At 43.5% G+C, this 115,343-nt stretch carries 93 protein-coding genes, 1 tRNA gene and 1 pseudogene (1 of these 95 running past the window's edge); 60 read left to right on the top strand and 35 right to left on the bottom strand.

Going from position 1 to position 115,343, the window contains the following annotated elements; genetic code table 11:
- The first annotated feature begins 720 nt into the window (after positions 1-720).
- The 16 genes and pseudogenes from ACQEXU_RS04125 (at position 721) to ypfJ (ending at position 10,482) form a co-directional block, all read left to right on the top strand.
- Positions 721-978, top strand: coding sequence for a type II toxin-antitoxin system Phd/YefM family antitoxin (locus tag ACQEXU_RS04125; protein ID WP_005448240.1), 258 nt, complete (start codon positions 721-723; stop codon positions 976-978).
- Entirely contained in the window at positions 966-1,268 is a 303-nt protein-coding gene (locus ACQEXU_RS04120) for a type II toxin-antitoxin system RelE/ParE family toxin (RefSeq protein ID WP_023585859.1), read from the top strand. Before ACQEXU_RS04125 ends, ACQEXU_RS04120 begins: the two co-directional genes overlap by 13 nt.
- Positions 1,269-1,436: 168 nt before the next feature.
- The gene (locus ACQEXU_RS04115) at positions 1,437-2,024 is read left to right on the top strand and encodes a hypothetical protein (protein WP_427009795.1); all 588 of its coding nucleotides are present in this window, start codon (positions 1,437-1,439) and stop codon (positions 2,022-2,024) included.
- 182 nt (positions 2,025-2,206) lie between these two features.
- Positions 2,207-2,533 (top strand): annotated as a pseudogene (locus ACQEXU_RS04110) (glutathione binding-like protein); the annotation flags it as partial.
- Positions 2,534-2,674: 141 nt separating this feature from the next.
- The gene (locus tag ACQEXU_RS04105; RefSeq protein WP_427009794.1) at positions 2,675-3,307 is read left to right on the top strand and encodes an FMN-binding negative transcriptional regulator; all 633 of its coding nucleotides are present in this window, start codon (positions 2,675-2,677) and stop codon (positions 3,305-3,307) included.
- A 139-nt stretch (positions 3,308-3,446) separates the two neighbouring features.
- Positions 3,447-4,115 (top strand): hypothetical protein, encoded by a 669-nt coding sequence (locus tag ACQEXU_RS04100; protein ID WP_427009793.1) that lies wholly within the window; start codon positions 3,447-3,449, stop codon positions 4,113-4,115.
- Positions 4,116-4,260: 145 nt separating this feature from the next.
- Complete coding sequence (locus tag ACQEXU_RS04095; RefSeq protein WP_427009792.1) at positions 4,261-5,049, top strand: phosphotransferase; 789 nt, start codon at positions 4,261-4,263, stop codon at positions 5,047-5,049.
- Between the two features lie 90 nt (positions 5,050-5,139).
- Positions 5,140-5,550 (top strand): hypothetical protein, encoded by a 411-nt coding sequence (locus ACQEXU_RS04090; protein ID WP_427009791.1) that lies wholly within the window; start codon positions 5,140-5,142, stop codon positions 5,548-5,550.
- A gap of 111 nt (positions 5,551-5,661) precedes the next feature.
- The gene (locus ACQEXU_RS04085; RefSeq protein WP_367989553.1) at positions 5,662-5,913 is read left to right on the top strand and encodes a DUF3297 family protein; all 252 of its coding nucleotides are present in this window, start codon (positions 5,662-5,664) and stop codon (positions 5,911-5,913) included.
- A gap of 205 nt (positions 5,914-6,118) precedes the next feature.
- Entirely contained in the window at positions 6,119-6,709 is a 591-nt protein-coding gene (locus ACQEXU_RS04080; RefSeq protein ID WP_427009790.1) for a GNAT family N-acetyltransferase, read from the top strand.
- A 263-nt stretch (positions 6,710-6,972) separates the two neighbouring features.
- On the top strand, positions 6,973-7,302 hold the full coding sequence (locus ACQEXU_RS04075; RefSeq protein WP_427009789.1) for a zinc ribbon domain-containing protein YjdM: 330 nt from the start codon (positions 6,973-6,975) through the stop codon (positions 7,300-7,302).
- 62 nt (positions 7,303-7,364) lie between these two features.
- Positions 7,365-7,808, top strand: a complete 444-nt coding sequence (locus ACQEXU_RS04070) for an N-acetyltransferase family protein (protein ID WP_427009788.1) — start codon at positions 7,365-7,367, stop codon at positions 7,806-7,808.
- Positions 7,809-7,925: 117 nt separating this feature from the next.
- Positions 7,926-8,564, top strand: a complete 639-nt coding sequence (locus ACQEXU_RS04065) for a hypothetical protein (RefSeq protein ID WP_427009787.1) — start codon at positions 7,926-7,928, stop codon at positions 8,562-8,564.
- Positions 8,565-8,586: 22 nt separating this feature from the next.
- Positions 8,587-9,015 (top strand): hypothetical protein, encoded by a 429-nt coding sequence (locus ACQEXU_RS04060; RefSeq protein WP_367989558.1) that lies wholly within the window; start codon positions 8,587-8,589, stop codon positions 9,013-9,015.
- 151 nt (positions 9,016-9,166) lie between these two features.
- Positions 9,167-9,361: a DUF6500 family protein gene (locus tag ACQEXU_RS04055; protein WP_427009813.1), complete on the top strand. Its 195-nt coding sequence runs from the start codon at positions 9,167-9,169 to the stop codon at positions 9,359-9,361.
- A 257-nt stretch (positions 9,362-9,618) separates the two neighbouring features.
- Positions 9,619-10,482, top strand: a complete 864-nt coding sequence (gene ypfJ, locus ACQEXU_RS04050) for a KPN_02809 family neutral zinc metallopeptidase (RefSeq protein ID WP_367989560.1) — start codon at positions 9,619-9,621, stop codon at positions 10,480-10,482.
- Positions 10,483-10,586: 104 nt separating this feature from the next.
- On the opposite strand, the gene ACQEXU_RS04045 is transcribed toward ypfJ, so the two are convergent.
- Positions 10,587-12,497 carry a DEAD/DEAH box helicase gene (locus ACQEXU_RS04045; protein ID WP_427009786.1) on the bottom strand — a complete coding sequence of 637 codons (1,911 nt, stop codon included), beginning with the start codon at positions 12,495-12,497 and terminating at the stop codon, positions 10,587-10,589.
- 365 nt (positions 12,498-12,862) lie between these two features.
- On the opposite strand from ACQEXU_RS04045, the gene rnb reads away from it, so the two are divergent.
- The 6 genes from rnb to ACQEXU_RS04015 all read left to right on the top strand — a co-directional run bounded on the left by rnb (position 12,863) and on the right by ACQEXU_RS04015 (position 27,209).
- The gene (gene rnb / locus ACQEXU_RS04040; RefSeq protein WP_427009785.1) at positions 12,863-14,866 is read left to right on the top strand and encodes an exoribonuclease II; all 2,004 of its coding nucleotides are present in this window, start codon (positions 12,863-12,865) and stop codon (positions 14,864-14,866) included.
- Between the two features lie 134 nt (positions 14,867-15,000).
- Positions 15,001-16,140 (top strand): sugar diacid recognition domain-containing protein, encoded by a 1,140-nt coding sequence (locus ACQEXU_RS04035; protein WP_427009784.1) that lies wholly within the window; start codon positions 15,001-15,003, stop codon positions 16,138-16,140.
- Positions 16,141-16,325: 185 nt separating this feature from the next.
- Complete coding sequence (locus ACQEXU_RS04030) at positions 16,326-17,678, top strand: GntP family permease (protein ID WP_427009783.1); 1,353 nt, start codon at positions 16,326-16,328, stop codon at positions 17,676-17,678.
- Positions 17,679-17,702: 24 nt separating this feature from the next.
- Positions 17,703-18,836, top strand: a complete 1,134-nt coding sequence (locus ACQEXU_RS04025) for a glycerate kinase (RefSeq protein ID WP_427009782.1) — start codon at positions 17,703-17,705, stop codon at positions 18,834-18,836.
- Positions 18,837-19,094: 258 nt separating this feature from the next.
- Positions 19,095-26,267, top strand: coding sequence for a polysaccharide lyase family 8 super-sandwich domain-containing protein (locus ACQEXU_RS04020; RefSeq protein ID WP_427009781.1), 7,173 nt, complete (start codon positions 19,095-19,097; stop codon positions 26,265-26,267).
- 111 nt (positions 26,268-26,378) lie between these two features.
- Positions 26,379-27,209 carry a DUF6279 family lipoprotein gene (locus tag ACQEXU_RS04015; protein WP_427009780.1) on the top strand — a complete coding sequence of 277 codons (831 nt, stop codon included), beginning with the start codon at positions 26,379-26,381 and terminating at the stop codon, positions 27,207-27,209.
- 231 nt (positions 27,210-27,440) lie between these two features.
- On the opposite strand, the gene ACQEXU_RS04010 is transcribed toward ACQEXU_RS04015, so the two are convergent.
- Positions 27,441-27,782, bottom strand: a complete 342-nt coding sequence (locus ACQEXU_RS04010) for a DUF3024 domain-containing protein (protein WP_367989569.1) — start codon at positions 27,780-27,782, stop codon at positions 27,441-27,443.
- Between the two features lie 134 nt (positions 27,783-27,916).
- Between ACQEXU_RS04010 and ACQEXU_RS04005 the strand changes: the two genes are divergently transcribed.
- Positions 27,917-28,732, top strand: coding sequence for a phosphate ABC transporter substrate-binding protein (locus tag ACQEXU_RS04005; RefSeq protein ID WP_427009779.1), 816 nt, complete (start codon positions 27,917-27,919; stop codon positions 28,730-28,732).
- A gap of 43 nt (positions 28,733-28,775) precedes the next feature.
- Here the strand turns inward: ACQEXU_RS04005 and ACQEXU_RS04000 are convergent, their stop codons facing one another.
- Positions 28,776-29,453: a MaoC family dehydratase gene (locus ACQEXU_RS04000; protein WP_427009778.1), complete on the bottom strand. Its 678-nt coding sequence runs from the start codon at positions 29,451-29,453 to the stop codon at positions 28,776-28,778.
- Positions 29,454-29,756: 303 nt separating this feature from the next.
- On the opposite strand from ACQEXU_RS04000, the gene ACQEXU_RS03995 reads away from it, so the two are divergent.
- The 4 genes from ACQEXU_RS03995 (at position 29,757) to ACQEXU_RS03980 (ending at position 31,934) form a co-directional block, all read left to right on the top strand.
- A tRNA-Ser gene (locus ACQEXU_RS03995) sits at positions 29,757-29,847 on the top strand.
- Between the two features lie 365 nt (positions 29,848-30,212).
- Entirely contained in the window at positions 30,213-31,040 is an 828-nt protein-coding gene (locus ACQEXU_RS03990; RefSeq protein ID WP_427009777.1) for an AraC family transcriptional regulator, read from the top strand.
- Between the two features lie 61 nt (positions 31,041-31,101).
- Positions 31,102-31,344 (top strand): hypothetical protein, encoded by a 243-nt coding sequence (locus ACQEXU_RS03985; RefSeq protein ID WP_427009776.1) that lies wholly within the window; start codon positions 31,102-31,104, stop codon positions 31,342-31,344.
- A 2-nt stretch (positions 31,345-31,346) separates the two neighbouring features.
- Positions 31,347-31,934: a LysE family translocator gene (locus ACQEXU_RS03980; protein ID WP_427009775.1), complete on the top strand. Its 588-nt coding sequence runs from the start codon at positions 31,347-31,349 to the stop codon at positions 31,932-31,934.
- A 133-nt stretch (positions 31,935-32,067) separates the two neighbouring features.
- Here ACQEXU_RS03980 and ACQEXU_RS03975 read toward each other — a convergent pair whose 3' ends face one another.
- From ACQEXU_RS03975 to ACQEXU_RS03955, 5 genes are all read right to left on the bottom strand, one after another.
- The gene (locus ACQEXU_RS03975; protein ID WP_427009774.1) at positions 32,068-32,871 is read right to left on the bottom strand and encodes a substrate-binding periplasmic protein; all 804 of its coding nucleotides are present in this window, start codon (positions 32,869-32,871) and stop codon (positions 32,068-32,070) included.
- A gap of 131 nt (positions 32,872-33,002) precedes the next feature.
- Positions 33,003-33,875, bottom strand: coding sequence for a cation diffusion facilitator family transporter (locus tag ACQEXU_RS03970; protein ID WP_427009773.1), 873 nt, complete (start codon positions 33,873-33,875; stop codon positions 33,003-33,005).
- Positions 33,876-34,154: 279 nt separating this feature from the next.
- Positions 34,155-35,480 (bottom strand): sigma-54-dependent transcriptional regulator, encoded by a 1,326-nt coding sequence (locus ACQEXU_RS03965; RefSeq protein WP_427009772.1) that lies wholly within the window; start codon positions 35,478-35,480, stop codon positions 34,155-34,157.
- Positions 35,481-35,498: 18 nt separating this feature from the next.
- A complete protein-coding gene (locus ACQEXU_RS03960; RefSeq protein ID WP_427009771.1) occupies positions 35,499-37,997 on the bottom strand; it encodes a PAS domain S-box protein in 2,499 nt (832 codons plus the stop codon).
- 141 nt (positions 37,998-38,138) lie between these two features.
- The gene (locus tag ACQEXU_RS03955) at positions 38,139-40,424 is read right to left on the bottom strand and encodes a HEAT repeat domain-containing protein (RefSeq protein ID WP_427009770.1); all 2,286 of its coding nucleotides are present in this window, start codon (positions 40,422-40,424) and stop codon (positions 38,139-38,141) included.
- A 362-nt stretch (positions 40,425-40,786) separates the two neighbouring features.
- On the opposite strand from ACQEXU_RS03955, the gene ACQEXU_RS03950 reads away from it, so the two are divergent.
- The 5 genes from ACQEXU_RS03950 to ACQEXU_RS03930 all read left to right on the top strand — a co-directional run bounded on the left by ACQEXU_RS03950 (position 40,787) and on the right by ACQEXU_RS03930 (position 46,794).
- Positions 40,787-41,875 carry a cytochrome-c peroxidase gene (locus ACQEXU_RS03950; protein ID WP_427009769.1) on the top strand — a complete coding sequence of 363 codons (1,089 nt, stop codon included), beginning with the start codon at positions 40,787-40,789 and terminating at the stop codon, positions 41,873-41,875.
- 10 nt (positions 41,876-41,885) lie between these two features.
- On the top strand, positions 41,886-43,118 hold the full coding sequence (locus tag ACQEXU_RS03945) for a cytochrome-c peroxidase (protein WP_427009768.1): 1,233 nt from the start codon (positions 41,886-41,888) through the stop codon (positions 43,116-43,118).
- On the top strand, positions 43,115-43,714 hold the full coding sequence (locus ACQEXU_RS03940) for an arsenate reductase (azurin) small subunit (RefSeq protein WP_427009767.1): 600 nt from the start codon (positions 43,115-43,117) through the stop codon (positions 43,712-43,714). The genes ACQEXU_RS03945 and ACQEXU_RS03940 overlap by 4 nt, the downstream gene beginning before the upstream one ends.
- A 2-nt stretch (positions 43,715-43,716) precedes the next feature.
- A complete protein-coding gene (locus ACQEXU_RS03935) occupies positions 43,717-46,413 on the top strand; it encodes a molybdopterin-dependent oxidoreductase (RefSeq protein ID WP_427009766.1) in 2,697 nt (898 codons plus the stop codon).
- A 66-nt stretch (positions 46,414-46,479) separates the two neighbouring features.
- Positions 46,480-46,794 carry a c-type cytochrome gene (locus tag ACQEXU_RS03930; RefSeq protein WP_374144841.1) on the top strand — a complete coding sequence of 105 codons (315 nt, stop codon included), beginning with the start codon at positions 46,480-46,482 and terminating at the stop codon, positions 46,792-46,794.
- Positions 46,795-46,881: 87 nt separating this feature from the next.
- Here ACQEXU_RS03930 and ACQEXU_RS03925 read toward each other — a convergent pair whose 3' ends face one another.
- Entirely contained in the window at positions 46,882-48,924 is a 2,043-nt protein-coding gene (locus tag ACQEXU_RS03925; protein ID WP_427009765.1) for a sensor histidine kinase, read from the bottom strand.
- Between the two features lie 145 nt (positions 48,925-49,069).
- On the opposite strand from ACQEXU_RS03925, the gene ACQEXU_RS03920 reads away from it, so the two are divergent.
- From ACQEXU_RS03920 to lhgO, 4 genes are all read left to right on the top strand, one after another.
- Positions 49,070-50,425 (top strand): sigma-54-dependent transcriptional regulator, encoded by a 1,356-nt coding sequence (locus ACQEXU_RS03920; protein ID WP_427009764.1) that lies wholly within the window; start codon positions 49,070-49,072, stop codon positions 50,423-50,425.
- Between the two features lie 291 nt (positions 50,426-50,716).
- A complete protein-coding gene (locus ACQEXU_RS03915) occupies positions 50,717-51,721 on the top strand; it encodes a TAXI family TRAP transporter solute-binding subunit (RefSeq protein WP_427009763.1) in 1,005 nt (334 codons plus the stop codon).
- Positions 51,722-51,791: 70 nt separating this feature from the next.
- Positions 51,792-53,933, top strand: a complete 2,142-nt coding sequence (locus ACQEXU_RS03910; protein ID WP_427009762.1) for a TRAP transporter permease — start codon at positions 51,792-51,794, stop codon at positions 53,931-53,933.
- A gap of 3 nt (positions 53,934-53,936) precedes the next feature.
- Positions 53,937-55,160 (top strand): L-2-hydroxyglutarate oxidase, encoded by a 1,224-nt coding sequence (gene lhgO / locus ACQEXU_RS03905; protein ID WP_427009761.1) that lies wholly within the window; start codon positions 53,937-53,939, stop codon positions 55,158-55,160.
- Between the two features lie 49 nt (positions 55,161-55,209).
- Here lhgO and ACQEXU_RS03900 read toward each other — a convergent pair whose 3' ends face one another.
- The gene (locus ACQEXU_RS03900) at positions 55,210-56,766 is read right to left on the bottom strand and encodes a methyl-accepting chemotaxis protein (RefSeq protein ID WP_427009760.1); all 1,557 of its coding nucleotides are present in this window, start codon (positions 56,764-56,766) and stop codon (positions 55,210-55,212) included.
- 238 nt (positions 56,767-57,004) lie between these two features.
- Here ACQEXU_RS03900 and ACQEXU_RS03895 point away from each other — a divergent pair, with 238 nt between their 5' ends.
- From ACQEXU_RS03895 to ACQEXU_RS03870, 6 genes are read left to right on the top strand one after another with little or no spacing between them, the layout of a single operon-like run.
- Complete coding sequence (locus ACQEXU_RS03895; protein ID WP_427009759.1) at positions 57,005-57,919, top strand: protoglobin domain-containing protein; 915 nt, start codon at positions 57,005-57,007, stop codon at positions 57,917-57,919.
- Positions 57,920-57,928: 9 nt separating this feature from the next.
- Entirely contained in the window at positions 57,929-58,291 is a 363-nt protein-coding gene (locus ACQEXU_RS03890) for an STAS domain-containing protein (protein WP_367989590.1), read from the top strand.
- The gene (locus ACQEXU_RS03885; RefSeq protein WP_427009758.1) at positions 58,285-58,710 is read left to right on the top strand and encodes an anti-sigma regulatory factor; all 426 of its coding nucleotides are present in this window, start codon (positions 58,285-58,287) and stop codon (positions 58,708-58,710) included. Before ACQEXU_RS03890 ends, ACQEXU_RS03885 begins: the two co-directional genes overlap by 7 nt.
- Entirely contained in the window at positions 58,710-59,294 is a 585-nt protein-coding gene (locus tag ACQEXU_RS03880) for a SpoIIE family protein phosphatase (protein ID WP_427009757.1), read from the top strand. The genes ACQEXU_RS03885 and ACQEXU_RS03880 overlap by 1 nt, the downstream gene beginning before the upstream one ends.
- The gene (locus ACQEXU_RS03875; protein WP_427009756.1) at positions 59,287-62,460 is read left to right on the top strand and encodes a response regulator; all 3,174 of its coding nucleotides are present in this window, start codon (positions 59,287-59,289) and stop codon (positions 62,458-62,460) included. The genes ACQEXU_RS03880 and ACQEXU_RS03875 overlap by 8 nt, the downstream gene beginning before the upstream one ends.
- Positions 62,453-63,580 carry a response regulator gene (locus tag ACQEXU_RS03870; protein ID WP_427009755.1) on the top strand — a complete coding sequence of 376 codons (1,128 nt, stop codon included), beginning with the start codon at positions 62,453-62,455 and terminating at the stop codon, positions 63,578-63,580. The genes ACQEXU_RS03875 and ACQEXU_RS03870 overlap by 8 nt, the downstream gene beginning before the upstream one ends.
- Positions 63,581-63,647: 67 nt before the next feature.
- Here ACQEXU_RS03870 and ACQEXU_RS03865 read toward each other — a convergent pair whose 3' ends face one another.
- The 4 genes from ACQEXU_RS03865 to ACQEXU_RS03850 all read right to left on the bottom strand — a co-directional run bounded on the left by ACQEXU_RS03865 (position 63,648) and on the right by ACQEXU_RS03850 (position 66,461).
- On the bottom strand, positions 63,648-64,028 hold the full coding sequence (locus ACQEXU_RS03865; protein ID WP_427009754.1) for a cystatin domain-containing protein: 381 nt from the start codon (positions 64,026-64,028) through the stop codon (positions 63,648-63,650).
- Between the two features lie 192 nt (positions 64,029-64,220).
- Positions 64,221-64,562, bottom strand: coding sequence for a DUF3316 domain-containing protein (locus tag ACQEXU_RS03860; RefSeq protein ID WP_367989595.1), 342 nt, complete (start codon positions 64,560-64,562; stop codon positions 64,221-64,223).
- A gap of 267 nt (positions 64,563-64,829) precedes the next feature.
- The gene (locus ACQEXU_RS03855; RefSeq protein ID WP_427009753.1) at positions 64,830-65,252 is read right to left on the bottom strand and encodes an Hsp20 family protein; all 423 of its coding nucleotides are present in this window, start codon (positions 65,250-65,252) and stop codon (positions 64,830-64,832) included.
- A gap of 114 nt (positions 65,253-65,366) precedes the next feature.
- The gene (locus ACQEXU_RS03850) at positions 65,367-66,461 is read right to left on the bottom strand and encodes an HD-GYP domain-containing protein (RefSeq protein ID WP_427009752.1); all 1,095 of its coding nucleotides are present in this window, start codon (positions 66,459-66,461) and stop codon (positions 65,367-65,369) included.
- A gap of 124 nt (positions 66,462-66,585) precedes the next feature.
- Here ACQEXU_RS03850 and ACQEXU_RS03845 point away from each other — a divergent pair, with 124 nt between their 5' ends.
- From ACQEXU_RS03845 to ygjK, 4 genes are all read left to right on the top strand, one after another.
- On the top strand, positions 66,586-70,557 hold the full coding sequence (locus tag ACQEXU_RS03845; RefSeq protein ID WP_427009751.1) for a response regulator: 3,972 nt from the start codon (positions 66,586-66,588) through the stop codon (positions 70,555-70,557).
- A gap of 56 nt (positions 70,558-70,613) precedes the next feature.
- Positions 70,614-72,350 (top strand): methyl-accepting chemotaxis protein, encoded by a 1,737-nt coding sequence (locus tag ACQEXU_RS03840; protein ID WP_427009750.1) that lies wholly within the window; start codon positions 70,614-70,616, stop codon positions 72,348-72,350.
- 405 nt (positions 72,351-72,755) lie between these two features.
- Complete coding sequence (locus tag ACQEXU_RS03835) at positions 72,756-73,742, top strand: cytochrome-c peroxidase (protein ID WP_367989600.1); 987 nt, start codon at positions 72,756-72,758, stop codon at positions 73,740-73,742.
- A gap of 676 nt (positions 73,743-74,418) precedes the next feature.
- A complete protein-coding gene (gene ygjK / locus ACQEXU_RS03830; RefSeq protein WP_427009749.1) occupies positions 74,419-77,106 on the top strand; it encodes an alpha-glucosidase in 2,688 nt (895 codons plus the stop codon).
- A 62-nt stretch (positions 77,107-77,168) separates the two neighbouring features.
- On the opposite strand, the gene ACQEXU_RS03825 is transcribed toward ygjK, so the two are convergent.
- From ACQEXU_RS03825 to ACQEXU_RS03805, 5 genes are all read right to left on the bottom strand, one after another.
- Entirely contained in the window at positions 77,169-78,059 is an 891-nt protein-coding gene (locus ACQEXU_RS03825) for a hypothetical protein (RefSeq protein ID WP_427009748.1), read from the bottom strand.
- A gap of 459 nt (positions 78,060-78,518) precedes the next feature.
- A complete protein-coding gene (locus ACQEXU_RS03820) occupies positions 78,519-78,713 on the bottom strand; it encodes a DUF2986 domain-containing protein (RefSeq protein WP_427009747.1) in 195 nt (64 codons plus the stop codon).
- A gap of 112 nt (positions 78,714-78,825) precedes the next feature.
- Positions 78,826-80,046 (bottom strand): quaternary amine ABC transporter ATP-binding protein, encoded by a 1,221-nt coding sequence (locus ACQEXU_RS03815; RefSeq protein ID WP_427009746.1) that lies wholly within the window; start codon positions 80,044-80,046, stop codon positions 78,826-78,828.
- Entirely contained in the window at positions 80,039-80,938 is a 900-nt protein-coding gene (locus tag ACQEXU_RS03810) for an ABC transporter permease (protein WP_367989607.1), read from the bottom strand. The genes ACQEXU_RS03815 and ACQEXU_RS03810 overlap by 8 nt, the downstream gene beginning before the upstream one ends.
- A 94-nt stretch (positions 80,939-81,032) precedes the next feature.
- Positions 81,033-82,022, bottom strand: a complete 990-nt coding sequence (locus ACQEXU_RS03805; RefSeq protein WP_427009745.1) for an ABC transporter substrate-binding protein — start codon at positions 82,020-82,022, stop codon at positions 81,033-81,035.
- A gap of 315 nt (positions 82,023-82,337) precedes the next feature.
- Here ACQEXU_RS03805 and ACQEXU_RS03800 point away from each other — a divergent pair, with 315 nt between their 5' ends.
- Positions 82,338-82,580, top strand: a complete 243-nt coding sequence (locus ACQEXU_RS03800) for a DUF1289 domain-containing protein (RefSeq protein ID WP_367989609.1) — start codon at positions 82,338-82,340, stop codon at positions 82,578-82,580.
- On the opposite strand, the gene ACQEXU_RS03795 is transcribed toward ACQEXU_RS03800, so the two are convergent.
- On the bottom strand, positions 82,581-82,943 hold the full coding sequence (locus ACQEXU_RS03795) for a rhodanese-like domain-containing protein (protein WP_427009744.1): 363 nt from the start codon (positions 82,941-82,943) through the stop codon (positions 82,581-82,583). It abuts the gene before it with no gap.
- Between the two features lie 141 nt (positions 82,944-83,084).
- Here ACQEXU_RS03795 and ACQEXU_RS03790 point away from each other — a divergent pair, with 141 nt between their 5' ends.
- The 3 genes from ACQEXU_RS03790 to ACQEXU_RS03780 all read left to right on the top strand — a co-directional run bounded on the left by ACQEXU_RS03790 (position 83,085) and on the right by ACQEXU_RS03780 (position 84,799).
- The gene (locus ACQEXU_RS03790; RefSeq protein WP_367989611.1) at positions 83,085-83,291 is read left to right on the top strand and encodes a hypothetical protein; all 207 of its coding nucleotides are present in this window, start codon (positions 83,085-83,087) and stop codon (positions 83,289-83,291) included.
- Between the two features lie 115 nt (positions 83,292-83,406).
- Positions 83,407-83,868, top strand: coding sequence for a YaiI/YqxD family protein (locus ACQEXU_RS03785; RefSeq protein ID WP_367990707.1), 462 nt, complete (start codon positions 83,407-83,409; stop codon positions 83,866-83,868).
- 172 nt (positions 83,869-84,040) lie between these two features.
- On the top strand, positions 84,041-84,799 hold the full coding sequence (locus ACQEXU_RS03780; protein ID WP_427009743.1) for a sulfite exporter TauE/SafE family protein: 759 nt from the start codon (positions 84,041-84,043) through the stop codon (positions 84,797-84,799).
- Between the two features lie 99 nt (positions 84,800-84,898).
- Here ACQEXU_RS03780 and ACQEXU_RS03775 read toward each other — a convergent pair whose 3' ends face one another.
- The 4 genes from ACQEXU_RS03775 to ACQEXU_RS03760 are packed head-to-tail and all read right to left on the bottom strand — an operon-like array spanning position 84,899 to position 89,529.
- Positions 84,899-86,278, bottom strand: coding sequence for an ABC transporter ATP-binding protein (locus tag ACQEXU_RS03775; RefSeq protein ID WP_427009742.1), 1,380 nt, complete (start codon positions 86,276-86,278; stop codon positions 84,899-84,901).
- On the bottom strand, positions 86,275-87,042 hold the full coding sequence (locus ACQEXU_RS03770; RefSeq protein ID WP_427009812.1) for an ABC transporter permease: 768 nt from the start codon (positions 87,040-87,042) through the stop codon (positions 86,275-86,277). The genes ACQEXU_RS03775 and ACQEXU_RS03770 overlap by 4 nt, the downstream gene beginning before the upstream one ends.
- An 11-nt stretch (positions 87,043-87,053) precedes the next feature.
- Positions 87,054-87,998 carry an ABC transporter permease gene (locus tag ACQEXU_RS03765; protein WP_427009741.1) on the bottom strand — a complete coding sequence of 315 codons (945 nt, stop codon included), beginning with the start codon at positions 87,996-87,998 and terminating at the stop codon, positions 87,054-87,056.
- Positions 87,991-89,529 carry an ABC transporter substrate-binding protein gene (locus tag ACQEXU_RS03760; protein WP_427009740.1) on the bottom strand — a complete coding sequence of 513 codons (1,539 nt, stop codon included), beginning with the start codon at positions 89,527-89,529 and terminating at the stop codon, positions 87,991-87,993. Before ACQEXU_RS03760 ends, ACQEXU_RS03765 begins: the two co-directional genes overlap by 8 nt.
- A gap of 209 nt (positions 89,530-89,738) precedes the next feature.
- Here ACQEXU_RS03760 and ACQEXU_RS03755 point away from each other — a divergent pair, with 209 nt between their 5' ends.
- Positions 89,739-89,930, top strand: coding sequence for a hypothetical protein (locus ACQEXU_RS03755; protein ID WP_427009739.1), 192 nt, complete (start codon positions 89,739-89,741; stop codon positions 89,928-89,930).
- An 18-nt stretch (positions 89,931-89,948) separates the two neighbouring features.
- Here ACQEXU_RS03755 and exaC read toward each other — a convergent pair whose 3' ends face one another.
- On the bottom strand, positions 89,949-91,469 hold the full coding sequence (gene exaC, locus ACQEXU_RS03750; protein WP_427009738.1) for an acetaldehyde dehydrogenase ExaC: 1,521 nt from the start codon (positions 91,467-91,469) through the stop codon (positions 89,949-89,951).
- Positions 91,470-91,703: 234 nt separating this feature from the next.
- Between exaC and ACQEXU_RS03745 the strand changes: the two genes are divergently transcribed.
- The gene (locus tag ACQEXU_RS03745; RefSeq protein ID WP_427009737.1) at positions 91,704-93,446 is read left to right on the top strand and encodes a sigma-54-dependent Fis family transcriptional regulator; all 1,743 of its coding nucleotides are present in this window, start codon (positions 91,704-91,706) and stop codon (positions 93,444-93,446) included.
- Between the two features lie 70 nt (positions 93,447-93,516).
- Here ACQEXU_RS03745 and ACQEXU_RS03740 read toward each other — a convergent pair whose 3' ends face one another.
- The 5 genes from ACQEXU_RS03740 to ACQEXU_RS03720 form a co-directional block, all read right to left on the bottom strand.
- Positions 93,517-94,800 carry a hypothetical protein gene (locus tag ACQEXU_RS03740; protein WP_427009736.1) on the bottom strand — a complete coding sequence of 428 codons (1,284 nt, stop codon included), beginning with the start codon at positions 94,798-94,800 and terminating at the stop codon, positions 93,517-93,519.
- Positions 94,794-96,881 (bottom strand): TonB-dependent receptor family protein, encoded by a 2,088-nt coding sequence (locus ACQEXU_RS03735; protein WP_427009735.1) that lies wholly within the window; start codon positions 96,879-96,881, stop codon positions 94,794-94,796. The genes ACQEXU_RS03740 and ACQEXU_RS03735 overlap by 7 nt, the downstream gene beginning before the upstream one ends.
- Positions 96,882-96,883: 2 nt before the next feature.
- A complete protein-coding gene (locus ACQEXU_RS03730) occupies positions 96,884-98,335 on the bottom strand; it encodes a GlyGly-CTERM sorting domain-containing protein (protein WP_427009734.1) in 1,452 nt (483 codons plus the stop codon).
- A gap of 57 nt (positions 98,336-98,392) precedes the next feature.
- Entirely contained in the window at positions 98,393-98,884 is a 492-nt protein-coding gene (locus tag ACQEXU_RS03725) for a hypothetical protein (protein WP_367989621.1), read from the bottom strand.
- A 91-nt stretch (positions 98,885-98,975) separates the two neighbouring features.
- On the bottom strand, positions 98,976-99,416 hold the full coding sequence (locus ACQEXU_RS03720; protein ID WP_367989622.1) for a CopD family copper resistance protein: 441 nt from the start codon (positions 99,414-99,416) through the stop codon (positions 98,976-98,978).
- A 114-nt stretch (positions 99,417-99,530) separates the two neighbouring features.
- On the opposite strand from ACQEXU_RS03720, the gene ACQEXU_RS03715 reads away from it, so the two are divergent.
- The gene (locus ACQEXU_RS03715; RefSeq protein ID WP_427009733.1) at positions 99,531-100,289 is read left to right on the top strand and encodes a Crp/Fnr family transcriptional regulator; all 759 of its coding nucleotides are present in this window, start codon (positions 99,531-99,533) and stop codon (positions 100,287-100,289) included.
- On the opposite strand, the gene ACQEXU_RS03710 is transcribed toward ACQEXU_RS03715, so the two are convergent.
- The 4 genes from ACQEXU_RS03710 to zwf all read right to left on the bottom strand — a co-directional run bounded on the left by ACQEXU_RS03710 (position 100,286) and on the right by zwf (position 105,440).
- Positions 100,286-101,491 carry an EAL domain-containing response regulator gene (locus ACQEXU_RS03710; RefSeq protein ID WP_427009732.1) on the bottom strand — a complete coding sequence of 402 codons (1,206 nt, stop codon included), beginning with the start codon at positions 101,489-101,491 and terminating at the stop codon, positions 100,286-100,288. The two genes, ACQEXU_RS03715 and ACQEXU_RS03710, sit on opposite strands and share 4 nt — an antisense overlap.
- A gap of 249 nt (positions 101,492-101,740) precedes the next feature.
- Positions 101,741-103,189 (bottom strand): decarboxylating NADP(+)-dependent phosphogluconate dehydrogenase, encoded by a 1,449-nt coding sequence (gene gnd, locus ACQEXU_RS03705; RefSeq protein ID WP_427009731.1) that lies wholly within the window; start codon positions 103,187-103,189, stop codon positions 101,741-101,743.
- A 35-nt stretch (positions 103,190-103,224) separates the two neighbouring features.
- The gene (gene pgl, locus ACQEXU_RS03700; protein WP_427009730.1) at positions 103,225-103,941 is read right to left on the bottom strand and encodes a 6-phosphogluconolactonase; all 717 of its coding nucleotides are present in this window, start codon (positions 103,939-103,941) and stop codon (positions 103,225-103,227) included.
- A complete protein-coding gene (gene zwf, locus ACQEXU_RS03695; RefSeq protein WP_427009811.1) occupies positions 103,938-105,440 on the bottom strand; it encodes a glucose-6-phosphate dehydrogenase in 1,503 nt (500 codons plus the stop codon). Before zwf ends, pgl begins: the two co-directional genes overlap by 4 nt.
- A gap of 447 nt (positions 105,441-105,887) precedes the next feature.
- Between zwf and ACQEXU_RS03690 the strand changes: the two genes are divergently transcribed.
- Positions 105,888-106,802: an AraC family transcriptional regulator gene (locus tag ACQEXU_RS03690; protein WP_427009729.1), complete on the top strand. Its 915-nt coding sequence runs from the start codon at positions 105,888-105,890 to the stop codon at positions 106,800-106,802.
- Between the two features lie 98 nt (positions 106,803-106,900).
- The gene (locus ACQEXU_RS03685; protein ID WP_427009728.1) at positions 106,901-109,036 is read left to right on the top strand and encodes a TonB-dependent siderophore receptor; all 2,136 of its coding nucleotides are present in this window, start codon (positions 106,901-106,903) and stop codon (positions 109,034-109,036) included.
- 84 nt (positions 109,037-109,120) lie between these two features.
- On the opposite strand, the gene ACQEXU_RS03680 is transcribed toward ACQEXU_RS03685, so the two are convergent.
- Entirely contained in the window at positions 109,121-112,000 is a 2,880-nt protein-coding gene (locus tag ACQEXU_RS03680) for an HD domain-containing phosphohydrolase (RefSeq protein WP_427009727.1), read from the bottom strand.
- A 233-nt stretch (positions 112,001-112,233) separates the two neighbouring features.
- Here ACQEXU_RS03680 and ACQEXU_RS03675 point away from each other — a divergent pair, with 233 nt between their 5' ends.
- The 5 genes from ACQEXU_RS03675 to ACQEXU_RS03655 all read left to right on the top strand — a co-directional run.
- Complete coding sequence (locus tag ACQEXU_RS03675; RefSeq protein WP_427009810.1) at positions 112,234-112,680, top strand: SRPBCC family protein; 447 nt, start codon at positions 112,234-112,236, stop codon at positions 112,678-112,680.
- Positions 112,681-112,728: 48 nt separating this feature from the next.
- Positions 112,729-113,472: a phosphatase gene (locus tag ACQEXU_RS03670; RefSeq protein ID WP_367989629.1), complete on the top strand. Its 744-nt coding sequence runs from the start codon at positions 112,729-112,731 to the stop codon at positions 113,470-113,472.
- A 175-nt stretch (positions 113,473-113,647) separates the two neighbouring features.
- Entirely contained in the window at positions 113,648-114,031 is a 384-nt protein-coding gene (locus ACQEXU_RS03665) for a cytochrome b562 (protein ID WP_427009809.1), read from the top strand.
- Between the two features lie 102 nt (positions 114,032-114,133).
- Positions 114,134-114,493, top strand: a complete 360-nt coding sequence (locus ACQEXU_RS03660; RefSeq protein WP_427009726.1) for a hypothetical protein — start codon at positions 114,134-114,136, stop codon at positions 114,491-114,493.
- Between the two features lie 166 nt (positions 114,494-114,659).
- Positions 114,660-115,343, top strand: the start of a protein-coding gene (locus ACQEXU_RS03655; RefSeq protein ID WP_427009725.1) for a PepSY-associated TM helix domain-containing protein. 741 nt of this gene lie beyond the right edge of the window; the window shows 684 of its 1,425 coding nt (coding positions 1-684); its start codon is at positions 114,660-114,662; its stop codon lies off the right edge, out of view.

The raw sequence follows: 115,343 nt of genomic DNA, 5'->3' as shown, positions 1-115,343 counted from the left end.
CAACGCTTGGCGATTTCAGTTCAAGTTAGCTTAAGTGTTTAAGGTACAATGGTTTAGGTTTGGTGGTTGGCGTTGCTCACACCTTAACAGGGCGTTAGGCGACAGGTAGGAAAGTTCTTTGTTCTCATCTTCTTAAATCCCTTTAGCCGTTTGTTTTTCCTAGTCGGCAATTTAGTATTGTCGGTTCAAATTCTTGAATATCTCCAACCGTAAAACATGTCAAAGTTCGTGGGTTGCCTCATTGGCTTTTGGTGCAGGTTGGTGGTGAGTTTCACTGGCTCAAAATGTGGCAAGGGCAAGTCAATCGTAGCTTTCGTTTTTGCTGCTAGCTTGTAGCTGTTGGTTTCTCAGGTTAAAAAGCTACTTAGTCGCTGCAAATTCGCATTTTGTAGTCGCTGGGGTTTTGGCTGAAACATAGTGAGTTTTGTGGTTCTTGAATCGCAAAAAGTGCGTGTGCATTTTGTTGGCTATAGGGTTTCAGGTAATCTGCTTTCAAAACCACTTAAACACAGGTGGGAAACTTCGCCTAACAAGGCGTTTAAGGCGGACTCACAACGCTTTGTGGTTTTGGTTTAAGTCAGCTTAAGTGTTTAAGGTACAATGGTTTAGGTTTGATGGTTGGCGTTGTTCACCACTTAACGCGGCGTTAGCCGTCATGGAGCTTGCTATACTCAGAGTGATAGAATAGTATCACTCTAGTATTCCTTTGGAGCAGCTCTCATGAAAGTAGAACTAGTTACATCACTCAAACGTCAAGCAACTAAGATCCTCGCCGATCTCCACGACACCAAAGAACCAGTGTTAATTACTGAGCATGGTAAGCCATCTGCGTATCTAGTTGATGTTGATGACTACGAATTTATGCAAAATCGTTTAGCTATCCTTGAGGGTATTGCACGAGGTGAGCGTGCGCTAGCTGACGGTAAAGTGGTAAGTCATGATGAAGCCAAGGACAAAATGTCAAAATGGCTGAAGTAATCTGGACTGAACCTGCGTTATCTGATCTCAATGATATCGCTGAATACATCGCACTTGAAAATATCGTAGCTGCAAAGCACTTAGTACAAACGATCTTCTCCAAAGTCGAACGCCTACAAACTTTCCCAGAGTCAGGTCGTATTCCACCCGAGCTAGAACATTTAAGTTATCGTGAAGTTGTCGTTAATCCATGTCGTGTTTTCTATAAACAAGACGGTGACAAAGTGTTTATTCTGTTTGTTATGCGTGCAGAGAGAGATTTGCGTAAGTTCCTGTTGAGTAAGCAGTAACCTTTGGGAATGAGCGGCTAACAAGCAATTTAAGAGGGATTCACAACGCTCGGCATTTTTGCTTCTACTTCAAATTTAGTGTTTATGGCACAATGCTTTAGGTTGGGTGGTGGCGTTGTTCACCCCTTAATTGGGCATTATACATTAAGAAGGAAATGAATCACAATTATGTTAACTTTGTCTATTTTTCTGATTTTTATAGGGATAGTTTTGTATTTTACAGTCGTTGTCGATATGTTTAAGCAAAAGATATGGTTGGGTTTTTTAGGGCTGTTCCTATTTCCTTTCACTTACTATCACGCATTTAAAAATTACTCTGGTAATAAGCTTCGTATGGGTTTGCTCTTAGTTGTCACGACACTGTTACCTTTTACCTATATTCAACTAGAGCTAAGTGCCGCTGGAAGCGAGTTGGAACCATTTTTGACTTCAGTAGGTGAAAGTAATCTTCTCAATTGCTCCCTAGAGTCATCGGTTATGTCATCTGGTGGTGTAACATTTTATACGTTGTTTTGTTCCAGTAAGTTATCCGAAAGCCTTAAATATACGAGTGAAAGCGAGCTGGTTGATGTTTACTGGAAAAATATAATTCAACCCGCTTTATCGGTTTATCGAGACAGCTTCGGGAAAGTAGAGGGTAAAGGGGTAGTGCTAGGCATAAAATCACCTTCAAGTCTTCTGGCTTGCTACAAAATAGAGAACCCCGGAACTGTTATTGAAGCATGGAGTTCTGGGTTGTCGGATCCGTGTGGGTAAGAAATGTATAACAAAGCATTTAAGAGTGACTCACAACGCTTGGCGCTTTCACTTTAAGCCAGTTTAGTGTTTATGGCACAATGCTTTAGGTAAGGTGTCAGCGTTGTTTACACCTTAATTTGGCGTTGTGTTTACTTGTAATTCAAAGGCTTAAATGTCTTAGGCTCTAGTTCTTTGTCCCTTTGGCAGTTCGCTATTACCCTCATCGCCATACTAATGATGAAGCAACTATTCCAAATGTTGTAGCGGCACAAGACGAAAGAATTGCGGATGCGTTGTCTATTATCAACGACCAGCTCGAGCACAATGAATTCTTGCTTGGTGATATGCTAACTGCATGTGATTATTTCCTGTTTATGCTCGCTGAGTGGTCGTTGCTAATTGAGAAGTCACCACTTGAGTTCAAACATTTAGCAGCGTATATGAAACGTCTTTGTTCGAATCCAACTATTAAAGCGGTTTGCGACATCGAGGATATAGACCTCACACCATTTGAATCATACTCATAACAATAAATTTAAGCAGATTCACAACACTTGACACTTTGGGTTTAAATCGGATTAAGTGTTTATGGCGCAATGGTTTAGGTAGGTGGCAGCGTTACTCACTACTTAATTTGGCGTTATATACACCACATACAAGGATGAAATATGTTTATTCCAAGGAAATTTAGGCAAGAAAAAATAGAGGAGTTACTTGCTGTTATACAGCAGTATTCATTTGCCACACTTGTCTCATATTCAGATAACGGTATGGAAGCTACTCATCTTCCAGTTCTGTTGAATTCGGTAGGTGAGACGCTTATTTTGAAGGCTCATATAGCCAAAGCAAATCCTCTGTGGAAAAAAGTTCAAGATGGTTCGGATGTACTTGTTATTTTTAATGGCCCTAATTGCTATATCTCACCAAGCCATTATCCAACGAAAGCTGAACATGGCAGGGCAGTTCCGACTTGGAACTATGTTGTAGTGCATGTGAAAGGTTCCATTTCATTTGTAACAGATTCTGATTGGATATATAACGTAATTGATGAGCTAACAACTAAACACGAAGTTGGTTCATCTAACTCTTGGTCTATATCTGACGCTCCTGAGGAGTATATTCAAAAAATGCTACCAGCTATTGTTGGTGTTGAAATAGAAGTTAGTTCTCTCGAAGGGCAATGGAAGCTTAGTCAAAATCAGCCAGAGAAGAATCAACAGGGTGTTATAAATGGTTTATCAATACTAAATGACTCAACTTCCCTCGCCGTAGCATCAATGGTTCGAGAACAAATAGAGTAAGTAACAAAGCACTTTGAGTGACTCACAACATTTGGTGATTTCAGTTTTTAAGGTGCAATGGTTTAAGTCAGGGTGGAGCATTGCTCAGACCTTAGTGTGTTATGTAATCGTCACTTTTTATAGTAATGGAAATGAATAAATGAGAATGAAATCTACTCTTCTTGTAGGGTTTAGCACAATAATTGTTGGTTGTGGCGGTGGAGACGGTGGCGCTGTTGATTCAACTAGTTCTCAAATAGATGCATCCAGTTGTTTTGGTATTCAGCTATTTGAACCTGGTACTAGGATTACAATGACAACTAGGAAAAATAATATTGATTCGGTACAAAATGCTTTAGTCAAAAATGCTCAGTTTCAAGGGCAGGATGTTATTGAACAATATAATGAAGATACAGGTGACAGTTTGTATTTAACTGTAGATGCAGCCAATAAGTCTTACTTTATAGTTGGTGGCACGGATGCAAACCAAGAGTGGTATTATTCACCGCCGTCTAAAGTAGCTTTTGATTTGAAATTAGGTGAGACAGATAGTGGCACACATACGATGATTTCAGGAACGGATCAGTTTGTTTACGATGAATCAAACAAGTTTGTCGGCATGGAAGTAATTACAATTGCTGCAGGGACATTTGATACATGCAAGTTTGAACACAATTCATCCGTGACATTGCCTTCAGGAGAAAAAAAGTCAATTAGTTCAGAAAGGTGGGTTTTGTCTGGGTATAGTATAGCAATTAAAATTGTAGCAGGTGGTAATACAACTGAACTTGTTTCAGGGAGCATAAATGGCGACCCGATATCAAACTAATACGTAGAAAAGCATTTAAGAGAGAGTCAAAACTTCAGTTTAAGCCTGTTTATAGTGTGTTAGGCGAGAGGTATCAATCTCCTAAAGCTTCGTACGGTTTATTTTCATAGGCACCATAATCCCAAAAATATGAATAAGGAAGTTAATGGAAGTACTTCAAGGTGGTCGGGACAATTCAATTTTTCGTTCTGAAAATAAGGTCTACAGACCTCGCGGAAAATGGTCTGAAACGGTGCATCGCTTACTGTTACATATTGCGGCGGAGGGTTTTACTTCAGCGCCTAAGCCGTATGGTTTTGATGATAATAACAATGAAATTCTTTCGTATGTTTGCGGTGATGTTGTCAATTATCCACTGAAGGGCAATATTGCTACCACAGAAGCTCTAATTACTGCGGCTAAACTTTTACGCCGATATCATGATGCATCTAGTTCATTTCTTTCAAAACACACGTTCGAAAAACTGGAGTGGATGCTGCCGCGTAAAGAACCGGCGGAGGTGATATGTCATGGTGATTACGCGCCTTATAATGTCTCTTTGGTTGGTTCTCAGGTAGTAGGGATCATTGACTTTGATACCGCTCACCCTGCACCAAGAACTTGGGATATCGCTTATGCTCTATATTGTTGGGCTCCTTTTAAAACACATGAACATGATGCTATGGGTGATATAGCATCGCAGTCCTTGAGAGCAAAACAGTTTTGCGATGCGTATGGTTTAAGTCTTGGTGCTCGTAACCCCCTGGTGATGGAGATGATAGAAAGAGTGCAAGCCTTGATCGATCATATGCACAATCAAGCAAACTTAGGTCATGAAGCTTTTATCCAGAATATTGAAGATGGCCACCATTTAGCATATATGGCAGATATTGAATATTTAGAGAGTAACGCTCAATACATTACAGAAATTTTGATGGCTGAAACGAGCATCTAGTGCCTGATATTGTCCATTCAGGGACATGACTTGAATAGGAAGTAAGTGAATTTTAATGTGGACTTAAGCCGCAACTAGATTGGAGGACATATGACGGACCAAATGAAAGATAGCTGCAAGTACCTAGGCAGTGAATATCCAATGCCTGTTTGTTTGAGCTTTCCTGTTGATGGCGTCAAGATTGAAGAGTTAAGCAATACAGAGTTTGCAGATTATGATACTCAAGGAGTCTATCTTTCAACGGCTTGCTGGCGCAACTATGTAGCAACATGGGAGATTCGAGATAACCAACTGTTTCTAGTCCAAATTGAAGGAAAGTATCGGCTAGTTAATCAGGAGCCTATTGTGGCGAACTGGTTTACAGGAGAGTTTGAATTACCCCAAGGAGACTTGGTTGACTGCAATATAGAGTTAGGTTTCCAGCTTAAATATACAAAAGCGGTCACCTTGCATTTCGTTTCTGGGGTATTAGTCGAAAGTATTGTGAGAGACATCGATTAACTTTATCACCTGCAGTTAGGTTTGGAATGACGTATTATCTGATTTGATAGTTGAGCTAGCGTTTTCAGTAGCCTAAAATAGGCGTTCAAAATCAAATGTTAGGTCATAAAAATGAGCGACAATAATATGTCAAAACCAGAACTGCCAGATCACTTAGCTGGTAACCCACGTAGTCCACATTACGTAGAGGAGTGTTTTGCGCACCCAATTGGTATTCGTTTAAACGGTAAAGAGCGTACAGACGTTGAAGAATACTGCATTAGTGAAGGTTGGGTGAAAATCGCTTCGCCAAAAGCAAAAGACCGTTGGGGTCAACCAATGCTGATTAAGCTTAAAGGTGAAGTGGAAGCTTTCTATAAGTAAGTTTGAACCTGATATCTTAAATGGAGGGTCTGCGGTGCTGACTCTCCACTCTGCCTTGCTTATACAACCCTATGAGCAAGTCAAGGGAAGCTGAATACCCAACGGATGGCAATTTGCCTTCGCGTTGGGTTTCTTGTTTATAGCGCTGTCAATTTTACACGCTGTACAAGCTACCTTACTAAAATGCGAATACAAGGACAGTACGATGTGGTTACAAGAAGTTGAGCTTGAATCTGAGACAATAAGGTTGATACCGATGCGTGCTGAACATGCGTCAGCGTTAGTTAAAGCCGCATCAGACGGAGAACTATGGAACCTATGGTATACATCGGTTCCAAATGCAGAGAATGTTGAAAAGTACATTTTAGCTGCGCTTGAACAACAATCTCTTGGCTTGTCTCTACCATTCGTTGTGGTAGATAAAATGAGCGGAGACATCATTGGCTCAACACGTTTTTGCAACGCGGACCCAGTGCACCATCGCGTAGAAATTGGTTATACGTGGTACAGCAAAAGGTACCAGAAAACATCGTGCAATAGTGAGTGTAAATATCTGCTCTTGACCCATGCTTTTGAAACTTTATGCGCGATTGCGGTAGAACTCCGTACGAATTGGCATAACCACCCATCAAGAACAGCAATTAGTCGATTAGGCGCTAAACAAGATGGCGTATTAAGAAATCATCAAAAGCTTCCCAATGGAGGATATCGAGATACCGTTGTTTTTTCGATTATCAATACTGAGTGGTTGTCTGTTAAAACAAACCTAGAATATAAGCTTAGGAAATATGGTTAACTGACATAAAGTAGAAATTCCTCTGAGATAAAACACCTTAATGTTTCGGTTGAAAATGGACCGCTTTGGCTATTGCTTCGAAACAACTTAAAGATGAGCCCTCGCATTTTTGGGTATGGTCATTATGTTGTTTCAATATGAGCATTAAAGCCTGCCAGTAAACTTGTTAAAATATGAGACGAATGGGACAATCTGCTCGATTGTGCGTGCGTGAACTATTACTATGAAGCTAGCATTAAATCTCAACATATAAATGGTAGCTTATGTCTTTCCCTCCTTGTCCACACTGTCAATCTGAGTACGTATATCAAGATCAAAATCACCTCGTATGTCCTGAATGTGCTTATGAGTGGGATCCTTCCGTTATTGAAGAACAAATTAGTGTCAAAGATGCAAATGGCACTGCGCTCGCTGAAGGTGACAAAGTCACTTTGGCGAAAGACCTTAAAGTGAAAGGCAGTTCTCTTGTTTTAAAAATTGGTACCAAAGCTATCGTAAGACGGATTGTTGATGGCAAAGATCATCAATTGGATTGCAAAGTGGATGGTGCAGGAGAGATGATGGTCACTGCTAAGTTTGTCAAGAAAGCATAAGCCCCAATGTTTTAATCCCTCTTAATAAAACGACCGCGTATTAATCGAATAGGAATTTGTATATGGAAATTAAAAAAGTAACATCTCTGGATGTTGAGTTACTAGCGCCTCTTTTTGATGCATATAGAGTGTTCTATGAACAGGAAAGTGATCTGGCATCGGCAAGAAAGTATATTGAAGAAAGGTTAATTAATAATGAATCAGTTATATTTATTGCAAAAAATAGCCAAGAGGAAGTGATTGGTTTTACCCAGCTTTATCCGAGCTTCTCTTCAATTTCTCTACAACGAACATGGATCTTGAACGACTTATATGTGCTAGAAAGTGAACGTGGTAACGGCGTTGGTAGAATGCTGATACAAGCTGCGACGGATTTTGCGCGAGGCACAGGTGCTAAAAGGCTTTCATTAGAGACAGCTCATGATAACTATAATGCTCAAGGGCTTTATGAGTCACAGGGCTTTGTAAGAGATTCTGAATTCTATAGTTATTTCTTAACATTATGATCATTCCTCAGTTCATGATATGGATATACAACGCATTTATCCCTAACCCATAAATAGATGGGTAACCTAGCCTCTCTATTAGCCTATCCAGCAAAGCTTTATGAAAAGGAGTGTTTAATGACGCGTTATTTAGTATTGGCTTTTACATTGCTTAGCGGTACCTGTTTGGCTGAGCCTGAGCAAGAAAGCGCAAAAGTGCTCGCTGAAGCATTTGGTGACCTTGATAAAGATGGTAAAGAAGAAAAAGTCATTGTGATTGATAACGGGTTACCGACAGACATGGGGACGGCTAGGAGCATCTTGATCTACAAACAGATGCCACAGGGTTGGAAACTGTGGCATACAAATGATTCTGCTGTACTACCGAGTTTGCATGGTGGAATGATGGGAGACCCATTTACAGGAATTGACGTAGAAAGAGGGGCATTAGTCATCCGTCATTTTGGTGGCAGCAACCAAAAATGGAGCTATGTGCACCGTTTCCGTTATTCGAATAAGCTGAATGATTGGCAGCTGATCGGTGCAACGGTCGAGTATGGCCTCATTGAGTGCGATTACACTCGCTTTGATGTTAACGTTTCGACCGGGAAAGCCATCTATCAAACGATTAATAATGCATGTTATGAGGGAGAACAAAAATCGAAAGAAACTCACGATCTTAATGTTCATTTTAATTCTACGATGTTAATGGACAACTTCTATCCAGGAGAGAATGAGTTGTTATTACCAACAATAAATCAAACCATTTACTACTAGGCACATCAATTAAGGAGCAAGGATGAAGTACAAAGGGATATTGGTATTTATCGCATTTGGTTTATTTGTTGTCATAGGAAGTAAACAGAATTGGTTTGGTAGTAGCGATCCTCAATCTTTCCCCAAGCTTCCAGCACACCCTGATTTTGTTATCTCGAAGAAGTACGACGGCCAATGGGAAGGAAGACGTATAAATGTCACTAATAACAATATGTGTGAGCGTACCACGATTACTGGCAAGATTGAGCAGGGCAAAGCATCACTTCTATTGACCTATAACGGAACAGCACTTCAAGGATGGGTATCGGAGTCTGGAGAGCTCGTCTTATATGCGAATCATCGTCAATGGGATTATCGCTTCTCAGCGAATGGAACCCCGAACAAATTAGAAGGGAAATGGCACCTCACCAATGGGCCGTGTCGCGGTACATGGTTTATTAAAAAAATCTAGAACTCTCGGCTGGCATGGTTTAACAAGCTTTATGACAGTTTTGCATCGAATGAGTAGATGCTACTGACAAATTCTGTCACTTACATCAAGTATAAAAAGTTGAATCTAACTTGGATGGGATAAAGAAGTGCGTTTGATTTTAAGAGAGAAAATGATTGAAGTCTGTGAGGCTAAGATCGCGAAGAAAGGACACAATGTAGGTGTTTCCTTCTATGCTTTTTTTCGCAACAAGAATGATACTCCTGAGCTACTCATGGAGGCAGCCACATGGTGGATTCAAACTCACAGGTTAGATCATTTCGAACCAGCAACAAAAATTCTCGAATTAATTAACAGCGAATGTTAATCGTTTGCATATGATAAATGGGTGCCACGCAGTGCCTTGCCGATTTGTTATTTTTAAACTGCACATAGATATTTGCTGTTCTTATAAACCAAAACAGTATTCTATGCTGTCCTTATCATAGGAAATAACACTTTTTCCTGTTTTGTCTGAGTAGTGTCAATTTTTATCGATATGCATATATTCGCATTTCTGTTGCTACTTTGTAGGGCTCGTTTGCCTTATTGTTACGTTAGAATTGATAATGAGGTAACACCCCAATGCGTTGGCGTAATTCTGAACAAAGTAACAATATTGACGACCGTAGAGGGCAAAGTCCGGTAAGTGCAGGTGTACCTGCTGCCGGCTTAATTCGGCTACTGCCGTTTTTAATGAGAAGTAAAGTTGGGCGAATCGTTTTGCTTGCTGGTGGCGCATTAATGGCGTACCAACATCTTACTGGAGGAGCATTGCCGGGCATGTCTCCACTAGCAAATGAGTCGACAATTGTTGAAAATGATGAGAATAAACAATTCGTGTCTGCTATCTTGGCGACGACAGAACAGGTTTGGAAATCGAAACTAGGCCCAAACTACCAAGAGCCGACTCTTGTGTTATACAACGGCATGACACAAACAGGGTGTGGGTTAGGTAAGGCGCAAACAGGGCCTTTTTATTGTCCTGCAGACAGCAAGGTTTATCTAGATCTCAGCTTCATGGATGAGCTTAAAAAGCTTGGTGCTCCGGGGGACTTTGCGTTTGCTTACGTGATAGCGCATGAAGTTGGTCACCATGTGCAGAATCAGGTTGGTACGAGCTCTGAAGTCCATCAATTGCAGCAACGCTCAAATCGAGTGGAAGCGAATAAACTGAGCGTGATGTTAGAGCTGCAGGCGGATTGCTATGCAGGGGTATGGGGACATGAAGTCGATCAGAAAATGGATATGTTAGACATCGGGGATCTCGAAGAAGGTCTCCGTGCTGCAAATTCTGTTGGAGATGATCATCTGCAGAAAATGGCTGGACGTGCTGTTCAACCTGATGCTTTTACTCATGGTACCTCGGCTCAACGAATCGAATGGTTTAAACGAGGATTTGAGTCAGGCGATATGAAGGTTTGTGATACATTCAATAGCCTAAGTTAAGACGAATAAAAACGCGATGGTAGCATCGCGTTTTTTTAGATTTAAAGTTTCCAGCGCATAAAAAAGGCCACCGTATGGTGGCCTTTGCTGTTCTTTATAGAAGATTACGCTTCTGTGCGGCGTCCACGGCCATGGCCACGCTCGCCACGATAGTTACCACGGTTATCACCACCACGGTTACGATCAAAACGACGTTCACCATCGCGACCACCTCGGCCGCCTTCACGGTTACCACGGTAGCCACCTTCACGGTTGCCTTCGCGGTTACCACGATAACCACCTTCACGACGGCCACCACCATCGCGATTACCGCGACCGCCGTCACGACCACCACCGCGGCGTGGCTCACGGAAGTCGTTGAAGTCACATACTACAGCGTCAACTTGCTTTTGGCGGATACGCAGTTTGCGTAGTTTACCTGCCGTTTCAGAAGACATAGCTTTTGGTAGCTGAACGTACGTTTCGCCTTGTGCAAGTTTGATTGCACCGATAGAACCTTTTGTTAGACCAAGTTCGTTTGCAAGTGCACCAACGATGTCTTTAACTTGTACGCCTTGTTCGCGACCAACTTGTAATTGGTAAGTATCCCAATCTTGATTGCTAAAGTTACGGTCACGACCGCGACCGTCACGACCACCCTCACGGCGCTCTTTACGACGCTGCTTGTCACGCTCGATTGCTTCAATCATTGGGTCTTCGCCAATGTAGAATAGTGGGCGTTTACCTTGCTGGCGTTTAAGCAAGATAGCAGCAAGTGTTGCTGCGTCTAGCTCTAAAGACTCTTGAAGCTTTTCAACAAGCTCAGAGAATTTATCTAGTGCTTTATGTTCTTTTTCCGTTTCTAGCTCTGTACCTAATTTCGCTAGGCGAGCTTCAGCGACTTTGTCACGATGTGGAAGTTGGATCTCTTCCATTGAAGACTTAGTAACACGCTCGATAGTGCGAAGCATACGAAGCTGGTTAGTACGAACAAGAAGAATCGCTTTACCTTTACGTCCAGCGCGGCCAGTACGACCGATACGGTGGATGTAAGATTCGACATCAAATGGGATATCGTAGTTGAATACGTGTGTGATACGTGGCACATCAAGACCACGAGCAACAACGTCAGTTGCTACTAGAATATCGATAACACCTTGTTTGATGTGATCAACCGTACGCTCACGTAGTGACTGAGGAATGTCACCGTGTAGTGCAGACGCTTTGAAGCCGCGTGCACATAGCCAGTCAGCTAGACGCTCGGTGTCTTGACGAGTACGTACGAATACGATTGATGCGTCAGTCTCTTCCGTTTCAAGTAGGCGAGACATTGCTTCGTCTTTTTCTACGCCTTTAACAACCCAGAACTGTTGCTCTACTTTATCTACAGTATGGTTTTTACCAGCTACGTCTACCGTAATTGGATCACGCAAGAAGCGCTCAACAATGTTTTTCAACATTGGAGGCATTGTTGCAGAGAATAGTACACGTTGCGCAGAAGAAGGAGCGTGCTCCATGATCGCAGTCACGTCATCAACGAAGCCCATGTTCAACATTTCATCCGCTTCATCTAACACGAATGTGTGTACTTCGTCTAGGTGTAGACGATCACGGTTGATAAGGTCTTGAACACGACCTGGTGTACCTACCACAATGTGAGCACCATTTTTAAGTGCACGCATTTGATCAACGATTGATGTACCACCGTAAATCTCAAGCACTTTCAGGCCAGAGATGTTTTGACCTAGGTTCTTCATTTCCGCTGCTACCTGAATAGCAAGCTCACGAGTTGGTGCTAGAACAATTGCTTGTGGTTTACGTTGTGACAGGTCAAGCTTGTTGAGCAAAGGCAAAGAGAATGCGGCAGTTTTACCTGTACCTGTTTGCGCTTTACCTAACGCATCAGAACCTTCCATTAGGTGTGGGATTGCTGCTGCTTGGATCGGAGTTGGGGAAACAAAACCCATTCCGTCAAGAGCAGAAAGGATAGAGTCGTTCAGCGCTAAATCGCTAAACTGAATTACAGAATCTGTCATTGGGATCCTACTATATATATGTCAACAAAGGTCCCACGAGCTCTACCAATTCCAATACCAATCCAGAAAAGAGCTGATTCCGTTCAGATGCGGATAAGTCGTAAATCGCATCAAGCCGCTAGGGACGTAAATAAGGGGGCGGATTATTCCCTAAAAGCATAAAAAAAGCCAGAAAAAATTGAAATTCATCACATATTTTTCTCATAACTGGTAAAAGTGGCGAAATTCCCGCCATGAAGCGTTTTACAAAGGAAAAAGCCCTGTCCGGAAAGGCCAAAAATTGCTCGTTTGGAGTGCCGTTTTAATTAGCAAATCCGAGTCGTGGTGTTATAGTGTGGCCAATTATTGATGTTAGACGATTAAAGATGTTTCAAGATAACCCGTTACTCGCTCAGCTAAAGCAACAGATTCAAGAAAACCTTCCTAAAAAAGAAGGGACAATCAAAGCGACTGAAAAAGGCTTTGGTTTCTTAGAAGTCGACAATAAAACCAGTTTCTTCATTCCACCACCGTACATGAAAAAATGCATTCATGGCGATAAAGTCGTGGCGATCATCAGAACCGAAAATGAACGTGAAGTGGCGGAACCTCAAGAGCTTTTAGAGCAAAGCATGACGCGTTTTATTGGTCGCATCAAATTATTTAAAGGCAAGTTGAATGTTGTGCCAGACCATCCGCTACTGAAAAAGTTATCGCTAAAAGCCAAAGTAACGAAAGGGCTTAAAACGGATGACTTTGCTGAAGGTGATTGGGTCGTTGCCAATTTAACTCGCCACCCATTGAAAGGTGATAATGGCTTCTTTGTTGAGATTTCGGAAAAAATTACCGATGCAGACGACAAAATTGCACCTTGGTGGGTAACGTTAGCTGAGAACGACTTGCCAAACAGTGAGCCTGCTGGCATTGATAACTGGGCGCTAATAGATGATGTGGATCTAGAGCGCGTTGACATGACGCATGTTCCTTTTGTCACTATCGATGGCGAATCGACCAAAGATATGGATGATGCGCTGTATGCGAAGAAGCTAGATGACGGTAGTTTTGACCTGACGATTGCTATCGCTGACCCAACGGCATACATCACTCCGGACAGTGATATGGACAAGGTCGCGAGAGAACGTGGTTTTACCATTTACCTTCCTGGGCGCAACATTCCAATGCTGCCGCGCGATCTTGCTGATGAGCTATGTTCGTTGATGGAGAACGAAGTCCGTCCTGCGCTATGCTGCATGGTGAACGTCGATAAAGATGGTGTGATTGGTGATGACATAAAATTCTTCGCTGCGAATATCAAATCTCATGCGCGCTTGGTATATGACCACGTCTCTGATTGGTTAGAAAATGGCAAATCAGAAAACTGGGAACCAAGTGAAGCGATTGGCGAAATTGTTCGTGACTTGTATGAATTCTCCCTAGCTCGAGCAAACTGGCGTGAAACACATGCCGTGGTATTCCCAGATCGTCCTGATTATCGATTCGAACTTAGTGAAGACAATGATGTGGTTGCGATTCATGCAGACATGCGCCGCAGTGCAAACCGTTTGGTGGAAGAGTCGATGATCACCGCCAACATTTGTGCGGGTAAAACACTTCAAGCGAGCTTTAACTCTGGTGTGTTTAATACCCATGCAGGGTTCAAACCTGAAAAGATTGAAGATGTAGTAGCACTTGTGAACCCAGAAGGTGATTTGCCATTCACTGCTGAATCCGTTGCGACTCTTGACGGCTTTGCTGCGCTTCGTCGTTGGTTAGCGAGTCAAGAAACATCTTATTTAGATAACCGTATTCGTAAAGCGCAAGCATACAGCGAAATTGGTAATCAGCCGCTGCCGCATTACGCTATGGGCTTAGAGCTATACGCAACATGGACATCACCAATTCGTAAATACGGCGACATGATCAACCACCGTATGTTGAAGGCACATATCTTAGGTAAAGAGCCTGTTCAGACGGCTGATGAGTCGGTGGGTGAAGAGCTCGCTATCCACCGTAAACATCACAAAATTGCTGAACGTAATGTAGGTGATTGGTTGTATGCGCGCACGTTAGCGGATGCGCCAGCGAACGAAACGAAGTTTACAGGTGAGATTTTCGATATTTCACGCGCAGGGGCTCGTGTTCGTTTAGTGGAAAACGGCGCGGCAGCGTTTATTCCAAGTTCTGTAATTGTTGATAACAAAGAACGTATCGAATCGAATGGTGAAAGCGGAACGATTTCGATTGATAAAGAGTTGGTTTATCGATTGGGTGACACGCTAGAGGTGGTTCTTATTGAAGTGAACCAAGAAACTCGGAGTTTGGTGGCTAAGCCAACACAGGTTTTCTCTGAGCCTCAGCCTACGGACTTGAAAGAAAACGCGGCAGCATAAGCCATAGTTTGAAAACAAAGCCAGCAATGAAAGCATTACTGGCTTTTTTGTGACTGGAAGCTAATAACAACACAGCGCGCTCGACTCCGTGCGTGACTGCGCCTATAACGCACATGGAACGCAGGAGAGTAAACGTGATACTGGACAATCAATTGGCGCAGCAAATTGTCGATCGTACGATGGCAATCATTGGCTACAATATCAATGTGATGAACCACGCTGGGATCATCATAGGGACAGGAGAACCCGCTCGCTTAGGGCAAGTGCATGATGGCGCGATCCTCGCACTAAAGCATGGAGATTCCATTGAACTGACCAAACAGAGTTGCGAGAGCTTAAAAGGGGTCAAGCCGGGCATTAATATGCTACTGCACAGCAACCAACAAGTGGTGGGTATCGTGGGCATCACAGGTGAGCCTGATGAGATCCGAGACTTTGCTAACTTAGTTAAAATGTCTGCGGAAATGATCATTGACCAAGCAGCATTGGTTGAACAGTTGCAGTGGGATCGGCGGCACAGAGAAGAATTCATCACTGCGTGGATCAATAATGAGCTGTCAGCACAAGAGTTAAGTCACTGGGCCGCTAAATTGTCTATCGACCTTTCTCAGCCTCGCGTTGCTGTCGTGATCCAATTCAGGGAAGGTCAGACACCCAAAAGCCTACAAAGTATTCGCAAAGTGGTCGATTTGCTTGAATACCCTCAGCGTGACAACTTAGTGGCGATTTCATCCATGACCGAAATCGTAGTCCTAAAACCTTGTCGGCAAGGGGAAACGTGGCAAAGCGAACAAGAAAGTGTGCGTATTGATAAGCTGCTTTCTCGTTTATCAGAACACAATATCGATGGGTTTGATATTGCCCTTGGCCAACTCTTTACCTCACCTACGGAGCTATATCGTTCCTATCAAAGCGCAAAGCAAGTACTGCTTATTGGCAGGCAGCGAAACCCTGAACAAGTTAAGCATTTATACGAAGAGCTGCGGTTGCCAGTATTGCTTGCTCCACTCAATGACTATTGGCAAGGTGAACAAATGTGCTTGTCTATCCGTAAGTTACGAGAAAACGACCGCTCTGGACAGTTGATGAAAACCCTTGATGTGTTCTTTCAATGCAATGGGAACTTGTCTGAATGTGCTAACTCTTTGTTTATTCATAGGAATACGCTGAGATACCGTTTGGATAAAATCACTGAAATTACCGGGTTGTCAACCACGGAATTTATAGGTTTAGCCGAACTCTATATTGCGTCACAGATCTCAAAATTGAATTAGAATTGTGCGAGTGCACAAAAATGTTATCTAATTGATAAAAATATTTGTTGTATTGCCCAAAGGAATAAACCAGCTTGATGCGGATAATAGACTCTACCCTACAAAGCCTCTTTATCTTCTCTATCCAGCCATGTTGGAAAGAGGGTAAACACAACGAAAAGGCATAGTGACTAAATGGAGTTTTTATGAGTCTTATACTAATCCTATTGGCGGTGATTGCGTTTATCGTACTCGCTACCACCAAATTTAAATTACATCCCTTCCTCGCGTTGATCATGGCGGCATTTTTGGCCGCATTTGCGTATGGCTTGCCCGCCGATAGCATTGCTAAAACCATAGCATCTGGCTTTGGTGGCATTCTCGGTTACATTGGTCTGGTCATTGTCTTAGGTACCATCATTGGGGTGATACTTGAGAAAAGCGGCGCAGCTATTACCATGGCAGATACCGTGATTAAAGTGCTTGGCGACCGTTTTCCAACGTTGACCATGAGTATCATTGGCTACATTGTTTCCGTTCCTGTGTTCTGTGATTCGGGCTTTGTTATTCTTAACTCTTTAAAAGAGTCGTTGGCGAAACGTCTTAAAACTTCTAGCGTAGCGATGAGTGTTGCCTTAGCGACCGGTCTATACGCCACTCACACTTTTGTGCCGCCAACGCCGGGTCCAATTGCCGCTGCAGGTAACTTAGGGCTGGAGTCAAATCTCGGTTTAGTGATTGGTGTCGGTATCTTTGTTGCTGGTGTGGCCGCGATTGCCGGTATGCTGTGGGCAAACCGTTTTAAAGATGTTGAGCCTGATGGTGATGAAGAGCTCGATGAAGTGAAACAAGATTGGAAAGCGCTCAAAGCTTCATACGGTGAGCTGCCAACAGCAAGCCAAGCGTTTGCCCCAATCTTTGTGCCAATCATTTTGATCTGTTTTGGTTCGATTGCTAAGTTCCCAAGTCACCCACTAGGTGAGAGCTTTGTATTTGATGTTTTGACCTTCTTAGGCCAACCGCTGACCGCCTTGGTTATCGGCCTGTTCTTGTCAGTTCGTTTATTGAAATCAGAGAAGAAGATTGAGGAGTTTGGCGAACGCATTAGCCAAGGTATTACTGCTGCGGCGCCAATTCTATTGATCACTGGTGCCGGTGGCGCATTCGGTGCAGTACTCAAAGCAACACCACTTGGTGAGTATTTAGGTACAACATTGTCGGCGCTCGGTGTCGGTATCTTTATGCCATTCATTGTTGCTGCTGCTTTGAAATCAGCTCAAGGATCGTCAACGGTTGCGCTGGTGACTACTTCGGCATTAGTGGCTCCATTGCTCGGTCAACTAGGCTTGGACTCAGAGATGGGACGAGTACTGACCGTGATGGCAATTGGTGCTGGTGCAATGACGGTCTCTCATGCGAACGATAGCTTCTTCTGGGTGGTGTCTCAATTTAGCCGCATGAAAGTGGGTTTGGCGTACCGTGCTCAAACCATGGCAACGTTAGTGCAGGGTGTCACGGCAATGACACTGGTATATATTCTTAGCCTAGTACTTCTATAACAACCATAACAGCAGGAGTGTGATATGAAAGTGGTTATCGCCCCAGATTCATTTAAAGAAAGCCTGACAGCGAAACAAGTATGTGATGCCATTCAGGCAGGCCTTGCCAGAGAGTGGACTGAGGCAAAATTTGTCTCTGTTCCCGTTGCAGATGGCGGTGAAGGTACGGTGCAGTCGTTGGTTGATGCAACCAATGGTCGTATTGTTGAAGTCAAAGTGACGGGACCACAACACAACGTAGTTGAGGCATTTTACGGTATTTTGGGCGATGACCGCACCGCGGTGATTGAAATGGCAGCAGCCAGTGGGTTACACCATGTTCCAGCAGAGCAGCGTGACCCAAAGTTAACCACCAGTTATGGCACGGGTGAACTTATCCTACATGCTCTTGAACAGGGCATTAGCCGATTCATTATCGGTTTAGGTGGCAGTGCAACAAACGACGCAGGCGTGGGGATGCTTTCTGCATTAGGTGCTCAGTTTCTTAAGGCAGATGGTCAGCCGATCATGCCCACCGGCGGAGGACTCACTGAATTAACACAGATCGATGTATCTCGATTAGACGCACGTTTAACGCAATGTGAAATCTTGGTGGCTTGTGATGTAGACAACCCGTTGTGCGGTGAGAAAGGCGCTTCAGCAATCTTTGGCCCACAAAAAGGTGCGTCTGAGCAAGATATCGCGTTGCTGGACCAAGCATTACACAATTTTGGCATGTTAACTGAGCAAGTGACGGGGCAAGATGTGCTTTCTAGACGCGGAGCTGGTGCTGCTGGTGGCATGGGGGCTGCTCTACTTGGGTATACCAATGCCATTTTGAAGCCAGGTATCGAGATTGTGCTTGAGACGGTCAACCTTAAAGAGATTGTTAAGGATGCAGATATTGTATTCACCGGTGAAGGGCGCATCGATTCACAGACTGTTCATGGTAAAACCCCAATGGGAGTTGCTCAGGTCGCAAAGCTGTATGACATCCCGGTGATCGCACTTGCGGGGTGTACAGGGCATGGCTACCAAGCGGTTTATCAATGTGGCATTGACGCCGTGTTCGCCGCAGTACCAAGAGCGATGTCTTTGCAAGATGCCATGAACGAGTCCGATTTTAATCTTGCTGATTTAGCGGAGAATGTTGCGCGGCTTTGGTCGCTAACACATTAAGTTGATCGTTTTCTTTCCTGTTTATTGCCAGCGTTGTCGCTGGCTTTTTTATGCTTGTATCTTGGGTTTGCTTTTTAGGGCTAAACATAATTGTGAAATAAATCTTACTTTCATCATTGTTGTGTATAGATAGTGAGACATTTATAAATTTATAAAACGAGGCTACTTTACATACAAACTGAGTGGTCTTAATTTGCCTTATTGTGAAACGAAGTTTTAAAAATATTAAATATAAATTTCAATATAAGGTGGTTTGTTTTGAATAGAACAAAATTATCTCTGTTAGCGGCTTCTGTCATTGTCGCCGTTGGGTGTCATGATGACCATGCAACTGGCATAACAGAGCAAGACCCTGTAGAAACAAGAACTTATCAGGCAAAAGCCATTGATGGTTATCTTAGAGGGGCTACAGTATGGTTGGATCTTAATCAAGATTTCCAGCTTAATGAAGGTGAACCTCATGCGACCTCAGGTGAAGGAGGGGTTGCACTGCTTGATGTGAGTGATATTGCAGGAGATCCAGAAGAGTATCCACTCATTACTCGTGTGATCAAACACCAAACGGTGGACGAAGACCATGGAGAGGTTGTTCGTAAATCCTACTTAATGACAGCCCCGGCAGGCGTAAAGAACATCACGCCGCTTACTCATCTCATTCATAGTAAACAACGTGCTGAAAACCTTTCTCTAGCAGAAGCCCAAGCAGTGGTTGCAGAAATGGTCAACATGCCAAATGTCGATGCTTTGCTGCAAGATTATGTAGAAGATGAACAAATACAACTCCACGCTTTTGCTCGCAGTTTTGCCGTTGTGTTGTCTGATCTAGAACAAGCTCCTACTCAACAAGAGTTAACCAAAGCGAATCAAGCGTTAGCTTCGGTTGCAAATGCGATGAATAGTTTCGTTGAGCAACAGGAGAATGCGGGTATTGCTGTGGATTACAATGCGATTGAGTTGAATTCCGTCGCATCGAATGAAGAGGTACTGACAGATACGGAACTGTTAACTGAGCTGATTACATTACGAGACACGGATGGCGATGGCATTAGTGATGGCTTCGATGATGATGATGACGGTGATGGCGTTGTTGATACAGAAGACGCGTTGCCATTAGATGCTTCAGAAACTCAAGATTCGGATGGTGATGGCATTGGTGATAAAGCCGATCAACAGCCACATGATGCAAGCAATCAAAACCAGATTGTGCTTGACCTACTGACAGAGGAGTTGGACACCCAAATAAAAGGTGCTCAACTGCTAAAGCAAAAAGCAGAAGAAAAGCAAGAAGCGGCTCGCCAAGAAAAACAGATTCTGGAAACGGAACATCAAATCACGCTACTTAAATCGGAAAATGAACTAAGCCATTTAGAGCAGCAACTATCCGATGCTGCCAGTGAGGAAGAAAAGCAACAAATAACCCAACAGATTGAAGCAGTAAAAGTATCAATGAGTGCATTAAATCAAGAATTTAATGCGACGGTGGCTCCGCTAAACGCAAAGCTTGAGAAAGCGGAAAAACTAATCTCGGTTGCGGATAAGACAACGGATCAGGTTAAAGAGCAGCATCAAGCGATTCAACAACAGCATAATGTAGAATTGCCACCAGTTGTTATCGATAAACCAAGCAAACCTGATGTCTCAGTACCGCTAACGGATTTTGAAAAATTACAGCAGAGAATCGTGCCGGATTTTGTTGCGCAAGAAGAGAAACGAGTGGGTAAGTCCGGCTCGACGATTGAAGCTCGCGCCAATGAGTTTGTTGCCACTCAACAAGAGGATGGTAGCTGGCCGGGTATTGATTATGCTTCAACCAGCCGAAGTGGATGGCCAGCAGAAATTCACCTTAAGAAGCTGAGAACTGTTGCAGCAGCATACGCAAAAACAGGGTTAGCAGTTTACGAAAATGCAACGGTTAAAGCATTAGAGCACTGGTTTGCGGTGAAGCCAAGCGCACATTGGTGGTGGGAACACATCGGGAAACCGAAGTTCTTAGGCCCCGTTGCTCTTCAGTTGGGTGATGCGCTACCAAGTAATATTAAACAAGAAGTTATTCAAATCCTGCCGCAAGACATTGGCTCTCAGCCATCTTTTGCACTAACAGGCGCAAACCGTACAGACATTGCTCTTGGGGTGTTGTACCGAGGTTTATTGAGTGAAGATGCTTCGATGGTTGGGCTTGCACTGAAAGACATTGAGAACACCATTGAGATCACGGTAGAAGAGGGAATACAGCACGACTGGTCGTTCCAACAACATGGCACTCAACTGTATACCGGAGGTTATGGTGAAGTCTTTCTAAATCCAGTGCTGCGTTGGGCGTATCATGTTCATGATCTGCAATGGAAGTTTGAACAGCACAAAGTCGATATGCTAGCAGGTTTACTTTTGGATGGTATGCGTTGGATGGGTCGATTCGGTCAGCTGGACTATAACGTCTCTGGTCGTGGAATCACGCGTCCGAAGGCAGAGCTGTCTGAGTTAAGTGGTGCAGTCAATACACCTAAATCGCTCACTAACATGGATATGGTCGCAATGCTTAGCCCAGATCGCGCTGAAGAAGCGATGGCGTACAAAGCCCATGTTTATGATGGTGGAGCAGCAGGAATTGACGGCTTTAAGCATTTTTGGCGCAGTGATTACTCGGTTAAAGCGACTGAAGATTTTACCTTCGGCATAAAAATGAACTCCAAGCGTTCGAAGCCAACTGAAAATGGTAACGGAGAGAACTTACTCGGTTATTGGCTTGGTTTTGGTTCCACCTTCCTGATGCAAAGTGGTAAAGAGTATTACAACATCTTCCCAGTATGGGATTGGGGCAAAATCCCGGGAGTGACGTCACCTGAGTATATTGCAGCACCTGCTTACTGGGGCGAAATCATGCAATCTGTCAGTTTTGTTGGTGGCTTAAGTAACGGTAAGGTCGGTATTACAACCATGGACATGGACATGGATGTGACTCACTTAGAGCGCATTGAATCTGATTGGAAACTTGATCGAGGTAAGCGAACACCACTCACAGAAGGGGGCGGTAATACCAAAGCGAAAAAAGCATGGTTTAGTTTCAATGACGAAATCGTTGCTTTAGGCGCTGGTATCAGCTCGACGCACAGTGAAACGGTGAATACCACGCTAAACCAAACGTTACTGAATGGTGAAGTGACCATCGGTGATGGCCAGCAAATTCTGAGTGCGGGAGATCATGATGTAAACAGCAGCAATTGGGTTCACCATGATGGAGTGGGCTATGTCTTTTTAGGCTCTGGTGAGCGTCAGCTGTCGAACAAAGCACAACAAGGCAGTTGGTCTGCCATCAAACGTGGTACATCCGATGAGATAATTAGCAAAGACGTATTTACGCTGTCGATTCCTCACGGAGTTAAGCCGCAAAATGCCTCTTATGAGTACATTATTGCTCCGGGAAGAACAGCAGAGCAAACCGCGCAATATCAACAAAACTTACCTGTACGTGTGGTTCAAAACACCAATACCATTCAAGCGGTTGAGCATAGTGGCTTAAACATGGTGAGTGCCGTGTTCTATCAAGCGGGTACGTTGGAAGTTTCACCGCAGTACACTGTGACCGTTGATAAACCAAGCGTAATATTGCTTGATAACTCAGGTTCTGATCTGGTTGTGACGGCGTCGACGCCGGGAGATGCGTATAGCGTGGTTAACCTCACGGTAACTCGTGATGGTCAAACAGCGACACAACGCATGATCACTCCGGGAACGGCCGACCAAATGGGTAATAGCGTTCAGTTTATCTTTAGTCAGGGTCAAGATGTCACAGCATTAAACGATGAAACAGCGGTTGCTATCTTTAATGGTGCAACAATTGTTGATCAAAACACAGCTCAAGGCGCGGAAAAACTAAAAGCAGGCTTAACGCTTGCGCCACAAGAAGATGTTTTTGTTCAAGGGGGGAGCTCAGCTTCATCTACGTATGGTGGCAGCGGTTACATGCAGCTCAAGAACGGCAGTGGTGTTTATGACCGTCGTATTCTACTTCGATTTGATCTTAGTGAAATTGGCCGCAACAAAGTCGAAAACGCCAAATTACGTTTATATGTTCGTGGTGTGAAAACAGAAGGTGTTGACCGTTTAATTGTCGCTCGCTTAGTCGAAGGTGAAGCGTGGTCAGAAGCTAATCTCACATACAACACATATCCGCAACTTTCGATGTTGGCGCAATCCAGTGCAACCGTTGTTTCTGATACAGATAAGAGCACATGGATTGAGCTGGATATCGCAGATGTGATTAATGCAGCCACTACACCTGACAATATCGTGATTGAGTTAGCCGATTTAGGGGCAAATCAAGGCGCAAACTTCATTAGTTTTGCAACCAAAGAGTATGGTGACAAAGGCCCGCAACTTGTTTTGCAAGGGGTACAAGGTGATGCGTCAAATACTGGAGATTCAGGTAGCAGCAATACCGATAGTGACAGCAGTTCAGGTTCAGACTCAGGATCTGACAATGGTGATACAGCAGGTGGTAGCACCGACACTGGTAACTCAGGCAATGATGGTGCCGTTGACTCAACAGCAAAAGCTGAAGCAGAGAAAGCACTTGCTTCGCAGTTGCAATTGACTGTGATGCAAGATGCGCGTGTCGAAGGTGGCGAAAATGCGAGCACGAACTTTGGTTCATCGGGGTATATGACAGTAAAGAACGGCCCGGGCAAGTTTGACCGACGTTCTGTATTACGCTTTGATATCTCTCAGCTTGCGGGCGCAACGGTTACCGCCGCCAAACTCAAGGTGTATGCCAATGTCGCTGACCTCAAAACGTTGGACTCCGCTGGTGTGCAAGCCGTCGAACTACAAGGTTTTGACTGGGATGAGAATGCTCTGAACTGGAATAGCCTTCCAGATATGACAGGTGCAAGCACGTCAGGAACGGCTGTTGTAACGCATACGATCAGCAAAGATGCGACAGGTGTTGAACGTTGGCTAGAGCTTGATGTAACTGACTTAGTGAATGCGAATACAGGCAAACAAACGCTTGATCTATTACTTCGAAATCCAAACAGCAGTGATCAAATTGCCTACTTCAGCTTTGCAACCAAAGAGGCTGCTGGTGGTGCGAATGCAGCCCATTTGGTGATGACGAACAAAGCATCTGGCTTTATGGATGCAGCGACTCTAGCTACCTATGACAATGCCTTACAAAATTGGCAAACCCACCTAGTCGGTAGTGATGCGCTAGTAAGTGATCCGAATGCTCAGGCGATCATTGATAAACATGTGCTTGCCGGCAAAAAGGCATTTGAATCCATGGCGCCGAAAAGCGAATGGAATGAGGCAATATGGAGTGACCAACCGCTTGCTGGTGCACGTGATGGACGTAAGATCAAAGAAACCTTCCGCAGGTTAAAATACATGGCGATCGCTTACCATATGCCGGGTGAGTTGAAAGACAATGTAGAACTTAAGCAAGCGTTAAATGATGCGTTAGACGTGATGCTAACTAAGCATTTCACGATTGGAATGACACATCTAGGCAACTGGCATGAGTGGGAAATTGGTGCGCCAGCGTTCTTAAACGATATCCTCGTTTTGATGCGTGAACAGTTACCTGCGTCTTTGATGCAACAAGCCATTGAAGTCTCTCGCTATATGCTGCCTGATCCTCGTTATCAATATGGCAGTGAAGGCAGCAGAGGAAGACAGTTTAGTAATACGGGCGGCAACCGAGCTGATACGGTACTGATCAACCTTATTCGTGGGTTATTGGATTATCGTGAAGATGAAGTCAATCTTGCACTGGCATCATTGCCAGTTGTCTTGAAAGAAGTCACACGTGGTGATGGTTTCTACCGTGACGGAAGCTTTTTACAGCATATCGACATTCCTTATACTGGAACGTATGGCGGTGTGTTGTTGTCTGGTGTGAGCAAAGTGCTTTTTGCATTGCAAGGCTCAGATCTACTTCCGACGGAGCTGTTGAAAATTTCAACCTTAGTTAATAAAGCCTATGAGCCTTTGTTATTTAAAGGGCAAATGCTAGACATGATGAATGGCCGTGCCATTGCTCGTGGATGGGCACAGGCAAGCGGTGAAGGTGCGGGCATCTTACGTTCACTATTAAGGTTGTATCCAGCAATTGAAGGGGCAGAAAAGCAGCGTCTTGGCGCGATGTTAAAGCAGCACCTACAACACAATCGAATGCAGAGTGCTTACGCGATTGCAACAGACTTGGTGTACTTGCCGATTATCAATGAGATATTGGCAGATGATGCCTTAACGCCTCGTGGTGAGCTGGAAGGTAACTTCTTGTTCTATAACATGGATCGTGTGGTTCACCGTAAAGGTAACTATGTGTTTGGTATTGCAGGACACTCTTACCGAACTGGTAACTATGAAACAGGCAGTCGTGGCGAGAATGCACGTGGTTGGTATACCGGTGACGGAATGACCTACTTGTATGATGCCGATTTAGCTCAGCACTATAATCACTGGCCTTTGATGGACATGACACGCTTAGCTGGTACCACATCCGATACGCGAGTATTAACCGGTAGTGATGGGCGTCGTGCAGCGTATAAGGGTGGTCGAAAAACCGCATTGCGTTGGGTCGGTGGCACATCAAACCAAGAGTTTGGCACCTTTGGCATGGACTTCTATAACTGGGATAACAGCTTAAAAGCGAAGAAATCTTGGTTTATGTTTGATGATGAAATAATTGCCATTGGGTCTGATATTCAAGGGGAGCGTGTCAATCAAACCGTCACGGGTATTGATGGTCGAAAACTAAACCCGCAAGGTAACAACGTGGTGACTGTCGATGGTGTATCTTTGCAAGATGGTGTTGCTCCTGAGCGTACTATTCACATCGAAGGTAATACCGAGGGGAGTCAACTGGGTATTGTTCTTCCGTATGTTCAGTCGGTGAGTGTGGAGCGAAGCCAGCAAACTGGAGATTGGGCAGACCCATTTATCGTCAATAGCAACAAGATGGATGATACCCAAGTGACAGGCTGGCGGTTGCTCAGTACCATTCAACATAGCGTGGAAAACAACCATTACGCTTACGTGCTATTACCACAAAGCAGTGCCGCTCAAACGCAAGCTTACGCCAATGATTCTGATGTGACGATATTGCACCAGAATGCGCAAATCCACGCGGTAAAAGAATCGACACTCGGTTTGTATGCTGCGAATGTGTGGGTGAGTGAAGAAGTGACAACTCCAGAGATGGTAAGCCGAGGCAAAGTGTCGCTGCTGACTCGGGAGCAAAATGGAAAACTTCATGTTTGGATCTCTCAACCTACACGAGATGCCGGGTCAGTTGCGGTGAAGTTCCCTCAATTCTCTGGTGCAACCATCAGTAGCGATGAGCAGAATAGAGTCAAATGGCAAGATGGTTTCTTTGTGGTTTCGACTGAGCAACTTGGAGGCAGTACCTATCACTTCGTAATATCTCAGTAATGATTAAAACGCAGTATGCGTACGTTAAATAAGCCGGTTTATCCGGCTTATTTTTTTGCGGCATTGAACTTGCTATCCTTTCTTTAGCGGCAGTGTGGCAAGGAGTGCAGCATGAGGATCTGGGGAGTCATAGCTCTGGTGTTATTAACAGCGGTTGGATGCAGTTCGAGGTTTCTATACAACCATATCGACTGGGTTGTGATTGACTATATCGAAGACTATGTTGACTTGACCAAAGAGCAAGAACGTTGGGTTTCTGAAAGAGTTGACGTTTTGACCGCTTGGCATCGAAGTGAAGAGATACCTCGTTATATTCAGCAACTGGATGCGCTCATCGAAATGGATCCACGAACACTAACGGTTGAAGAGTTTAAGCAGCAAGAAGCTCAAATCCAACAACACATTGATCGATTGGTGGAAAGGCTAATACCAGAGATTCATACACTGTTAACCCAGTTAGATGATGAGCAAGTAGAAGAGCTGATGAACGGCATCCGTGTTCGACATAGTAAGTTTAAAAAGAAATACCAAAATTCGAGTGAAGATGAAATTCGCGACCGTTATTTTGAGCGAGTGTCGGAGTCATTTGAAAACTGGATTGGTGATTTTAGCTCAGAGCAAAAACGAATTGCCAAAGAATGGGTCACTGAGTTAAATATCACAACGTTCGACTGGATAGCGCACCAGACTTTAATTCGCGTTGAATTAAAGCGCTTATTTGCCACTCGTTATCAGCCAGATACCTTTATGCCATCCTTCAATCAACTCCTTTTGACGCCTGAAATATTGTATTCACAACCGCTGGAAGTAAAAATAATGCACAACCGCATGGTGAACTATCGTTACGCTGTCACGACAATCAATCATATGACGGATGCACAAATTGACCACTTCCGTTCCGAGCTACAAAAATGGAAAGAGAGAGCCAAAAGTCTAAATTAAAGATATATAAATTTTCTACACATAAAATTAAAACATAATAATAAGTTTTAACTATGTACATCCTTTCGCTGTATTTAAGCTACGTAATAAGCTTTATTTAGGAGTACAAAACATGGGAAATAAAAAAGAAGGCTTATTGGAATATATCTACATCATTACACAAACAATTTTGTTTGCATCTCTGATGATTGTGTCTTTTTTCTGGTGGTTAGGTTCATAAATAACAACAGATCACCAAAATAGCGCTTTAGGGTCTTTATCGATCTCACGCATGATTGCAGTCAGGTCATTGCTTTGAGAGAGGTAAGGGTAGGGGCGCCATTTTTCCCCGTCATCGGTAACGTAGAGTTGCCACAAATTAGAGTGTTGATCCCACACCACTTTGGCGACGGGGCTCATATAATCACAATGCGATGAGTCGAGTAGGTAGTGCTGCTTGATGAACACGACACCTTCTTCGATGATTTCATAGCTGGATTTACCCAACTCAACAGGCAGACTGCGATTACGAGTTTGGCAAACCAGTTGCGCTCGGCTTTCTACTTGCTTTTGTAACAAACTCACAAGGCTCATAATTCATCCATCTTATCAACACGCATTACTATTATTATGTATTAGAAATATGCAAGTCTGTATAGCATTTCACAAAATTGTCATCTGACAGACATATGATGAGCGCAATCAAATATCTGGTTATGGAGAAAATTATGTTTCGAGCCACGTTGATGGTGCTGTTTTCATTTGTATTGATGCCCGTAACTGCATGGGCCAATGAGATAAATATCACCGGCTCTACATCAGTTGCACGTGTCATGGATGTTTTAGCTGAACAATTTAATCTTTCCCATCCTGAAACATACATTGCCGTGCAAGGAATTGGCTCTACGGCAGGCATTGCCATGGTGAAAAAGGGTGTTGCAGAGTTGGGGATGAGCTCCAGAGTGCTCACAGAAAGAGAGCAAGAAGAAACGCTAAAAGTGCAGCCATTGGCCTACGATGGTTTGGCTGTCGTGGTAAACCCGCTTAACCCAATTCAGAATCTAACGAGAGAGCAGCTTTACGATATTTATCGAGGAAAGATCACCAATTGGAAACAACTTGGTGGAACGGATCAAAAAATTGCCGTGGTCACGCGAGAAGCCTCTTCCGGTACCCGATACAGTTTTGAGAGTTTGCTAGGACTGGTGAAAGTCGTGAAAGACAGACAAGTGTCGGCGATCAGCCCGAATAACCTTGTGGTGAATAGCAATAGTATGATGAAAACGTTAATCAACCATAATAAGCAAGCAATTGGTTTCATCTCGACAGGCTCAGTGGACCATTCAGTCAAAGCGATTCAATTTGAAGGTGTGGATGCTAACGCGAAGACGATAGCCAATGGCAGCTATCAGCTTTCTCGTCCTTTCCTCGTGTTCTATTTAGATGGAACACTAGATAAGAACACAAAAATGTTTGTGAATTTTCTAGGGAGTGAAAAGGCAAAAGTGTTGATTGAAGAATACGGGTATATTGCGGTGAAATAGAAATACAAAAAAGGAGCCAACAGGCTCCTTTTTCAATATGGGATTAAAAGTGCAGTTGAATCACTGAAACCACGACAGCCCCTGGGCGTCTTACGCCTTCGATCTCAACTTTAATTTCGCGCTCTATTTCCAAACCTTTTTTGATAGGCGTAACTTTAGAAAGTGTACTTACAGCACGAACACGATTTCCTGCTTTTACTGGGTAAGGGAAACGTACTTGGTTTAAGCCAATATTGACGACCATTTTAGCCGTCGGGAACATGTTGTTGTCTGGATCAACGCTGTCTGTCAGTTTCGGCAATAGAGCCAGCGTTAAAAAACCATGCGCGATTGTGGTTTTAAAAGGGGATTCCGTCGCTGCACGTTCTGGATCGGTATGGATCCACTGCATGTCTTCCGTCACACGTGCAAATTGATCGATACGCTCTTGTGATACATCAAGCCATTCACCGACATGAATAACGTCGCCCAGCTGGTGCACCAGTTGGCTATGAAGTCGTTGTGCTTCAGGCTTCATCACAATAGGAGCAGGCGCAGCTGCTTCATCGTTAACCGCAGGTTGCTGAAAATCTCGAAGCTTAGTTAATAGCTGGCGGCTGTGAGTTTTGTTCACGAGCTCACCCCAGTACTCGCGTACTGTAGGGGACATCCACTGCATAAACTCAGAGTGATGTTTAGACAATGATTCACTTCTATGCTTAAAAAGATCCGCGACTTTCATCTCCACCTCAGAATAACTATTGATGCGGTAACTTAGTAATTTTGAAGTACTTCACACTAGTGTGCAACGACTTTCGGGCGTACACTTGTTTCCTCAACTTTACTTTTTCATTTTAAAACAGCAAGTTAGCAATAAAACACTATTTTATTAGAACCTCTATTAATAGAGTCTTTACTTCAACGCTTCCTATTCGAGCAAATTGGTCTTAAAAAGGCGTTCGCTTAGTTTGTCACCACTTAAACATTAGATAGCAAATTAGTACTTTACAAGAGTCGTGCCAGAATCTAATATGCGCTCCGCAACGGAGAGATGGCTGAGTGGTTGAAAGCACCGGTCTTGAAAACCGGCATACGTTAATAGCGTATCTAGGGTTCAAATCCCTATCTCTCCGCCACATTCGAAAAGCCCGCTGAGAAATCAGCGGGCTTTTGTCGTTTTGGATCTTTAATACATCTCTTACTTATTGTCTATCTAGTTAAGAATTCTGAATGGGAGCCAATTTTATCGGTTTGCTCTGGTTGTGATGAAATCATTATCAATGACAAGGAAGGGTTATTGGGGGGCTAACTCCATTTTGAGCTCGCAAATAAGCACTGGATGTAGAAATAAAACTTCAATCTCTTTAGAAGCATATAAGAGTTAATCCTTAGAGCTAAAATTGACAATCCATATTTGAAAATATTATATATTTTTCACATACTTGGTAAGTATTGAAAGAATACATTGGCAATTTTTTACAAGGATGTAAAGGTTTCTACAGTGCTTCAAAACGAGTTTTACCACATTAAAAACCATACTGCTTTTGATGGTATCGATGTAATTGATGCTCAATTCATAGAGACATCATTTGGCAAACATGCTCACAGTGAGTACGTGATATCGTTAGTAGAAAAAGGAGTTAAACAGTTTTTCCACAAAGGAAAAACACATACTGCTGGAGTGGGGGCAATTTCAGTAATTAGCCCTGATGAAATTCATACAGGGAATAAAGGTCAGTGGCAAGGTTGGCGCTACAAAGCGATATACCCAACAGAAGAACATATTAGCAATATTTATTACGAAATTTATTCTCGGAATGGATTACCTACATTCAAAGATAGTGTGATCATAGACTCTCGCTTTCAGAGTTATATGCAGATGCTATTTTCAAAAATGAATAATCATACAGAACAGCTTGAAATTGAAATATATCTGGAGTTGATTTTAGTAAAAATGATTCTACGATATGGCAGTGTAAACTTATCCCCAATAAAAGAAGCCGATGCGAAATCTAATATACAACGAGTCAGAGATTTTTTAGCGGATCACTATACAAAGAAAGTGTCGTTGGATGATTTGTCTACTTTATCAGGAGTGAATAAATATCATTTGATACATGAATTTAAACGGTATTTTGGTTCAACTCCTCACCAATTCCAAATTCAACAGCGAATAAGTAACTCTCAAATGATGCTAAAACAGGGCATAAAACCTATTGATGTCGCTTTATGTTGTGGGTTTCACGACCAGAGTCATTTTCATAAGGCTTTTGTTAGCGCAATGGGTGTAACTCCATCAATGTATCAACGTCAATTTTTTACAAGATAGATGAAAAATATCGCTCTAGATTGACTGGGTTATATAAAACGTCAGTGAATGGAGCATAAAAATGGAATTACAAGACATTGAATTTTCAACTGAGCGTTCGCGCTCTTATAAGCTTGCTTTGCAGTGGCATTTTCAAGAAAAGGAAGATATTGGTAAGTTTCTCTCCTTGCTTCATTCCAATAAGCCAGAATTTTCTCAACAACATAGCTTAGATGATGCTGAGAGACTTTTAGGTATCAAGCGAACTCCTTCAGGTTGGGCGTTAAATTGGCCCATGACAGTAATGACCACAACAAAAGCATAGATATGGAAACTCAAATAGCATTTATTGCTATCTGTATCGCTTCAGCAGCATCCCCCGGGCCGGGGATGTTGGCTGTGGTGAGTAATAGCATTATTCAAGACTTAAAACGCACAATACCTGTGATTATGGGTATTTCGACGGGATTAATGATCGCCTCCATTTTGTCGAACTCATGGTTGTTTACCATTATCAATACTAATGAGCATTATTATCGGCTAATGACTTGGGTTTGCAGTAGCTACATTTTGTATTTGGGTGGAAAGGCCATCTATTATTCTCGTAGCGAAGCCATGATTGAAGATAGTACATACACATACAAAAATGGCGTGTTAATATCATTGCTCAACCCTAAGACATTGATTTTCTTCGGTGGATTATTTCCAATATTTATCGATAACAATCATAGCTTTATTATTCAGGCTAGCCTTCTTACGTTTGAATTGATTGTTATTACGTTGATGATCCATGTTTTACTTTCACTGTCTGTAGAAAAAGTGTCGCTGCTTTTAAAGAAACATATCATTCTCATAAATCGCTTAACGGGATTATGCTTTATTCTGCTTGGCCTCGCTGGTTTATTGGTGCATTAAATTTACCCGTAGACCTCAAACAGCCATTCGGGGTCTACAGGGTGTTCAAAAGGTCCAGACCTGTTTTGTTTAAAAGCGTTTTAGATGTCAACGGTCTTTTTAGTTTCCGTAATATCAGATGGTGATTCCGTTGTTAATAATACTGATTATACAGTTCTATGGTTTCGCCACTTTCTTTCATTAATAGCAACTGTTGTTGGAACTGGTAAGCAACCGTGCCTTTTAAAGGTTGAGTTGGCCAGTTCGAAGCGCTTAATGGTTCATCGGGAACAAAGCGTGGATTGATACCTTCATTTAAATGTTTCGACTTCTTAGAAAATGCTAAATAAAGAGGTGTAGCACCTCCACAACAATTGAGATGTACTTTGATGTCTTTCGCGTTATGTAATTTTAGGTAGTAAAGCAGTGTCCCTCTAGGGTAGATATAAAAATCCCCTCGTTTTTTCCTAATAAGTTCTATTGCTTCAGGTATGGATAGCTCCGCTTTAGTGTAGTAGCTAATATTTTCTACGCCTGAAGCAAAGTCTGGTGCGCCGAGAGACTGAATTAACGTTAAGCCACTGAGTTGATGCTTGTTTGTGATTTCTTTAAGGTCATTGCGAGATATGCCTATTTCCCCGCCGGGCAAACCACTTTCCAAAAAGAGAACGTAATCAGCTCGTTCCATATTAAATATAAAGCCGGGATAAATATCGATTTCCCCATCTTGAAGCATCTTTAAGAGTCTTTTCTTTGGGCTTCTTACCACCGTCAGTTGGCATCCAATCTGTTGAGCTGCTTGGCTATAAAGGTCGTAATAGAGCCCATCATTCAGTGGCGCTTTGGCAATAAGAGGGAGGCGTTCTGTCGTTCTAAACCCCATTTTTAATTCGCAGCTAAATGCTGACGATGCCAAGAGTAACGTTAGGGTTGCAACAAATAAAATGGATTTATTCAAAACCAGCTCCAGCTATGGCGTGTTTATAAAGTCTAGCTGTCATAGAGAAATGATGAGCAAAAATGTAATCTCCTTTTTAATTTATGAAAACAGCAATGCCATGTAAGACATTGCTATTTAGATTGGTTGGGTTAGCTTGTTGAATCCACATGAACGAGTTCAATAACACTATCTTCTATGCCGTATTTGTAGTGAAGTGCTTGTTTGACTTCAGTTCGGACAAGGTCAAATTCAAGGTTGGAGATGACGATTTTCGCATCTAAGTAGTTATTGTGTTCGTTTGATTGCCACACCCTCACACTGTCTACACGTTCAACATCATTTTGCTCAGATATGGTGTTGATCACGTCATCAATATCGATGTGTTTTGGTGCGGCTTGCATCAACACTCGAACACTGTCACGCAATAAGACTAAACCATGATAAATGACGTAAATCGAGATAAGTAATGTCGCAATAATATCAACAATATAGAGCTGATAAAAAACGATGAGTAACCCAGCGGCAATCACGACAAGCGATGCCAAAGCATCTGAGACATTATGAATGAACGCCGCTTTGATGTTCATGCTCTCTTTTGCCCCAGAGGTGTAGGTGATGTAAGCGGTAATGATATCGATAACTAACGCAAATCCAGCGACGCCAAATACGATCCACCCATTAATGGGTGTTGGGTTAAAGTATTTATTTATAGCTTCAACAACAAGGTAGATGCCGACAATGATCAACGTGGAACTGTTGATTAATACACCGATCATTTCTGCTCGTTTGTACCCATAAGGCATTTTCTTATTGGCAGGTTTGTTGCCGATCACTTTGGCAATAATTGCGACGACGATGGCTCCTGCATCGCTTAAGTTGTGCAAGGCATCGGCCAGCAAAGATAGGCTACCTGATAAAACCCCCGCAACCACTTGAACAATGGTGAGTAAAACATTAATGAACACGGCACCAATTAACTTGGCTGTGCTCGTATTTTCATTGTGTGCATGGACGTGACTCATGAGACTGCTCCTTATGGACTTGTTATCACCCAATCGGTTTTCATAATTGGATTATAAACATTGGAGTCAACTCAAAGGTAAATGGTTTGTATGTAAGAAGATGTAAATAAATTGGAATGCCGCAACGTCTCCAAATGCTGCCCAAAGGGTTCGTTTCTATGCCTTTTACTCTTTGTTGTAAGGTATTTGCTTAGAATGACTAGGCGTCACACCTTGCGTTGCGATTAAAAGGCATAGAGTTCGAACAAAATTTAACCGCGAAAGATCAACAGATCCTAGTCAAGGTTCACTTTTTTCAAGGATTCGTTGCAGTCGAGGGCGGCTGATCTTGAGGATTTCACAAGCTTTTCCTTTATGACCGTTGACGGACTCTAATACCTTGAGAACATGGTGGTACTCGATATCTTGCAAGCTTAGATTGGCTGAGGTATTGCTGTCTTCTTGAGTGATTAAATCCGTTTTGAGTTCCTCAAATAGATCCGCTGTGAGGATATCTCCCGGGCACAATGCAACGGCTTTTGTCAGCGTATTTTCCAACTCACGTACGTTCCCGGGCCAAGGATAACGACAGAGGGTATCCATTGCATCTAGTGCTACTTTGGTCACTTTTGTTCCAAGTTCTTTGTTCGCACGAGCGAGCAGGGCAGGGATCAAATCATGTAAATCTTCAGGGCGTTCTCTCAATGGCGGGATATGTATTTTGACAACTTGTAAGCGATAGAACAGATCTTCTCTGAACCGTTTATCATTGATGGCTTGTTCAAAATCGATGTTCGTTGCGGAAATAATGCGTGCAGAGGTACGTACGGGCTGTTTGCCGCCAAGTGGCGTAAATTCTTTCTCTTGCAGTACCCTTAGCAACTTGGCTTGGATTTGAGGCGAGAGTTCACCTACTTCATCAAGAAACAGTGTGCCTTGATTGGCCAGCTCAAATTTACCTGCTTGTTCGGAGATAGCCCCAGTAAATGCCCCTTTTTTATGCCCGAACATCTCTGACTCCAGTAGGTTTTCTACCAGTGCAGCACAGTTAAGTGCTACGAAAGGGGAGCCAGAGGGACGTCCAGCGTTATGAATAGCCCGAGCGACCATTTCTTTACCTGTACCAGACTCACCAGTGATCATGACGGAAGCATTCGTAAGGGCAACACGGCCGATGGTTTTGTATATCTCTTTCATTGCATGGGAAGAACCTACCATCGAATGACCATACGTGTCTGGAATTGTAAGGGCGTCTTGATGCGTAGAAGCGCGATACTCTATGGCGGTGGCAACGGCCTGATCCAATTCATCAATATCAATGGGTTTGTGGATGTACTCATCCGCGCCTTTTTGCATTGCCGTAATGGTGCTATCCATATCATGGAAGGCGGTGATCATAATAATGCGAACGCTCGATGAAATGGCTTTGAATTCTGCAATTCCTTCGATGCCAGATTTTCCTTCCATGCGTATATCTAAGATGATCACATCCGGGCAGAAATCTCGCGCAATGGACACACCATCATCAACGCAGTGAGCGGTTTTAACGTCGTGCTGCTCGGAATAGTGCAGCTGTAACATTCGGCTAATTCCAGTGTCGTCATCGACAATTAACAGCTTACTCATGGTCAAAGACTTCCTGTATTACGTATTAGCCGTTGCCGGCAGGGTTGTTGTATTTGAAGGGGAGGCGGGAATGCGTATCCGTGCCTGTGTCCCTTGAGGTAAAGGTATCAGTTTAATCTGCCCTTTGTGAGCATCAATGATACGCTGCACAATCGCCAGCCCTAATCCTGTGCCTTTCGCTTTAGTGGTAAAGAAAGGTTCGAATACTTTGTCTACAAGACAAGGATCAATGGAGTGGCCGTTATTTTCAATATCTATCAGCAGTTGAGTCTCGGAATCTGTGATCATGATATTTGAACAGATCACCACTTGTGGTGGCTCTGTTGTCGCTTGTTGTGCTGCTTGCATGGCATTGAGCAGCAGGTTTTGCAACGCTTGACGCAGTTTAGTTGGGTCGGCGTAAAGCGTGGGTAAATTAGGTTGTAGGCTCAAGGTAATATTAACGTTGTTTTGTTTACTAAGCTTTTGTTGACTGGCGGCGAGTGTTTCAAGCAGCTTGTTTAAATCTATCCACTCTGGTTTGCATTGATCTGGGCGAGAGTAAGCCAGCAGCTCTTCTAAGATGGCTTCCATATAGCGCACCTGCTCAAGGGAGATATCAAACATCTCATTTTTTTGCGTTCTGGCTTGGAGCTGCAGCACCATTTTTATCGAGCTGAGTGGGTTACGCAGATCATGCGCAATCATACTGACGACTTTACCAACGGCGGCCAGTTTTTCATGATGGATACGTTCGCGCGTTTGTGTTTCAACTTCTTGTGCGAGTCTCTTTTCTTCGCTGATGTCCTGTTTCACCGCTACGTAATACAGCGTTCGACCATCGACGTCTTTTACAGGGGAAATACGCGCACGTTCCCAGAAGAGTTCACCGCTCTTTTTGCGGTTATGAAACTCGCCACGCCACTCTTGTCCTTCCTCAAGGGTTTGCCACAAATTTTGGTACTCAGAACTGTCCATTTCTCCCGATTGTAGAAACCGTGGTGTTTGCCCTAAAACGTCTTCACGTTGATATCCGGTAAGCTCACAAAACACCGGATTAACATACACAATGCGTCCAGTTAGGTCAGTGATCATCACGGAGTTCTGGCTTCGTTCAACGGCGTGGCTTAAGCGTTGAAGCTGATCTTGCGCCATCTTCTGTTCGGTCACATCTTCTCCAAGCAGTGTTAGGGAAACTTCTTGGTCGTTTGATTCCGTAAAGGTGGATGTCCAAGAAACTAAGTGGATTTCCCCTGTTTGGCTTAGCACCACACTTTCACTATGCGGCTGATGGGTTTGTTGGCGAATGGCTTCATCTAAGGCTTCTTGAGCTTGAACTTGTAATTCTTTGGGAATAAATCGTTCGACCCAAGGGTGGCCAATAACTTGCTCTGAGCGATAGCCCACCATACTCAAGAAAAAGTCATTGCAGAAAGTAATGATGCCTTCTCGGTTGATGCTCACCGCAGCTAACTGGATATTCTCAAGTGTATGACGAAACTGCTGCTCATAACGCTGTTGCTGGTGGAGAAAGCGAGTTTGTACGCGATAGCGGCTGAAAATAAAGGCCGCCACACTGACTAAGACAAACAGCAGACAATAGAACAAGCTGTAGTTACTGTGAAATGCAATACGTGAAAGGTTAAAGCGCTCGATAGGAAACACCGAAACAACGGTCCAGTTGCCGCTATTAGGTGCTTCAATTTGGGCAAAAGTATAATAGTTGATGCCTAAAAAGCGTTGCCCTTCTTTTTGCGAAATTATCCAGTCAAACACGTCCTCTGGCATATTTTTGTCTTTTGAAACCGCAAAGTTACTGCCTTGGGCATCGGTTGGATGAATGACGGCGATACCGTCCGGGTTGTAGAGGTAAACGTGGTTAGTGAACTCTGGCGCGACAGCAATAAGTTTGTTGATGAGCTGATTGCCTTTGTAGTTCAGAATGATCACGCCGAGTCGTTTTCCTTGGTCGTCAAAAACCGGAGTTCCTACTCGAATGGTTGGTTTAATTGGTTTTTGTATTTCACCTTCTTCAACGTTGAGATCGAGGGGGGAGATATAAACTTCTCCTTTACTTAATCGGTTTGAATACTGCCAGTAATAGCGGTGAGCTTTATTTTGCAGTTTAGCGCTTGGGACGACTGAGATTTCGCCATTGTTATTGTTGACCCGTAACCGTTCGAAACCTTGAGTGTCGAGAAAGCGAATTTGATCATAACTGTGATTATTCACACTAAGCTGAACAAAGTAGGCTTTTAATGAGGCATAAGGGGCAACTTGAGAAGAAAGAGTATTGCTGGCAACGTAACTAAGGTTTTTTGCATCGGCAGACATGCGAATTAAGGTTTCCCCTAACATCTCTTCAATTAGCCCAACAATGACCCGCTCGTTGTGGAGCGCATACTGTTTGTCGTTATCCACGCTCAGCAGATAATGTAGGTTCATCCAGATCCCCAGAACAAGGTATCCCGGAATAGCCCAGAGAAGCCATTCAGAGAAGAAGGCTTTCTTGGTCGGCTTATGTTGGATGTTTCTCATGAAGACCTTAAAAAAATTGAGCGTTAGTTATAGGGTAAAAAAGTTGTGTAGAAGCGTCTTTAACGGTTGATGTTTTTGTGTGAATGCCCGCGTTTTTACGGGCATTCCTTGTTACGAATGGGAGCTAGCACTTACGTTGAACTAAGTCATTAATGCGCCCATCAGTTTAATCCCATTGGGTTGTTGCTCTGGCGATAGTGAATTCAAGTGTTGCGTAAGCCAATTTAGGGCATGCGCTTGAAACATTTTAAAGTGCTGAAAAGCGATGGTGTGACATTCTTGATCGTGTATCGGAAGAAGTATGACCGACTCAATGCTTTCATCGGGTTCTCTGAGTAAACAACTGAGTTTGAGCGCCTGTTTACGGACGCCACCCGCAGGGTCATCTAGTAGCACTGAGATAGCGGTTTTAACAACAGGCTTATATTGCAGCGTCAATTTAGAAAGGTGCTGTTCCACAGTAAATAGAGCGCTAAGCCGAACGTGCTCATCTGAGCTTTTTAGCGCTTCGAGTAGCAGCGGAAGGGCTTTGGATGTTGGAACACAAGCGAGGTACTTCAACGCATGTTGCTGAGTTAATGGGTGACCACCGAAAATAGTGGTTGCTGCTGCGCCGATTGCATTATGAATTTGGTTGGATGGGTTAAGTGCTTTCTTTTGATGTGTCAGGGATTGGAATATTTCACGCAGCTCGCTGTCATTGGCACCTAACAAGGCCTCAATTAACCACTCAACCGCTTGTGGATTAGAGGCTTGCCCTAAAGCACGCAATGCGAGAACTTTATTGTCGTATTCTGGTAGTCGGGCTATTTTCTTACGATTTAAATTGAGGTTGTCTGCACTATCAAAGTGCTCTTTGACCATCTGACCAAATGACGCCAGTTCGTCATCAAGTTCATTCACCATATCAACGATATTGGTTTGTTGATCGTCTTGTTGGTGTTGGACATTTAATTTGGCTTCTAAATTGGTTTGAGTGATCGCCGCTATGGTCGAAGACGGTGTATTTTCAGTTTGGTATTGGGCGGGAACATCGTGTTGTGCCAACGCTTCTAATAACGCTTCGTTTTGCTCGTTTTCCTTTTCGGCTTCATTGACTTCTATGGTGTCAGGGTAAGCACTCAGGCCAAAAATGGCGGTTCTGATCAAGTGCTGGCAGTTTGGATGTGAGAGCTGGCTTATTAGATCAAAGCACGCTTGCCGAATCGAAGTATCGTAGAAAGGTACATCGTTGTTCTCTTTGCAGCGTAAAATCCGCTGTTCAAGTGCTGGCAACAGAGCATCAATATGCGAGTTTAACGAAATTAACGCACGTATAAGCGGTGCTTGTATGTGGGTTCCGAGTTGGTCATTCTCAAGTAACTCAACCGCAATGGAGACAAGTTGTTGCTGCTGAGCGGAAGAGAGCAAAGCAGGATTAGCTTGTTGTAAAAACGCCACAAAAGCATTTGGTTCATTGGCACAAAGCATATCGATGATCAGCGGGTAATCTTGTTCTTCCAGACTTTGTTGGTGCATCAACTGAATCAGTTGTGTTCGAGCGGCGGGTGCCGCCGCTTTCAAGTAGTTTAATAATCGGCTTTTGTCGATTTCGTCATACCCAGACAGTTGTTCTAATCCGGTTATGGCTGCTTTTTGCACCTGCTCATCCGTATCTTGAAGGCGTTTGGCTATGTCCCAAAAATATTCGCTAGCATGTTTGCTCGTGAGTGCCTCGATGGCAATGCGCCGACAGAGTGGGTCGTCATCCGTGAGGTGTTTGTACAAAAATGCTTTTGCGAGTTGAGTTTCACTAAATTTGAGGGCTTTAAGCAATTTGCGCCTTGCTGTGAGCGGCGCTGTGAGAAGGCGCTCAGTAATCCAACTGGCATCAAGTTTAGCGATGCCTCGATATAATATGCTTTCTAGTTCGGGCTCTGGATCTTGTTCAAGCACTTCCTGAAACAGTTTGAGGTAAGCAGGACTTGGGTGCTCAACCAATATACTGACCGCTTCGAACTGAAGATCCCACCAATCGTCCCAATCACTGCTTAGTCCCCATTTATCATCCGCAAGCCGTCCTTGAGCGATTTGCTGGACCAATTTGTCTACAGGGTTGAGCGTTAAGTGATGAGATAAAGCATGAAGTGCGCCAATGCGAGCATCGCTTTCAGGGTGATATTTCACCACTTCACACAGTGAATCAACGTTACCGCCTTGAAGCTGAGCAAGTGCTGATGCCGCATCGATGACGACATCAGGGTCGGGGTGATACAAACAGTCGTTCAGAGCTGGCTCCGTCGCGCTAATCTTGTTTGCTGCTACTACGCCAGCCGCATAGCAGCGCTGTGCTTCATCTCCTTGTTGGAGTAACTCGATCAATAATTGTTGCGCTGACTGTTTCGCGGCTTCTAAATTCTCACCTCGATTTGTGATGGTTTTGTCCATGCCCACATCCTTTTCTCTCTTTTGCTTACAAGGTGTTTAGCAGGTTTTATGCCTGAATGTTTATCCGTTAAAAAGCTCTTAAAAACAGTTGGTTACACAATTTGGTTTATGGATGGTGCACGCAAGCCGTGAAGTGATTGAACGATATGTTCACTTATGTGTGAGTGAATTAAACGAATCGTTCAAAAAAACACGATGTGATCGGATTCAAATTGTCCTTAATTGCTTGATTATAAACAATAAAATTTAATGGAGAAAATTGGAACGGTTTATGCTCAACCAGCAGTGGCGAATATAAAAACGCTGCGCACATAACACACTGGAATGGCGCAGCAACTAGCTGGAAGCTAAGGAGCATAACAATGAAAAAAATGCTGATCCTTGCTGCTACCGTAACGGTGTCATTTTCAGTTTGGAGTCAGGGAGAGCCGAAGTTTGGCCCTCTACCGAAATTGAAAGTTGATGCTGCAAAAGCAGAATTAGGAAAACGCCTGTTCTTTGATACTCGACTCTCTGGCAATACCGCATTGTCTTGCGCGTCGTGTCATAAACCCGAGAATGGATATTCTTATCCGGAAGCCTTGTCACCTGCTTACACGGGCAGTAAAGGTTTTCGAAATGTACCGACTTTAATCAATACAGCCTACAAAAAAGTGTGGTTCCACGATGGAAGAATCGGGACCAATCTTAACGATGTAACGCGTGAAAATATTACGGAAGATTGGTTGATGAATATGGACATGCGATTGATGCAAGAGCGTCTTAAGCAAGATCCAGTCTATGTGAAAATGTTCAAAGATGCCGGTTATGGTGAACCATCAAATGGTTCCGTGCGCAAAGCCATTCCTGAGTATCTGAAAACACTCACTTCAAACCCAACACCTTTTGATAACAACAAACTCAGTTCAGAGGCTAAAAAAGGTTTTGCTTTATTCAAGGGCAAAGCGGGGTGTGCCTCTTGTCATAATGGTCCGTTATTTACTGATGGTAAGCCATACAACACGGGTGTTCCTGAAAACCTAGATATTTTCCGCGATCCAATGCGTCATCAGACTTTTATTGCCTTCAACATGTTTATGGGAAATGAGAATTACATGAACCTTAAACGTGACGTCGGTGCACACGTTCAGACGCACAAGGCAGATGGAGCCGACATGGGTAAGTTCATGACGCCAACATTGCGAGAGCTTAACCAGACAGCACCTTACATGCACAACGGTATGTTAGCGACGCTTGAAGATGTGGTTGCGTTTTATAACGCTGGTGGCGGGCAAGATAGTAATAAAGATGCTCAACTTAAGCCACTGAACCTAAGCGATAAAGAGCAAGCGCAGCTGGTGGCTTTCCTGAAATCTTTGTCTAGTGAGCCGCTGACCAGTGAGAAACACGTGTGGATGGCGAACGATTACGACTACAAGCTGATCTCCGATTGGCGCAACGCGAAAAACTGAGGAGGACGAGATGAAAATGAACTCAATCACCTTGTCTGCAATGACGGCACTGACCTTATCTCTGACCGCATTACCAGCTTGCGCTAAACAAGACGATAAGTCGTTAACGGCAGATCAAGTTGCAGCCAGCCTGCCAGCAGTGCAACTGGATGGAAAAAGCTATCCGGCATTGGCACCGCTTGGTGACGTGCCAACACCAAAAGATAACCCCACAACACCGGAGAAAGTTGAGTTAGGTAAATTGCTTTTCTTTGATGGCCGCTTAGGTGGTGATACCACAACCCCTTGCTCTGCGTGTCACAATCCTGCACTAGGTTGGGATTTCCCTGCGGACTTGTCTTTAGGTTATCCGGGCACGGTGCACTGGCGAAATAGTCAGACAATTATTAATTCCGCCTACTACCAGAAACTATTCTGGGCCGGCTCTTCCAAGTCTCTTGAAGGACAAGCGAAAAGTGCGGCGAAAGGTGGTGTTGCGGGTAACGGCGAAGATGACATCATGGAAGCACGGTTAGCATTGGTGCCAGATTATGTTGAACGCTTTAATCAAGTGTTTGGTGACAACTATCCGAAAGTCAGCAACGCATGGAAAGCCATTGCAGCGTTTGAGCGCACATTAGTACAAACCGATACACCGCTGGATAACTACTTAATGGGGGATAAATCGGCCCTTACAGAAGTTCAGTTACGAGGTAAAACCTTATTTGAAGGCAAAGCAAAGTGCATCGCTTGTCACAATGGTGCGCTGGCGTCTGATCAAAAGAACTACAACATAGGTGTGCCAACCAATAAACGCTGGGAAAGCGACCCACTTGCTCAGATCACTTTCCGTTATGAACTCTACGCTAAGGGCTCTAACGAAAAGATGTATCGTGAGACTAAAGCGGATCCCGGGGTGTATTTCCGCGGCAAACGCAAGGAGATGAAAGGTAAATTCCGTACGCCAAGTATCCGTTATACCAAGTACACCGCGCCATACATGCACAATGGCACCATTGCGACCTTGGCCGATGTAGTGGATTTCTATGACCGAGGCGGTATTGCAAAAGATGGACGTACCACAGACTTCCCACAAACTAAAAGTCCCCTTATTCAGCCACTTGGGTTGACGGCTGAAGAGAAACAAGACTTGCTGGCGTTTATCGACGCCTTCTCGGGAGAGCGCATCACCATGGATTATCCGAAGCTGCCTGAATATCAGCGCTTGTTCAGTGAAGAAGAATTGGCGGAGGTGAAGAAATGATTTTCGGTAAAGATAAAGCGAATAAAAAAGAGAGTGCTACAGAACATCGGAAATGCATGATGTCACGTCGTAAGTTTTTGATGTACAGCGGGGTGACGGCTGGGGCGGCAAGCGTTATGCCGATCACCTTGTTCCCCGGAACAGCGCAAGCTATGCACACCAATGCTCGGGTCGTGGGTTATCCACGAAAGTTACTTGGCAAATTGAGTGATCTTAAAGCCAATAAACCTGTGTATTTCAACTACCCCGATGATGGACCAAATAGCCAAGGCATTTTGGTCAAAATGGATGTTCCAGCAGGCGGTGGTATTGGCCCCAAACAAGATGTGGTCGGCTTCTCTTTGATGTGTACTCACCAAGGCGGTCCGCTCAATGGTCAATATAAAGTAGTTGGTGAACACCGGGTGTTGGGTCAGTGTCCATTCCACCTGTCTACTTTTGATATGCGTAGACACGGCATTATCGTTTCTGGTCAAGCGTATGAGAGCTTACCGCAGGTACTGCTTGAACTCGATGGTGATGAAATATATGCCGTGGGCATTATGGGGCTGTTATTTGGCCGAACTGAAAACATAATTGCGATGCAGGAGGCGTAATCATGACGACTAACTTCTATATTCCTGAAGATCATGCGCCGCTGCCTCCCAAAAATGCAGAAGTGCTGACAACGGCATGTGACTACTGCGTGGTTGCGTGTGGTTACAAGGTTTACCGCTGGCCGCTTGAACAAGCGAACGGTGGTATGAAAGCGAGTGAAAACGCATTTGGTGTCAATTTCCCAAGTGCGCCACTTCAAGCTTGGGTGGCTCCTGCTCAGCACAATGTGGTGATGCACAATGGCAAACCGCACAATATTGTGGTGGTTCCGGACAAAGATACTCAAGCGGTCAATAAAACGGGTGACTCCTCGATGCGAGGTGGGTTGCTGGCACAAAAACTCTACAACCCATCAACTGGAACTCGTGACCGTTTAACGCAACCCTTGGTGCGTATTGGGGGGAGTTTACAACCCGTGCCATGGGAGTTTGCGCTCGATATTGCAGCAGAGGTAGGTAAGCATGTGATTGATACCCATGGTGCCAATACTTATGGGGTAAAAACCTTCTCATACCAGTATATTGAAAATACTTACGCGATCACTAAATACGCGTTGCGTCATGTTAATACGGCGAACTTTACGTTCCACGATACACCTTCGGACGTAACGTCTACCCCCGGATTCCGAGATGCAGGCTTTGATAACTTTGGGCCAAGCTACGACGATTGGGGCGCTGCCGATACGCTGATGATTTGTGGTACTGATCCGTATGAGACGAAAACCATCATCTTTACGCAGTTCATCATGCCAGCGGTACAACGTGGTATGAAAACCATCATGCTTAATCCGCGTGAAACCGCAGGTATCGCTTGGCTTAAGAAACAAGGTGGCTTGCATATCGACCTGAATCCGGGTTCGGATAATTTAGTTGTCGGTGCAATCATTCGCGTTATTTTGGAGAAAGGTTGGGAAGACAGCGAGTGGCTGCAAAATTGGGTTAACAACAAATGGGAGTCCAGCTCAGGCTTTGGTCAAGGTACGCGTAACACGCCTTGGCAGTGGCGAACAACTTGGGGCAAGTTCCAGACCAATGGTTTTGAAGACTATAAGAAATGGAATCTGGCACAGAAAGAGTACGATCCTAAGTATGCAGCCAAACTGGCGGGCATTGATGTCGATAAGATCTACAAAGCGGCTGAAATGTTAGCCAAACCAGTTGATGGCGTGCGCCCGAAAGCTTCAATCGGTATTGAAAAAGGATTTTATTGGTCCAATAACACCGGTAATACCAATGCTATTTCGGCGCTAGCCACAGTGATTGGCACTGGAGGACGTGAAGGGCGCGTCATTGGTCGATTCGGTGGTCACCAACGTGGTGGTCAGTCGGGTGGTAAGCTTCCGCGTAACAAATCCCCAGAGAAAGTACCGGGACGTCGTCGTCGCTCAATTGATACTGACCGTTACTTATACTCAGGCCATACACGCTTTGCCCATGTGATTGGCACGACATGGATTCAAGCCATGTGTGGTAGCCAAGGGTTACAGAAGAAGTTCTGGGAACTGACGGTTGCTAACCCGCATCAAGTGTTTAGTTATGACAAACAAGAGATCATCGACACTTTGAAAAAGCGTGCCGACTCCGGTGGCATGGTGGTGATCAATCAAGATATTTACTTGCGTGACCCCATTGGTGCCAAGTTTGCCGATATTGTTTTCCCGGCTGCAACTTGGGGTGAAGTGGACTTTATGCGAGCTAACGGTGAACGCCGATTACGTCTGTATCAAAAGTTTGCTGATGCTCCCGGGCAAGCGCAGCCAGATTGGTGGATCATCAGTCAGCTTGCAACGCGCATGGGCTATGACGGTTTCGACTGGAATAACTCAAACGATGTTGCAGAAGAAGCGTCTCGCTTTAGTCGGGGAAGTCGTAAAGATTTCCATATGATCAAAGTTGCGGCTCATGCTGAAGGCAAAACATTGCATGAAAAGTTATTGGAGTACGGCACGGATGGCATTCAAGGGCCTGTATTCTATAACTACGACACCAAGCAGCTGGTGGGAACTAAACGTCTTCATGATACGGAGATGACGGCAGAAACCCTAGCAGAGAAAGGGCTAACCGATGGGCCTCAAGGGGCCAATGTGTTGAAGAAACAGCTTACTGCGTTTAACAGCCAAACCGGTAAAGTGAACCTGCAAAAACACCCTTGGGATTTGTTTAGCGATTTCTATGCGTGGCTTCAGCCAAAAGAAGAAGAGCTTTGGTTCTCCAATGGCCGTATCAACGAGATCTGGCAATCCGGTTTTGATGATGTCGAGCGCCGTGCGTACGTCATTCAACGCTGGCCAGAAAATTGGGTTGAGATTCACCCTGATGACGCTAAAAAGCGCGGAATAGAGTCGGGTGACCAAGTCATGATGTACTCCGATCGTGTGGCTAACTTTAAGGACACTATTCTCGGGGTTCATGGTGATGACTTCCAGTTCAGTAAGCTGATGGAGAATGGCCATATTAAGTTGGATACAGCGGCGGTTACGGCAGTTGCGATTGTGACGCCTGCGGTGAAGAAAGGTACCCTTTACGCCAATATGATCGATATGCGTCAGCCATCTAATTCGTTAACAACACGGGTGGTGGACCAAATCTCCGGGAACTACAACTTCAAAATGGGGGTTGCCAACATTAAGAAGTTAGGAGAATCCAAGTACAAGCATGAGTTCCGAGCGTTCTCATTTGCCCCTCGTAATATCGTTTAACTCAGTAATGCGTCGGGGAGTAGGGACCCCGGCGCACTTACTTTATCGAACAAAAATGGAGTATCAATGATGAAGAAAGAGCTTGGTTTGGTGATGGCAAGTGCTGTTCTGTTGTGTGCCGCATCGGGTAGTGCAATTGCAGGCGATATCGAGGCTGGGAAAGCGAAGTCTGCTACCTGCATTGCGTGCCACGGCGCGAATGGAATTTCGCCCACAGACCTCTATCCGAACTTGGCAGGACAAAAAGCGGCTTATATGGTGAAACAGATGAAAGCGTTCAAAGAAGGATCTCGCCAAGATCCGACAATGAGCGCAATGATTGCCCCTCTCACAGAAGAAGATATGACAAATATCGCCGCTTATTATGCGTCTTTGAAGTAGAAAACGACAAAATGGGGTAACTCAGCAAGGCTAACCCTTGGGTTAGTGTCTCGTTTGGCAGCCAATATGGCTGCCTTTTTTTGCCGATTATTGTGCAAGTAGCCTAAATGTAAACATCAAACCTGCCGACTTATTGCGTTTTACCTCAATCAATCCTTGCATATCACGAATATTATTGGCACTGATGGACAATCCTAGCCCCAACCCTTCTCCGATTTTCTTGCTCGTCATAAAGGGCTCAAACATATGATCCAGTTGGCTATCATCCGCACCGCAACCATTGTCTGTAATGGATACTTCTATCCATTTGTCTATCTGACAGGCTGAAATGACTAACTGAGGCTGAGTCTGTTGATGAAGGGCGTCGATTGCATTTTTTATCAGATTACCAAGTACCTGACGGATGCGTTGTTCTTCGCCCATAACATTAGGCAATTGGCTTACAAGCCGAACATGAACGTCGATGGATGCTAATTCAGCTTGATAGATGCGAAGGGTCTCGGCGATTGCATCGGTTAAGGAGACGGGATGCAATGATTCTGGCTTATTGTACGCGAAAGATTTCAGTTGAGTCGTCATACGGTTCATACGTTCAATTAACTGGTGTATTAGGCGGTTATTATCTTGTAATAGCTGGCTTTCTCCTCGCGCCATCAAGACTTCGTTGTTGGTAATCAAGGTTTTAAGTCCGGTCAGTGGTTGGTTCAGCTCATGCGTGATGGCACTCGACATTCTGCCAAGTGCAGCAAGCTTACTGCTTTCAATAAGCTCTTGTTGTGCTTGCTTGAGCTGCTCTGTGCGGATTTCTACCCGTTTGGCCAGTGCTTGGTTTGCCTGTTGCAGAGCTTGTTCGGCTTTTTTTCGTTTACTGATGTCTAAGACGGTCGCTAAGTAATAGGGTTCACCATGCCAGACAAAAGAGGTGAGCGAAAAAAGAACAGGAAATAGGCTGCTGTCACTTCGTTTGGCCAGCGTTTCAACCCCAGTAATTTCGGCGAGCTCTCGATGTCGGCTTAAGTTTTTGAGTAATTGTAATGTGGTGGAATTTGGGTTTCCGGCATCAAACAAGTGCCAAGCGGGAGTCTGTTTTGCAAGGTTATCGGGCAATGAAAACAGTCGCTGCGCCATGGGATTGATTTCAAACAAGCGTCCGTTGTTGTCCAATAAAAGCAAGCCCACTTGGGTTTTATTGATGATCTGATTCAGCCGTTGTTGCGACTCTTGCAATAGCTTTTGAATCCGCAGTTGGCCTAATGCCTTTTGACGACGCTGGTAAATAATGATCAGCAATAAAATCAGCAATAAATTAAACAATGCGACACTCCAACCCGCAATGGTTGCTAACTGCCTGATGGGTGCGAGAGGAGAGAGGTAACTGAGTTGCCATTGAAGGTCATCCAGTTTTACCTGTTGAGCCAGATAAGGTTGGCTTAGTGTGAAGTGCTTTATTCGCGTGCCACTATTTAAGGTTTGGTCTGTAAGGCTGAGAGTTGCGGCATTGTCGTTGAGCCAACTGACAGGGTATTGCGACGAGGTTGATAAGAAATAGTCCAACCGTTGGTTCTGTACGAACAAAAGGTCGTCACTGGTGAGCCACTGTTCGGTTAGCAAGCTGAGGTTAATTTGAACCACGGCAATCCCCGCGATGTCGAGATCGTGATAAACAGGGGCCGCAAGATAATAAAAAGGTGTGCTACCGCGAGTTCGGCTTACGAGCGTAACGCCTTCTCCTTGCTGGTGGATTTGATCTACGATCGACTGAATATCTGCTTGAGGTAATGATTTGTTTTTATTACTTGAAACCAAGACTTGCCCAGTATTGGATAGCAGATACCATCCCTTGGTGTTAGCTGCTTGATCAAGTAATGTAAGCTCATGCGTTAATGTGGGCTTAAGTTGTGTTTCTCCTGTCACCAACCTCAACGTGCCTGAGCTGTTTGTGATCAGGTAGGGTAGGTGATAGAACCGCTTAAGTGCCCGACGCACGTCGCCAATATAGTTGAGTAAGTCTTGCTGCTTGGCTTCCAATGTTTGCTCTGCTTTCCACTGGTAGACAAATTGCGTTGTTATCCACTGTGATAAAAAGAGAAACATAGCCACGGCGATGGCAATTAACGTCTTACGCAACATGATGGGCTCCTATACATAGCCAGCACAGCTTGCGTGTTCAAGTATGCTTGTTAAAGCATTGTTACCTAAAAGTGAGATCCAGCTCCTTTTCTGTTGTGCGCGGTTCGCCTACCTTAGCGGGCATAGGTATTAGTGGTACACCGTTATGGAAAAACAGCACACTCCTCTCATTGCATTAATTGAAGATGACGATATTGTTCGCCAAGCGACGACTCAATGGCTTGAATTAGCAGGCTTTCATGTTGATGTGTTTAGCAATGCAACTGATGCTCTGTTGGCATTACCAAATGGCGTGCATCAAGCGGTGATTTCGGACGTAAAATTACCGGATATCGACGGTATCAACTTGCTCAGCCAGCTACGTGATGCTGATGTGATAGCGCCTGTCATCTTGATCACAGGGCATGGCGATGTCGATATGGCGGTCAAAGCGCTTCAATTAGGCGCTTATGACTTTATCGAAAAGCCATTTAATCCAGAACGTCTTTCGACAACGGTAGCAAGCGCGGTAGAGCAACATGTACATCAGAACGCTTGTGACGAACGTTTGCAGTATTTACAAGCACTATCAGGTATCGAGCAACTTTTGATTGGTCAAAGTGATGTGATGAAACAGCTACGTGAGCAGGTTGCTCGCGTAGCAACGATAGATACCAACGTTATTATTTATGGAGAGACGGGGGCAGGCAAGGAGCTGGTAGCAACGGCACTGCATGAGATGAGTCAGCGTCACAAGCATCACTTTGTTCCTCTTAATTGTGGCGCAATTCCAGAAAACCTATTTGAAAGTGAATTGTTTGGTCATGAAGCCGGAGCCTTTACCGGAGCGGTTAAGCGCCGCATCGGTAAATTGGAACATGCGAATAAAGGCACGGTTTTCTTTGATGAAGTCGAAAGCATGCCATTAAACATGCAGGTAAAGGTGCTTCGATGCCTACAAGAGAATGTGGTAGAGCGCGTTGGTGCCAATACAATGATTCCGGTGGATATCAGGGTAATTGCCGCAGCCAAAGAAGATTTGTTGCACCACGCTGAATTTCGTCAAGATCTCTACTATCGCCTGAATGTCGCGCAGCTTCATATCCCACCGTTGCGTGAACGGGATCATGATGCGTTGCTCCTATTTGAGCATTTCGCTTTGCAAGCCAATCCTGAGACTCGCTCAGTCAGTGATGCGGATGCTCGTTCGCTCCTTGCTTATTCATGGCCGGGTAATGTGCGAGAGCTGAGAAATGTTGCGATCCGCTTTGCTTTGGATGACACGCTTTCTGTGGTTGAGATCTTATCGCAAAGGCCAAATAGTACCGTTGAAAATACGCATGCTGGTGTGCCCTTAGCGACCCAATTATTGAACTTTGAACGAAAGGTGATTCATGAAGCGTTGTTGCGGCATCAAGGTAAGATCACGGATGTGATGAATGAACTGGATTTACCGAGAAGGACACTGAATCAGAAGATGCAGAAATTGGGTCTGAGCCGTATCGATTACACCAAGGTTTAATCGACCAGTGAAATACGATCGGCAAGAACTTGCTTACACATAAAAATAACATTTGATTTAAATTGATCACATAAATGTAGTAAATGTGAGTTGGATAAGCTCAATCATGGTGGTGACATGAGCAAAATCTTGCTCATCGAGATAAGCGAAAATCGGCGTAATTTTGCTGATTTAAAGCGTTATTTTTCCTATCTACATGAAATGTATGAAAAAGATCATGTGGCATTATGCTTGCTCTATAGGTTTTGATTAACAATTCCTTAACGTGAACGTATTACACGGAGAGTAACAATGAAGTACAAGACACTTGTCAAAACCTTAGCAGTGGCATTGGCATCATTTGGAGTAGCAACGAGTGTTTCTGCGCAAGATCGCAGCTACATCTTAGCGACCGCATCAACTGGCGGAACCTATTACCCTGTAGGAGTGGCATTAGCGACACTGAGTAAGGTGAAGTTGACACCGAAACATCAATTTTCTCTGTCTGCTATCAGCTCTGCTGGATCTGGTGAAAACGTAAAACTGCTGAATGAAAATGAGGCGCAGTTTGCGATTTTACAAGGGTTATATGGGGCGTGGGCTTGGTCTGGTGAAGGCCCTTACAGTAAAACGGGGCGTCAGGAAAAACTTCGTTCGGTTTCCATGCTATGGCAAAACGTCGAGCATTTTATTGTACGAGCAGAATTGGCAAAAACGGGGACGGTGACTGATCTCAACAATCTAGAAAACAAGAAGTTTTCTATCGGTAAAAAGAATTCAGGGACTGAAAATTCTGGCCGCCAGATCATGAAAGAACTGTCCGTCAATCCAGACAAATTTAAACTCGCGTATATGGGGTATGGTGGCAGTGCGAGTGCGCTTCAAAATGGCACTATTGATGGTATGAATACGCCCGCTGGCGTTCCGGTTGGCGCTGTGACACAAGCTTTTGCTGCGTTGGGGAGCGATATTCAGTTATTGTCATTCACTGATGAGCAAATTAAAAAGGCCAATGGTAACTATCAGTTGTGGACGAAGTACGTTATCCCTGCCAATACCTATCCGGGTGTTGATAAACCCATTACGACGATAGCACAACCAAACTTTCTTGCGGTTCGAGAAGATATTTCTGAAGAAGATGTTTACCAGCTGACGAAAGCCATCTACGAAAATCTGCCTTTCTTGCAAGGCATTCACAAAGCCACTAAAGCGATGGCGATTGAGAAAGCCATTGCTGGACTGCCTGTTCCTCTTCATCCCGGAGCTGCTCGCTACTACAAAGAAATGGGTATCAATATACCTGAAGCTTTGATGTAACCGGTGCTCTTCTGGCCTCGGATTCGGGGCCAGAAATAACAATGATAAAAAATGGATGTTGGAGTTTTCGATGAGCGATTCTATTGAGCACGAACTGCAAAAGTTTGAGCTACCTACCCGTACGGAGTTTCCGTGGGTCGCACGATTGATCACATTATTCGGGGTGATCCTGTCAGTTTTACATATTTGGTTTAATACCTTTTCTACGTTACCTGAGCTTTGGATCTCTGCTACACACTTTGCGGGCTTCGCTGCTATATGTGCATTGTGGTATCCGGCTCATCGTTCATTAAAACGCAGTAAGCTTGCGTTAACACTTGATGTTGGTATTGCTGTCGCGGCTTTAGCCTGCTTGTTATACATCCCTTACGCCGAAGATGCCTTGTACGAGCGTGGGGTTAAATTCGTTACCAGTGATTGGGTTTTCGCTATTCTTGCCATTTTGATAGTTATTGAACTAATTCGGCGAACAATGGGTTGGTTTATCCCAGTGTTGATTGTGCTGTGTTTAAGCTATGTGGTTCTTTGGGGGAAATGGGCCACTGGAATATTCCATTTCCCGGGGTTGAGTCTAGAAACCCTGTTGTATCGCAGCTTTTATTCATCTGAAGGAATGTTTGGTTCGATATCGCGCATTAGCTGGAGTTTTGTCTTCATGTTTATCCTGTTTGGTGCGTTTTTAGTGCGATCTGGTGTTGGGGATTACATTATCAATGTCGCTAGAGCGGCAGCAGGAAAAATTATCGGCGGCCCTGGGTTTATTGCGGTTATTGGCTCTGGGTTGATGGGGTCAGTTTCTGGTTCAAGTGTGGCAAATACCGTTTCAACCGGGGTGATCAGTATTCCCTTGATGAAAAAAGCGGGGTTTCCATCGCGATTCGCTGCAGGTGTTGAAGCAGCTGCATCAACCGGAGGGCAATTAATGCCTCCAGTCATGGGCGCGGGTGCGTTCATTATGGCTTCTTACACTCAAATTCCGTATGTTGATATTATTGCCGTCTCTTTTATGCCCGCTCTGATTTATTTTCTGTCAGTTGCCTTTTTTGTTCGTATTGAAGCAAAGCGCAGTGGGGTTCAAAAAGTGACCGTGTCGGATCAGTCTTTATTGAAAGTGTTGCTATCCGGTTGGCATAACCTTATTCCGCTTGCCGTTTTGGTGTGTTTATTGGTGCAAGGCTTTACGCCAACGTATGCCGCGGGGTTATCGATTGTGTCCGTGGTTGTGGCTTCTTGGTTTTCTAAAGACCATAAAATGGGACCTAAAGCGATTGTTGAAGCCTTATCCCAAGGCGCAAAAAACATGGCAACAACTGCCGTTTTACTCGTTGGAATCGGTTTGGTGATCAATGTGATCAGTACAACGGGTATTGGTAATACGTTCTCGCTGATGATTAATGAATGGGCGGGTGGCGATTTGTTGATTATGTTGGTGTTAATTGCGTTAGCCTCGTTGGTGCTTGGTATGGGCTTACCGGTAACGGCGGCCTACATCGTTTTAGGAACGCTTTCGGCGCCAGCATTGTATAAATTGATCGCAGAAAACCAGCTTTTAGAAATGCTGGTGGCAGGGCAATTACCAGAGCAAGCTAAAGCGATTTTCATGCTTGCGGCGCCTGATAAACTCGCTTTACTAAACGCGCCGATGCCGATAGAAGAAGCCAGAGCAATGATCGCCGTTGTTCCAGCAGATTTTATGGAAACATTACTAGAGCAAAGTTTAGGGATAGAAGCGGTAGGGCTGGCTTTGTTAGCTGCGCACTTAATCATCTTCTGGCTATCTCAAGACAGTAATGTGACTCCGCCGGTTTGTTTAACCGCTTTTGCGGCCGCTACTATTGCGAAAACACCACCAATGAGAACGGGCCTAATGGCATGGAAAGTAGCTAAAGGGCTGTATCTAGTGCCGTTATTAATTGCTTATACTGGCTTAGTTAGTTGGGACATTGGTACCGTGTTAATCACTGGCCTGTTTGCTATTGTGGGTACTTATGCCTTTGTGGCAGCGATTGAAGGTTATCTTGAAGGTAAATTAAACCTTATCTTGCGTGCCGCCTTAGTTGTGATTGGTACGGTGTTAGTGTGGCATGATGTATCGATTTGGTTGCGCGTGTTGGCAAGCACATTATTTGTCGTGATTTTTATATACAGTGGCCGTCGGTACGAGCAGCAAATGCGACTAGCTACCGATTCGAAAGGAAGTGCATTAGGTTAAAGAATGAAAGCAGTATACGACTATATCATCGTTGGTGGTGGCATTGTTGGTGTCTCAACCGCGTGGCAACTTAAACAGCAATTTCCAGACAAATCCATTTTATTGATTGAAAAGGAATCCGGGTTTGCTCAGCATCAAACCGGTCACAATAGCGGTGTTATTCATGCAGGGGTTTATTATGCTCCGGGCAGTTTAAAAGCGGAATTTTGCAAACGAGGGGTGGATGCGACATTAGCGTTTTGTGCAAAGCACCAAATACCGGTAGAAAACTGCGGTAAATTGCTTGTCGCCACGAATGCAGTGGAAGTTGAGAGAATGGAAGCGCTGTATCAACGATGCCAAGAAAATGAAATTGAGGTCGAGTTACTTGACCAAGCTCAGCTGAAATTGGCAGAGCCCAATGTGACAGGTTTGGGAGCAATCTACGTTAAAGCGACCAGTATCGTTGATTACCGTTTAGTGACGGAAAAAATGGCTCAGGAATTCTCTCAATCAGGAGGCAGTGTAAGCTTGCGAACGGAAGTGGTGACAGTGAATGAGCTTGAAGATGAAGTTCAGCTTACTTGTATTTCTGATGGACAAAGCATGCAGCTAAACGCCCGATTTTTGGTTACGTGTTCAGGCTTAATGGCTGATCGAATGACGAAGATGTTAGGACTGAAAACTGATTTCCAGATCATTCCTTATCGTGGAGAATATTATCGACTCGATGTTCGCCACAACAAAGTGGTGAATCACCTTATTTACCCAATTCCTGATCCCGATTTACCATTCTTAGGTGTTCACTTAACCCGCATGATTGATGGCTCAGTGACTGTTGGCCCGAATGCAGTACAAGGGTGGAAGCGCGAAGGCTATGGGTGTATCAACATTAGCCTCAAAGATTGCTGGCAAATGGTGAATTTTCCGGGCTTTTGGAAAGTCACAGCGAAGCACTTTAAAACAGGATTAATCGAGATGAAAAACTCTTGGTGGAAAGCAGAGTACTTAAAACTGGTCAATAAGTATTGTCCGTCAATAATCGTAAGCGATCTAAAGCCATACCCAGCTGGGATTAGGGCTCAAGCTGTATTGCAAGATGGTACTTTGGTTCATGACTTTTTATTTGCGGAAAGTCCTCGCAGCTTGCATGTGTGCAATGCGCCATCACCCGCAGCGACATCTGCGATTCCAATCGGTGAGTACATTTGTAATAAGATTGCGGTTCGGCAGAATAACCACAATTGAGTTTAAAAGGTCACGAAAAAGCCCCAAGTTTTGGGGCTTTAATTGTTAACTAAATACGTCTGAACTGTCCCACTAACTTACCTTGCGATTCTAAATTTTCTACCAGCCCTTGGCATTCATCTCTCGTATCGCTTGCAAGAATATTGGTAGCTGCACAGACTTCACTAATGGATTGCACGCTCGAATTCATGTCTTCGGTTACTCTCGCCATCTCTTCAACGGCAGTGGCTATTTGTCCGTTTCTGTCAGCAATATCGGAAACTTGAGTTAACATGACATCCAATCGCTCTCCGGATACCGTTGCGCTATCCACACATACATTGGAAAGCTGAGTGCCGTCTTCCATTGCACTCACTGCTTTTTGGGTGCTGGTTTGGATCAACGTGATGATATTTTGAATTTCTTCGGTTGATTCATGGCTGCGTTGTGCCAGTTTTCTTACTTCGTCGGCAACAACAGCAAAACCACGACCTTGTTCTCCTGCCCGTGCCGCCTCAATTGCCGCATTCAATGCAAGTAAATTGGTTTGTTCAGCGACCCCTTGAATGACTTCGAGCACTTCCCCAATAGTGCGGCTATGCTCAGCAAGTTGCTGAACCACATCAGATGCATCGTTCAATTGCTGGGAAAGCATGTTAATTGAGTTAATGGTTTCCTCTACGGCATTTTTACCTTCCTCTGCTGCTTGATTTGCCTGATCAGTCGCTCCTGAAGCAATTTGAGCGTTTTGGGCAATTTCATTGGCTGTGGAGTGCATTTCGTTGATCGCCGCGGCAACTTGTTCTGTTTCAGCGGTTTGTCCTTGTAAATTAACCGCGGTCGTATTGCAATTATCAGTGGATGATTGCGCTGCTTGAGAGACCTGTTCATTGGAGTCTTGAATTCGTCCAACAACCGCATTGATTTCTGATTGGCGCATTTTCAATGCGAGTTGTATTTCTGAGATGTCATCAACATGTTTGGTGTAAACAAGTTCCATTAATGGATTGTCGAATACTTTACGAGCCTCGCCTGACAGTGCTTCTAGGCGGCGAGTTAGGTGGAAAACGCTCATGATGCTAAGTGCCAAAAACACCCACACGCCCAAACCAGATAAAAAGCCATCGACAATTGAACTGATGATGGCAGCAGGGATCATCATCGCAGCACAGCGTTGCCATAAACGTGTTCGTGGTAGTTTGAGTTGGGTAGGGGTTTTCCCTTCACGAATCCGCTTATATAACTTTTCTGCATTTTCAACATTTTCTCTTGTTGGACATAGCCTTACCGATTGGTATTCAACGGTTTTTCCGTCACTTTTAATCGGAGACGCAAATGCATCAACCCAATAATGGTCACCATTTTTACAGCGGTTTTTCACCATCCCCATCCAAGATTTACCCGCTTTAATGTGTTCCCACATGTCCTTGAAGGCCTCAGGCGGCATATCTGGATGACGCACAATGTTATGAGGTTGCCCTATGAGCTCTTCAAGTGTGTATCCCGCTACTTCACAAAACTCTTTACTTGCATAAGTGATATGGCTGCTCGGTGATGTGATAGAGAGCAGGTTATAGCTTGGTGGGTAAGTTACCTCTTTTTGCGTAACCGGTTGATTTACACGCATAGTTGCCTCTTAACTGTATTTATTTTTTGAGAGTCACCGCTTGCCAATTGAAGATGAGTCTTTACTTATTAATTGTTATTAGGACGCATCTATATTTATAGACGCAGTTGATAACGAACTCAACTACAAGTACTTGTTAGTGCTTTTAAATACTCATGAACTACTATTAGTACAAAAGTCTAATTTGACGCTAGTTTTGTTTTAGAGCTAACCATCGACAATTAAAGGGAGTGTTTGTATGACCAAACAAGTGATTTTTGGGAGCACGATGAATGCTGATGACATGCTGAAACTGCATGATTTAACAGAAGCGGATTTAGCGTTGATTCGGAAGTTTGGTCAAATTATCGTGCCAAAACTCGATGAGTACGTAAAACACTTTTACGATTGGCTAGAGCAAACACCTGAATATACGCAGTTTTTTAATGACACCCATAAACTCAAAAGAGTACAAGATTCGCAGGTGAAATATTGGCGTACCTTTTTTGAAGCAAAGGTGGATACGCAATATTTAAGAGAGAGGGTAGATGTTGGGGAGGTTCACGCTCGAGTTGGTTTGTCGCTCCCCAGCTATTTTGCTGGCATGAATATGTCGATGGTGATTTTTACTAAACGTTTGTATGACGGAAGCTTATATAGCGACGAATACAGTTCGCTTGTAACAGCATTTACTAAGTTACTCCATATGGACACGACCATCGTTGTTGATACTTACTCTCGACTGATTAATAAACGGATTGCCGAGCAGAGTGAAGCACTACTTGCTATGTCTACGCCGGTTACTATGATTTGGCAAGACATCCTTATGCTGCCCATTGTAGGCATCATCGACTCAAAACGTGCGCAAGACATTATGAGTGCAGTCCTCACTAAAATTTCTGAACATCGAGCTAAGATTTTCATCATGGATATTTCCGGTGTTGCGGTTGTTGATACTGCCGTAGCCAACCACTTCATTAAGATCACTAAAGCAACCCAATTGATGGGCTGTGATTGTCTTGTATCTGGTGTATCCCCTTCTATTGCACAAACTATGGTCCAACTGGGGATTAATGTGGGTGAAGTGAAGACCAATGCGACACTGCGTGATGCGTTAGAAACGGCTTTCCAAATTGTTGGCCTGAATGTTCAGGCATTAAAACAGCTATCGTAGAGTTTGGTTATGTCTCAATCCATTGCAATCAATCAACTTAATCACGCTTTAGTTGCCTCCATTCAGATCGATTTAACCGAGTCTGCGTTGCGTGAGTTTAATCATGAGTTACTGACTAAATTGCAATCGACTCGTGCTAAAGGCGTGTTGATTGATTTGTCTGATGTGCGGACTTTTGAGCCACAGGATTTTTTGCGTTTGCTTGATGTAGCAAAAACAGTGTGTGTCATGGGTAGGCGTTGTCTTTTTGTCGGCTTACGACCGGGTGTGGTAATTGGGCTAGTTAATTTAGGACTGGATTTGCCAGAGCTTCGTTGTGTCGCGAACTTAGATGATGGATTAAGCCAAATTAAGGATGACAGCTTATGGTAGCAGAGCAGACCATCAATATTGAGTCCAAAGAAAATCATTGTGTCGAAAGTGAATCTCAGGCGATGTCGACTGTGATGGCCTCTTACATTTTGGGTCGCAATCATGGGTTTAGCGAAAATATGATCAGTGAGATCGCGACGGTTGTTTCAGAACTTGCGATGAATATTGTGAAGTACACCCCCGGAGGAATGATTGAGCTCGCTGTCGTGAAATGTGGAGAGGTATCAGGAATACAGGTTGTGGCGGCAGATAGAGGTCCTGGGATAAAAGATATAGATGAAGCGATGCAGGAGCATTTTACCACTGGAAACTCGTTGGGTATGGGGCTTCCAGGTGTGAAACGCATGGCGGATCAGTTTGAAATCGAGAGCGAACTTGGCGTTGGAACAGTTGTGACGGTCACAAAGTGGAGGCTCTGATGGGGTTTGAATACTGTGTAAGAGTCGTACCTTACTTTGGAGAGTTGGAAGCTGGTGATGGTGTTGTGGTGTGGGAGGCGCCACAAGGGTTACTGGTTGTTGTCATCGATGTATTGGGGCATGGGCAAAGTGCAGCGCAGCTTGCGCGTCAAATGGAACACTATATTCAAGACAAAGCCAGCATGGATATTGAATGGCTAATGAGTCAGCTGCACAAATACTTTATTGGTAGCATTGGTGCAGCTGCAACGATGGTATTCTTTAATCGCGAAACCATGACGTTTAAAGGGGTCGGTATTGGAAATACATTATTGCGGAGGTGCGCGGAACCCATGCAATCTTTCCATGCTCAACCGGGAGTTGTCGGTGAGTTATTACCCACCTTAAGACCTTTTTCTTCTCCTTTTAGCTCTTCTGAATCTTATTTGTTTACCACCGATGGCATTAAAGAAAATCTAGACTTTGACCAACTCCGGGGAGCATGCCATGGCTCACTTAGTCACCTAGCAGCGTTTCTTATTGATAACTTTAGCAAGCGACATGATGATGCAACGGTAATCGCTGTGAGGTATCACGATGGTTGAAGATGTACATTTCTCGATGAAAAATGATGAGTTGAGTAAGCTCGCATTACGGCGAAAACTGACTCAATTACTTCAAGTCTATGGTTATTCTGCTGAAGAGCAGGACACTTTTGTTCTTTTGTCTGGGGTCTTACTCGCACACCTATTTGAGCACGTAGATGAACTCAACATGGGTATTCAATTGACTACACATGCTGCGATCATTTCTGAATATTCGGCAGGAACGTCGGCGCTATCTTTTGATATTCCATATATGGATTTACATTGTAAAGGTGAAGTAATTCAATGGTATATCCCCGCCAAACAAGCACTGAAAGAATCGGATGTTTTACTTATTAGAGAGCGGTTTGCAGAGAAAAGCCGAGATGAGCTGATGCTTGAGTTGAAGTCTAAGAATGATCAATTGGCCGCTCATCAGGCGGGTTTAGAGCGTGAAATTGAGTTACGAACTCAAGATCTACGAGCAAGTGAAGAATTATCCAGAACCATTATTGATGGAGCACCTTCCAGTGTTGCAATCGTCGATAGTCAAGGTACTGTGCTACTTTGGAACAAAACAGCTCAAGAGATTTACGGGTACGAAAAAGAAGAAGCGGTGGGGCAGAATTTACTCGAACTATTGAGCATTGAAGTCCCTCCGATGTTAAAAGGTGTACTCGATGTGCCATTAAAAATCGAAGACCAAAAGCGGGTGAGTGGTGGCTTTTTTGAAGTGGAAACATCAACACAAACGGGCAAAAAAGTGCCCATCGATCTTGGTATCTCGATATTTGAGCTAAATGGTCAATGTCAGGCGGCGATGTTTTTGCGTGACGTGACGGCGAGAAAAGTCGTAGAGAATGAACTCAATGAAGCCAGAGCAAAAGCGGAGGAAGCGGTTGAAGTCAAATCCATGTTTCTGGCGAACATGAGTCATGAGATCAGAACGCCGATGAATGCAATTATCGGTATGTCTCATTTGGCGCTTAAAACCGAGTTAAGTCCAAAGCAACATGACTACATCTCAAAAATTCATAACTCAGCGACCTTACTGCTTGGCATTATTAATGACATTTTAGACTTCAGCAAAATTGAAGCGGGTAAGTTGTCGATTGAGACCATCGAGTTCTACCTTGATGACGTCTTCCACAACGTGTCTATGGTGACTGGCCAGAAAGCCTTTGAGAAAGGTTTGGAGCTGCTGTTTGATGTTCCGAGAGGGATGCCCAAAGTGTTATTTGGCGACCCGCTTCGGCTCGGGCAAATTATCATTAATTTAGTTAACAATTCAGTGAAGTTTACAGAAAGTGGGGAAATCACGGTTAAGGTTCGCGTTGTACAGCATATAGAAAACAGAGTTGAATTAGAGTTTGAAATCGCAGACACCGGTATCGGCATGACAGAGCAACAAACCAATAATCTGTTTCAGGCCTTTACACAAGCCGATGGAAGTACGACTCGAAAATATGGTGGAACGGGGTTAGGGCTTTCGATATGTCGGCGTTTAGTTGAGTTAATGGGTGGCAATATTAGGGTAGAAAGCGATTATGGTGAAGGAAGCCAGTTTATTTTCAATATCTGGCTAGGTATTGATCAACAAGCGGAGCAAAAGCCTCGCATTGTGCCGGAGACCCTCACGGAAGTTAAAGCTCTAGTTGTGGATGACAATGAACATGCTTTGCTGATTATGGAAGATCTATTAAATGTATTACCTAGAGGACCAGCGTTAGCAAGCAGCGGCCAGCAAGCACTCGGTATCTTACAACAAGCCAGTAATCAACAAGATCCATTTAATTTAGTGTTTATGGATTGGAACATGCCTGTGATGGATGGTATTGAGACCACAGAGCGGCTACGTTCAATGCTCCCGAATGAGCACCAGCCTAAAGTTGTGATAGTGACGGCTTACGACAAAGAAGACATTGCTGATGATAATGAATTGCTAGAGCTATCGGGGTATTTGGCTAAACCTGTCGGAGAGTCCCATCTTTTTGACATGTTGATGAACCTATTTTCACCCGAGAAGGGGAAAGCTTACCAACCAAGAAATAAATCTCACTCTGATCTTGATCACGTTGATTTTTCCAAGGTGAATGTGCTGCTGACTGAAGATAATGAGATTAATCAGCAAATAGCCATTGAGTTGATGGAAGGGAAAGGGTTATCTGTCACCGTTGCAAATAACGGGCAAGAAGCTTTAAACCAGTTGAAATCCAGTACTAAGCAACCACCTTTCGACATCATTTTTATGGACTTACAAATGCCAGTGATGGATGGTTATGAAGCAAGTAAACAGATTCGCTCTCAATCTGAATATGACGATATTCCGCTTATAGCAATGACGGCTCATGCCATGGTTGAAGAGAGAGATCGCTGTTTGAAACTGGGAATGAACGATCACGTGTCAAAACCGATTGATCCAGAAGTATTGTTCCAAACCATTCGCAAGTGGTGTGAATCGAAACTAGAAGCAGTGACACTTGAAAGCTCTGTAAATCAAATAGCACCGGAAAAGGTAAGCGTTGATGATGTAAAACCAGTCGTGAATGCGCCTTTGGAACTCAAAGATGTCACCTCTTTGGATTTTCGTAATGGGATGTTGCGTGTGGCGGGTAATGAGAATCTTTATAAGAAACTACTATCTCAGCTGATTGATAAAGAGTTTAATTTTACTGACAAACTAGAAATCGCTTTGGAGAAAGAAGACTATGAATTTGCAGAGTTAACCGCGCATACCTTAAAAGGTTCTGCGGGTAATTTAGGCGCAGTTAGGCTAGCCGATATGGCCGCTAGGCTTGAATCTGAGTTCGCTCGTAAAGCGACATTTGATGACGTAAAACCATTATTAACAAAGGTTAATAAACATATAGAACAGCTCTTTGGTGAGTTGTGTTCTGTACTCCATCGTCCTTTACCATCGGTAGATAAAAAAGATGAGCTAGATACAGAAGCGATTTCGATTATCCACCGCCTAAATATGCTACTCAATGACTTAGATGCCTATGCAATCGAGTTTCTTGACGAGCATTACCATCACCTCAATACTTTACTTAAATCAGACGATTTTGAGCTGTGCTGCAAACATATCAACGACTGTGATTTTATTGCTGCGAGTGAATCGCTGCGAAAAGCAGCCAGTATCTATCCATTAGACTTGGATAGAGTAAATGGAAGTGAGTATGAATGAAGAAAAAGCAACTATCCTTGTGGTAGATGACAATTCAGAAAACAGAGCTCTGTTAAGCGGACTGCTTGCTTCAACGTTTCGAGTTCTCATTGCCACCAATGGTATGCAAGCGATACAAGCGTGTAAAAAACACCTACCAGATATCGTCCTATTAGACATTATGATGCCAGAAATGGACGGGTATGAGGTGTGTCGACGTCTTAAACAAGATCCTGAAACAGAGAATGTTCCAATCATTTTCTTAACTGCAAAATCTCAGATAGAAGATGAGCAGCGTGGCTTTGAAATGGGAGCCGTAGATTATATTTTGAAGCCTATCAGTCCACCTATTTTACTGGCTCGCGTTGGGACACATCTTAGGTTGAAAGAAGCTAGAAGTGCCTTAGCAAAACAAAACGAGGTTCTAGAAGTTAAAGTCCAAGAGCGAACTCATGAACTCGAAGAAATCCAAAATGCGACAATGATGGCAATGGCGTCTTTAGCTGAAACCAGAGATAACGAAACAGGCAATCATATTCGTCGTACACAACACTATGTCAAGGCACTGGCTGATGAACTAGTGCTTGAAGGTATGTTTCTTGAGGAATTAACAGAGGCAAATATCGCGACAATTTATAAGTCCGCGCCACTGCATGATATTGGGAAAGTAGGGATTCCTGATAGCGTGTTATTGAAACCGGGAAAGCTAACGAGTGAAGAGTTTGAAATCATGAAGTCTCATACGTCATTAGGTAAAGACGTAATTGAAACGGTAGAGCGTTCGATTGATTTTCAGTGTGATTTTTTAATGTATGCCAAAGAGATTGCCCATTATCACCAAGAAAAATGGGATGGTAGTGGGTACCCTGAAGGACTAAAAGGTAATGAAATTCCGATTAGTGCAAGGATGATGGCAATTGCTGACGTGTACGATGCGTTGATCTCAAAACGTGTTTATAAGCCCGCGTTCCCTCACGAAAAAGCCGTAAGTATTATTGAAGAAGGGGCAGGCCAACATTTTGATCCTGTGATGGTGAAAGCATTTCTCGCTATCGAGCAACAATTTAAGTCAATTGCAGAAACATACAAAGATGACGATCTTGAAGACGGTATGGATATGTCTTTAGATAAGGTAAACTAACCTGAGGGGTTATGAGATCAGTGAGTTGTTAAGAAAGGCTCCATTGGGAGCCTTTCTTATTTAAAAACTAAGGGCAAAGGTGACCTTGTTTAGCTACTTGGATCATCTTGTAATTGCCTTGCAAATCACGATACACAACGGTATTCCAAACTTCGTCGTTATCCAAGGTAAACTCAATCGCGTAGTTCAAACCACTGACAATTTGGGTGCGAACTTCATTGATTTCTTTTACTTTTGCTGCGGTATTCATTTGGCTCATAACGGTATCTAACGCTGATTGTACTTCAGGTGTGACTTTCGAAATGTTCCAGCCTCCGGGCATGTTCTCTTTTATTTGGCACATTGGTCTGTTTGGTGTTGTTTGTACTTCAGCGGGTTCCGGTGCTTTTTGGTTGCATCCTGCCAAAACCAGCGTACCAATGACTGATACAAGTAAGACTTTCTTCATCATATTTCACCTAAATAAGTGTGCTTAAACTCATCTTATAGTGTTTTTGGTATGCAAGTTTGTACTAAAAATGAGATTTTTATTGGTTCATTTAGATGGGAATGTATTCTTTTTGAATGGATAGATCGGGTGAATGGGTAGTCACCGATAGGTTCGGTGACTACGGGCAAGGTAGGCTGTGGTGATACGATATTAGTCGTTATCGCGGTATTTATATTGGTAGTCGACGTTGAGTATTGCTCGATATTTCATATCACCGAGTTGTTTCGAGTACTCTTCAACGCTCAATTTCATGTCATCGATCTTGATGCTGTTATACTGCAACGTATTTTCGATGATACCGAGTTTGTTACGTAATTCTGATGCAGGCATGGTTCTCAAAGTATCCATCATTTCGTAACCAGCATCATACGCTTCTTGTTTGGTTTGATACTCGTTTGATTTGAAAGAACGATCCGAATGTGTTGTTGAAATTGCCGCAAAAACTGATGAGCTCATTAATAGGGCAGAAAGCAATAAGATTGTCTTTTTCATAATATTTCTCCTGTGCGAGTGACAGAAGAGATATTACTCCCAAGAATGTAAAGGATCAGTCAAGGTATGTAAGGTTTTTCCTAGTTTGTGTAAGTGTATTCCTAACAAATGCTGACAAAATGTCATGAGTAAGCAAAATACCACATAATAATCTAAAATCTTGGGGAGTGTGTTGGGTTTTGGTTTTGATTGGGTCAGATATGCTAATTGTGTTCGAGAATGTAGCAGGTTCTCCTCCTTCTTTTGTCGAGAAGGAGGAGTGATATATCAGTTAATTTCAATCCTATTTGGCTCCTCAATAACATGGTCTGGTTTTGGTACAACAATAACTAAAACGCCTTCTTGATACTCGGCGTAGATATCCTCCCAAAGTAAATTTTCGCCTAATGTGAAACTTCGAATCATTTTTCCTTCATAACGTTCTTTATGGATTACTTTGTTGTTGTCGGAGCTTTCAATTTGTTTGTTAGTACATGCTTCTAATGTCAGTACACCTCTTTGGTAAGTAATTGATATGTCTTCTTTAGCAACACCGGGTAAGTCCGCGATGATCTCAAAAGCGGTTTCTTTTTCTAGTACATCGACTCTTGGAGAAAAACTATCCATATCATGACGAGGACGAATAGCCGGAAATGCATTGTCAAATAGGCGATAAAAGTCAGCCCAGGAGTCTCTTGGTATTAAGCTCATATTCTCCTCCTTAAACGCTATTTGAACGTGGCAATATAAGTTTAGAAGGTATGGTAAAGCTGGAGGGAGAAACACAATGATGATTGATCTTGATCAAGCATCATTGTGCTCATGTCAATCGTCACTGAACTCTGATGCGATTTTTATAAATAGTGCTTCTTGCTCGCAGAAAGCTTCGATGAGTTCAGGGTCGAAGTGGTTGCCAGAACCTTTCAAGATGATTTCGCGTGCATCTTCATGGGTCATAGGATCTTTATATACGCGCCGACACCGAAGGGCATCGTATACGTCGGCGATTGCCATCATCCGAGCGCTCAAAGGTATACTCTCTTTAGAGAGACCTTGGGGATAACCAGAGCCATCCCACTTTTCATGATGACCATAAGCAATTTCTTTGGCAACAGAGATCAAATCGGTATGAGCACCAGAGAGTGTTTCTGCTTTTTCTAGTGCTTGTAGGCCAAGTACCGCATGGGTTTTCATGATCTCGAATTCTTCATCGGTAAGTTTGCCTGGCTTTAGTAAAATATTGTCTGCAATGCCTACTTTACCAATATCATGCAGTGGCGCTGCTTTAAAATAGCTATCAATAACCTTGGGGGTTAATGTATTTTTGTATTTCTGTTTAGTTGCCAAATGTTCAGCAAGCAACTTCACATAATGTTGCGTTCTTAAAATGTGATTGCCAGTTTCAGGGTCCCTTGTCTCAGCGAGACTTGCCAGTGCAAACACGACGGCATCTTGCATTCTGTCTAATTCCGTCGAACGTTTTACGACTTCCTTTTCTAGGTAACCATTTTGATCGCGCAGAATATCTTTAGAACGTTTATTCTGAAGATGCGTTTTTACACGTGAACGTAATAAAGGGATACTAACGGGCTTGTGTATATAATCAGCAGCGCCTAGCTCAAACCCCAGCTTTTCATCTTCAGGTGTGTCTTTACCGGTTAAGAAAATAACAGGGATATGCTGAGTATCAGGATTATGAGTAATAACCCGTATCACATCGTATCCAGTTAGTTCGGGCATTACGATATCAAGCAGGATCAGGTCTATATTGAATTTACTCAATATATCCAGCGCCATTTGGCCTGATTTGGCCGCTTTAATCTGGTAACGATTGGCCAACCCTTGACTCATGAATGCCAAGTTGTCTGAAGAATCATCGACGATTAACACTGTGCAATCGGTAAGATTTTCTATGGGCATTGATGCCATCCTCGATTATTCGCTGAAAAAACCATCTAAACGTCATTTAGTTACTACACTTATCAATAACTATAGACAACCTAAGTAGTAATGCGCCGATAATTATTAAGTTTAGGTGGGCTCAATGCGATCAATACGCACATTATTTACAATTTTATTTTTAGCCATGGGTTTAAGCTCTCTGGCCATGTTTGCGATTAACCAAAAGGTTGGAGACCTGCGTAGTGAAAGCCGCTTTTATCAAGATGAACTGCATCTTTTTTATCGCTTGTCTCAAGAGCTCAAACACAGTTCTGATCATCTGACAAAATTTGCTCGTGCATATAGTGCTACCGGGAATGAGTACTGGATTGATTTGTTTAATAAAGTCCTCGATGTTCGTAATGGTGTACTGCCAATTCCGGAAGGGAATGAATATGAATACTGGGACGTCATTATTCATAATAAGAAAGCGGTAATTGCCACACCTGTTCATGAAAATGAGCCTCTACTTGACCGTATTAGACACTCTGGAATTGATGCCGTTGAATTTTTAGAACTTAAAAACGCTTTAGCGCTTTCTGATGCGCTTGTAGAGTTAGAGCGCGAAGCATTTATGGCAATAAAAGGTTTCAAAAAATCAGATGATGGCCGTTTTGTGGACACAGGAAAGCCGGATTTAGTATTGGCGCGTCAGCTTTTGTATAGCGATCAGTATTTTAATGAAAAAGCGAAGATCATGGCCGCTATTGGATCGGCACATAAGTCCATCGTCGCAAGAATTGAAAACAAAATAACAGAAGTTGATGAAGAAGAGCGCTTCTATCAAACCCTGAATAACGGGCTGCTTGGTTTATTATTATCAACGATCGGCTTGTCGTTTATTCTGCTCTGGCGTTTGTACATTAGCCCTCTAAGCCAACTGCTGAAAACGGTAGTGAGTCAGGTTAAAGAAGAGAACTATGCGTTTACCATAACACAAACGGCTTATGCAGAATTACAGCGTTTTATCGATAGCCTCAATGTGGTTTTTCATCATATTGGTCAGCAATTAAGCCACAATACGTTGGTCAAAGACTTCAATATCATTATGCGCACGAATCATTCGACCCAAGCGCTTTGTCAGGAAGTTTGCCAGTTTCTGCTTCACCAATTTCCGGTGCAAATGGTGGGGATGTACATTTTCCAAAATAATAGACTGCATCGCTTATCCGGTGTTGGTTACGGAGATAACGCTATCTCTGAATATACCGATCCTGCTTCGACTCAAATGAGTGTATTGCTTTCGGGGAAGCCACATTCTATGAAAGGGCTGGAAGGAAAATACTATGTGGAATTGAATGGGGGACAGCTTTCTTTTAATGAAATCTATTACTTGCCATTATATGTGAATCAACAACCTGTGGCTCTGCTCGAAATTGGCGCCATTGAATATTTAACCGAGCAGCAGTACCAGTGGTTAACCCAAATGTTGGATGATTTATCTGTTAGCATCCAACTGAGCCAAAATGCTGAATTGCAACGTCAGGCGGAGCAAAAAGTCTTAGAGCAGTCTCAGCTTAATCAAGAAATCCTGAATGCAACACCAAACCCTATGTATTGCTTGTCTCCTGAGGGCAAGTATCTTTCTGTGAATGCGAAGTTTTGTGACTTAGTGGGGTTAGTGTCTGATCAAATCGCAGGTAAAACACCAAGTGACATATTTAGCCCTGAAACTGCCGAGAGTTTTGCTGCTGCACATAAAGAATTGAGTGCAGATTCTCTAAATAAAGATTATGAACTGTCGATGGTTGATGCTGAGAATGAACGTAGAGATATGTTGGTGTACGAAGCGTCATTTAGAAATAACAAAGGTAAGGTGTCTGGCATTGTTGGTTTACTGCTTGATCTAACTGAACGCAAACAAATGGAGTTAGATTTAAGAGAGGCTAAGGAAACGGCAGACGCCATGAGCCAAGCGAAAGGGGACTTCCTTGCCAATATGAGCCATGAGATTCGCACGCCAATGAATGCCATTTTAGGCATGGCACACTTGGCACTGAATACTCAGTTAGATGAAAACCAACATAAATACGTTTCCCGCATTAACGAGTCAGCGAAAAACTTACTGGGCATTATTAATGACATCTTGGATTTTTCTAAAATTGAGGCCGGCAAGCTTCATGTAGAAGAAACAAGTTTTAGCCTTGATGAAGTACTCGACAATGTCACCAATGTTATTTCGTTAAAAGCACATGAAAAAGACCTTGAGTTTCTACTCGATATCGATCCGAGAATTCCTCCTGGTTTAATTGGCGACCCGCTGCGACTTGGCCAAGTCATTGTGAACCTTTGTGGTAACGCAGTTAAGTTTACTGAGCAAGGTGAAATTGTTGTTGCGGCTCGTTGTGAATCGAAGACAGAAGATGAGGTTAAGCTGCGTTTTACTGTTCGTGATACGGGTATTGGTATTCCCGAAAACAAACTGGATTCGTTATTTGCTTCGTTTAACCAAGCAGATACCAGCATTACTCGTAAGTTTGGGGGAACAGGGCTAGGGCTGAGTATCAGTAAACAACTCGTTGAACTGATGGGAGGGGAGCTTTCTGTTACGAGTAAGCAAGGCGTTGGATCTGTATTCGAATTTACTATTTTGTGCGGGCTGCAAGAGGCAAAAATGCGGGATATCTCGAAACCCATAAGCCACTTGGCTGGTAAGAGTGCTTTGGTTTTGGATGATAATGATTCTGCCCGCAATATTTTAACCACCTTGTTAGATGCAATGCATTTTAAAACCAAAGCGGTAAGCAATGCATTTGAAGCGATTGATGAAATCAAGAGCCGTCATTTTGACTTACTGTTCCTCGACTGGAATATGCCAGGAATGAATGGCATTGAGACGGCAGAACGTATAAAGCACCTTGGGATTGGGGAGCATGCAAAAATCTTTCTTGTTACGGCTTATGGTCGTGAGCTTTCACTTAGCGAGGAAAACACAAAGCTATTTGATGGATTAATTGTAAAGCCTGTTAACCCTTCTAATCTACTTGACGCTGTTATGAATGCATACGGTATTGAGCATGTTCGAAGTGCCAAAGACAGATTGCTTACCCAAAAACCAAGGTTTTCAGGTGAACGAGTGTTGTTGGTGGAAGACAATATTGTCAATCAAGAGGTTGCGCTTGGTCTATTGGATGAAGTTAATGTGAATGTCATTGTTGCGGACAATGGTCAGGAAGCGATAGATCGACTATCGGAGCAATCCTTTGATTTAGTACTGATGGATATGCAGATGCCAATCCTCGATGGGATAAGTGCCACTAAAGAAATTCGAACAATGCATCAATATGACAAGCTACCTATTGTTGCTATGACGGCAAATGCCATGTCGTCGGATGTTGAAAGGTGTTTGAAAGCGGGTATGGATGATCACATTGCTAAGCCGATCAGTGTGAATAATTTATATAAAACACTGAATAAATTTCTCAAGACCGCGGAATCTCAACCTGCATTGGATTCCACGGCATCGACAGAAAGCCCAGTTCTTTTAAATGGCAAGGTACCTTCTTTACCTGTGCTATCTGATATGGATGTTGCGGGTGCAATTGAAGCTATTGGTGGCAATAAAAAACGGTACTTAGAAATCTTGCAGCATTTCCTAGAAGGGCAAAACGAAGAAATTAACAAGCTCAATGTCTTGATAGAAAAAGCACAATGGGAGGAAGCTTCGAGGCTCCTTCATACATTAAAAGGTGCCGCTTCTAATCTGGGTGTTAACCGGGTTGCAGAGCTTGCTGTAGAAATGGAAGAGATGGTCGATAGAGAATTAAGGCCACCAACAACACATATTGAGCAAGCGCAATTGTACTTGGAAACCTTGTCCGCACAGCTAACTGATTGGATGAGAGGACAAGAGCAAGAAGAAGATGAAGATTGCGCTGATGCTGCCGAGCTATACCACAAGCTGGTCAAATGCGTAGAGAACTTTGACGCAGAAGCCATTTTAGTGGTGCAGAAGGCAAAAGCATGTTCGTTTTGGAATGACGAGCAAAAAAAACAGTTATTAGCGGCTGTGGAAGATTTTGATTTTGAGTTGGCAAAAAGCTTGTTGAGTGAATTTCCTAAGCCAACGGATTGATTGAAAACTAAAACAGTTACTTACATCGAGATAGAGTATTTGTTAGGGAAAATACAATGAACATTAACAACACAATGAAGCTAGTTTTTGCTGTGATTGGCATTGGTATCATCATTAGTGTCGTCTCAGTACTCCAATTGAATGGACTATTGCAGCAAGTCGATAAAATGGCAAAAATCCGCTACCAGTCTTATCAAGCTGCAGATGAACTGCGCCAAAGCTCTGATGACCTAACCCGTTTAGGACGAACCTATGTACTTACCGGGGATGATGGCTATGAAAAAATGTACATGGATATCTTAGCCATTCGAAATGGTGACAAACCGAGACCACAGAATTATCACACGATTTATTGGGATTTGGTCATCAACTACGGTCAGAAACCTAAACCAGATGGTGGTCGCGTATCGCTGCAAACCATGATGGAAGAACTAGGGTTCAGTGATCAAGAATTTAAGCTACTTAAAGAAGCGCAAGCCAATTCGGACGCTCTCGTTCAGATGGAAGTTAAAGCGATGAATGCGGTGAAAGGATTGTTCCCAGACAATAGCGGTAACTATACCGTGAGAGGAGAGCCAGACAAAGCAATGGCAGCAGAGCTGCTGCACAGTAAAGCTTATCATCAGGAAAAAGCAAAAATCATGGCGCCTATCGATAAGTTTTTTATGGCATTGGAGCAAAGGACGTCTGAACAGTTTTCTGATGCAGCCAATCAAGCAAAAACAATGGTATTGATCGGAAATATTTCGTTAATAGTTGTTTTGGTGCTCGCGGTTATTGGTTATGTGTTGGTAAATCGTAAAGTAGTAAACCCGATCGACCAAATGGCAACATTACTCAAGCAGGTTGATGATGATTCTGATCTCACGTTGCGTGTTGATGACAAGAGTAATAATGAGCTGGGTGTGATTGGTGTTTCGATCAATAAAGTACTAGATAGTTATGCGACCACGATTCGCAAGATAAATGAAGTAAATAGCACGATTTCCCATATCTCTGACTCTATCGCTAGCATTACGGACAAAAATGCAGATGTTGCCAACCAGCAAAATCAAGAAATGGAAATGGCTGCAACTGCCATGGAGCAAATGACTTCTGCTTTGGCGAATGTGGCTGAGAGTACAACCATGGCAGAAAACTACGCGGGAAGCGCAGAGCAAGAAGCCAGTACTAGTAAGCAAGTCTTTGATAAGACCACAAGTGAGTTTGGTGATTTAGAAGGTGAATTTGGCCGAACTTCAGAAATCATTAAGCAGCTTGCTGAAGAGTCAAAAAATGTCGGAAATGTATTGGATGTAATCAAAGCGATAGCAGAACAAACGAACTTACTGGCATTGAATGCTGCAATTGAGGCTGCGCGTGCGGGTGAGCAAGGGCGCGGTTTTGCGGTGGTTGCGGATGAGGTTCGTTCTCTGGCTCAACGTACGCAAGATTCCACCGGTGAAATTGAAGGGATCATTTCGACCTTGCAAGAGAAAGCTCAAGAGTCGACCAAAACGATCGAGCAAAGTGCCGATAAAATGCAATCGACACGTTCGAATATGGGCGTCGCTAATGATGCGTTAGGTAGCATACAAGGTTCTGCTACGGAGATTCATAAACTCAATACCTCGATTGCAGCTGCGACAGAAGAGCAATTAAAAGTAAGTGATGAGATATCATCCAACCTTTCTAATATTAAGTCTCTTTCTAATGAAATTGCGGATGAAATCAATCGCCTAGAGCCGATTATTGTAGACTTAAAAGATAATGTAACAGGGCTTCAAGGGGCTATCCAACATATACGGACATAGTGTATGAGTAGGGGGGCGAAGGCGCCCCCTTGTCATTATCTGCGAGAGAAAAGTTTATCGAGGGAAAATTTTACTTATATACCAACCAAACATGTTGATCTCAATCACATAACCTACGTCTTTCATAGTAACATTTGTGATATGGAAAATTGACCTTAATCAAACAAAGTGTTGCTACTATTTGTTGAGAAAATGTTATTTGGGTTGTTTCTAATTTGCGACGGGAATGATTAATCAAGGAGTATCTAAATTAATAATTTCTTAACATCTATTTTTTTCATCAGCTTCATCGCTTTTTTGAGTTTTCTTCAAGTTCCACTTTGCCTTAACTTCCTGTGGTAAGCGCACCAACCAAGAAGTGCGCGATTTGAGTGAGGGTAAATTAACCTCAGAGAAGGAAGTCACATGAAGCACACTATAGCAATGAGCATCTTGCTCGCAGTGTCTTTCGGGGCATCAGCTGATAGAGCGGTCGAAGAACCGATAAAAGCAATAGAACCCATAGAAGGTCTAAACACGCAAAAAGTGGAACTGGGCAAAGCGCTCTGGTTCGAGCCACGTTTATCGGCATCGAATACCATTTCGTGTAACTCTTGTCACAACGTGGCAACTGGTGGTGTGGATAATCTCCCAAGTTCCATCGGGCACAAATGGTCTATTGGTCCAATAAACTCTCCAACAGTTCTCAACTCAGATATGAACTTTGTTCAATTCTGGAATGGTCGAGCAAAAGATCTGCAAGAGCAGGCTGCAGGGCCAATTGAGAACCCGTTGGAAATGGCTTTTACTCATGAACTTGCCATCGACACCTTGCAGTCTATCCCGCAGTATCGTCAATGGTTTAAGGAGGCTTATGGTAAGGAAGCATTCACGATTGATGAAGTAACCGACGCCATAGCAATGTTTGAAAAAACGCTGAGAACACCAAATGCGCCATTCGACCTGTGGCTAAAAGGGGACGATAGTGCGTTAACGGCCAACCAACTGGAAGGTTATCAGTTATTCAAAGCGAAAGGGTGTACCGCATGCCACGCTGGACCATTAGCCGGGGGGCAAATGTATCAGAAAATGGGGCTGGTAAAACCATTTGAAACTGAAAACCCTGATGTTGGTAGAAAAGCCATTACTGGTAATGAGTTTGATAAGTTTGTGTTCAAAGTACCGACTTTACGGAACGTAGAACTGACTTACCCATACTTCCATGATGGTTCGGTTTGGGACCTACAAGAAGCGGTTGAACTTATGGCTGATATTCAGCTTGGTCAGAAACTAACAAAAGGAGAAGCGAGTAAAATCACTGACTTCTTAAAATCACTGACTGGAGAGCAACCTAAAGTCACCTTACCGCATCTACCACCATCTACGGTAGAAACGGCCAGACCACAAATCTAATGATTACCTTTGCTTGCGAGCCCTTCCGATTTGGAAGGGCTTTTTTTATGCTGCTTATTTTGTGCTCAGATCTGTTATTTAATTGAATATATAACAGCCAATATAAGATAAAGTTTGAAATCGATTCAATAATTATATTGTAAAATTAACGATATTAAATTTCTAATTAACAGTTTTATTACCGTAAAACTTCATCTTATTATATTGTTGATATTATCTTTATTGCCAACTTAAGTTTATATTGAATTAATAGTAAGTAAATGTGACCTGTGAAGCTTATTTTTCCATTTTTTTAATATAGATTATTCTCCAATTTGATGACAAGAATTACGAAAATGGATATCTATTTATGCTGTGAATGATTTTTATTAATACCATCATGTTTATAATGGTGTTATCTATTGTCATTTGCTGATGACAGTTAAATCTAGGTTTGTCTTTGACATGTCGTGCTTTCTGCAATAACTGTAGAGTTAGTTTTATTTAACCTGTTTTGTATGAGGCTTTGACTTATCAATTATATTGATAATAAATAAATGATAATTGAAATTAATGTTCTTGTTGATATATAAGAACAAATAGAAAATAAAAATAAATATTTATTAATTTACCATATCTACTGAAGTTTAATTTTAACTTCAGCGGTTAACTATAAATAAAATAACGGAAATAATATATGTATAAAAGAAAAACGCTTGCTGTCTTAATTGGTGCTTCTATTGCTCTTGTGGGTTGTCACGAAGAACAAAAAATAAAACTCCCACAAGCTCCATCATCTGAATTTACTAATATTATAGATAGAACAGGTGACCCACAATTTTTACGTGACTATGATGAGTATTCAAATCTAAAATATAACGCCTTTGTTGATAATGGTGCATGGCATGGTCATTTGTTGCCTGAAGATGAGAAGGGGTATGGTGCATTTGGTGGCATTATGCAAGTCACTCAAGAATACGCGCATTTTATGTCTGGGCAAGCATTTGACAAATTAGTAATTACCGATGAAGAAAGTGGTAAGAGCTACGATTTATCTCAAGCTGATGCAGAAATTTATTCAATTCCTGGTGCCTTAGTTCAGATATTAAAGCTGAAAGATCTGCGCGTTCAGATGGTATTACGTTTTGTCACTGATAGAACTTCTTTGTTGGAAACTAAAATCACCAACCTAACGGATGATGATATGCAGTTAGCTTTGTCATGGAATGGTGAGTTAGTTGAAAATGCGCGTTCTGATCAAGCAGACAAAACAGTGGATGAAATGTATCCACAATATCAACGAAAAATTAGTCCCATTAATAACGGCATCAAAATTAATTTTGGTGAGATGAAAGATAACTGGGCGATCCGCAATGATGCTGATGCTGAGTTTCGTATCGTCCGTTCAATTGCGAACCAATCAACGGCAGACGGCATTTCATTTTCCTCTCATACGGCGGTTGAGGTTGACGATGGCGATACACTGACGTTCTATACTGCTTATTCCAACCTTCATAATTCAGTTGAAGTATCCACAGAGCAAGAAAAACTCAAAGATGTTTTCAAGAAGCCGCAAAAGTACATGGATAAGTCTGAGAAACGTTGGGACAAATACCTGAAGAAAGGTCTAACGAACAAAGACGCGACACCGGAACAAGAGCGCGTCGCTGTAAAAGCAATGGAAACGTTAAATGGCAACTGGCGCTCTGCGGCTGGCGACATTAAACAGGCTACAGTTACGCCTTCTGTGACCGCACGTTGGTTCTCAGGCGCATTGACTTGGCCTTGGGATTCTTGGAAGCAAGCGTACGCCATGGCACACTTCAATCCAGATGTTGCAATGGACAACATTCGCACGGTTTTCCAAAATCAAATACAAGCCGATGATCCTATTCGCCCACAAGATGAAGGCTATCTACTTGATGTGGTGACTTATACTAAGCCTGAGTCTCGTGGTGGTGCAGGAGCTGAAAACTGGAATGAACGTAATACCAAACCTTCGTTAGCTGCATGGGCAGTCATGGAAGTCTATCATGCGCTAAATAATCAGTTTGAACGTAAAGACGATGCTCAAGCTTTCATTGACGAAATGTACCCTAAGCTGGTTGCTTACCATGATTGGTGGTTAAGCAATCGCGATCACAACCAAAATGGCATTCCTGAGTACGGTGCTGCCGTTGACCCAGCTCATAACACTGATGATGGCGTGATGTATGTGTGGGTGCAAACACGAGACCCTAACTTTAATACGATTATTGATTCCAGCGATATCATTGCGACAGATGGGGATTGGTATCAGGTCAAAGGTATGGTGGCGTACAATGAGATCTTGGATAACGTAGACTATATGAACCTGTCTGTCGGTGCTCAGGAAGCGGCGGGTTGGGAATCTGGTATGGATAACGCGGCACGCTTTGGCTTTATCTACAACATCCACGATATGAACGAGCAGGCTGAAGACATTAATAGCCCAGACCAAACAGTTGACCAGCTTGGGCGTTATGCTGCTAGCGCGTACGGCTTTGATAATTCGATGACTCTAAATGGTAGTGAGTGGGAATACGCGAATGTAACCCCTGAGAACCAAGCTAAGCTAGAGGCGGCGAAGAAAGATTGGGAAGTCCGTTTTGCAGAAAACCGTGCCAACAATAACGACTCAAAGATGCCATTATTGGGTTTTTCTATGCTACAAGAATCGGTTGACCAAGCATCTTACATGTATTCAGACAATAAATATCTGGCTGAAATGGCAGGATTGGTTTCTGCAAAAGTACCGGGTAAAGAGCGTGCTCAAGAGTTTTTGGATGGTGCTGGTGAAATCAAAGACTACATCAATAAATGTATGTTTGATGAAAGTACAGGGTTCTTCTACGACATTCATCTAAATGTTGAACCAGACGGCACAACACCTCAACCGCTGGCGAATGGTTGTGCTGGTGAACCAATATTAGCACGTGGTCGTGGCCCTGAAGGATGGTCACCACTATTCAACGGTGCGGCAACTCAGGAGAATGCAGACAAAGTGATTGCGGTGATCCGAGATCAAGACGAGTTCAACACTTCTGAAAAATACCAAGGTGTAGGCGTGCCATTCCCGACCGCTTCTCAAACTAACCCAGCATATGGTAAAGACATTTACTGGCGTGGAAGAGTGTGGCTGGATCAGGTTTATTTCGGATTGAGAGCGATGGAAAATTACGGTTACAAACCAGAAGCAATTTCGATGGCGAATGATGTTTTCAATAACGCGCAAGGAATGACAGGAAACATGCCAATTCGCGAAAACTATAACCCAGAAACCGGAGCGGTTCAGGGCGCTTCGAACTTCTCGTGGTCAGCAGCTCATTTATACATGATGTACAACGATTTCTTTAAACATCAATAAACGAAATTGATCGATAAGGTGTGTATAACTAAGCCCTTCCGTTTTGGAAGGGCTTTTTTATATTAGATTAGATGACCTTGGTCAACGAAGAGAACACCTGAGTTGTTATCTGCATCTTCGTAGCTGTATACCGCAAATTCACTTGCGTTGAAGCCATTCTGAGTGAGGTAATCTGATTGCTCTTGTGTCATTGTTGTTTGCTCGACAAACACATCATCGTCAATCGTAACATCGATATTTGAAAGGATAAGGCCCGCATCTTCGCCGTTATTTTCTAATACTGTTGAGTCTACGGTCAGTGTTGCACCATCAGTACCGATGACAGCCTCAATGCCTTCAAAGGTTACTTGATCCGAGTCACCGTTCGTTGTTAGCGTATCAAAACCTTCATTACCATCGACGTGACGTGTCACATCTGTCGTTGGTGCTGTTAAACCATCCACATGGATTTGGTCGCGACCAGCGCCAGCATCGATAGTGTATTCAGTCAGGCGGTCGTATGAACCAGGGCCTGATGATTGCATTGTGATGATGTCGTCGCCATTACCCGTGTCAATTTGGAACAGATGGCTCCAAGCCGGATTGGTACTAGTACCTGCTTCAACAAAAACGTTAACGACGTCAACCGAATCACCTTCTGACGTATCAATTTGACCACGTTTTGCATCAGAAATATTGATAACCGTTGCAACATCATTGTTAACAGTCAAGTCAACGTCAACAAAGTTTGATACGTGGACAACAGTTGCGTCAGTTTCAACGCTCACTTCTTTTGAGTAAGCACCATTCCATTCATTAGAGTGGATACTAAATGTTGCGCCGCTGTTTTGCGAAACAACGCCGTGTCCTTGGTAAACAGGGATGTTCGGATCAATAGAGAAGCTATTGTCGTCATTTAAGTTAGCTGAAGAACCAGAACCGTCAAAGTTAGTAGTACCAAAATTAATACGCATGTTTATGTCCTATAGCGAGGGTTATTTTTCAGTCGCGATCATCCATGGAACGAATCTTTGTGGGGGAAAAGTATTCGAGTCAGATCACTGATATAACGGATATTAATGGAAGTTAGTTTTTGATCTATAGAATCACTTATATTTGGTACGTCATTTGGTACCTGAAATAAAATCAATCAAAAGCATTAGGTATGGCGTATTTTATCGCTTGGTACTTATAGCGACAAAGCATAGAAAGCTTGATGAGAACAAGTTTTGGTGATGGTTATTTATCACTAGGTAAGAATTATTTTGTAATCATTTGGTTTGTTTGTCATTTAGATCTTAGGTTTGTTTTTTTGTGTTTTGATGAGTTGGATAAAGAGGGTAGAAAGGTAATGCTGGTACACGTTGTTTAACTGTGCTAATCGTTTAGTTATTGTATTTGTTATTAAAAAGCCTGCATGTTGCAGGCTTTCATTATTCGATTGATGTTTCTGGTTGTTGCTGAATATCTGATTGGTCTGCAGACGATAGCTGCTGTGTCTCTTCAGCTTCAAGTTTGGCACGTTCTGCTTTTGAGATATAGCGTGGTTTATTACTTTTATGAAGCTTGGCATTTGCCTTCTTCTGTTTTTTCTTCAGAATTTGGTTAATTTTCTTTTTTCGATTCATCGTGTTTGCCGCTTCGTTTTATTGGGCGAGTAAGATACCAGAAGTTGTGGAATGGAAACAGAAGTAAAACGCCAGCATTTGCTGGCGTTTTTATGTGTATGGCCCTTTTAACCTATGAGGCCTTATCCATCTTTGGCCGAGAATCTTCTTCCGTTGTTTCTGAGAATATTTCAGCGACTGCAGAGCGCTCTAATTCGCCTTGCAGGTTACCGTCATCGTCAACAACAGGCAGTGAATAGTCACTGCACATGGTTTCGGTTAAGACCTCTTCAATAGCGGCAGATGGAGAGACTGCTGGAACTTCCTCGTAAAGGGTTTCACAAAACTCTTCAGCAGAATCTTCTTTAACTGCATCGATTAGGCTCTCTTTGGTGACGAGTCCTTGATAACCATCATCAGTGACATGGTAGCCGTAATCTTGTTTTGACTGCTTCATTTGGCTCAACGCTTCTTGAATCGTTGATGCTGTGATACGTAATGCCGGAGGTTGCATCACGATTTCAACCGTAAGTGCACGTGCACGGTTTACATCTTTTACGAAAGCTTCAACATAATCATCGGCTGGGTGCAGCAAAATCTCATCAGGTGTTCCTTGCTGTACCAGCTCCCCATCTTTAAGAATTGCAATTCTATCGCCTAAACGAAGTGCTTCATCTAAATCGTGGGTAATGAAAACAATAGTTTTATGTAACTTGTCTTGTAACTCGATCAGTTGATCTTGCATTTCACTACGGATCAATGGATCGAGGGCTGAGAATGCTTCATCCATAAGCAATATCTCTGCATCGGTACATAGAGCACGAGCCAAGCCAACACGTTGTTGTTGACCGCCTGAAAGCTGAGAAGGGTACTGTTTTTCGTATCCTTTTAGGCCTACCGTTTCAAGCCACTCACACGCTTTTTCGTGACGTGCATTTTTATCAATGCCTTGGATTTCTAAACCGTAGGCAACATTTTCCAGCACAGTTCGATGCGGCATTAAGCCAAACCGTTGGAAAACCATGGACATTTTATGACGGCGGAACTCTTCGAGCGCCTTCATACTAAGGCTCATTACATCAATGCCTTCAACCAAAATTTGCCCTTCAGTAGGATCGATTAGGCGATTGAAGTGACGAATAAGAGTCGATTTTCCTGAGCCAGATAGCCCCATAATGACGAAAATCTCACCCTTATTGATTTGTAAGTTGATGTCTTTAAGACCAACAGTGTGTCCTGTTTCCGCTAACACGGCATCTTTTGATTGGCCTTCTTTGACCCGAGACATGACCGATTTAGGTTTGGCTCCAAAGACTTTATACAGGCCACTAATTTCGATTAATGGTTTAGTCATGCCTTAGATCTCCAAGATGTGCTTGAGTACGTTTCGCGTAAGCTTGAGATGCGCGATCGAACAGTATTGCCAAAGCAACAATCGCAAAGCCGTTAAGCAAACCGAGCGTGAAATATTGGTTAGTAATAGATTTAAGAACTGGTTGGCCAAGGCCTTTCACCCCAATCATTGAGGCGATGACAACCATTGAAAGTGCCATCATGATGGTTTGGTTGATTCCTGCCATAATTGTTGGCATCGCAAGGGGTAGCTGTACGCCCCACAACCGCTGTTTCTTATTGGCACCAAATGCTGTGGCTGCTTCAAGTACTTCTTTATCAACGAGGCGGATGCCAAGGTTAGTTAGGCGAATCACAGGTGGAATCGCATAGATCACAACAGCGATAAGGCCGGGAATTTTACCAATGCCCAAAAGCATAACCACGGGAATAAGGTAAACGAAGGCTGGCATGGTTTGCATAACATCAAGCATCGGTGTAACGATGGACTGGACACGGTTTGAGCGTGCCATTGCAATACCAATAGGAATACCAAGTACGATAGATAATAAGGTACAAACCGTAATGATACTCAGCGTCCGCATTGTGTCTTCCCACATGCCGAAATAGCCAATCAGAAGTAAAGACACGAAACACCCGACAGCTAATTTCCAAGAACGGCTAGCAGCATAAACGAGTGCGGTACAAAAGCCGAGAATAATAAACCAAGGGGTTGAAATCAAAAGCTTTTCAAACCAGACAAGAAAGGAAAGTAGGGGGTCGAAAAAGGATTCGATGAGTTCACCGTATTCTCGTGAAAAATCACGGTAAGCGCCATCGAGGGTTTTGCGGATTGCGCGTAGGTCAGAGCGTTCCATTTCAGGAAAACTGCTCCACCAACTATTGTTAGACATACAACATCCTTATAAGACCGGAGCGATGAGTCGCTCCGGTTACTGCTATTAAAGTTATGCTAAACGGCTACTGTTAAGTTTAGACGAAAGGGAATTACAGTGCCTGTTGCACTTTTTTCACAACATCTTCTGGTAGCCATTGAGTCCAGATTTGTGGGTATTTTTCGAGGAAATAATGCATCGCTTCTTCTCCATCAGCTTGATTATCTTCCATCCAAGCGAGGAGTTGGTTCATATCAGCATTGGTAAAGCCACGCTTAGTAAAGTACTGATAAGCTTCTGGGGCACGAGTAGCAAATTTCTCGGTTGTAATGGTATGGACTGGTGATGGCGGATACATTGTCACTTTAGGAGATTCACATTCAGCTTGCGTTGTGCAATTGACGAACTCCGCTTCATCAAAGCCACTGCCAAAGTCAATTTTCACCATGTCATATTTACCGAGTACAGCGGTAGGGGCCCAATAGTAACCAAACCAAGGTTCTTGGCGCTCATAAGCTTTCGCAATTGAGCCAGAAAGACCAGCACTTGAGCCCGGATCTACAATGGTGAAACCAGATTCATCAAGCTTCATCGCTCTGAATAAGTTTCCTGCACTAATTTGGCAGTTCCAGCCGGCTGGGCAGCTGTAAAAAGCGAATTGATCAGGGTCTTCTGGGTGTTCAAACAACTTAGCGTGTTTTTTCACCCCTTCAATGGTTTTGATTTCAGGGTATTTCTTTACGAGGTAAGCGGGTACCCAAAAGCCTTCTTCACCACCATCCGTCAGTGCTTTACCTGCATAGCGTAGACGCTTCTCAGCTACGCCTTTATCTAAAGCATCTTTCAGGCTGTTGCTCCACAATTCTGGAGCAACGTCTGGTTGACCTTTTTCAACCATGGACGTGCCGGTAGGCATGGTATCGCCGGGTATAAGTTCGGCATCACAGCCATAACCATGTTCTAAAATGAATCGGTCAATGTTGGCAATAAGAGTTGCAGAATTCCAATTCATATCGGCGATGGTTACGTCGCCACAATCGCTTGCATAAACGTTAGTTGCACTTGCGCCTAAAAGCAGAATGGCTGCTGTTGCATATTTCATTTCGAGGTTCCTTTCTAATGATTGCTTAATTAGGGTAGCGAAGAAATAATTTGAGTTCAAATTATTATTCTGTCGCTAAGGTTCGGAAAAGAACAAATAACTTGTCAATTAGTTTTATATATTTAGCCAAAAATAGCGAAATAACACGCAAGTTAACCATGATTGAAGAAATGATGATAAGGCTTATTAAGTGGGCTAAAGGTTAGTGTACGAATGATTAATTAAAGGGTTTTAAAGTAACTCTTCACCTTGGCACACAGATTTGAGGGTTTTGGCGTAAACTTAATGTACAGACATGGCGGAATTTTGATTGGAATGAAAGGAAATAAAATAGACCAAAGTCGTACGCCTATCGTGTTCAATAAAGCGAACCTAAATGATGATCTATCACCTTGTATCCGGCAGTGTTGTTTGGATGAAGATGATGTTTGCGTGGGGTGTTATAGGACGTTAGGTGAGATACTTGCGTGGCATCAATTGTCTTCTAATGAGCGTCATGAAGTCTTGCAACAATGTGAACACCGAAGCGCATTAAAGAAGCAAATAAAGCCGTTTTAATTACCGTTTAGGTTGCGTTGACAGCATCTCATTTAGCCCGCCAGCGTTATGTAAGTTGGTAAATCCCTTCTTGATCAATCGGTCATAGGCTTGTCCCGAGCGATTGCCGCTGCGGCAGTACAAAACAATTAGTCGATCTTTGTTGATATTGGCAAAAGCACGGTTTAGATCTTGAAGTGGGTAGTTTACTGCGCCGGACACATGTCTGCGATTGAATTCTTGCGGGGTTCTCACATCGACAAGCAAAGCGCCCTGTTCAATAAGCTGCCAACCTTTTTCAGCTCGTTCAGACGCAAAAGCTGTAGGGATGATTGCGATACAAAGCAAAACGAACGTGATAAATGTGGCTAATCGCTTAAGCATAAATCCTCTGTCTAAATCTTCTGGATGGTGTTTCTTAGCATAATTCAAGGTTGGATAAAGTAAAACTATCATGGTCGTAAGATTCAGTAAGTTTAAATGATAGAACTATAATTAACATTGGGTCATCAAAAGGAGAAGGCCATGAAAGTCATTGTTGAGTTTCTGGAGTCTGGCCGTTTCAGAGATAATTTCTGGGATGGTGAGTTCCATGTCGACAAAGGTGAGCATCGGGCTGTGAGTCCTTCTTTAGCCGCTCAGCTTATTAATAATCATGCAGCATCTTTGTATCGGAGTGAAGACGTCGAATCGGACATGAATAGTGCGATAGGCCAAACGCCGATGAAATAATATGTTATCGAGTAGAATGGCCCGCAAGGGCTTTTCTTTTGCCTTAAATTGGCACTGTCCAAGCGTAACGTATATAGTGCGCTGAGTTTAAAGTTGAACCATCAGGTAAAAAATGATGAAAATCTGGGTTGATGCGGATGCGTGTCCCGTTGTAATTCGTGATATTTTGTTCCGTGCTGCAGAGCGTACGGGGGTTCAAGTAACCTTGATTGCAAACCAATTTGTACGGATACCGGCATCAAAAAATATTCAAATGATCCGAGTTGAAGCGGGCTTTGATGTTGCTGATAACGAAATTGTTCGACGTGCAGAAAAAAATGATTTGGTTGTAACGAGTGATATTCCTTTAGCGTCTGAAGTGATCGATAAAGGGGCTCAGGTTGTGAGTTCTCGCGGAGAGGTCTTTACACCAGAAAATATCAAATCACGCCTTAATATCCGCGATTTTATGGAGACCATGCGAAGTAGCGGCATTCAGACCGGTGGTCCTGCGCCACTTAATCAAAGCGATCGTCAGGCCTTTGCAAACTATCTGGATAAATGGCTGGTTCAAGCTCAGCGACACAATAAGCAATAATGTTAGGCAGCACTAGCTGCCTTTTTTATACCTCTTTGCGTGGGGTGACCGTTCGCAATTTCATTTCAGAAACTCAGCTCTCATTTTTACCGCTATCGATTTACCCTCAAATGCTCTGTCTGTATGGTCAAATAGGTTCGATACCGAAGCCATAATGTAAAGGAAGCAAACATTGGAATGGATACTGTTGTTTTTCGCCGGAATTTTCGGAGGCGTCATCAATTCGGTTGCGGGGGGAGGCAGTTTTATAACGTTCCCAACGTTAATGATGGTTGGGGTGCCGCCTCTTATGGCTAATGCTACCAATACACTAGCAGTTAGCGCTGGTTACATCAGTGGGGCATACGGGTTTAGAAAAGAGATCGCTGAAGGTGGCGATACTGTCCGCATCACGTTATTCAGCTTAATCGGCGGAGCATTAGGTGCCTATTTGCTATTGAGTACACCGGAAAGTGTGTTTCTTGAAGCTATTCCTTGGTTATTGCTATTTGCGACAATGTTGTTTGTCTTTGGCGGCTGGGTAAGCCAGCAGGTGAAGCGATTGATTGGTGGGAATAACACCAGTGATTCAAAAAGTTGGTTACTGGCTGCCACACTAATTTTTGTCTCAGCTTACGGTGGCTTTTTTAATGCCGGACTCGGTATTGTGGTGTTAAGTTATTTGGTTCTGGCTGGCTATCAAAATATCAACTTGATGAATGGCCTGAAGTTGCTTGTGTCGGCGGCCGTGTCTGTTATCGCAATAATTATTTTTCTCGTTAAAGATATGATTGATTGGGAGCGGGGCGTGGTTGTGATGTTAGGAACGCTTATCGGGGGATATTTAGCTGCACGAGTTTCTCGAAATATTCCACAGCATTATGTGCGTGGTTTTGTCACATGCTCAAGTTTCGTTATCACCGCCTATTACTTTATCGAAGTGTATTTCTGATCTCGTGTGAGCATGCCATTGGATCTCGTTTACTGTAATTAACTTAGTTAAACTGAAGAAACTAAAAAGAGCGCAGAGCGCTCTTTTTTGATCATGCAGTCAGCCAAAGCGGATGACTTTATCGCATAGTTTCTCAAGGGCGACTTCATCATGCCCAATAATGATAAGGGCACATTGGCTTTCATCGATCGACTCAACCAAAAGCTTCAGTGTTTCGGCGGAAGTAATGGGATCAAGGCGTGACGTCGGTTCGTCAGCGATCAGCAGCTTAGGTTTCATCATGAGTGCTCTTAAAATGGCAAAGCGCTGAAGCTCGCCCCCTGAGACATCATTGGCTGAACGTTTGAGTACCTCCGAGGAGAGTTTTAGGCGTTTTAGCAATACAGGAATCTCAGATTTGTTGAGACAATGACGCTGGCAGAGTTCATCTAACAATTGTTGTAAGGAGACGTCATGTGGGTGTGCGCTCGGAGGATCTTGATAGAGCTTAAGCTTTTGACCTTTATTAACATTCTGATGCCAATGAATATCACCTAAATCAGGTAAAATAAGACCGAGTAATGTGTCTGCGAGTGAAGTTTTACCACAACCGCTAGGGCCTGCAATGCCAAGGATTTCACGCTGATGAAGGGTAAAACTTAAATCGGAGAACAACACATTGCCAGAGCGGCTTATAGATACATTATCAACACTTAGTAGAGGAAGATGCGTAGGGTGGCTTTCACGTTTTCTCCAATGCTTGGGGGTTGCTTGAATAAGCTTCTGGGTATAGTAGGATTGTGGGTTGCTTAACACTCCACTGGCGACGCCGCTTTCTTCAACAATCCCGTTTTTCATGACGATAATATTGCCACCTAACGTTTCGGCAAGGTTGATATCATGAGTGATGGTAATGAGTGCTCCCGACTTTACGTGTTCTAGTAGTTGTGACGCAATCACATCTCTGTGGTAGCTATCTAACCCTTTAGTAGGTTCATCGGCGAGCAACAATTCACCTCCTGCTTGAGTCGCGCATAAATAGGTGACCCTTTGCGCCATACCGCCGGAGATTTCAAATGGATATTTGGCTATGTCTCTGCTTAAGCTAACGTTAGAAAGTTCGTTTATTGCGATGGACTGGGCAGCAGGACGCTTATGCTGGTTGATCAACTGGTGCACTTCAGCCACTTGTTGGAGGATTGGCATAATCGGGTCCAATGCTAACCAAGGCTCCTGAGGTAACAAGGCTATTTCCTTGCCCCATTTTGAGTGGCAATTGCTTTTACTTAGCTTATCTTGCTTGAAATGAATTTGTCCTTGTTGAGTGAGCTCTGGAGGAAGTGTTCCTGTGATGGCTGCTGCAATCAGGCTTTTTCCAGCACCTGTCTCTCCAAGGATGGTCAAAGGTTGATTGAGGAAAACATCGAAGCTAATCGGTTCGACCAGTGTTTGGTCGGATGAAGATATCTTGAGATTTTCCACCTTTAATAATGGGGTCATGATTGCTCTCCATTCGCGAGTAAATGAAAACCTAATACGAGAACAAAAACAGAAATGAGCGGTTGAATGAGTACCCAAGGGGCCACATGATAATAGCGAAAAAGCTCAACCATCATGAGTCCGAGCTCGGCCTCAGGTGGCTTCAATCCGACATGTAGAAATCCTAGTGAGGCAAGTGCAAGAATTGTATTTCCAGCGCCAAAGCAGGAAAGGGTGAAGACGTCTTTTTTGCAATGAGGCCATATGTGGCGTTTAAATACGTACCAACTGCCAAAGCCATAAAGAATGGATGCTTCTACCTCTGGGGAGCGGATCACGGACATGGTGCGATTACGGGTTACGCGGAAAAACTCTACCCATAAGATCAAAGCAATGGCGATGTATAGAATAGTGAAAGAGCCCGGAATAAGAGCAGCGAAGAGCAACACCAAAATAAGTCCTGGCATCGCGAGGATTATATTCATTAGAAAGGAAAATGCTCTGTCCCACCAACCTCGTTTCCAACCGGAAACAACACCAGCAAAAGTGCCAAGGCTTGCCGATGTGAGCACGCTAATACCAGCCAGTATTAATGAAGTAAAAATTGCGTCGCTCAAACGAGCTAAGTTACTGCGACCAAAATGATCACGTCCAAGTGGTTCTTGCCAATCCGGTGTACTGAATGCCAGTGAAAGGTTTTGTATAGCGGGATCTTGGTTAAACAACTTTCCTATGATGACGATTGTAAGCGCCAAGCCAATCAAGAGTACACCCAAATATTGCATATTATATTGTTTCACTGTGCTACCTCCTGCTGTTGGCGTGGGTCAAGCCAATAAGTAATGAGATCCACCAGCGTGTTGATAAAAACAAACAGTAATCCCATCACCAAAGCGGCACCTTGAATCATCGGCAGATCTCGCGCAAAAATAGCGTGAGCCAATGCATGTCCAATTCCCGGCCATGAGAAAAGCGATTCAATCATGATGATGCCTTCCATTAAGCCGATCATTTGGATGCCGAGAAAGGTAATGGTTGGTATCGCAATATGTCGCTGGGCATGGTGATGAAAGGCTTGCTCAAACGTCAGCCCCTTGAGCCGAGCAAAATGAAAGTGCGGTGTGTTCAATGTGTCTCGGGTCGCATTGCGTATCAAGCGACTGGACATCGCTGCAAGGGTAATCGCTAACGTAAGGGCGGGAAGAAATAGATGTAGGAGGGTGCCAAATCCTGCGACAGGAAACCAACCTAGATGAAGAGCACCCACAATAATGAATACTAAGCCAATGACGAAAACAGGTTGAGCCCTGATGAAAACAGCCGTTACAAGAGCGGCTTTGTCTGCGTTGCTGTTGGCTTTTTTTCCACAGTAGAGGCCAATTGGAATCGCAATGAGCGCTGAAAGGGTTAGAGCCGCGATTGCCAATAGTATGGAATAACCCAACTGGTGTTGAATTTCATGAATAACTGGCGAGCCACTGATCAGCGAGTTTCCAAGATCGAAATTGAGTAGGTCCCATAACCATTGCAAGTAAAGCTCATGTGCAGGGCTATCAAGGCCTAGTTCTAATTGTACGGCTTTCGCAGCATCGGCATCGACATAGTCATACCCATAACGACCAGCGGCAATACGAAAGGCAAAATCTCCGGGCAGCAAACGCATTAAAATAAAAGTCAGTGTGCCGATACTCCAAGCCACTAACATGGCTTGGAGTATGCGTCGAAATAGAATATCAATCATCTAGCGTCATCTCTGCAATACGATAGTTGATTTCAAAAGGGTCGAAGTGGAAGTTTCCAACACGTTTGTTCACCGCAACCAGTTGGGTGTAAAAAGTAATTGGAATCAGCGGCATTTTCTGAGCCAGTATTCGAGACGCTTTTTGAGCTTGGTCGCGATATTCTCGCGGATCTTTGGTGGAACTGAGCGTGTTTAGCAGTTCGGAAAATTCAGTCGATGACCAGTTTGTCGGCCCCCAATCACTGCCTTTGTGATTCGCAAAATCCTTTAATAGCAGAGCCAGCGGGTCGATCGTTGCCCCAAAATTTCGCGCAACTAGTGCAAGTTCGAGTGTGCCATCTTGGTGTTTTGCCGGTATCGCACTGGAGTTATCAATACTAATGTTAACCTCAATGCCAACTTGTTTCAGTTGAGCTTGAATTGCTGTCGCGACGACAGGCAGTTCTGGTCGGTCTGAATACGTGGTTAGGTTGACTGAAAAGGTTTTCCCTTGCTTTTGCAAAATACCCTCGTCATTCGGTTGCCAACCTTGTTGCGTCAATAGCGCTTTTGCTTTGACTATATCTTGGCGAGTGTGGGCAAGACTGTTGACGTACCAAGCGCCTAATGATGGAGCGAACAACTGATAAGCTTCTGAACCAGGCATACGGATAATTTGCTGAGATATTCCCGAACGATCGAGAGCTAAGCTGAGGGCTTGCCGAGTTTGGTATGACGCTAGGAAAGGATGTTCGTTGTTGAGTTTAAGCAAAATAGTGCGTGGAATAGACTCGCGAACCACGTTAACTTGCTTCGAGTTTTGAAGAGGTTCAATACTCGCTGGGTCAAGGGTGTAAACGATGTCAGCCTGCCCAGTCTGTGCAAGTAAAGCTCGACTTTCTGCTCGGTGTCCCGCTAAGTATTGTACTTTCTCAATATGTGCGTTTTCTCCCCAATATTGTTCATTACGTGTGACGTGAATTTTATGAGGTGGCACCAGTTGTTCAATCTTATAAGGGCCTGTGCCAGCAAGCGTTATTGCCTTGTCTTTGTCTTGGTAGCTTGAAGGGGAGGCGATAGCGACCGTGTAATGAGCCAATACGTTAAGCAATGGTGGATAAGGCTGGGTGAGTGTAAGCGTTAATGTGTTACCTGTCGCTTGAATGGTATTGATGGGTACACGTTTAATGACGCCGGGTTTAGCAATTGCATGCTCAAGCGCGTTTTTAACTGCTTGGGCATTTAATATAGAGCCATCGTGAAAGTAAGTGTTTTCCCTTATTTTGAATGTCCACACCAAATCATCGTGGCTGGTTTGCCAGTCTGTTGCGAGCAGCGGCAGTATTTTCCCACGCTTATTTACGCCAACTAGCGATTCAACGACCTGCATGCGGGTAAACATATAACCATCTTTAGATAGGTCTTGGCTGCTAAATTCGAAAGGTCCCGATATTTTCAAGAGATCGGTATTGGGCTTGTCAGCCAATGAGGACTTAAAGCCGACAAGTGTGATGAGGCCAAGGGTTGCAGCCGCGATGATCCATTTTTTCATTGTGCATTTCCTGAACGTAAATTTGGTAATGTTATAACATAACAGATGAGTTTATAAAATGATAATGGTTGTCATTCATGTTAGTGAACGGCAGACGTTATAAGACATGTGTCATCAAATCAGGTTTTTTGAGATCTATTTAGCTGCTTATTTGGTACAAAAGTTCGACAATACAGATGTGTACTAAAGATGTATGTGAGGGTGATGCTATGAACAGAAAGCTTGGTCGAGTCATGTCTTTGAGCAGGATGCTGTCGTTTGTCGCGTTTTTAACCGCTACGTTTGCTTGGGTACTGGAAATGCCCGTGTTGTTGTATGCAGCGGTAACCTGCTTAGCCATCAGCGGCGGCATTTATATGGTCGAAAAACGTAAGGTACACCAAGATGAGAAGAGCGCCTAATGGCGCTCTTTGCTGATATTAAAAGAATCCGAGCGGATTGACATCGTAACTTATCAATAAATTTTTGGTGTTTTGGTAGTGATCGAGCATCATTTTATGGGTTTCGCGTCCAATACCCGATTTTTTGTAGCCACCGAAGGCTGCATGCGCAGGGTAGGCATGGTAACAGTTGACCCAAATTCGCCCAGCTTCAATATTGCGTCCCATGCGATAAGCAAGATTCGCATCTCGTGTCCAGACGCCAGCTCCCAGCCCATATTCGGTATCATTCGCAATCTGTAGGGCTTCCTGTTCGTCTTTGAAGGTCGTAATCGCGATGACAGGTCCAAAAATTTCTTCTTGGAACACGCGCATTTTGTTATTGCCTTTTAGCATAGTGGGTTGGATGTAATACCCACTGCCTAAATCAGCATCTTGTTCAGCGATTTGTCCTCCGAGTAAAACTTGCGCTCCTTCTTGGCGTCCGATTTCGAGATAGCTCAGAATCTTATCAAATTGCTCTCGCGACGCTTGTGCGCCAACCTGAGTATCGGTATCAAGCGGGTTACCCTGCTTGATGTTTTTTGCTCTTTCTACCACTTTGTTAATGAATTTGTCGTAAATGGACTCATGGATCAGAACTCGTGAAGGACAGGTACACACTTCCCCTTGGTTGAAGAACGCAAGTAACATCCCTTCCACGCATTTATCTAAGTACGCATCTTCATAGTCAAAGACGTCTGGGAAGTAAATATTGGGTGATTTACCGCCAAGTTCGACCGTGGAAGGAATTAAGCTTTCAGCGGCACATTTCAATATATGATTGCCCACTTCGGTCGAACCAGTAAAAGCAAGCTTCGCAATGCGATTGCTGGTTGCAAGTGCTTGACCCGCTTCGTGGCCAAAACCGTTGACGACATTGATGACTCCCGGTGGGATCAAATCACCAATTTTTTCCATTAAAACCAGAATTGATGTTGGCGTTTGTTCTGCGGGTTTTAAAACCACGCAGCAACCTGCGGCCAATGCAGGGGCAAGTTTCCATGCTGCCATTAACATCGGGAAGTTCCATGGAATGATTTGACCTACCACGCCGATGGGTTCAGGAAAATGATAGCTGGCGGTATGAGTATCTAATTCAGCAGCGCTGCCTTCTTGCGCACGGATGCAACCAGCAAAATAGCGGAAGTGGTCGACGACGAGAGGGAGGTCGGCGGCTAAGGTTTCGCGAACGGGTTTGCCGTTTTCCCATGTTTCTGCAACGGCTAATTCTTCAAGATTTTGTTCAATGCGATCGGCGATTTTGAGCAGTAAGTTAGAACGTTCTGTCACACTGGTTTGAGCCCATTGAGTGCGCACTGCATGAGCCGCATCCAGAGCGAGATTAATGTCTGCTTCACCTGAACGTGCAACCTTGCAGTATGGTTTACCATTGACTGGTGAAGTATTATCAAAATACTCTCCCTTGATGGGTTTTACCCATTCCCCACCAATGAAGTTATCGTAGTGAGATTTGAAGTTAACAATGGCATTCTCATTTCCCGGCTGTGCGTAAATCATAGTTCGTTCCTTCTTGTTACTTGCATTATCAACGCGTTAAAAAGCGTTCCGTTTAGCGGATATAACGCAAGTCACAGGCCAGCTCTGAAAAGCTTGTTGTTAAATTAATGTAAAACTATGATTACCAATTAATAACAACTGTGTCAGAGTCATCTTTGAACTGAAAGATAGCCGCATTGAGGCTGTTCACTGTTCAAAAATGGAACACTCAATTTGTTTAAAAGTGGTACAGCTATGGAACTTCAAACGCATCTTGCTACTGACTGGCTTCGTTCTTCTTGGTCCCGTTCGAGTGACGCTGGGTTAACTGAGCGCCGTAAACCTGAGGATATTCACGTGTCAGGTGTGTTGTTAAAAGAACGTCAATATAAGGCGACACAGTTGATAGAAGCGGTTGAGCGCAGTGCATTACCTTTGTTTAATCAGGTTTTGGCTCGCAGTGATAGTCGATTGATACTGTCTGATGTGGAAGGGGTGATTATTGCTAGCTGGGGACAAGAGCATTTTAGAGAGAAGTTAACGGCGATTGCGCTAAGCTCGGGAGCTTGTTGGCAAGAAAAGTTAAAAGGGACCAATGCCATTGGTACTGCTTTAGTCGAGAAAAAAGCCGTCTCAGTTATAGGTGATCAGCATTATATTCGTCATCACCGATTCATCAGTTGTTCAGCGAGTCCTTTATGTGATCATCAAGGGCAATTGTTAGGTGTATTAGACATCACCACAGAGCAAAGTAAACACGACACCGCGGTTCAGCTGTTGGTTCAAAACATGGTTCAATTGGTTGAAAATCATTTGCTGAGTCAGGTTCCAAAAGGTGCTATTCGCCTTGATCTGGCCATGGATAAGTCTGTTCTGCATACTGGATGGCAAGGTATTGTCATTGCTGATGAACAGGGCCAAATCCTCGCTCATAATCAAGTCGCGTCACAGTTGCTCGCACAGGGGCAACTGGTCGGTTCAAGTATTGAACAGCTACACTCGCATCGCAATAGCCTAGTGATGGAAAAGCAGTTTCTGATACAAGCTAAAAAACGCCGCAGAACAGTGTGCGCTTCTTGTGAGCTGCACATGGGGGATCATCGTGTTGAAGCGGCATGGCAACAAGCCAATAAAGTGATTGGTAAAGATATTCCACTGCTGATTGAGGGAGAAACAGGCGTTGGAAAAAGTGAACTTGTTAAAGCATTGCACCGTCACGGGGAGCGTAAATCGGGCGCGTTAGTCACCGTGAATTGTGGTGCATTACCAAAAGATTTAATTGAGTCCGAATTGTTTGGTTATGTTGCTGGTGCTTTCACAGGAGCTAATCCTAAAGGGAATATAGGCAAAGTAAGGCAGGCACATGGAGGCATTTTATTTCTTGATGAAATTGGAGAAATGCCTTTAGAAGCGCAGGTTCGCTTGTTACATGTGTTGCAAGATAAACAGGTAGTTCCTGTTGGTGCTACATCGAGCTTTGATGTTGACCTTCAAATTATCGCCGCAACGCACCAGAACTTACGTTTGCTTGTTGACAAAGGAGAGTTTCGCCAAGATCTGTACTACCGTCTCAATGGGTTATTGGTGCAGTTGCCTCCATTGCGAGAACGTGATGATCGTCGTGAGATGATAAAACGCATTCATCAGAAATATCATTCTTCTGAACAGTCACTATGTCCTCACTTATTACGCAGCTTAGATCAATACCATTGGCCTGGGAATTTTCGCGAGCTTGATAACTTACTAAAAGTGGCCACATTGATTGCCAGCGAAGAAAAAATATTGAGTTTGGCGCACCTTCCTACCCATTTGATGGATGAATTGGTAAAAAATAAAGAAGTTGCTAGTCAAGATATGCCCAATTTAAAGAGCGCTGTTGATGATGCCTTAGTGCGTACGTACCAAGCGCAAAAAGGGAATATCAGCAAAACTTCACGAGTGCTAGGGGTTAGCCGCAATACGATTTATCGTAAACTAAAAGCGATGGGGATTCTTTAGTCTCAAGTTCGCATTCAATTCTTGTCAAAAAAGAGCACCAACTTGGTGCTCTTTTTGCGCATGGTTAAGACTATTTTCTTCTCAATCTAAAAATTAACGTAAAGCTAAGCAGTAGCATATGGATGATTCCGGAACTACCAGCCGAGGACACTTTGCTCTCTTTTACTTGCTTATCACCTAACGTGTTTTCTGCGAGCGCCAATGTGATTTGATAACGCTCTCCGCTGCCATTCGTTGCCAGCCATGGTGAATGTTCAGACAAGAAAACAACAACCGTTTTGGGGTTCGGTCTTTGTATGTCTTGTGCATTGACGAGCTGGTAGTTGTTGGCTGAATCTTCGTTGAATGCGTACACCACAAGCTTTTCAGGGAGGGAATGAGAGAAGTTTAGTGATACGGTTTGCTTGGAAGTGAGCGCTGATGTTTTATCAAATTCAAGAGAAAGATTTCCCCAAGAATACGCAAGTCCGGGTTGGCCGAGTGTGGAATCTAGCTCGGCAAAGTCGTCGCTGCTATCCGGAGCAGAAACCGGTCGTTGCATTGAACCAATGGCTGCGTAACGTACTTCAAGCTCTGATGAGGTTTCGACATTCAATGTTTGCTGATTTTGGGTGTTTAACCCGTAGACATGGTGAGCACTGTAAGCTGTATCCCCATATTCTAGAGCATCAATGATGGAATCGTTATCGGAATCGAGTGGGGTAGACAAGTCGCCGCCTATTTCGTCCCAATCCGTTATACCATCATTGTCGCTGTCGAAGGAATCAGGGTTTAAACCAAGCGCTAGTGCTTGATGGTCATCAATACCATCCAAATTACTATCAACCCCAACTTGTACCGCACTGCCGGAGAGATCCGGTTCAATTGTTAAAGGAAAAACATTTGGGATCTGGGTTCCTACAATACCGTCGGGACCATCGGTTTCCCAATCAAGCGTTTTAATTTTGAGGGTAGCGCCATCAGCTTCTACAGAGAAGCGGGTAGTGGTGTTTGCCATTGGGTTGCCAAGCCCCGGATGATAAATCTGTAGTGCATAATGCAAAGTGATGGTGCCATCGCTATTGCGAGTAAAATGCAGTACATCTTCATCTGGGTTGGCATTACTAATATCATGCAATGCGTAGTTAAAGCCGACGGACAAGGTTGTTCCTGATACCGTTGCCGTATCGTTATCAAAATCCCAGCGCCACTCAGGTTTACTTACCCCAAAGCCAAGCACATTGCCAAGTGGTGCTGCGCGCATAGTGATGTGATACTGTCCTTGGTAAACCCCGCTATCCGGAATCATGGCATTGGAGATTCCTGATGCGGTTATTGCTAACAAGCAGGCTGCGGTGAAAACCGGTTTTACCATGAGTAGGTTGCTCCTAAAATTGCGTTCGTTCCCGGTCCGGGGATAAAGGTAGGAAGATCTGGCGCACCTTGGCCACGAATAGCGTAAGCCGTTTGATAATTGGTATTCGTCAGGTTGTTGATTTCCAAAAAGACACGCAGAGACTCTGTCGTTTCATACCCTACTTTTAAACCAAGAAGGAAGTAAGGATCTTGGGTGTTTGCTGTGTTATTGACGTGATCGGTATAGGTTTCTTGAGGCTGCCAAGTAAAGTTTGGCGTAATGCGCCAGCCCGCTGCGAGTTTATAGTCCAATTCTCCTTGAATTAGGTGAACAGGGACCCCTGCAATGTCATTACCTTGATATACCCCGTCCTCAAAATAAAAATGGCTCCAGTTATAAAGTAACTTGGCATTCAATGCATCCTGGGCAGTAAGGAAACCATCAATAGAGTAAGTCAGCATGGTTTCCAAACCGTGGTGAATGGTTTTTCCTTGGTAGTTAATGGTTTTTCCGTTGACTGCAAAATCACCGACGACAGATATTAGTTCATCTTGTACAACGGAATAATACCAAGATGCATTGAGCGAAAACGCGTTAAACTGCCAATTGACGCCGAGTTCGCTGGTCAATGCGGTTTGGGCGTTCAGTTCGTTGATATAAACGTGGTTATTAAGTGGGTCGGTAGGGTTTGCTGATACGGTTGCCAGTTGCCAAAAGTTCGGTGCCTCAGAGCTGCCACTGATGTTAGCGTATACCCGTTTACCTTGTTCCCATTGATAAATAAGACCAAGTTTAGGATTGAGTAACTGGTATTCAAACGAGCTGTCGAGCAAGCCTGCGGAATAGGTATCAGTAATTTCTCTTTGATTTAAAACCCATTGCAAGGCGGCGATGGTCGAGAAACCGTCTATCCATTCATATCTAAGCTGACTGCCTAAGATGATGTTGTGAGCCTCTAACTCCAAGTTTGCAAAAGGAGTCATGAGTTCGCCGGTTACCGGATGCACTGAGGCAAATTCACGCGGCATATTTCCACTATTGGCTTGTAAGAATAAAAGCAATTCACGCGTTAAGTAGTCATATAAAACAAGGTTCAATGTTGTGCTGGCATCTAAACCTAGGTTTCTATTTCTTGTATCCGCTTGCGTCAGTGGGTTTCTAAATTGATCATCAAGCGCCTCGTAGTAAATCCCAAAACGGCTTTCAGTTGTATCTGTCTGCCAGTGCGTTTGATTGGCCACACGTAGCTGACGTGTATTTCTGAATGGCTTTCTCACCGGAATATTTAATAGTGTGTCCATTGGTTCACTACCTTGACCCATGACTTGATCGGGGGATTCAATCGCACGTTGCTTGGTGAGTAGAAACGGGATCTCAAAGTCATTTTCAGCCACAGTGAGGTAAGTGCGGTTTTGCCAACCATTTTGATGATATCCAATGTTGAGCGTAAGACTGCCACGTTGAGCCGCACTGTGATTACGATAACCTTCACGCTCGCTATAGGTCGTACTCAATAAGAAGTCCCAATTCTGTTTTTGGTTCGCTAACGTTAGGTTACCTTTGTACATCTCATATGAGCCCAGTTCGAGCTGAGCGAGATTACGGCTGTTCAAACCATTTTTAGCGTGGAAGTTAATCGCGCCGCCAAGGGTTGTCGCGCCATAGCGCATTGCATTTGCGCCTCGATAAACGGAGAGCCATTTAGCCTGCTCAGGATCAATGAGGCCAATCACAAACGAGCCATCAGCTTGATTGAGTACTAGCCCGTCACTGAGCAACTGAATTCCTCGGTTTACTGGGTTATCTTGCAAGCCGGAACCACGAATATTGATTCTCGGTTGATCGTTGCCGCCAAAAAACTCTTGCACCACAATTCCAGTTTGTTGGTTAAGTACTTTTGCCAGAGATGATTGGCTACCTGCAAGCTGTTTGGTTTCAATTAAGTTTGTTCCCCCTGCGACGTTATCAAGTTGCTCACGAATCAAGTGGATTTCAGCCTCATCCTGAGACGCTTCGATAACGATCACTTCACTTTGAGCGGCAGAGAAGGGGCTTAGCCAGAGCAGCCCCATAAGTAACGTATTTCCACGCGGTGTCATACTCACTCCTGATGACCTTTACGCTTTCTTAATCCAAGGCCCCCTAAAGCGAGTAACGATAACCAGCCGGTACTACCGCCGGAGCTTTCTCCGCTTTGTACTGTTGGGATAGGTTCAGGTGACGTGGGTGGCGTTACCTCTGGTGGTGTTGAGCGTTGTTCTGGCGCTGCAAAAATATAGTTTGCGACGACAGTCGGTAACTTATCCGGATTGGAGAGTGTTAGCTCAATTTTGTCGTTGTTTTCGACCCATTGTTGTTTGGTAAACGACTGAACAAATGCTCCTGCTTCTAAACTAAACCCTTTGGTTACTCGATAGATTTCTAGTCCTTCAGGTTTGTCAGTCATCGATATTTCAATATTAATGGCGTCATCTGCCGCCGAGTTGTCAATATTGAACTCAATATGGCCATACTGATAATCCAAAGGTTCACCATGTTCATCTTGTTGTGGTGGTAATTCTCCGACTAAGGTATGCGTAGGCTCAATGCTCAGGTCTAACAGGTGCGAAGATACGTTGTAAATGCGTTGAGCATCTGGCGTGGCAATGGTGACTCGATTCTGTGTTTGAAGTTTTAAGCCAGAAGCAATTGCATTGTTGTTTGCAGCAGAGCCTGCTTCTAATGCGTCGCTTAAACCGTCGTTATCTGAATCTTTGCCTCTGATGTAAATTGGTGTTTCTATAATATCGTCAAGGTTGTCACCATCGGTGTCACCGGATATCGGGTCTAAACCTAGCAAGTTGGCTACCGTATCTGTGATTCCATCGCTGTTTGTATCTGTCATAGGGTCTTTGACTAGATTAGGAGAGCGATACTCAATTTGTACCGTTGCTGGAAAGACGTTTTCGATACGCGTGCCTGGTACATTGTCAGCAGGAATTCCTTCCTCAACATCTGCTGTCGTTATATTCAGAGATCCATCATCATTTTGTGAGATGTCTAAATGAGTCGTTGTAAGACCGATTGGATAATCATCGACACCCGGAACAGGAAATGGTGGAACGATATATTTCTTCTGTGCATAGGCCAGCTTGTATAAGCCAGTCGCTGATTCGTACTCAAAAGGAATCGTGATTTCATCTAGGTGATTGATTTGAACGTTACTGTCTGCCCGCTTGTTTTCCAGTTCGTTAGCATTAAAAGCCTGAAATGGTACATAAATCATGTTTAGGGCAAAGAGCGTGCTTCCTCCAATGGTAACCGTTTGGCTATCAAAGTCCCAAATCCAGAAACCGTCATGGGTTGTTGTACCTAATACTTTATATTTCTCGCCATTGTATTCGCCGTCTAATGCATTTTCTGGCCAAGGCATGCCGTTCACACCGTTGTCACGATGTGCATTCATGGTTACTGAGTAGCCTCCGACATAAACACCACTGAGGTTTTGTGCTATGGCTGGAGATGAAAGAGAAAAGGCCGCGGCCATAAGGCACGCTAGTCGATGCGGTTTCATTGTTGAGTCCTTTGTGAGAGAAAGGTGGCACTCAGGCCACCTTAAGTAGACTAAAAACTATTGAGCTGAGCCGGTCCAGTTAAGCTCGATATCCCAAGGGAAAATCCCGTAAATGGCTTCGCCGATCACACCATCGTTGTCAGAATCGAGCGTTTTGAATTCAAGTCCAAAGCCAGTGTCAGTGATTTCAAATACGGTTTTAGTACGTGATTTTGGGAAACCATAAAGAGGATTATATGCTTGGAAGACATAATCGATTGTGTAGGTACCGTCGCCATTATCAGTGAGCGAGATTGGATCGTGAGCTTTATAACCTACGGGGAATGGAGCGAATGAGCTTTTGATAAAACCTGCATTTATCGTTACGGTTTTATTGTCAAAATCCCACTTCCAATCGTTACGTTGAGTACTTTTGGCCATCAAGCGATCTGAAGTTGTACGTACTTCTAACTGATAGTCACCGTTGTAAGAACCGCTAATTCCAGAGGTGCCTGCCGCAAATGCTGACGTAGACAAAAGTGCAAGTGAAAGAGCTGTTAACTTATGCATGATATTTCTCCATTTATTTATGCAAATGATTATTGTTCTCGTTTATTTTGTATCACGAAATACATTGCTCAAATGACAAATGTCAATTTGCTTACCAGTGGATGTAATACATGCCCTTGGCGAGAAAGATGATGCCAAGCATATGGATGAACACGCTTAAGTGTGTGTATTTAAAGCGCTTTGATGTCATGTTACCGCAGATAGAATATTTCATAGCGATAAGGAAATGTGTGAGTACGCTGATCGCAAGTAAGATTTTTATCGTTAACAGCGTTGAAAAAGGTGTAGCGAATAGCGAAGGAAGTGGACTGAGGTGTTGATAGCCCATCATAGCGCCTGTTATGAATAGTGTGGCCACAACAAATGGCATAATTTTACGACCACGCAAGTGGATGCCTTGCTCGACGAGTGACATGGTTTTTGCGGGTAAATGGGGTCGAATGCCTTCTAAAATCAAAACTTCAAAAGCGACAATGCCGATAAAAATAGCCGCACATAAAAGGTGTAAACCCACTAATACGCCGTAATGCATAACAACCGTCCTGAGATATTTATTTCTAGTATTGATATATGTGATAATAATTATCAATTAGATTACTGTTTCAATTCATTTCTCAAATGACATTTGTCAACTTGGTAAAATTCAATGGACGACAACACAGATAAACTCATACGCGGTTCTTTTATTTTTTCTGGTATTCCACTAGAAGCAAAAGTGGCTTTGTGTAAAGGCATGCAAGTTGTACATGTCAATCAAGGCAAGCACTTGTTTGAAGAGGGTATGACTGCTAAGCGTTTCTATATTGTGAAGTCGGGAGAAGTGAGTCTGTACCGATACTCGCCTGAAGGTGAAGAAAAAGTGTTCCAACTTTTGAAAGAGGGAGACAACATTGCGGAAGCTGTAATGTTTATGAAGCCAAGTGTGTATCCGCTAAGTGCTAAAGCAAAAGTCGACAGCGTGGTGCTCTCTTTTTCTCGAGAAGTGCTGCTTTCTTTCTGTGCCAATAATTCAGATTTTGCATTCTTATTGTTAGGTGCGATGGCGGCTAAGCTCAGTCAGGCAGTGAACCGTGTGGATCAATTGACCTTAAAAGGAGCGAATCAAAGGTTAGTTTCCTATTTGTTGGAATTGCATCAACATCAAGGTGCTGACTGGCTGAATTTACCGGTTGCTCATAGTGTGTTGGCCGGACAGTTGAATATCGCACCGGAGACCTTATCTCGACTGTTTAAAAAGCTAAAGCAAGAAGAAGTGATCAGCGGTAAAGGCAACGTGGTTGTATTACTCGACATTGATAAAATGTGTGCACTAGTCAACTTACCCAAACCATTCAATTCGCAAGGCTCAACATGTGCTGGAGAGTCGTGGGGTGGCTGTTGTAACCTTAATGGTCGTTGGCTCTAGGCTTGTTTGGCTTCGATACCTTTACTCCAACTGTGGTACCAATGCAGTAAACTGTCCAACGGACGGGGTTTGCAAATGAGAAAACCCTGCGCGATGATTTCCTGATAGTGGCTTTCGAGATAATCAAGGTCTTCAAATTCCTCAATGCCTTCGGCAATCAGTTTTACTGGAAGGTTTTCACAAATGTCATGCAAGGACTGAACGACAACTTGATTAAAGCGGTCATCATGAATGTTTGAGACCAAATTGCGGTCAATTTTCACCTCAGTAAAAGGTAAAGTTCGTAGTTGATGTAGGTTGGTAAACCCGGTACCAAAGTCATCGAGAGAGAGCCCGAAACCTTTAATACGAAAACGGTTTAAACATTCGAGTTGTGTGGTACTTTTCAACGCATACTCTTCGGTAATTTCAAGGATGATTTTAGCAGGGTCAATTTGTCTCTGGGAGATGGTCTCTAATAGCTTACTTGGAAAATTAGGGTTAACGAGTTGGGTTGGCGACAGATTGATGCCCAAATTAAGATGTGTGCCTAGCTCTTTTTGCAATACGGGCAGATCGGTGAGAGCTTTATCGACAATTTGATCGGTGATCATATCTAGCATGTGGTGCTCAGTCGCGGTATTAATAAAGCTACCGGGCAAGATGGCATTGGCTTCACCCGGCTTACATATCCGCGCAAGAACCTCTACGCTTGGGACATGCTTAGAAATGATGTCGATCTTCGGTTGGTAATATGGGGTCACATAACCAGCTTCGATGCAGCCAGCAAGTTCTTCCTTAGACATTTTGTCATAGTTGGAAAATGTCCGTTCTTCTATTTGAATAAGTTTTTTAATGGCTCGTTGGATGTGGCTAGGACTGATTGGCTTGGCGATATTGCCAATCAAACATACTTTGTGCTGTCTTGCGATTTCTGATGCTAGCTCCATAATGCGGTCTTCAAGTTCAGAAACGATGCAGACGCCCCCTTTATATCCCATTTGTCCTAATCGACGAATCACTTCCATTCCGTCTATTTCCGGCATATTAAGATCGGTAAATACTGCACGATATTTATTAGGATGACGCTGAATGTTATCGAGTGCTTTTAAAGGGTGTGTCGAGGTAACTACGTTGTTGTAGCCAAGCTCGGCAAGCATACTTTTCATCATGACTAGAATTGCTTGCGAATCATCGATGACAACAAAGTGTTCGTTTTTCATATACCAACCAATTCCGTTTGTTCGGCTTGAATTAACTTCTACTGCTTTAAATTTAGAAGCCGTACGGACAAAATCAATAAAAAAAGTAAGGAAAATGAGAGGTAAGCAGCGTTGTTCGACGATGGGAGGTACAGTTTTAATCAATTGAACTAAAAAGTGCCGACATGCATAAAAAGTATCGTGGTCGTGCATGTTACAGATATAAAAAACCGGCTAGTAAAAGCCGGTTTTTTTCGAGTGGGGGTCGAGTTAAACGTCGTAAGTTGTAGACGCTGTATCGCCGCCTGTACCAGTCCAGTTTGTGTGGAAGAATTCACCACGTGGACGGTCAGTACGCTCATAAGTGTGCGCACCGAAGTAGTCACGTTGAGCTTGAAGCAGGTTCGCTGGAAGGCGAGCTGTTGTGTAACCATCTAGGAACGACAGTGCCGAGATAGTACAAGGCATTGGGATACCTGACTCTAGCGATTTCGCCGCTACTTTACGCCATGCTGCTAGGCTGTTTTGTAGGATGCCTTTGAAGTAATCATCTGAACCTAGGAATGCGATGTCTGGGTTCGCTTCGTACGCATCACGGATGTTGCCTAGGAATGCAGAGCGGATGATACAACCACCACGCCACATTAGCGCTACGTTACCGTAATTTAGGTCCCAGCCATTCTCATTTGATGCTTCGCGCATTAGCATGAAGCCTTGAGCGTAAGAGATGATCTTAGACGCTAGAAGTGCTTGACGAAGTGCATCAACCCACTCTTGCTTATCACCTTCAACTGGCGTGATTGTCTTGCCGAATAGAGACTGTGCTTCAACACGCTGATCTTTCAGTGCAGATAGGCAACGAGAGAATACAGACTCAGAGATAAGCGTTAGTGGAATACCTAGGTCTAGTGCGTTGATACCAGTCCATTTACCAGTACCTTTTTGGCCAGCTGTGTCTAGGATCTTCTCAACTAGAGGCTCACCATCTTCATCTTTGTAGCCAAGGATGTCAGCAGTGATTTCAACAAGGTAGCTGTCTAGCTCAGTCTTGTTCCAGTCAGCGAATACCGCTTGCATCTCGTCAGCAGACATACCAAGACCGTCTTTCATGAACTGGTAAGCTTCAGTGATTAGCTGCATGTCACCGTATTCGATGCCGTTGTGAACCATCTTAACGAAGTGACCCGCACCGTCGTTACCAACCCAGTCGCAGCAAGGCTCGCCAGCATCAGTTTTAGCTGAGATGCCTTGGAAGATAGGCTTAACCGCTTCCCAAGCTTCAGCAGAACCACCTGGCATGATAGAAGGACCGAAACGCGCACCTTCTTCACCACCAGATACACCAGTACCGATGAAGTGGATGCCTTTTTCACGTAGTGCAGCAACGCGGCGGTTAGTGTCTGGGTAGTTGGTGTTACCACCATCGATGATGATGTCACCTTTGTCCAGTAGAGGTACTAGAGCTTCGATGAACTTGTCTACAACTTCACCAGCGCGAACCATTAACATCACTTTACGTGGCGCTTCTAGCTTTTCTACTAGCTCTTCAAGTGAGTATGCACCGATGATGTTAGTACCCTTTGCTGGGCCTTCTAGGAATTCGTCTACTTTCGCAGCAGTACGGTTGTGAGCAACCACTTTAAAACCGTGATCGTTCATGTTTAGGATAAGGTTTTGACCCATAACTGCTAGGCCAATTACACCGATATCACCTTTCATTGTTTCTCTCCAATCTTGCTTAATGGACGCTCGCATTACGCGATTTTTGCTGCTGCGTCAGAATCTAAGTACCACTCCGTTTCACCAGATTTTGACTGGATTTTGGCTGCAGGGTAAGGCAGTTCACTTGCAGGAGTAGTATGAATTTCGTTTACGATCTCAACTTTACCTGCACCCAGTACAAGGTAGCTGATCCGTTTTGCGGCTTCTAAAACTTTTGCTGTTTTAGATACGCGAATTTGGCCAGATTCAGGGTGAGTCGCTAATACTGATAGGTTCTCATCTTGATAGTTAGTTTGACCTGGGAATAGTGATGCAGTGTGACCATCAGCACCAACGCCCAATAAAATCCAATCGAATACTGGTGTGCCATTTTCAGTAGGGATAATGTCGGCCATTTCCTTTGCAAAGCGCTCAGCTTCTACTGGTGGCTCGTCTTCACCGCGGATGCGGTGGATATTTTCTGCAGGGATATTCACTTGACTGAAAAGTAGCGCGTTCGCTTCGCCATAGTTACTTTCGGCATCATCTGGAGCTACGCAACGTTCATCACCCCACCAAAAATGCAGGTTGTTCCATTGAATAGATGTCGCGTACGCTTCTGTTGCCAGTAGCTTAAACAGCATTTTAGGCGTGCTGCCACCAGAAAGTGAGATATGAATAGGGCGATTAAGTTCACTAAACGCCTTCATATCATTCGCTAGGCTTTCAACAACCTGATCGGCTGTTTGGAAGATCTTATGATTGATCATAATTCACAGTAATCCGTGTCTGTTAGGTTTTTACATGGGAAACGCCAAGCGCGACCATCACGTTGAAGTAGGTCGTCGGCTTCTTTCGGTCCCCATGTGCCGCAAGCATAACCAAATAGCGCTTGCGGATCTTGTTTGAAATCCAGAATAGGCTGAACGTATTTCCAACATGCTTCAACCGCATCACTACGTGCGAATAGGGTAGCATCACCATTGAGAGCATCAAGCAGAAGACGCTCGTATGCTGTTAGCATTTGAGTTTCTTGCAGATCCGCGTAATGGAAGTTCATCTTCACTTCTTTCGCTTTGAAACCCGCACCAGGCTCTTTCAAGCCAAAGCTCATTTGAATGCCTTCGTCAGGTTGAATACGGATGATTAGCTTATTCTCTGGTGCGTTTTGACCAAATACAGGGTGTGGAGTCTGTTTGAAATGAATCACTACCTCTGTCACGCGTGTCGGTAAGCGTTTACCGGTGCGCACGTAAAAAGGTACGCCGTTCCAGCGCCAGTTGTTGATATGCGCTTTCAAGCCTATATACGTTTCGGTTCGAGAGTCATCAGCAACACCGTTTTCTTCGCGGTAGCCGAGTAGATGTTGGCCACGTACGTCAGAAGCAGTGTATTGTCCCAAAACTAAGTTGTTACGTAAGTCTTCTTCCTCAAGTGGTTTCAGACATTGCAGTACTTTGACCACTTCATCTCGCATAGAGTCTGCGTTAATTTGTGCTGGTGGTTCCATACCGACCATCGCAAGTACTTGCAATAAGTGGTTTTGGAACATATCGCGCACTGCGCCTGAACCGTCGTAATAACCGCCGCGTTCTTCAACACCTAAAAACTCAGCACCTGTGATTTCTACGTAATCAATAAAGTTACGGTTCCACAGAGGTTCGAACATCGCGTTCGAAAAGCGGAAAACTAGCAGGTTTTGAACTGTTTCTTTACCAAGATAATGGTCAATACGGTAGATTTGATGCTCTTGGAAATGCTCGTGGATCTCTTTATCTAGCTTCTGAGCAGATTCCAAATCATAACCAAATGGTTTTTCAATGATGAGGCGTTTCCAGCCATCTTCCTCATTGTTCAGGCCATGAGCTGCAAGGCTTGCGGGAATCACGCTGTATAGGCTTGGTGGCGTTGCAAGATAGAAAAGCGTATTACGTTGTTCAAATTGATACGTATCGGCTAACTCGTCCAAACGTGCTGTCAGTTTGCTGTAATCAGCGCTATCTGAGGTATTAATCGATTGGTAGTGCAGATGGTTAATGAATGCGTTTAACGTTTCAGGCTGCGTATCTTCCATTTCCTGAAGCGATTTTTTTAATTTTTCTCTGTACGAAGCGTCGCTATATTCAGTGCGGCTTACTCCAAGAATTGCGAAATTCTTTGGCAATTGCTGACTTGCATAGAGGTGGTAGAGTGCAGGAATTAACTTACGATAAGTTAGATCGCCTGAAGCACCAAAAATAACGATGCTGCTGTTTTCTGGTATTACCATCATCTTTTCCCTTAAAAACGAGGTACTTCTAACGTGCCCGGATACGGCATAAGGATGAGCAAACCCTATCAATGACACTTCAAAATAGATAATCGGTCTTACCTATATCATTGATAGGTAAAACCTTACATGTGTTTTTGTGTTAATAATCAGTCCGACACGGAAGGGTATTTTCCACAACAAGTTGATATACATCAACTCCTGTGAAAGCAATCGTTTAAATATTGACATGATTTTTATTTATCTCATTGATAAGAAAGGAAAAGAATATACGACTTCTTTTTAGTGAATTATGAGTAGTAATGCCTTTCTTTGCCGTGTTTGGGGAATTATTAAAAAAGAAGTAAGTAAAACTTAAGCGCTTACCATGCATGCAGACTGATATTTCTTTGCTTTAGAACATATGAGAACATGACGCATTTCTATTAATGAAGAGGTTGGTATTGTTTGGCTAAAGAGACGTCTATCGAGCGTATCGGCAGTGTCCTGTTGTATATTGAGCGAAACCTTCATTTGCCTCTAGGTATTCATGATATTGCTGAGCGAAGTTGTTGGTCGCGTTGGCAGCTTCAACGGGTATTTCAAGGCGCATTAGGAATTAGCGTGGCGCAATATGTGCGAGAGTTAAAGCTAAGTGTCGCCGCAGAGATGTTGCTTGATTCTTCAACAAGGGTGATCGACATCGGTTTGGAATTAGGGTTTAGCTCTGAAATGAGTTTTAGCCGATCCTTTAAGCAAATGTTTGGTGTTAGTCCTCGAACCTACCGAAAACAACAGCAACGGACTGGGCTTAGAAAGCCAATTTTATTATCGCAGTTTGACGCCCTTGATACGACTCAGAAACGATTTGTCGAAGTTAGGGTAGAAACCAAACCAGCTTTCTTTATTAAAGGTATTCATGAGCCAATTAGTGGGCTGTTCTCACTGTCTCCAGATTTTGCAGAGAAAGTGCCGGCATTGTGGGAAAAACTTCATACGAACTATGGTCAGTTATTGACTGCTTATGACTTCTTTACCGGTGTCATCGATGTAACACAAGCGCATCTAGATGGCCGTCATTTGGAATATTGGGCTGGTGTTGAACTGGATTCATCCGTTGGTTTACCTGAGCTACCGCTGGTTTTATCGCCGAATCTGGCTTATCGCGAGATTCCGACACAAACATACGCCGTGATTAAGCACAAAGGGGATATTACAGAGCTGCCGGATGTATTGCGTTGGTTTATTTTTCATTGGTTACCAAGCTCATCTTACCGTGGCGTTGATGGGTATGAGCTTGAGCGTTATCCAGCAGATTTCGATATTCGTGATAGCGAATCGGAGATGGAGTACTGGATCCCTATTGAGAAAATGACAGATTAGTTGTTGTTTGCACCAAATTGTTAACTTTTATCAATTTCTTCCCTTTAGAATCTAAGTGATAATTATTCGCAGTTAATATTTTGGAGCCATAGGGAACCATGCAACTTCCAACTACTTTTCGATATTCAGCAGTTGCTTTAGCACTCTTAACACCTTTTTCAGCAACGGCTGCCGAGACAAACTCGCCTGAGACCAGTCAGGAAACCATCACCATCTTAGGAAAAGCTTACCGTAATACCGCAACAAAAACGGCATTAACACCAGAAGAAACACCCCAGAGTATTACAGTCATTGAAGGTGAACTGCTTGAGCAACGTGGGGTTAAGTCGCTAAATCAGGCACTTCGTTATGCGCCAGGTGTGGTGACAGAAAATAAAGGTAGTTCTGTCACTATGTACGACACTTTCCGTATTCGTGGTTTTGAAGCGAACCAAAGCTATTATGATGGGCTGTTATTGCAAGGCTTGAAAGGGTGGAACTTGCAGCCGCAAATTGATCCGATTGCACTTCAACAAATCGAGATCTTTAAAGGGCCAACTTCCGTCCTTTATGGTTCTATGCCTCCCGGTGGCATGATCAATATGATTGCGAAGTCGCCCCAACAGGAGCGAGCAACAAAGGTTGGTGTTGCAACAGGTTCGCGCAATTTGATGGAAGCATCAGTCGATACCACGGGTCAAATTGGTACCAGTGATTTTTCGTATCGTTTAATTGCATTAGCCAGAAAGCAAGATAGTGAGAGTGCTGTTGTAGAAGAAGAGCGATATCTAATTGCTCCTTCGGTTGACTGGCAGGTCAATGAGAATACGCTGATTAACTTCAATTTGTATTATCAAAATGACCCAGCAATGGGAATGAACAGCGCACTGCCAGCTTCTGGGATGTTTATTGCCAATCCTAATGGAACCATTTCACGTTCTACCTACGCAGGTGATAAAAATTGGAGCACCTTTGAGCGTAAGTTCTTGATGGCTGGTTATAAAATTCACCACGACTTTTCCGGAGGATGGACCTTCTTGCAAAATGCACGTTATACCGATGCAGAGTTGCTTCAGGAGAATACTTACCACACCTCAGCGAACTATAATCCTGCCAGTGGCACTTTAGTTCGTAATATCTACAGTACCGAAGAATCGTCAAAAGGATTTGTGATTGATAACCAGTTGTCTGGGCAAGTGAACTGGGGCCGTTGGGACCATAATCTGCTATTTGGCGCAGATTATCAGAAGCTAAAAGGAGACTCGGTTTACAAGGAGTATCAAACCAGTGATTTAGCGTTTTATCAGTTTAATATCTTTACACCAAATAATGACATGTTAGATCGCTCGTCGTTATCTGAAGTCTACAACGCAAAGGCGAATATTTCGGTCGAACAATTGGGTTTCTACTTCCAAGACCAAATGCGCCGTGGTGGGTTAGTGTTAATTGCAGGAGGCCGTTTCGATAACTACAAGTCTACGGATGATATGTTAAATGCAACTGCTGATGAATCTGCATTTTCTTATCGTGTTGGTGCTTTGTATGAATTTGAAAGTGGATTCTCACCTTACTTGAGTTATGCGACCAGTTTCCAACCTGTTGCTGGGACCAGTCAGTTTGGCCAAACCTTTAAGCCTGAAACGGGAGCTCAGGTTGAAGTCGGGGTGAAATACCAATCTGAAGATTACAGCAAAGAAGCTAACTTATCTGCTTTCCACATTGTGAAAAGTGATGTTGTGGTGACTGACCCAACATCCGCCAACTATCAGGATGACATTCAGGTCGGTGAAGTTCGCTCGCAGGGGATTGAGTTGGAAGGAAAAGCAATGCTTACAACGGCTTGGGATGTTTCTGGTAGTTATACCTATACCGATATGGAAATCACCAAAGACAGCAATAATGGTTTGCAAGGTACGACGCCAATTTATGTGCCCGAACATGCAGCCATGCTCTGGACAAACTATTACCTAGACTCTGGCGTGTTCGCCGGAACAAGAGTTGGGGGTGGCGTTCGATACGTTGGTTCGATGCAAATGGATGCAACAAATACGCAAGGCAAGGTGCCAGCCTATGCAGTGGCAGATCTCTCTTTAGGGTATGATCTCAGCAATGTGAGTGAAGCTCTAGCTGGGGCGCAGGCAAGTATTGTAGCGAACAACTTGTTTAACGAGGAATATTACACTTGTTATGACCAAAGCAACTGTTGGTATGGTGCAGAGCGTTCGTTTGAGCTAAATATTAATTACGAATTCTAAATTCAGCTACTGTAAAAAGCAGGCCATGTTGGCCTGCTTTTTTACGTTTAAGAAGCGCTTTAATGATGAATAATAGTAAGGTTGCTAGAATAAGCTACGCAGATATTGTTTTACTTGTTTAAGGTGATGTTCTCTGTCGATAGCATCTATCTGTTCAGGGGCTAAAAACTGATTGGCATACACTTGGTCGAGCTTATTTTGAAGGAACAGAAGATAGAGTTTAGGGTCGATGTGTCCGGTGGTTGCCATCTCCGTCATGATATTGATGGATTCACTGAGATTTTTCGCTTTTTTATATGGACGATCAGAAGACGTCAGGGCTTCAAAAACATCCGCAATAGCCATGACCCTTGCTGGTATAGAAAGCTGCTCTTCATTGAGACCTCTTGGGTAGCCTTTGCCATCCATTCTCTCATGGTGACCACCAGCTATTTCGGGAATATTTTTCAAATGTTCCGGATAGGGAAGACGCTTAAGCATAACGATAGTCTGAATGATGTGATCGTTGATGATAAAACGCTCTTCATCATTTAATGTCCCGCGACGTATCGATAAGTTGTATAGTTCGCCTCGGTTATACTTCAGTTCACCCGGAGCCAAAACAAACTCTTCCTGCCACATTTCAATAGGGTTTTCACCTTGCTCCCATTTCACTTGATGCACTTGTTTGTCGGATAATAAGTTTTCCCATACAGGTAACGTTTGTGGCTCACCGGCACGTTGTTGTTCTATCCATGATGTGCCAATTTGATCATCTAGCGTTCTTTTCCATTGACGGTTAGCAATTTGGTTGAGTCTTTTAATGCTCTCCTCATCCATAAACTCGCTCCCTACATTACATTCGGCAACAAAGACGAATTCATCATCGAGTTCCTGATGAGTTTTTGTTAATGCTTGTTTTAGCTCAGTTTCAACTCCTCCTTTACTAAGAGCTCTCCAGTATTCGACTTCTGCCTGTTGTTTTAGCAATTCAAAACGCATTCGTACTTCATGAATGCGGTCATAAATGGTTTCAAGTTTAGTGGCTTTATCGATGACATATTCTGGCGTGGTGACTTTTCCGCAGTCATGCAACCATGCGGCAAGGTGGAGCTCTTCCCATTGCTGGGGCGTCATTCCAAACTGTGGGAAGTAGTGGGTATCGTCTGCCGCAACTTGAGTGAGCAGTTTGGTCAAAACAGGGATTCTTTGGCAATGGCTTCCGGTATAAGGTGATTTGGTATCAATGGCAGATGCAATCAACTCGATAAAAGCATTGTGCATGGCTTTTTGTTGCAGCATTTGATCGATGTTTTCTTTTGCAATTTCAGCAAAACTTAACAGCTCTTTCAGAAATGCATGTTTGTCACTTTGTTCTGGAGTGATCGCGCGTTCATAACCTAGCAGTAAGATACCAACTAATTGCGTTTTCTTGTTTAGCAGTGGGAAAAAGTAAACGTCTGAATTATAGAAGCAATCTTTGTAGTTATTGAGTGCATTATCTTCTCGGTTTAGGTGGACTATCTCTCCTTTTTTTAAATCTGTTATCAACCATGCGGTTTCATTTAAAAACGTATTGATGTCTATTTTGAACGGAATAATGGCGTGATTGGCTGCTATTGTGAATTGCTGTTCACTTTCTGAATAGGCGAACAGCATGATGGTTTCTGCCCGCGTGACCATGTAACTTTGATGGGTGATGGTTTTGGCGAGTATTGTGAAATCCTGATTTGAGGCCGTCTCTCGGAGTAGTCGCAAAAGATCATGTAATGTGTGCTCCATCAGTTCGATGGATTGAGTCAGATTCGCAACTTCTTTGATCATACTCTTCGGATAACGTGTTTTTTTGAAATCAAATCGTGCGATGTCATCGGTCAATGCTACCAGTTTCTGCAAGGGGTTAGACAATCGAACTGCCACTAGCCAAACCACTAAGAAGCTTGCGAGCATCATGCTCAATGCAACCGTGATCTGCCGATCGCGCATTGAAAGCAAGTTTGATATGAGGTCATCTTGCGGGGTTGCTTCAGCTAATAGCAGCCTAACATGTTGATTTAGAGTGACAGGCGTTAATGTTACCGACCAAAGGTTTTTGTTGTCATCAACGGCGGTTTCGAAGAGTGATTGGCTGCTGACTCGATTCAAAATGTTGCGAAATACGCCCCCGAGAAGTTGATTGATAGTTGTGGCGTGGTCGCTACTTAAATCAATATTTGCTTGATGGTGGGCTAAGACTCGAAACTGATTATCAAACAACACAAGTTTGGAGTTGTTTGAATAACCAATTTTACTGATTTGGTCAGATAATGACTCTAAAGTAAAGTCGGCTCCGACCACTTTACTGCCATCTGGAGAGCGTCGAGAAAGTGTTACGCCGTTTACGTTCATTGAATAAAACAAATAAGGCTCGGTTAAGCGAATTTCTCCATCAAGATCAGCGTTGGTAAACCATGGCCGGACGCGAGGATCGTATTCATTATTGTGCTCTTTGGTATAGCCAATACGATTGTTATTTCCGTCTAAAAAGTGTTGTTCAATTAACCCTGACACATTTGAGTGTCGGATCATCAGCATTGCTTTTTCCGGAGCGTTAAACTGAGCTCTGTCACTGGTTGAACGTAATGGGCGTAGTAGTGTGAATACGCCGTTTTCGTTGCCATAAAATAGAGCGACCAAGTGACGATTACGTAGAAAAATAAGTTCAATGGCAGAAAGAAAGCGTTTATTTTTGTAGGGTGGTTTATTGTCTTCAATGACTTCACTTGTTGCCATGAAATCAAGTGTTGTTAGTATCGGTGCGGCATTCAATTTAAATTCAGATTCTAGTTTGCGTGAGTTTTCTCCGCTCACCTCTTCGGCGCTTCCAGAGAGAAGTTGTTGGGAATGATGGTAGCTAATTACAATTAATGTCAGCCCAACCAAAGTGGTCAGTGCTAAAAACAAGCTTGTGATGTGAATGCTTAAAGGGTAGCGACGCTTCTTCATGGCCTGTCCGATAACGTTTATCTCCATAAAAGTATTGACTAAAGCATCAGTGTTGCCAAAAAAGTCGCAATAAATTTCTATAAATGAGTTAGTTGATATTTTCACAAAACCGTCTAACGGCTCTCAATTCGATGAGCTTGTGGAGATGAGCACCCTAATTACACACCATTTGTCATGAAATGTGCCTATAACTTAAATGAATCATAAAAATTGGAGATAAATTGGGTAACGATATGATGACGTTGAACTATCAGATCGAGATTGCTACATCGGCTGAAAAACTATGGCAAGTAATAACGGAACAAGAAAGCTATTCTCAGTGGGCGAAAGTATTCTCTCCTGATTCAAAAATGGATGGGCGTTGGGTTGAAGGGGAAAATCTCGCCTTTTATGATCCGAATGTCGGTGGGTCTCGAGCGGTTATCGATCGGTTAGAGCCCCACAAAGTGATTGAATATCATCATGTCGCAATATTTACGCCGGATAACGTAAAAGATATTGATAGTGATGTCGCAAAGAAGTGGATTGGTTCAAGGGAAGAGTATGAGATCGTTTCTTTACAAGAGAGCGTGTTATTGAAGGTTACGGTCCATACCCATCCTGATTTCGTGAGTATGTTTAATTGTGGTTGGGAAAAAGCACTACCTTTAATTAAGCTCATCTCTGAACAAGCATCTTGAAGCCACTTTAGTATAAAATAACCAAAACTTACCGATATAGATAAAATCATGAAACTTGCTGTTGATACCCATACACACACTTATGCGAGTGGCCACGCTTATAGCACATTAATTGAAAACGCTAAATCGGCCAAAGATAATGGTTTGGCTATGTTCTGTACGACAGACCATTCAGAGTCTATGCCAGGTGCTCCTCATTACTGGTTTTTCTCAAATCAGCGTGTTCTGCCACGATTTTTAGAAGGGATCGCGGTTATTCGTGGTGTCGAATCTAATATTCTTAACCGAGAAGGGGAGATTGATATTCATCATACGGTGGATAAAAACCTTGATTGGGTTATTGCGAGTTTTCATGAACCGGTTTTTCGCCCTGCAGACAAAGATGAACACACTGAAGCGCTGATCAACGTGATTAAGTCTGGGCGAGTCGATGCCTTGGGACATTTAGGTAACCCCAATTTTGATTTTGATTTTCGAACGGTACTGGAATGCGCCAGGGAGCATAACGTTGCCATTGAAATTAACAACACGACGTTGAAAGGTAACAGCCGTGTTGGGAGTGTCGACCGCTGCCATGAAATTGCCCATGCAGGAAAAGAGATAGGTGTCTTTTTTACGACAGGGAGCGATGCGCATTTTTGCCATGATGTTGGTAACTTGTCTTTGGTCGCTGAATTGATGGAAGAGGTCGGGATTAGCGCAAGTAATGTGATTACTCACACCCCTAGGCAGTTTCTCAACTTCTTAGAGCTACGTGGGCGTAAACCCATTGTGGAATACGCAGAGCTGTAACTCTTTGGGTTCTTCTCCAAATGAAAGCCTATACGCTGATGTATAGGCTTTTATTTTCTCGACCGCAATTGCTTCTTTCTCATCTTGATACAAAATCACGTTCAACATCCCCCCATATTTTGATTAAACTGGCAGCTTAGTTTCTATAAAACAAATAACAAAGAAGTGTACGATGATGAGAAAGTTAATTTTGTTTGGTGCATTACTCATGTCACCATTAAGTATGGCCTCTGATTTCGACTTAAAAGCAACCATGAAGCAGATGAAAGTCGAATTTAAGAGTGCAGCAGAAGCTCAAAGCCTAGAAGAAATGGACTCAGCATTAACCAATTTGTCTGATTTAGTCGCGTTGTCGAAGAAAGGTGAATATCCACCAGAAAAACAGGCTATTTACTTTGAAGGCTTTAATAAGCTTTCTAAAGCCATTGAACGCGTAGAAACTCAGTTAGATAACGGTAACTTTGACCAAGCTAAAGAATCCTTACAAGAAATTGATGCACTAAGAGTTGAATACCACGACAAACGTAATCCAAGCATCTGGCAGCGATTGTTTGGTTAATGTGTTTTCAAGGTTGTGATTGTGTTAGCAACTTGAAGCGACAATGCTGCGCTAAAGGTAGGTGTGTAGTATAGTCTGCGGCTCATTTTATAGGGATTGTAAATGAGTTTCAGAGTCCAAAATTACAGAGCGATGTTGCTACTAAGTGCCTTAAGTTGGGCTTTAGTGACCTTGATGCCTGTGATTAATGCACACGGTAGTAGTGCCGGTGTTTGGGCAACGTTGTGTACACTCAATGGTTTTGAATTGGTTCAAATAGAAGAAGGAGAGGTTAACTCTTCTTCCCATGCTAAAGCCTGTCCATTTGGTCACTTTTCTTCTTTTCATCAAGACAAACTTCCAACCACTCACACAAGCACCAATGCTGTTTATGCTCATGCTCGTCAGTATGTTTATTTGGCTCTAAACATACGATTTGAACAGCATATTCCTCGTGCACCACCACAATTGACGATTTCTTAATTTTATCAAGCGCCATTAGAGCGCATGAGTAAAGTCATAACTCTTTCATCTGTCGTTATCAGATGATTGAATCTTGTGTATTTAGAGATTTGTGCATTGGAAACAAAATCATTGCTCATCATTCTTTACGTGCAATTCTCTACACACTTATAAAAAGGAATATCAAATGTTAGGTCGTCAAACTCAGACACCACCTAAGGACTCAGCACGCCTAAAATCTCTCTATTTTTTAACATGGCGCTGGCACTTTTACGCGGGCTTATTTGTTGTCCCGTTTATGCTGATGTTAAGTATAACCGGCTTAGTTATGCTATTTGATGATGAAATAGAATTAGCAAGGTATGAACCTATTTTAAAAGTAATACCAGAAGCGAATACAACCGCACCTTCAGAACAGCTTTTTAACGTTAAACGCGCACTTCCAACAGCAGAAATAACGCAGTTTTTGCCATCTCAAAGTGATGATATGGTCAATCGTTTCTCCATTCGTTTTCCTGATGGAGAAATGCGGTTAGTTACGGTGAATCCTTATAGCGGAGAAGTATTAGGCCAAATTGATCGAAGTGATAGTTGGTATCAGCTGGCAAATGAAATTCATGGCACGCTTCTTATGGGGGATTATGGTGATTATTTGATAGAAGTTGCTGCGAGTTTGAGCATTATTCTACTCGTAACAGGGATGTATTTATGGCTTCCTCTTGATAATGCACGCAGAGCTGGGTTCCTCAGATTCAGAGTTAGCAGTGGGCGTCGTACGTTTATACGTGACTTGCATAGCAATTTAGGAGGAGGTCTGTCTCTTGTATTGTTGTTTTTCATTCTTTCTGGGCTTGCTTGGGCGGGTATATGG

This window comes from Vibrio sp. TRT 21S02 (genome assembly GCF_050113675.1).
Lineage (GTDB): Bacteria > Pseudomonadota > Gammaproteobacteria > Enterobacterales > Vibrionaceae > Vibrio.
The sequence above is the reverse complement of the archived record's forward strand: the minus strand, read 5'-3'. Positions and strand labels throughout refer to the sequence as shown.

Bases quoted from the DNA above. Each gene is read 5' to 3' on its own strand.
- ACQEXU_RS04125 (WP_005448240.1), top strand. From the start codon at position 721: ATGAAAGTAGAACTAGTTACATCACTCAAACGTCAAGCAACTAAGATC.
- ACQEXU_RS04120 (WP_023585859.1), top strand. From the start codon at position 966: ATGGCTGAAGTAATCTGGACTGAACCTGCGTTATCTGATCTCAATGAT.
- ACQEXU_RS04115 (WP_427009795.1), top strand. From the start codon at position 1,437: ATGTTAACTTTGTCTATTTTTCTGATTTTTATAGGGATAGTTTTGTAT.
- ACQEXU_RS04105 (WP_427009794.1), top strand. From the start codon at position 2,675: ATGTTTATTCCAAGGAAATTTAGGCAAGAAAAAATAGAGGAGTTACTT.
- ACQEXU_RS04100 (WP_427009793.1), top strand. From the start codon at position 3,447: ATGAGAATGAAATCTACTCTTCTTGTAGGGTTTAGCACAATAATTGTT.
- ACQEXU_RS04095 (WP_427009792.1), top strand. From the start codon at position 4,261: ATGGAAGTACTTCAAGGTGGTCGGGACAATTCAATTTTTCGTTCTGAA.
- ACQEXU_RS04090 (WP_427009791.1), top strand. From the start codon at position 5,140: ATGACGGACCAAATGAAAGATAGCTGCAAGTACCTAGGCAGTGAATAT.
- ACQEXU_RS04085 (WP_367989553.1), top strand. From the start codon at position 5,662: ATGAGCGACAATAATATGTCAAAACCAGAACTGCCAGATCACTTAGCT.
- ACQEXU_RS04080 (WP_427009790.1), top strand. From the start codon at position 6,119: ATGTGGTTACAAGAAGTTGAGCTTGAATCTGAGACAATAAGGTTGATA.
- ACQEXU_RS04075 (WP_427009789.1), top strand. From the start codon at position 6,973: ATGTCTTTCCCTCCTTGTCCACACTGTCAATCTGAGTACGTATATCAA.
- ACQEXU_RS04070 (WP_427009788.1), top strand. From the start codon at position 7,365: ATGGAAATTAAAAAAGTAACATCTCTGGATGTTGAGTTACTAGCGCCT.
- ACQEXU_RS04065 (WP_427009787.1), top strand. From the start codon at position 7,926: ATGACGCGTTATTTAGTATTGGCTTTTACATTGCTTAGCGGTACCTGT.
- ACQEXU_RS04060 (WP_367989558.1), top strand. From the start codon at position 8,587: ATGAAGTACAAAGGGATATTGGTATTTATCGCATTTGGTTTATTTGTT.
- ACQEXU_RS04055 (WP_427009813.1), top strand. From the start codon at position 9,167: ATGATTGAAGTCTGTGAGGCTAAGATCGCGAAGAAAGGACACAATGTA.
- ypfJ (WP_367989560.1), top strand. From the start codon at position 9,619: ATGCGTTGGCGTAATTCTGAACAAAGTAACAATATTGACGACCGTAGA.
- ACQEXU_RS04045 (WP_427009786.1), bottom strand. From the start codon at position 12,497: ATGACAGATTCTGTAATTCAGTTTAGCGATTTAGCGCTGAACGACTCT.
- rnb (WP_427009785.1), top strand. From the start codon at position 12,863: ATGTTTCAAGATAACCCGTTACTCGCTCAGCTAAAGCAACAGATTCAA.
- ACQEXU_RS04030 (WP_427009783.1), top strand. From the start codon at position 16,326: ATGAGTCTTATACTAATCCTATTGGCGGTGATTGCGTTTATCGTACTC.
- ACQEXU_RS04025 (WP_427009782.1), top strand. From the start codon at position 17,703: ATGAAAGTGGTTATCGCCCCAGATTCATTTAAAGAAAGCCTGACAGCG.
- ACQEXU_RS04015 (WP_427009780.1), top strand. From the start codon at position 26,379: ATGAGGATCTGGGGAGTCATAGCTCTGGTGTTATTAACAGCGGTTGGA.
- ACQEXU_RS04010 (WP_367989569.1), bottom strand. From the start codon at position 27,782: ATGAGCCTTGTGAGTTTGTTACAAAAGCAAGTAGAAAGCCGAGCGCAA.
- ACQEXU_RS04005 (WP_427009779.1), top strand. From the start codon at position 27,917: ATGTTTCGAGCCACGTTGATGGTGCTGTTTTCATTTGTATTGATGCCC.
- ACQEXU_RS04000 (WP_427009778.1), bottom strand. From the start codon at position 29,453: ATGAAAGTCGCGGATCTTTTTAAGCATAGAAGTGAATCATTGTCTAAA.
- ACQEXU_RS03985 (WP_427009776.1), top strand. From the start codon at position 31,102: ATGGAATTACAAGACATTGAATTTTCAACTGAGCGTTCGCGCTCTTAT.
- ACQEXU_RS03980 (WP_427009775.1), top strand. From the start codon at position 31,347: ATGGAAACTCAAATAGCATTTATTGCTATCTGTATCGCTTCAGCAGCA.
- ACQEXU_RS03970 (WP_427009773.1), bottom strand. From the start codon at position 33,875: ATGAGTCACGTCCATGCACACAATGAAAATACGAGCACAGCCAAGTTA.
- ACQEXU_RS03965 (WP_427009772.1), bottom strand. From the start codon at position 35,480: ATGAGTAAGCTGTTAATTGTCGATGACGACACTGGAATTAGCCGAATG.
- ACQEXU_RS03960 (WP_427009771.1), bottom strand. From the start codon at position 37,997: ATGAGAAACATCCAACATAAGCCGACCAAGAAAGCCTTCTTCTCTGAA.
- ACQEXU_RS03955 (WP_427009770.1), bottom strand. From the start codon at position 40,424: ATGGACAAAACCATCACAAATCGAGGTGAGAATTTAGAAGCCGCGAAA.
- ACQEXU_RS03950 (WP_427009769.1), top strand. From the start codon at position 40,787: ATGAAAAAAATGCTGATCCTTGCTGCTACCGTAACGGTGTCATTTTCA.
- ACQEXU_RS03945 (WP_427009768.1), top strand. From the start codon at position 41,886: ATGAAAATGAACTCAATCACCTTGTCTGCAATGACGGCACTGACCTTA.
- ACQEXU_RS03940 (WP_427009767.1), top strand. From the start codon at position 43,115: ATGATTTTCGGTAAAGATAAAGCGAATAAAAAAGAGAGTGCTACAGAA.
- ACQEXU_RS03935 (WP_427009766.1), top strand. From the start codon at position 43,717: ATGACGACTAACTTCTATATTCCTGAAGATCATGCGCCGCTGCCTCCC.
- ACQEXU_RS03930 (WP_374144841.1), top strand. From the start codon at position 46,480: ATGATGAAGAAAGAGCTTGGTTTGGTGATGGCAAGTGCTGTTCTGTTG.
- ACQEXU_RS03925 (WP_427009765.1), bottom strand. From the start codon at position 48,924: ATGTTGCGTAAGACGTTAATTGCCATCGCCGTGGCTATGTTTCTCTTT.
- ACQEXU_RS03920 (WP_427009764.1), top strand. From the start codon at position 49,070: ATGGAAAAACAGCACACTCCTCTCATTGCATTAATTGAAGATGACGAT.
- ACQEXU_RS03915 (WP_427009763.1), top strand. From the start codon at position 50,717: ATGAAGTACAAGACACTTGTCAAAACCTTAGCAGTGGCATTGGCATCA.
- ACQEXU_RS03910 (WP_427009762.1), top strand. From the start codon at position 51,792: ATGAGCGATTCTATTGAGCACGAACTGCAAAAGTTTGAGCTACCTACC.
- lhgO (WP_427009761.1), top strand. From the start codon at position 53,937: ATGAAAGCAGTATACGACTATATCATCGTTGGTGGTGGCATTGTTGGT.
- ACQEXU_RS03900 (WP_427009760.1), bottom strand. From the start codon at position 56,766: ATGCGTGTAAATCAACCGGTTACGCAAAAAGAGGTAACTTACCCACCA.
- ACQEXU_RS03895 (WP_427009759.1), top strand. From the start codon at position 57,005: ATGACCAAACAAGTGATTTTTGGGAGCACGATGAATGCTGATGACATG.
- ACQEXU_RS03890 (WP_367989590.1), top strand. From the start codon at position 57,929: ATGTCTCAATCCATTGCAATCAATCAACTTAATCACGCTTTAGTTGCC.
- ACQEXU_RS03885 (WP_427009758.1), top strand. From the start codon at position 58,285: ATGGTAGCAGAGCAGACCATCAATATTGAGTCCAAAGAAAATCATTGT.
- ACQEXU_RS03880 (WP_427009757.1), top strand. From the start codon at position 58,710: ATGGGGTTTGAATACTGTGTAAGAGTCGTACCTTACTTTGGAGAGTTG.
- ACQEXU_RS03875 (WP_427009756.1), top strand. From the start codon at position 59,287: ATGGTTGAAGATGTACATTTCTCGATGAAAAATGATGAGTTGAGTAAG.
- ACQEXU_RS03870 (WP_427009755.1), top strand. From the start codon at position 62,453: ATGAATGAAGAAAAAGCAACTATCCTTGTGGTAGATGACAATTCAGAA.
- ACQEXU_RS03865 (WP_427009754.1), bottom strand. From the start codon at position 64,028: ATGAAGAAAGTCTTACTTGTATCAGTCATTGGTACGCTGGTTTTGGCA.
- ACQEXU_RS03860 (WP_367989595.1), bottom strand. From the start codon at position 64,562: ATGAAAAAGACAATCTTATTGCTTTCTGCCCTATTAATGAGCTCATCA.
- ACQEXU_RS03855 (WP_427009753.1), bottom strand. From the start codon at position 65,252: ATGAGCTTAATACCAAGAGACTCCTGGGCTGACTTTTATCGCCTATTT.
- ACQEXU_RS03850 (WP_427009752.1), bottom strand. From the start codon at position 66,461: ATGCCCATAGAAAATCTTACCGATTGCACAGTGTTAATCGTCGATGAT.
- ACQEXU_RS03845 (WP_427009751.1), top strand. From the start codon at position 66,586: ATGCGATCAATACGCACATTATTTACAATTTTATTTTTAGCCATGGGT.
- ACQEXU_RS03840 (WP_427009750.1), top strand. From the start codon at position 70,614: ATGAACATTAACAACACAATGAAGCTAGTTTTTGCTGTGATTGGCATT.
- ACQEXU_RS03835 (WP_367989600.1), top strand. From the start codon at position 72,756: ATGAAGCACACTATAGCAATGAGCATCTTGCTCGCAGTGTCTTTCGGG.
- ygjK (WP_427009749.1), top strand. From the start codon at position 74,419: ATGTATAAAAGAAAAACGCTTGCTGTCTTAATTGGTGCTTCTATTGCT.
- ACQEXU_RS03825 (WP_427009748.1), bottom strand. From the start codon at position 78,059: ATGCGTATTAATTTTGGTACTACTAACTTTGACGGTTCTGGTTCTTCA.
- ACQEXU_RS03820 (WP_427009747.1), bottom strand. From the start codon at position 78,713: ATGAATCGAAAAAAGAAAATTAACCAAATTCTGAAGAAAAAACAGAAG.
- ACQEXU_RS03815 (WP_427009746.1), bottom strand. From the start codon at position 80,046: ATGACTAAACCATTAATCGAAATTAGTGGCCTGTATAAAGTCTTTGGA.
- ACQEXU_RS03810 (WP_367989607.1), bottom strand. From the start codon at position 80,938: ATGTCTAACAATAGTTGGTGGAGCAGTTTTCCTGAAATGGAACGCTCT.
- ACQEXU_RS03805 (WP_427009745.1), bottom strand. From the start codon at position 82,022: ATGAAATATGCAACAGCAGCCATTCTGCTTTTAGGCGCAAGTGCAACT.
- ACQEXU_RS03800 (WP_367989609.1), top strand. From the start codon at position 82,338: ATGAAAGGAAATAAAATAGACCAAAGTCGTACGCCTATCGTGTTCAAT.
- ACQEXU_RS03795 (WP_427009744.1), bottom strand. From the start codon at position 82,943: ATGCTTAAGCGATTAGCCACATTTATCACGTTCGTTTTGCTTTGTATC.
- ACQEXU_RS03790 (WP_367989611.1), top strand. From the start codon at position 83,085: ATGAAAGTCATTGTTGAGTTTCTGGAGTCTGGCCGTTTCAGAGATAAT.
- ACQEXU_RS03785 (WP_367990707.1), top strand. From the start codon at position 83,407: ATGAAAATCTGGGTTGATGCGGATGCGTGTCCCGTTGTAATTCGTGAT.
- ACQEXU_RS03775 (WP_427009742.1), bottom strand. From the start codon at position 86,278: ATGACCCCATTATTAAAGGTGGAAAATCTCAAGATATCTTCATCCGAC.
- ACQEXU_RS03770 (WP_427009812.1), bottom strand. From the start codon at position 87,042: ATGCAATATTTGGGTGTACTCTTGATTGGCTTGGCGCTTACAATCGTC.
- ACQEXU_RS03765 (WP_427009741.1), bottom strand. From the start codon at position 87,998: ATGATTGATATTCTATTTCGACGCATACTCCAAGCCATGTTAGTGGCT.
- ACQEXU_RS03760 (WP_427009740.1), bottom strand. From the start codon at position 89,529: ATGAAAAAATGGATCATCGCGGCTGCAACCCTTGGCCTCATCACACTT.
- ACQEXU_RS03755 (WP_427009739.1), top strand. From the start codon at position 89,739: ATGAACAGAAAGCTTGGTCGAGTCATGTCTTTGAGCAGGATGCTGTCG.
- exaC (WP_427009738.1), bottom strand. From the start codon at position 91,469: ATGATTTACGCACAGCCGGGAAATGAGAATGCCATTGTTAACTTCAAA.
- ACQEXU_RS03745 (WP_427009737.1), top strand. From the start codon at position 91,704: ATGGAACTTCAAACGCATCTTGCTACTGACTGGCTTCGTTCTTCTTGG.
- ACQEXU_RS03740 (WP_427009736.1), bottom strand. From the start codon at position 94,800: ATGGTAAAACCGGTTTTCACCGCAGCCTGCTTGTTAGCAATAACCGCA.
- ACQEXU_RS03735 (WP_427009735.1), bottom strand. From the start codon at position 96,881: ATGACACCGCGTGGAAATACGTTACTTATGGGGCTGCTCTGGCTAAGC.
- ACQEXU_RS03730 (WP_427009734.1), bottom strand. From the start codon at position 98,335: ATGAAACCGCATCGACTAGCGTGCCTTATGGCCGCGGCCTTTTCTCTT.
- ACQEXU_RS03725 (WP_367989621.1), bottom strand. From the start codon at position 98,884: ATGCATAAGTTAACAGCTCTTTCACTTGCACTTTTGTCTACGTCAGCA.
- ACQEXU_RS03720 (WP_367989622.1), bottom strand. From the start codon at position 99,416: ATGCATTACGGCGTATTAGTGGGTTTACACCTTTTATGTGCGGCTATT.
- ACQEXU_RS03715 (WP_427009733.1), top strand. From the start codon at position 99,531: ATGGACGACAACACAGATAAACTCATACGCGGTTCTTTTATTTTTTCT.
- ACQEXU_RS03710 (WP_427009732.1), bottom strand. From the start codon at position 101,491: ATGAAAAACGAACACTTTGTTGTCATCGATGATTCGCAAGCAATTCTA.
- gnd (WP_427009731.1), bottom strand. From the start codon at position 103,189: ATGAAAGGTGATATCGGTGTAATTGGCCTAGCAGTTATGGGTCAAAAC.
- pgl (WP_427009730.1), bottom strand. From the start codon at position 103,941: ATGATCAATCATAAGATCTTCCAAACAGCCGATCAGGTTGTTGAAAGC.
- zwf (WP_427009811.1), bottom strand. From the start codon at position 105,440: ATGGTAATACCAGAAAACAGCAGCATCGTTATTTTTGGTGCTTCAGGC.
- ACQEXU_RS03685 (WP_427009728.1), top strand. From the start codon at position 106,901: ATGCAACTTCCAACTACTTTTCGATATTCAGCAGTTGCTTTAGCACTC.
- ACQEXU_RS03680 (WP_427009727.1), bottom strand. From the start codon at position 112,000: ATGAAGAAGCGTCGCTACCCTTTAAGCATTCACATCACAAGCTTGTTT.
- ACQEXU_RS03675 (WP_427009810.1), top strand. From the start codon at position 112,234: ATGATGACGTTGAACTATCAGATCGAGATTGCTACATCGGCTGAAAAA.
- ACQEXU_RS03670 (WP_367989629.1), top strand. From the start codon at position 112,729: ATGAAACTTGCTGTTGATACCCATACACACACTTATGCGAGTGGCCAC.
- ACQEXU_RS03665 (WP_427009809.1), top strand. From the start codon at position 113,648: ATGAGAAAGTTAATTTTGTTTGGTGCATTACTCATGTCACCATTAAGT.
- ACQEXU_RS03660 (WP_427009726.1), top strand. From the start codon at position 114,134: ATGAGTTTCAGAGTCCAAAATTACAGAGCGATGTTGCTACTAAGTGCC.